The organism is Bacteriovorax sp. HI3 (assembly GCF_059738875.1).
Genome location: NZ_AP026946.1, coordinates 1,879,330 through 1,994,672, shown reverse-complemented (window position 1 = coordinate 1,994,672; position 115,343 = coordinate 1,879,330). Strand labels below are relative to the sequence as shown.

Below are 115,343 nucleotides of genomic sequence, written 5' to 3'. Positions count from 1 at the left end.
TCGTCAGATGCAGGATGAGTACGCTAACAACTCTCATGCAAAAGCAGCAGCAGCGACAAAAGAAGGAAGATTTAAAGATGAAATCCTGCCAATCACTATTGGTGGATCACTGAATAAACTTTTAACTGATGACGTTGGTCCTCGCGCGAACTCAACAGTTGAAGGCCTGGGCAAAATGAAGCCATACTTCGATAAAAAATCAGGAACAGTCACTGTTGGTAACAGCTGTCCAATTACTGATGGTGGTTCAGCTCTGCTTTTTGTTTCTGAAGAAGCAGTAAAAAAATACAACTTAAAACCCATTGCTAAAATGACTGATTACCACTTCCACGGCCTTGAGCCAGAGAGAATGGGGATGGGTCCTCTTCTGGCGATGGACGGTGTAATGAAGAGAACAAATCTTAAGCTTTCAGACTTCGATCTGTTTGAACTTAACGAGGCGTTCGCGGCCCAAATCCTGGCAGTAGGAATTGGTCTAAAAGATAAAGAAGTGGCCGCACGTTTTGGATTAGACCACGCGTGGGGAGAGTTGGACTGGAGTAAAGTCAACGTCAACGGCGGCGGGATCGCTCTTGGTCACCCGGTTGGATCAACTGGATCGAGACTAGTGGTGACGTTAATTCACGAGCTAAGAAGAAGAAAAGGGAAGTACGGTTTAGCGTCGCTTTGTATCGGTGGTGGTCAAGGTGGAGCTGTTGTTGTCGAAAACCTGGTTCGTTAATTAATAAAAAGAGAGAAGTATATGGCAAATAATAAAATCAGCTTAGAGTATAAAAACGATATCGCTTACATTGGTTTTGGTTTCAATAGTACAAAATCAATGACGACACTTGATATTGAAACGATGATGGAGCTTATGGAAATCGTCGAAGAGCTTCACACTAAAGGGACAGCTCTAAAAGGTGCGATCTTCTTTTCTCATAAAGAGAATTGTTTTCTTGCCGGTGCAGACATCAACCTGATTGCCAGCATGAGAACAGAAGCAGAAGCGGCCGACGGAGCAGAACGCGGACAAAATATTTACAACCGTATTGAAGATCTTCAGATCCCGACAGTTGTCTGTGTGGATGGTGTGTGTTTAGGTGGAGGTCTTGAGCTTTCACTTTCATGTAAGGCCATTATTGCTTCAAATTCATCAAAGACTTCTCTTGGACTTCCAGAAGTTAAGCTGGGACTTATCCCGGGATTCGGAGGAACGTATCGCCTGCCAAGAAAAATCGGTCTTCCAAACGCTTTAGATATGATCCTGACAGGTAAAACTCTTCGCGCTGAGAAGGCAAAAAGAATCGGCCTGGTGGAAGAAGTTTACCCACGTGAAAATCTCTTAGCGATGGCGCCGAATTTCTTTAACAGAAAAGCAAAACCTCAATCAATTAAAGAATCAATGACAGAACTTGCGACAGAGAACTTTGTCACAAGAAAAATCATTTTCCAAAAAGTGCGTGAAAGCGTTTTAAAGAAAACAAATGGCTTTTACCAAGCTCCGCTTAAGATCCTGGACGTTATGGATTCAGGGATGATGAAAGGGCGCACGAGCTATCTGGCAAGTGAAGCTCAGGCCTTTGGTGAGCTTGCTATTAGTGAGCAAAGTAAAAACCTTCAGCACATTTATTTTATGTCGGAAGCTGTTAAAAAATATAACGGCCCAAAATCTTCAAAACCTCTTCCAGTTCTCTCTCGTGGAGCGGCCCTTGGTGCCGGGACAATGGGAGGAGGGATTGCGTGGCTGATGGCCGAAGCGGGCATGCAGCCGATCATGAAAGACTTAACGACAGACGCGCTGAACTTAGGTCTTAAACAGTCTTCACAAAACTTCCAGGGAGCTCTTAAGAGAAAGAAAATCACTCCTGATGAGTTTGAAAGAAAACAAAGATCCATCACAGCTCAGCTTGATTACTCAGGTTTCAAAAAAATTGACCTGGTGATTGAAGCGGTTGTTGAGAACATGGATATCAAGAAGAAAGTTTTTGCTGAAACAGAAAAACAAGTTCACCTTGAAACTCTTTTAACAAGTAACACGTCTTCACTATCGGTGCAGGAGATGTCAAAGGCCCTTGAGCGCCCTGAGCGTTTTGCGGGACTTCACTTCTTTAACCCGGTTCACTTGATGCCACTGGTGGAAATCATTATCCACGACAAGATTGCTCCAGAGACAATTGAAGCTCTTCATAAGTGGGTTTTACGAGTCAAGAAAACTCCGGTTATCGTTAAAGACGGTCCGGGATTTTTAGTTAACAGAATTCTTATGCCATACCTCAATGAAGCAGGATACCTGTTAGAAGAAGGTGTGAGTGTTAAAGACCTTGACCAGGCGGCACTAAATTTTGGTATGCCAATGGGGCCAGCAAGACTTCTGGATGAAGTTGGTATCGACGTTGCGGTTAAGGTTGGTAAAGTTATGCACGACGGTCTAGGAGCGCGCGCTTATCCTTCAAAAATGTCAGGGAAACTTTCTGAGAAAAACTTCCTTGGTAAAAAGACATCAAAAGGATTTTACCTCTATGATGAAAAAGGAAAAGTGACAGGTCCAAACCCGGAAGTCGAAGAGCTTCTGCCAAAAGAAAAAAAGAAAATGAGCGAGTCTGAACTTCAGATGAGACTGTTTCTTCCAATGATCAATGAAGCAGCGGCCATCCTAAAAGATGGAATCGTTGAAACCGCAGCTGATGTAGACTTAGGTCTTATCTTTGGTATCGGTTTCCCTCCATTTAGAGGCGGGCTGTTGCGTTACGCTGACAGTGAAGGATTGGATAAAATCCTGGGCGCTTTAAAGAATTTTAGTGAAACAGTAGACCGCGAACGCTATACTCCTAACTCATATTTAACGGATCTGGTGGAAACAAAAACCACCTTTTATGAGAAAGCGAAGTAGTGTTTGTAACGTATCTTAAGTATTTCTTCTTTTATATAATTTCTGCTAAAAATCGCCAACGATTGCTGATTCTCTCAGTCGTTGGCCTTTTTCTTTCTTCTTTTGCCTTAATTGTTCTTCAAAGCACGATGGGCGGACTTCAAAACAGTTTAATGGTGCGCTCAAAATCCGTTTTAGGAAAGGCGACGCTTTATTATAAGGCCCCAAAAAACGACCCTGGCTATGAGAAGCTTTTTAAAATCTTAGACGCTAAAAAGGCCCTTTATAGCAAAGAGTATGAAATAGAACTTCTTCTTCGTTACCAAACCTTTATTACGCCAGTTCTTGTTCATGGAATTGATCAGAGTGGGTATGTCCCGGATCTTTTGCGTGCTGATCTTCAAAGCAGTATAGATCAAAAAAAAGTTGATGCGATCATGCCGATTGAACTCGCCTATAAAGTGGGTGTAGCGCCTCCTGAGACTCTGACCATGATTTCTCCGGCCCATGTTGATGATCTTCTAGGGGATGTCCCAAGAAGTCAGTCTATCCAGGTTGAGCGCACGATTTCTACTGAAGTCCCAGAAATTGACCTCTATCATATTTGGGTGAGGCTTCCTCTTGTTCAGAATTTAATTCAATCGCACCTGATAAACCGCGTCCGCATTTATAGCGACATGGACTTTAAAGAGCTGCGCTCACTTCTTCCTTCAGGTATTGAGCTTAAAACATGGGAAGAAGAGAATGCCACTCTAGTGTGGGCCTTAAAACTTGAAAGCACAGTGATGATTTTTCTTTTTGCGGCCATGAGTTTACTTGTGTCTCTTTGTATCACTTCAGGGCTTCTGATTTTCTTTAACAAGATTAAATCAGACCTGGCGAGTTTCTGGATTTTAGGAGCATCGTTTTCTAAGATCGACCGCGCGACGAAATACTTCCTGCATCTGATGAGCATTCTTTCTATTGGAACTGGAGTAGGTTGTGGGCTTATTTTCCTGTGGCTTTTTAATCATTACGCTCCGGAAATTATGCCGGATGTTTTTGTGGATAGAAAGATTCCGATTTTGATTACAGGAAAGGGGCTTTTGATTTCTTTTTTAGTGCCGTATGCGATTTCGTCAGTGTTTTCAATCTTTGCGCTTAATCAGTTTAAGCGCGAACATGATCTTTTGGATCATGTCCGCTCTGTCTCATAACTTAAACGTCTTCAAATCTTGGATCATCATAAGCAGGCGTAGAGTTCGCAGCTACTTTTGTTTTTGTCGTAGCAGGAGCTTGCTTCACTTCTTTTTTAGCCACCATTGGCAGCACATTATCCTTTTTAGGAGCTTCAAAAGATTTCTTGGGCTTTGGAACTTCAGCTTTTTGGGCGGTCTTTTTAGGCATATCTAAGTGTTTTTCAGCCTGCTTTTCTGAGCGAACTTCAGTTTTTACTTCAACTTTTTTCGCCACTTCTTTATAAGCTTCAATGTCTTTAGGCATCTCTTTTTTAGGGGCTTCCTTTGGAGTCTTTTTTGGAGACGCTTCAACTGTCATCTTCCCGCCAAAGATTTCTGTCTCGAGATCTGTAACGGCAATTTGAAGAGAGTTGGCGTGAAGTGAAAGATGTTTTGCATTTTCAGAAGACTGGGCAGCCGCCTTGTTGTTGCTTAAAGTGGCCTGGTCAAGCTGGTTCATCGCGGCCGCAATGTTGCGGACACCTTCGGCCTGCTCTTTAGAGGCAATCGAGATCTCGTTAAGCATATTTTTTACAACTGTAGCATTCGTTACGATGTCTTCTAGTACAGTCCCACAACGGGCTGCAACTTTCATCCCATCTTCAACTTTCAAGCTTCCAGCTTCGGTTAGGGTTTTAACGTTGCGGTTAGTTTCTTCAATAACTGAATTAACTTTTACAATACTGTCGCCCAGGATGTCGGCGATCTCAGTTGAAGCTTTACCAGATACCTGAGCAAGTTTTCCCACTTCCTCAGCAACAACAGCGAACCCCTTTCCGTGCTCACCGGCGCGTGCTGCTTCAACAGAAGCGTTGAATGATAGAAGTTTTGTCTGGAAAACGATATCGTTAATGACTTTGGTTTTTTCAGAGATCTCATTGATGATCTTGACGATTCCACCAATGCGCTCATTTCCACGGGCGATCTCTTCCATAATGTCCTGATTACTTTTTCCGATGGCCTCCATTGAGCCAATCATTTCATCGACAACTTGTTTTCCTTCGGTTGCGATTGAAAGTGATTCTTCAGATTTTTTCGTCGAGTTAGCGACACTGTCTACCGTTGTATTAACTTGTGAAGTGATCTCATCAAGTGTGGCCACCGTTTCTTGAATAGAAGCGGCCTGTTCGTTAGCTGAGCTTGAAACTTCGTGCGAAATTCCTTCTAGTTCAGTAGAGCTGTCTCTTGTTGCAATTGTAATTTCTTTTAGTTTATCAGTTGTCAGGTTCATTGCTTTTAGGCTGCGTGAAAGTGTCCACCACATAACTAAAGCAAGGATGATCTGAGAGACGATGTTGGCAACAATCCCACTAATGATGAAGTCTTTTTTGATGTCGACAATTTCATTGTGGTTGTATTTTAAAGTGATGTAACCGACTGGACCTTCTTTTTCTTCTCCCAGTTTAATAATCTCGCTGTCTTTTTGGAAAAGCTTATCAACATGCTGATGAACTGATTCATCTTTATTCTTTGCTGTCGCAATAAGCTTTTTATCTTTGTCATAAAAAAAGACTTCATTGACGCTTGAATCGACTGTCATGCTGTTGGCGATAGATTGAATGTTACTTATATTTTTAGTTTTTACATATTCTGCAGTTGTATATTTCACAGATTGAATAAGCGCTTCAGCTGCATCATCAATCTGCTTTTCAACTTCCATTGTTGTTTTATTGAGATTGAAAGCTCCCATCGCAATTAAAATAATAAGGGCCGAAAGATTAATGGCCGTCATGAGGCGAAACATTAATGAACGTTTTGATTTTGTCATAAGTAAGGCTCCAAAAGGGACTTGTGCTTAAGTTAGTCAAAAGCTTTATCGTCAAAACCCTTGGAAATGATAAATTTTTTATAAATAATTATTAAATGACTAATGTTATTTTTTTGATGATGTTCTAAGTTTGGAAACGCCATATGGACTAAACCATCCATCCTCAATCATAAAGAGATGAATGATTAACATAACAATTGATAATGAGGCGAACTTGAGAGTGATGAGGATTCCTAAATGCATAAGTGAGTTCAAAATCCAGAGTGTTTTTCTTCCTTTTGGAATAAAAAGGGCCAGAAAAAAAGTTCCTTCAACCGCAATAACTGACCAATTAACTACTTTTTGAATAAAGAGTGGGAGCCCAAAATAGAGCTGGGCCAGGGTCTCAAAACGCGTGGCCGGGTAATCAAAAACATAAATTAAAGCGCGACCTTCACGCCAAAGGGGAGAGAAGAAGAGTTTGTGAAGTCCACTGGCGGTGTATCCGAGAGTGACGATAAGCCAGAGCCCCCAGAATAAAACCGGAGGAAAAGAAAACTCAGGGGATTTATTCTCCCAGAAGAATCTCTCTTCATTATCTGGCACCAGAGACAGCGCCAGCAGCATCCATCCAACGTAGGGAACTCCCGGGTTATAACTAAGGAGATCTTGATGGAAGAAAAAGACCCAGGTGAAAAAAAGAAAAAGGCAATTAAGTGCTCTTTTAATTTTTAGGGTAAAGAGAATTGAGCTTAAAAGAGAAAGCACCAGCAGCACCGAAATCCCAACAGGAGAGCGCAGAGGAGCGAGAAAATCTTTTAAATAAAGAGCGCCTCCTGCCACTTTCATCCCTTCAGAACTATAAAGCTCTCTCCCATAAGGAATAAGAAAAAAGAAATGCTGAATCAGCCACAACCCAAAGAGCATTCTCACCAAAGAAAAAAATTGTGAGTTTGTTAAGGAGCGCATGTAAAGCTCTCCTTCCAATGCCCTGATGATTTCTCCAGGTGATGGATATTAATTTCTACACTCGCAATCTCTTCGGCTTCATTCATCGCGCGCGCCAGAGTTCCCTGATGGCAAAAACCATAAGTGAGCGCCGGCCTCCAGAGCATTTCTGGAAAACGTGGGAAATAAGCGATGGCCACTGAGTATGTCCCCACTAAATAAATCGGGCCTTGAATGTTGGAGTAGAACTTTTGATCAAAGACGGTGCTTTTTTTCAAACCACTTTTTGTTTGGTAATCAACTTTAATTAAATGAGCGAAGTCTTCAACACCCTGACGGTCTGAAAAAACCAAGGGAAGAGGAGAAAAACCAGAAGCAAATCCAATCTGGTCCAGTGTTTTAATTCTAAAGGTGTCGCCAACAAGTCTTATAAGACCTATGGCCACAACAAAAAGTTGCAACCATAGGATAAGATTTTTTTTGAGTCGACTGGATGTCATTACAGTTTTAAGTTTTTTAATCCTGCAAAAGCATTGTTCTTAAGCGCAGGGGCCGGAGCTTGAGCTTTTTCCATATCGCGCTTAGAAGGTCCTGAGCGCTGTGGTCTCTCGCCTGGAGTCGCCTGGGCACTTCTATTAACTTGTGCTCCTTGCTTTGCTGTCAGAGAAATTCTTCCGCGGTCGTAGTCGATGTCCATTACCTGAACTTTTACTTCCTGACCAACTTTTAGAGCAGTCATCGCATCTTCAACAAAGTTATCTGAAATTTGCGAAACGTGAAGAAGACCGTTTTCTTTAATACCGATATCAACGAAGGCCCCAAACTGAGTGATGTTTGTCACTAATCCCGGATACCATTCTCCGATTTTAAGATCGGTGATTTTTGAGACGTCTTTTCTATATTCGAACGACTTAAATTCTGTTCTCGGATCTTGAGAAGGAGCTTTTAGGGCCTTAACGATATCGTTAAAAGTTAATTCTCCAAGCTCTGCTTTTAAAGAAGAGTCTCTTTCAAGTTTTGCGATGAGTTCTTTATCGCCAACCAGCTCTTTTGTATTGACGTTATTTTTCTTTGCCCATGAGGCCAGGAGATCATAGCGCTCAGGGTGAATGAATGTTGCATCTAGAGGCTCTTCTCCGTTATAGATACGAAGAAATCCTGCCGCTTGTTCGAAAACTTTTGGCGAGAAACGAGTTACTTTTAAAATTTCTTTTCTGTTTTTAAAAGCACCGTGGCTGTCTCTGTATTTTACGACGTTACCAGCAAGCCCAGGTCCGATCCCTGAAACGTATGCAAGAAGGGGAGCAGATGCCGTGTTGATGTCAACTCCTACGAAGTTTACACACGATTCAACCACACCTTCTAGTGATTTTTTTAGACGAGCTTGGTTTACATCGTGCTGGTATTGGCCAACACCGATTGATTTTGGGTCAATCTTTACAAGTTCAGCTAGAGGGTCTTGGAAACGTCTAGCAATTGAGATGGCCCCTCTTACTGTAACGTCTTTATCCGGGAATTCTTCGGCCGCAATTTCACTTGCTGAGTAAACAGAAGCACCAGCTTCAGAAATCATTGTCGCGTTGACCTTTCCTTCTTTAACTAATTTTACGTTTTCCTGGATGAAAGCAAGTGTCTCACGTCCATAGGTTCCGTTACCGATAGCAATGTGGTGAACTTTAAATTGCTCAATAATAGCGTCTAAGATCGTTGCCGATTCTTTAACTTTTTTCATTGGCTCATGTGGATAGATTACACAATCAGCTAAAAACTTACCTGTGTTATCAACGATAGCGATCTTACAACCTGTTCTTACCCCAGGGTCAACACCGATAACTGCTTTTGGCCCAAGGTAGGGTTGAAGCAGAAGGTTTTTCAGGTTAACACCAAAGACGTTGATGGCCGTTTCATCAGAAATTCTTTTTAATTCTGATTTCACTTCCAAATCAAGAGAAGGGTAGATGTAGTTCATGTAAGCTTTTTTAGAAGCTAGCTCTAAATCAGCAAGGCATCCTAAGTTTCCAGCGTTGAAGAATTTCTTTTTTAGTAACCCGAGTGCCACTTCTTCCGGGAAAACAACATCAACTTTTAGAGTCTTTGATGTCATCCCTCTTCTCATTGCCAAGAAACGGTGGCCTGCTTTTGGCTCTTTAAGTTCAGAAATTTTTTGTGAGAATTCAAAGTAGTCTTTGTATTTCATCCACTCTTTGTCTTCTTCTTCGGCCTTATCTCTTTTTGTCGATTTTAAAACAGCATCTTTCCAGAAGTCTGCACGAAGAATGTCTTTAACTTCTGTATCGTGGGCCATTGTTTCGATGATGATATCGAAAGCTCCAGAGTAAGCGTCTTCAAAAGATTTGATCTTAAGATCAGGCTTATTGAATTGATCGCCAAACTCAGCTTTAAGTTGCTCTTTTGTTTTTGGCGTTCCAAGAATGATGTTTGCCAGTGGCTCAAGCCCAGCTTCTTTAGCGAGCATCCCTTTCGATTTTTTCTTCGCTTTGTAAGGAGCGTATAAGTCTTCAAGCTGGTTGATCGTGTCGGCCGCCTTGATTTTCTTTTCCAGTTCTGGAGTCATCTGTTCCATTTTTTTGATGGCATCCAGAATGTATTCGCGGCGCTTTTCTCTTTCTAAATAATTCTCATAGGCTTCATGGATGTTTCTGATTTGTACTTCATCCATTCCTCCAGTAGCTTCTTTTCTATAGCGTGCTACGAAGGGAACCGTTGATTGTTCTGTGATCAACAGGTTTAAAACGGCCAGGACGTTTCTTGCATTGATCTGCGTTTCCTGAGCGGCAAAGATGACAGCATTTTGTTCTAGTGACATTTCGTAATTCTCCAATAGTTTCTGTGTGGTCTGTGATCCTAAAAGTTGTGAAATAAAACGATAATCATAATAAAAAGTGTTGGCAAATGAATAGTCTTTTTCATATTGTGTATTTATGGAAAATTCATCAAATCAAACAATTTTTGACTTAGCAGTCATTGGTAATGGCGTAGCGGCACAGAGTTTTCTTTGGAATCTCTCACGCTCTGAGAGGAAAAGTCAGAATTTTTCTATTGCCCATATTTTCTCCAATGAGATTGCACCTGCGTGTTCACTGCGCACATGTGCCACTGTTTCTCTCAATGGAATCGAAGAAGATGTCAGCCCACTTGGCAATGATATGCGCGAAGCTTTTTTTCTTTTTGATGAACTTTATAAGACCTATCATCCAGAAGGAGTGGAAGAAGTTAAACGCGTGGTGATTTCGACAAACGAAAACGACACGAAAAAACTTTTACGCCGTTATAAAAAATTAGACACGATTAAAAACCCCAGAATTCATGACGAACATCAGGGAACAGAATATAACTCGTATATTATTTCACCTGAAATTTTTTCTTCATGGCTTTCTTCGCAAATCACTGTCGCTAAAACAAATTTTCCTTTTTTTGCCAAAGACCTGGAAAAAAAAGGTGAGTCCTTCGCCATTAAGCTGGCCGATGGAAGAGAAGTCCTGGCCCGCAAAGTTCTTTTTGCAACTGGTGCTTTTGCTAAAATTTTTGAACGTTTTCACGCACCACCTGAAGCAGAGTCTATCGAAGATAAAAATACTATTAAGGCCGGAAGCTTTTTAGAGCGAGAGATTGATTTAGGAGAGAAATCTTTTTATATCTCAATCGATGGCCATTACGTTCTCTATAGAAGAAATGCTTTAGAGAAAAAATTAATTATCGGAAGCCTGACGACTATTGGAGCTTACGAAGCTCCTGATGTTTATGGACTGTCGAAATTACTTTTAAAAATGAAAAAGATTTTAACTTTTGATGTGGGTGAGATGAAAGATTATAAAATCACCACAGGGCTTCGCCATAAAGGGCCTAAGCGCCTTTTAATTACCGGCGCTCTCGATGAAGAAAAGAAGCTCTTTAGAGTCAACGGACTCTATAAGAACGGCTTTACGATGGCCTTTTTAGCGGCCAAACGTTTGGAGAAAATGATTTTCTAAGAGGCCTAAACGTCTTGAAGCTTATCTTTGCAAGCGCCTTCAGTGTACTTCACACCAGCGCAGTCCGCTTCACAAGCATTTCCGTAAGTTTTGTTGTTTTCCCCACAAACTGGCATCCAAAGTTTTGTGCAAATGCACTCTTTTGCTTTGTTTTTCATTGAAGGAGCTGACTTATCTGATTTTTTCTCGCTGCTTTTTGCGACAGGTGCAGCAGCAAGAGTTGTTTCTTCAGCTTTTGGTGAAGTTGATTGAGAAGGAGTCGTGCAGGCCGTTAAAGCAAGAACCATTGACGCAAGAACTAGATTTCTGATCATAACATTCTTCCTAAAGTAAAAGTCGGGGGATTTATTAAAGATTTTTTTTGGTGGCTTGGGGCAGAATCGAACTGCCCACCTATGGGTTATGAATCCATCGCTCTAACCAACTGAGCTACCAAGCCATAAAAAAGTTTTCGGTCATACTAAATTTAAGGGAGTTATCTGTCAAGAATCCTGTCAAAAAAAGATCAAACAGTTTAGAATTAATTTTAAGTATGAGTGAATTACGCCATAAAAAACACCATCTCTTTTGCCTGAATTTTAAAGAACACGTAAGGGGTTTTATCCGCGAACACGAGCTTATTCACCCGGATAAGAAGATCGTGATTTCCATCTCTGGTGGGGTGGATTCAGTGGCCCTGGCCGATGTTTTGGGAAGTTTTAACCAGGACTTTGAACTCATTCATTTCAATCACGGCACCCGTCCTTTAGAAAATAAAAAAGAAGAGGAGCTCGTCACAAAGCTCGCAGATCAGCTCGAAGTGAAGGTCAATATTTTTCATTTTAATTTGTCGTTAGATGAAAAAAACTTTGAAGAAAAGGCGAGGGCCGAAAGAAAAAAAATCTACAGCGATTTTATTAAAAGGGGATACTGGGTTTATACCGCTCATCACATCGACGACTCTTTTGAATGGACGCTGATGCAGTCTTTTAAACAATCGCATGTGAAATCCACATTGGGGATTCCACTTTTTAACAGAGGAATTGTCCGTCCTTTTATGTGCGTGAGTAAAAAACAAATCCTGCGTTATGCCCGTGCAAAAAAACTTTCATGGCTTGAAGACATGAGTAACCACAGCGATAAGTTCGAGCGAAATGCCCTGCGCTTGTCAGTTACTCATCAAATTTATGCAAAATACCCGCAGGCGCTTAAGCATTATGTCTCTCGCCACAACCAACTGGCGATGATGAATAATCTTCATCACAAATGCAGACAGTGCGATCTCTCGGTAATCGAAGAAGCTTCTGGAGGTGCACTTTTTGTCTCAGAAGATCTCTCGCTTTATAAAAATGAAATTAAAGACGCTATTCATCGCTTTTCAAAAAGCACACGTGGTGAAATTGATCAGGAAGTGAACAAGCTTCTAAGTGCCCACGTAGAAATCATGAAAAACCCGGCGACTTTTCCTTTTAAAGGCCCACTGAACCTCTCTGGAGGCGTCAGCGCATACCTGATGCGCACCCATTTGCTCATTTTAGGGGAAAAACACAGGGATTTTTACCAGGATTTTGACCTAAAATTAAGGGATTATATTTCTAAAAAGACGCAGATTCCTGAGCTTTCTGCCTCTTTAAGCTTCCCACTTTTAGCGATTGACCCCCAAAAAAAACTCAAAAAGAGTTCCAAGTTCATGCACCCATTGCTTCCGGTAACGTGTGAGTGGCTAAAGAACCATGGAATCTCCTACACCTTTACTCCATTACTCTCCGCGCGCGATAGACAAATGTTAGCGAAAGCCGCTCTCATACTTGATTCTTCTGTCTTGGGTTTATAGAATAATAAGGCCTATTCAATTTTGAATAGACCACACGACTAAGAAGGAATTTAAATGAAACCTCAGCAAAAAACTCTCACACTTTGGATTGTCGTAATCCTTTTGATGGCCCTGGTTGCAAAACTAGCGACTGTTAATAAAAACGATATCAAGCACATTGAATACCCGGTTTTCGTTCAGGCCGTGCAGGAAAAGAATATTGAAGAAGTTACTTTCAAAGGTGATAAAACAATCCTTGGTAAATTCAAACCAGGATACGAGAATGGCTCTCGCTTCACTTTAACTGGAAGCACAGGAGATAACACTTTTAATATTCTTCGCGAAAACAACATTGTTCCTCGCTACGAAGAAGAAGAAAAACAAACATTCTTCACGTCACTTCTCCTTAACTGGGGACCGATGATTCTTCTGATTGTTATTTTCTATTTCTTCCTGAGACAAATCCAAGCAGGTGGCGGCAAAGCGATGAGCTTTGGGAAGTCACGTGCAAGAATGCTAAACCCACATGAAAAGAAAATCACTTTCTCTGATGTCTCAGGTGTTCAGGAAGCAAAAGAGGAACTTGAAGAAGTTGTCGACTTCCTAAAAGACCCAAAAAAATACACGGCACTTGGTGGGAAAATTCCTAAAGGGGTTATCCTTGTTGGTCCTCCTGGAACTGGTAAGACTCTTCTTGCAAGAGCTGTTGCTGGTGAAGCGGACGTTCCATTCTTTTCAATCTCAGGATCGGACTTCGTTGAAATGTTCGTAGGGGTTGGGGCGTCTCGTGTTCGCGATCTTTTTGAACAAGGTAAAAAACACGCTCCATGTATCATCTTCATCGACGAGATCGATGCAGTTGGACGCCACAGAGGTCAAGGTCTTGGTGGTGGACACGATGAACGTGAACAAACTCTTAACCAGCTTCTTGTTGAGATGGACGGGTTTGAATCAAACGAAGGTGTTATCCTTATTGCAGCTACTAACCGTATTGACGTTCTTGACCCAGCTCTTCTTCGTCCAGGTCGCTTCGACAGACGTGTAATGGTTGGTGCTCCGGATGTCCGCGGTCGTCTTGGAATCCTTAAAGTTCACACTAAGAAGACTCCACTTGAAGATGATATCGATCTAGAAACAATCGCTAAAGGAACTCCAGGATTTACTGGTGCTGACCTGGCTAACCTTGTTAACGAAGCTGCCCTAAACGCTGCTAGAAACAATAAGAAGAAGCTTTCTAACGAAGACTTCGAGCAAGCAAAAGATAAAGTTCTCATGGGACCTGAAAGAAAATCATTAGTCATTTCTGATAAAGAAAAACTGATGACAGCGTATCACGAAGCAGGTCACACACTGGTAGGTATGAACCTTCCACACACTGACCCTATTCACAAAGTATCAATCATGCCACGTGGTGGAGCTCTTGGGGTGACTCAAACTCTTCCAAACGAAGACATGCTCTCTCTTACAAATGACCGCGCAGAAAACTTCATTGCTTTCTTAATGGGTGGGCGTTGTGCTGAAGAAATCGTTTACGGACAAATGACTTCAGGTGCTTCGAACGACATCGAAAGAGCAACAGGGTTAGCTCGTTCAATGGTTTGTAAATGGGGTATGAGTGAGAAGATGGGGCCGATCAACTACCATAAGTCGGGACAATCTGCTTTTACAGGTATGGGTGAAAACGTTGATTACTCTGAAAAAACAGCTCAGGAAATCGATGAAGAAATCAACCGCATCGTTGAAAAGAACTACCGTCAGGCCATCAATATCCTTAAGTCAAACCGTGATGGACTAGATCGTCTTGCTCACGCTCTGATGGCATGGGAGACAATTGACTTCCAACAAGTCAAAGATGTTGTGGCGGGAATTGATATCGGTGTTCCGTTAAAATCGGATAAAAGATCTGACTCTTCATCAAAAGATGAAGGGCCAAAAATTTCTAAAGGATTGGACCCAGTACTAGCTTAATGAATTTTGACCAATATAAGAGCTTGGGAGTCATCAACAGGACTCCCGACTCTTTTTCTGATAAAGGCCACTCTCTTAATCAAAAACATTTTGAAGAACAACTCACATCTTTTCTCGCTGATAAGAGTGTTATTTGTGATTTTGGTTTTGAGTCTACCGCTCCCATGAATAGTTTTGTTCCACTTGATGAGGAAGTCGCGCGCTTTCGCGATTTTTTAGATGCGAGCCGTGACTACAATTTCCAGGGGCGTATGGTTTCTTTTGATACCTATAAACCGCAAAGTTTTCTGATGATGAGTGAGATGTTCGGCGCTCTTCATGACGATGCCCGTTTGATTTTTAACGATGTCAGTGGCGTCTTAGACGACAAATTAAAAGCAGCTCTTTTAACTTTTAAAGGAAAGAAGTTCGCTTACATCTACACTTTTTCGCATATTCCTTCCCGTCAACAAGTTCAAGATCACATGAAGTTTCTGGATGAATCAAAAGACATCATCGCCCAGACTGCGGATGCTTTTCATAAGGCCTATAACTGGTTTAAGGAATTCGGGATGGAGGAGCAGCTTCTCTTTGATGCCGGGTTTGGGTTCTCTAAGACCTATGAGCAAAACTGGGAGCTGATTAATCGCTACAGCGAGCTTGAAGGTGAGCTTCTGGCCCGTGGGCTTAAAAATCCTCATGTCATTGGGCTCTCTAAGAAATCCTTTCTTAAAAAGGCCTTAAACACCACTGACCCAGTCGCCCTGGAAGAACTTCACAAAAAACTCATTCAAAAAATCCAGTCAGAGGCAAAACTCAAGCTTTTGTTTAGAGTCCACGATCCAAAAATCCTGTAAAAAATACCTGTCTTTCGATTGTTTCTTATCAAAATGCGGCCCATTCTATAAATCGTAGGGCATGAATTTATTATTATCATTGCCATTATTGTTGGTATTGGTTCAGGCCGATATCACTCACGCTAACACTATTGACGCTTTCAATGACAAGGTCATTTATGGCGAAGACAACCGCACGCTCGTAAGCGATCTGGATGTCACGTACGATGCTGAGGCGATTACTTTTTCTCGCTCCATCCTGGCACAAATTCCCAACTGGCGAATTACATCTAATGATAAAACAACGATTGGGATTGAGACCCGCGATTTAAAAACCGGGCTTAATTTCTGTGATGGAGAGCGCTTTTTAGACCAGCCTCTCGTTTCTGCCTGTACGGCCTTTATGGTGGCGCCTGATTTAATCGTGACGGCCGGCCACTGTGTAAAAGACAAATACGACTGTAAAAAACAGACCTGGGTTTTAGATTACGACGACCGCATGGATTTTCTTCCGCCAAAAAGCACGGTGAGTTTTTCTAAAGAGAAGGCCTATGCGTGTAAAGAGCTGGTGAGCTGGTCGCAGAACGCAAAATTAGATTACGCCTTAATTCGACTTGAGCGTCCAATCACGGACAGAGCTCCATTAAAAATCAGAAGGGAAGGAAAAACGGCCACCAATGAATCACTGATGGTCATCGGGCATCCGTTAGGAATGCCAAAAATGCTTACTTCTAATATTATGATCAGAGACAACACTCTGGACTTTGTTTTTAAGACTAATGCTGACACCTTTTCAGGAAACTCTGGTTCTCCTGTTTTGGGAATCAAATCAAAAATGGTTGAAGGAATTCTGGTCCGTGGTGATGACGACTTTAAAACCGACTTCCAGTTAGGGTGTGACCGCCCGGCAAAGTGTGGGGATAAAGAGTGCCGCGGAGAAAGTGTCCAGCGCTCAACTTATTTGCCGCTTAAATATATTCCCAAACTCTAGAAACTTTCTTACCATAAACATATATGGAATATGTTTGTGGGCCCCTTATTCTTTACAGTCAGGATAAAATCCGAATGATGGATTTTCTCTCCGACGTATTTGAATTTGAAGTGGACCCCGAACAAGACCTGGTGATCAATGATGGGCTCAATCTAAAACTCATCGAACTTCCCGAAGCTGAAAAAGAAAATTTTAAGTCTCTCGGGATTAAGTTTGCTTTTAAACTTAAAGAAAAGGAACAGATCCAGGAAATCAAAAGTAAATACAACTTTTTCCTTTACCGCAAATCCGACCAAAAAATCAGCGAAGAGATCGCCTCAGAGAGCGAAGACGAAAAAAGTCTTTCTATTAAAGACATCGATGGACGCATCTGGCAGTTTGACGTAGAGACCATGCAATGAAAACCATTCAGGCCAATTGTGCCACTTCAAAAAAGATCGCAAGACTCGATATTACTTTTGATGAAACGACCGGGCTTATTACCGGAGTGACAGAAGCAAAAAAGACCCGCACTGAAGTGGACTATTATTACGGTGATGAGTGTTTATTATTTGCCGGAATGGGTGATATTCACATTCATGCCCGCGAAGATGTTTCAGGGAAAAACACTTATAAAGAAGATTTTCATTCAACGTGCTGTGCGGCCTTAAACGGAGGGGTGGTCCATGTGGCCGATATGCCCAACAACCCGATTCCGCCCATTGATGATGAATCCTATTTAAATAAATTCAAACTCACTAAAAAAGTCGATGTGCCTATTCTCCTTTATGCAGGAATTGGCCCATCAACCAGACCTCTGACTTTCACTGTGCCTTACAAGGCCTACATGGGGCCTTCGATTGGCGAGCTTTTTTTTAAAGACAATCAAAGCCTGGATGATGTTCTCGTTCACTACAAAAATCAGCATGTGAGTTTTCACTGTGAAGACCCGGAAATTCTGGAGGCCCACAAAGGTGAGGCGACTCATGGAGCGAGAAGACCGGTGAGTGCAGAGCTGATGGCCACCGATATCGCGCTTAAACTCATTGAGAAATACAACCTTAAAGGAAAGCTCTGTCACTACAGTGCTGGAGAAGGTTTAAAAGCGATTATCGCCGCTAAAAAAAGAGGTGTGAACGTCACGTGTGAGGTGACTCCACAGCACCTTTATTACTCGATGGAGAGGCTTTCAAAAAAATCTCCACAAGAGCAAACCTTCTTTCAAATGAATCCACCCATCCGTGGAGAGTCGGATAGAGAGGCCTTAATCAATGCCGTTAAAGAAGGGCATATTGATTACCTGGCCACTGATCACGCTCCTCATAGCGAAGAAGAAAAAATCAAAGGAACCAGTGGGCTTCCTGGTCTTGATACCTTTGGACCTTTTGTGACTTGGCTTATTCTCGATCAAAAAATTGACCCAAAAACCATCGCTCAAATCGCCAGCGAAGGGCCTGGAATCTTTTTTAACCAATTTCTTTCATCACTAAACGATCGTTCAGATATTTTCAAAAAATGGGGAAATGGCTTCGGGTTTCTCGAAGTTGGATTCAGTGCATCTTTTACGGTTTTAGATTTAAAATCCCCAATGAAAGTAGAGAAAAAAGATCTCAAAACAAAGGCCCAGTGGTCACCGTTTTTAGGTGAAACATTCCCAGGATCTGTGAAATCCGTCTACCTTTGCGGTAAGAAAATGTAAGAAGATGTTGATTAAAATTGTCAAGAAGTAAGTTTTTGTAAGTGTAAAAATTTCAGATAATAGCAGTATAGTCGTCGGACGAAAAAAAATCCTACACAAGGACGTTATATGAAATTCATCGCTCTACTTGCTCTTACTCTTTCTGTTTCAGCTTTCGCTAAAACAACTCCAGTTGATAAAGTTATCTACGGACAGGACGATCGTCTGGACATTTTCGAATCTAACGACAACCTGATGAAAGAGCTTTCTCTTTCAACAGCTGTTCAAATCCTTAACAGAAACCTAGTTGAAACAACTCCAGGTCAATACACAGTTAAAGCTGAAACGCTTGCTGAGTCTGGAATGTGTAAGAATGAGCGTTTCGCTAACCAACCAACTGCAGGTAACTGCTCTGGGTTCCTTGTAGCTGGAGATAAGCTAGTGACTGCTGGTCACTGTATTAACTCTGACTTCGACTGTCAGGGGCACTACTGGGTATTCGACTTTGCTAACAAAGAGAAAGAAGAAAAAACTTTCACTTTCAACAAAGACCAAGTTTACCGTTGTTCAAAAATCATCGAAAGAAAGAAAGATTCTATGACTCAAGCGGATTACGCTGTTGTAAAACTTGAAAGAGTTGTTACTGGACGCACTCCACTTAAGTACAGAACAGAAGGAAAGCCAGCTGACGATGCAGTTTTCACTGTAATCGGTCACCCAACAGGTCTTCCAACAAAAATCACAGCTGCAGCTGATATGAGAAACAATACAAACCCAACGTTCTTCGTAACAAACGCAGACACATACGGTGGGAACTCTGGTTCAGCAGTTGTTGACTCAAGAACTGGTATCGTAGAAGGAATCCTTGTTAGAGGAGACCAAGACTACTCTCGTACAGAAGAAGGATGTCTTGGATCAGTTTACCGCCCACAAACTGGTGGACGTGGTGAAGACGTAACAAGAATCACTATCATTAACGATCTTAAGCACTAATTAAAAATCAAAAACAAAAGGGCCCTAACTGGGCCCTTTTGTTTTTTGTGACTTATGTCTCTATGAAATAGACTCCAAGGATGGGCGTCTTTTTCTTTCAAACTAAGAAAACGCCTTCATAATATTTTCCGCACTCATAATCGACATTGCTCTTCTTGCTTCATATGTGGCCGAGCCAATGTGGGGAAGAATCATAACGTTTGGTAATGAATAAAGTGGGTGAGTCGGCACTAGTGGCTCTGGTGTTGTCACATCTAATCCAGCTGAAAAAATCTCTTTATTTTTTAGCGCTTCATAAAGAGCGTCCTGGTCGATGACGTCTCCGCGGGCGGTGTTGACAATAATGGCCGTCTTTTTAAGAGCGGCGATTTCTTTTTTCCCGATGATGTGGTGGCTTTCAGGTGTAAGTGGAATGTGCAGAGAAAGGACGTCGATATCTTTTAAGAAAGCGATTAAGTCTTCACCTCTTTTATAACCTCTGACTTCCATTCCAAACGCTCCGTGGGCCATTTCTCCCAGGCGTTTTCCAATGCGCCCGTATCCAACGATGCCGAGGACCTTTCCTTTAAGGGCATGCCCTAGGTGCCCCTGGGGTTCAAAGTGTTTCCATTTTCCTTCTTCAGCGTTTCTGATGGCCGAACGAAAATTTCTGGCCGCACAGATCATAAGCCCAAAAGCGGTTTCGGCCGTCGCTTCAGTGAGAACATCTGGAGTGTTGCCGATGATGATGCCCAATTTTTTAGCGGTATCCAGGTCGATATTATTCACTCCGACAGCGTAATTGGTGATGATTTTTAAATGGGTGTTTTTTTCAAGGAAGTCTTTATTAATGGCATCGGCCATGGTGCAAATAAGGGCGTCTGCTGCCTTTGATTTCTCCATTAATTCGGACGGAGTAAGGGGTTCGTCTTTAGTTGTGACTTCCACTTTAAAACCATTTTTGGCCAAGAGGTCTAGGCCTTCAGGCAGTATTTTTCGAGTAACAAAGACTTTTTTCATGGGGTTATCCTTTGGCCAAACAAAATGAATTTCTTACAGAATCTTACATTTAAAATTAAAGCCTATAAAAAGTAACATGGTCAACTATTTTCTAGGAAATCCTTGGGTTTGGTGCTATTTTCTGCGCCGATTGTGACATTTGGGTCGCAAGACTCTTACATTTGAGGAGCACTTGATGAAAAAATTAGTAACTCTAGCAACACTTCTGCAGTTAGGTACAGCAAGTGCATCTGTCGTTGCCGTTATGGACACAGGGACAGATATTTCTCACAAAGATCTGGCGCCAAAAGCATGGACAAACAAAAATGAAAAAGAAGGAAGCACAACTGACCTAGACGGTTCAGGACTTCCTGGTGACATCCACGGGTGGGACTTCACTGAAAATTCTGCAAAGGTTTTCAATGACAAGTACAACTACCTAATCAATGACGACGTTAAAAAATTCTACACGCTATACGCTAAATATGAAACGAAGACGATCAACGCGACTGAGTTTGATTGGTTAAAAAAAGCAGTAGAAAACAAAGCTTTCATGAACCAAGCTAACTTCGTAGGAAGCTACGCTCACGGGACACACGTTGGAGGGATCGCCGCTCTAAACAACCCGAAAGCACAAGTCATGTCGCTTAAAATTCTTCCAACTGTATACCAAGAATACGTTGCTCCAGAAAAAAGAGAACCAGTTCAACTAGAGTTCGATTTTGCTCCAGCAATCACTTTCGATCAGTTTAAAGAAGAAGTGCAAAAAACGGCCATTTCTCAAGTTGAAGAAATGATTCCTCTAAATGGATACCTAAAGTTCCATAAAGTAGACGTTGTTAACCAATCATTTGGTATTGGATTCGAGCAAGCAGTAGGATTCCTACACTCAGGATTCGTAGAAGCTATTAAGAGAGAGCCAACTCAAGATGAACTTCTTGAAGTTCTTCAAATCTACTACGGAACTCTTCTAACTGTTGGTCCGGAAATGTTTAAAGCGGCTCCAGATACACTATTCGTAGTGGCAGCTGGTAACGATAACTCTAACAACGACGCTCTTCCTGATTACCCGGCAAGCATTGCAGCTGCTAACAAGATCTCAGTTGCAGCTACTAACGGATACTCAGAAATCGCAGATTTCTCTAACTACGGACAAAAGACAGTTGACGTTGCAGCTCCAGGTGTTGCGATCCAATCAACAGGTCCAGCGCAGTCATACCTTCATATGAGTGGTACGTCTCAAGCAGCTCCGTTTGTTACAAGTGCAATCTCTCTTGCTAAAGATATCAACCCAGCTCTAAAAGCGGCAGATATCAAGAGCATCATCCTTAAGACTGTAGACGTGAAGTCATGGTTAAAAGATAAGGTTACAACTTCTGGTATCGTTAACAAGGCCCGCGTTCAAAGAGCTGCGGAACTTTCTAAGACGATGAACGTTGAAGTAGCTATCACAAAAGCTCGCGCGGAGATTGCTGATGTTGCGACACCAAAATCTTTTGCTAAACGTCTTCCAGGGATGAACATTAAGTACAAGCCGCTTCGTCCAAGCCTACTTGTAAAAATGCCAGCTCTATAATTTCAAAGAATAAAACATCTTTTGATAATGAAGCGCCTCGTAAGAGGCGCTTTTTTATTTCTGCCTGTAAGAATAAAAGACTAGCGCACTCGTGTTTTTAGGGATCATAATTAAAGCTTGTAACTAAAACACACCCTTTCATAGGAGAGTGAGATGAAGAAATCTCTTTTATTAGGCCTTGGACTGGCAATGACTATTGGATCTGCAAACGCAGCTAATATCGCTATTGTTGATTCAGGAAACGATTTTAAACACAAAGACCTTGAAGCTAAAGCATGGGTTAACCCAATCGAAATCCCGGGCAACGACCGCGATGAAGATAAAAACGGATACCCGGACGACATCAACGGATGGAACTTTGCTGAAGCAAACAACCAGTTGATTGATTACTCTTACGAGTGGTCAGACACAGCTGACGTAAGAAGATTCTTCGACGTTCAACTAAAGTCTTTCCTTGGAACACTTACAAAAGAAGACAGAGACTGGGCAAACGCAAAACTTAAAGAAGAAAAATTCATTAAGGACATCACAGTTTTTGGTAACTGGATGCACGGAACTCACGTGACAGGTATTGCAGCGAAGTTCTCTCAAGACGCTAAGATGATCGGCGCTAAACTTATCCCAACAGAAGTAAAACTTCCGGGACAAAAGTCAAACAGCGTGACTATTACAACTGGTGATAAGAAAGAAGAAATCTCTCTTGCTGATAAAGGCGGAGTTAAAGATTTCCTTGTTAAGCAGGCCCTTGGTGCTCTGGCAAAACAACAGTCTACTGTTTATGGAGAAATCGGTGGATACCTAAATGGTGTTAAAGCTGACGTTATGAACGGATCATTCGGAACTGGTTATGATCAAATCGGTGGAGTGATTGCTCAACTTTATCAATCAATCTTTAAAAAAGCTCCAACTGAAGCTGAACTAAAAACATACACAGACTACTTCTTTGAAGTCGCAGTTAAGGAATCAAAAATTTTCTTAACTTCAGCTCCAAAAACTCTGTTCATCTTTGCCGCTGGTAACGATGGATCAGATAACGATCTTAAGCCAACAACTCCAACAAACGTTGTAGGGGAAAACAAGATCTCTGTTGCAGCGACATTAGGTGACCAGGCCCTTGCAAGCTTCTCTAACTACGGTGTGAAAAACGTAGAAGTAGCAGCTCCAGGAGTAGGGATCCTTTCAACTTCTCCAATGAATAAATACATCCACGTTTCTGGAACAAGCCAGGCAGCTCCATACGTTGCTGGTATTGCTGGAGCGGTTAAAGATGCAAACCCATCTCTTGATTTCAGAGGAATCAAGAAAATCATCCTAGAAACTGTTGATGTAAAATCATGGTTAAAAGGAAAGGTTTCAACATCAGGACTTGTAAACGCAGATAGAGCAGTGAGAGCTGCAGTTCTTTCAAGATCAATGGATTTAACAAAAGCGATTGCTCAGTCAAAGCTAGATGTTCTTCCAAAGTCTGAAGGTGAGAAATCTGTGAACGCTTACTATCAAGTTCCAAAGAACTGGGTACAGCCACTTCCTTCATCAATTATCTTAAAATAATTAATTTTATTTAGATTTTATAAAAGGGGCCCTCTAAAGGGCCCCTTTTTTGTTCAATATCCCTTCAAGAACCTTGTCTAGGCCAAAACTATCTTGTTTAAAATCCATTTGGATTCTATTTTTAAGTTCAATGAATGCAAAAGAATTTATTTCGGAAATATCACCCGAGCGCTGCGAAGAGGTGGAGTTTAGAAGGCTTGCTCTGGAGTTTGCAGAGGCCTTGAGCTTTTATAATATAAAAGTCACGCCCTATCGTGCCCATGCAAAAATGCATTTTAATAAATGCTCATTAAAGAAAAAACGCGAAGTCATTGCCTATTTGGATTTAAATATTTCTTTAATTAAAGAATGTATCCGTGCTGGAGAGACGCCAAGTAATAAAACACTTCTGTGGCGTCTTTTGCAAAAAACACGTTTAGTTCCTGATGATGAAATCTTCGACAAGATTAGCGATGGAGATCTTGTTGAAGTGTACTTTACAGATCACACTCCCATGTTCAGGAGCCTTGAGTTCTACCGCGATTTCACATTCACTGTCGATGAAGCTCTTTGCTTAAGATGGTATCAGCTTTGTAAAAGAGATTTTGTCATTACTTTAAAATTCATGAAATTTATTTTTCTGGGTCTTAGAGGCAATAATCCAAAGACTCAGGTCATTCCCATCGGTGAGCATTATCTTGATGAAAAAAACACTGAGAGAAAACTCAGGTTTTTAGTCCACAACAAATACCTCTCGGGTCTTATGAAAAACGGAAGTATTCATGCCGGCATTTGCGTGACAAGAGTCAGGCCAGTAGGTGAAAAAATGCAGTTATGGAAATAAAGAAGACCCATGGGCCTTCTTTATTCTTCCAGGATATCAATAATCCCGGTTTCTCCGTTTATCCTGATTTTCATCCCGCTTTTTAATTTCTTCGTTAGCCCTTTGATTCCTACAATCGTTGGAAGGCCCATTTCACGAGCGACAATCGCCGAGTGAGACAGAAGCCCTCCGCGCTCAACTAAAAGTGCTGAAAGGGAAGGATAAAGCGGAATCCAACCCGGGTCAGTTCTTTCTGTGACCAGGATTTCTCCATTTAATGTCATGTCGTCGTTTGTATCGATAATGACTTTAACTACACCTTCGATGATTCCAGGTGAACAAGGGATACCACGCATTTGATTTGGCCCAAGTGTCGATTCATCAAAGGTCACTTCCTCTTCTTTAGGCATGTGTTGGTTGTTCCAGTAGACTGGGCCACGAGTGGCAAAGCGAGCAGCGGGTTCGAGATTTTTATAGAGCTCGTATTCTGATTTTCTGACATCAATAACTTTTCTTAAATTCTGGATGCTGTTTGTTCCTTCCAGTGCGCCTTTTAATTCATCAAGTGATAAAAAGAAAATGTCGTCTTTTTTGTCGATGATATTGCTCTTGGTGAAATCTTCGCCAATAGCGTAGAACATAGCGCGGACGACTCCGTAAATGCGAGTGCGACAAAAGCGCGTGTTCTCTCTGTTCATAACGGCCTTACGAGCATGTTTGAGAGACCACTTATAAATGACTTTTTTAACTCCAGAGATATTTTTTTCTAAAAGTGCTTCAGCATTTTCTCTGATTTCTTTTTCGCGCTTTTCATATTCATGCAGGTCCGTTTGCCCGCAGTTGATTAAGTTCTTTAAGAAAACAAAAAAGAGACCTGGTTCCTGGTGAAGGTCTTTTTGTTCAAGCTTCATTTCACTCATGCAACGGAAGCCGTATTTATCAATGTATTCTAAAACCATAAAGTAGAATTCCTGAAACTCCGACTGATTGATGGCCTCAAGGCACATATCATTTGGAGTCGAGAGAATCAGCTCCTTTAGTTTTGGTTTTTTTGAAACATAACCCGACATAACAATGAGGCGTTTTGTAGGCTCCGCCGACTCCAGGTTCCCGTTTCCGGCCAGGAGATCATTATGGAAAGAGTCCCCTAAGTGCCTCAGCCATTTGCCGGTGAACTTTTTAAAGAGACCGTAGTGAACCATACATAAGAAGTCGTTAATGATGGGCGCATGCCACTTCCAAAGCATCTCGCGCTCCAGTGCCTGGTAGTGCTCGTAGATTTTATCTGCCGGAAGGCGAGAGTAATCAATGACTCTGAATTTGTTATAGATAATGTGAAACTCAGTTAAGAAGTCATCTACAACGTTTTGGATATTTAAATGGAAATAGAAAAACTTTAAACCAGTGAGGGCCGATCTTGCCTTCGCCAATGGCCCGTGGTGAAATTCGGGTGGTTTCACACGCTCGGCGATTTCGTCTTGGAGGGCCTCATTGGTCCCCATCATGGTTTCCATGAAGGCGCGGTTGTATTTGTATCCTGGAAGAATACTTGTCAGCTTATACCAGTTTAAAAGGTTGTAATAAACACGCCCGTAAAAGAGCCCCAGCATGTTTTTTAGGAAGTAGTCCATTTCTTTAATACGAGACTGAGGGACGAGAAGGATCTCGCAGAATTGAACGTAAACCTGGTGGTAGACATAATGAGCGAAACCAAAAGTCAGAGGCATGGTTAATCCTCCATAACTCTCTACGATGTTGGAGTTGTCCCACATGTATAAAATCCCGCGGCTATTTTCAATTCCTGTTGTGACCGGGCGAGACTGAAGAATAAAAAGCTCTCCGTCTTTAATGGCCCATTCCACGTCCTGAGGTCTTCCGTAGAAGTCTTCAATTTTAAGAGCGATTTGGTGAAGTGCTTTTAGGTCTGAAGCACTTAATGATTCAGCGTTTTGTTCATTTAATGAAACCGCTACTTCTAAACACTTTTGTTCTTTTTCGTCGCGGATGAGTTTTTTAGTTTTTTCAACGATATTTTTTTCGCTTACTGATCCATCTTTTTTCATGATGGTGTAAGTGTCAGCATCTAAAAGTCCTGAAACAAGTCCTTCACCAACACCGTAAACTGAGTTGATAACGATCTGGTCATTTTTCCCATTGATGGGGTTACAAGTAAAAAGAACCCCACTGATATCCGGGTCAATCATCTCTTGTAAAATAACTGAAACCTTAATGTTTAAAATATCCAGCTTATTAATAGTTCTATAGGCCAGAGACCTCTCGGAATAAGCAGAGGCCCAACATTCTTTAATTGAATGAATCGTCATATCGAGGTCAGAAATATAAAGGAAACTTGAGAGCTGACCGGCAAATGAGTGAAGAGCGCTGTCTTCATCGTGGGCACTTGAGCGCACCGAGATTAAGTCTCTTTCAAGCTCTTCATAGGCCCTGGCGATTTCTTCAAAGATCACCAGTGGCATATTGGTTTCAACAATCTTATGTTTGATTTTTTCCGACACTTCCTGCATTGAGAGGTGTTTGTCTTCCAATATGGTGTTGAGGTAGTCTTCAATTCCACTTTGTTTTTTGAACTCTTCAAAAAAGGCCGGAGGAAGTGTGACGAATTTTGGAACCTTGATGTCGTTTTTACTTAATAAATAAAGATTGTGCCCTTTTCCACCTGATTCTTTTTTAGCAAAGTGGTGAGTACTGTCTTTAGAGACGATGTAGAGGTTGTGTGGCTTCATAAAACCCTATGGAATAATGTGAGAAAAAATTAATAAAACGTAAAATAAAATAATATAGACCGAGCTAAAGAGGCGGTAGTGTTTGGCCGCCACTGGACTGTCAGTCATGATGTATCTTAAAGAGAGAACCCCTAAAATACACAGCAGGACTCCGGAGCTCCAAAGAGAAAAAGCATGATTAGCGCCTCTTAAAGAGAGAGTTAAAAAGTGCGCGATCACTGCTTGTGAAACGACCAGAACCACTGCTCCAGTTCTTCCAAAGAGGCTGGAGTAAGTGTCTACACTTGGGCGCTCTTCGGAGCTTGCGAAGGTTTTTCTTCCAAACTCAAAAATATTAAAAAGAAGCCAGTTGGCCATGGCAAATGAAACCAGGGTCGTGTTAGTGACAAGTTTTAATAAATTTTCAGTGCTTAAAAAACTAAAAATGGCAAAACTCAAAAGCACAGTTACAACTGTGTGAATGAGTGCATATGTCGTCAGGTAAGGTCTGATTTTTTCGCGGATAAAAAATTCTTTATACATCAAAAGCGAATAAAGGATGGCCACAATCATACTAATGAGCGAGTTAAGCCCCATTGAGGCAAAAGTGACAAGCTCAATAAGAATGCAAACCACCATACCGGTGTACATGTCTTTGTGGTTTAGCAGGCCTCGAGGAAGCGGGCGTGTTTTATTAATCACCACGTCCAGCTCGTAGTCTTTGACTTCATCATAAAGGCGCAGCTTAAAATAAAAGGCCACCACGCCAATGAGCATTACTAAATCGTTTAAAGACGTCGCAAAGATAGACTCTGTCGCATTGACCACCAGAATGTGGGCAAAAATAAAAACCACAATCATGCTCAAGTGAGATGCGGGCTCGAAACGCTCTTTAGTAAACTGCCACCAGGCCCCTGCCTTTGTCATTAACTTATCCTTGGATCTTCTTTTTTAGAATTTCGTATTCAACTTTACTATGGTGACGAGGGTCCATTGGGATATCGTCGATATGAATGATTTCATCCACCACAAAATCGTTTTTTTCCATCACTCGTCTTATTTCAGCTTTGGCCTCTTCGATGTTGAGATTTGGCTCCTGGGTAGAGAAGACAGCGTATGTCTTTTCGATTAAATCAGGGTGAGCGATTCCCAGGAAAGCTGCCTTATGAACGAATGGGAATTTTTTAAGAATGATTTCAGCGCGCACCGGGAAGAAGTACTGGCCTTTGCGGTTGATAGCGTTATGAACACGGCCAACGATCCAAAGGTTGTTGTGTTTATCTAATTTCCCAAGGTCTCCCGTTCTGTGCCAGACGATTTTTCTTTCATCGCGAATTTTCGCGCGGAAGAAGGCCTCTTCGTTATTGAAGTATTTTTCACAAACGTGCTCACCGGCCACGATCAACTCTCCAACTTCTCCCGGAGGAACTTCTAGTTTTTTCCAGTCAGAAGCGTCTTTGACATAAACCGGGTCTTTATTGATGTGGATGAATTTGTATTCAAGACCACTATCAAGACCTCCAACGTTAACTCCGGCCTCAACGATCTCATGGTCATCGTGTGGTTTTTCAGCAAGCATTTCTACTGCTTCAATGTGGGCCATTGGTTCAACTTCTGTTGATCCGTAAAGAACCAGGATTTCTGCATTTTTAGCGACACTCTTCATGCGGGCAACATCGTCTCTTGAAATAGGAGCTCCACCTGTTACGATGCGCTTTAAGAAATCGAGGTTTAATTTCTTTTCGATACAGAAAGCTGAAAGGGCATTAAAAAGTGAAGGAGATAAAGTCGTGCACGTCACACCACTTGATTTCATCTGCACATAAAGAACCAATGCATCTGTTGGTGCAGGTGAGCCCACATCAATGGCCGGGATAATGGTTTCAACTCCCGCGGCCAGGTTATTGAGTGAAAAAATAGGAAAGACTGGAAGGTCTTTATCGCCATTTTCATATGGAAGGTGGCGGTTAAGGGCGTAGTGTTGAGCGGCCAGGAAGCGGTGACTTCTATCAGCTCCTTTTGGAGTTCCTGATGATCCTGTCGTAAACGTAATCAGTGCCGTGTGCTCTTTTTCTACCGGTACAATTCCCAGAGACTCTTTTCCTTGAAGGAGAACTTCCAGGCGAGCGTTGTATTTAATTTCGCTCTTAACTTCTCCAGCGACAATTTTAATAGGGATAGAAGCGATTTCAGGAACGTCTGCCAGGTAAAGAAAAGCTCTATCAGCACTAATCATTGCGCGTGGGTTAGCAACCTTGGCACTCACACCCATCTGATCGCGTCTTGCCCATGAGTCAAGGAAAGTGGGAATCGCTCCCATCTTTTGAAGCGCAAACATCGCTGCGTACATGTAAAGTGACATTGGTAAAAAGAGAATCACGCGATCGCCAAAAGCAATGCCTTGGTTTTGGAATTCTTTAGCGAGGATTCCTACTAAGTGATCGAGCTCGACCACTTTAACTGAGCGGTGTGGAAGTGGAGTGTTGATATCTCCATTCCAGCTCTTTAAGTCTTCCGGGTTAACCCACGTTAAGATATTTCTTGTTGGGAAATTTTTGGCGTGCTCTCTAAGAAAACTTGCCACGTTATTATTTTCATCTTTTCCAGGGTAATAACCCAGGCGTTTTTCTTTATTATCATTTGCCATATATTTTCCAATTGATTCATTAATCAGAGTCGAAAGCTCTTTCGTGTGAGTCCACAGGAGTGCGTGTCCTGCTTCAGGAATAGTTTTGATGTGAATATTTTTATAGATTAAAAGAGGATCAAACTGTCTTTCTTTGTTGGCACCTTTATAAGACGTCTGATCGCCTTCACCCATGATGACAATGACCGGAATGTTTTTTGCTTTTAATTGCTCTAAGCGCTTGATGACTTTTTCTTCAGAAATATCTTTTTCTAAAATAGAGTGCGCAAGTCTTTCGGTGTTGAAATACTCTTTAGCATCTTTTTCATAAATCTCAGGAACGGGGTGTGGGTGAGAGCTTTCTTTTAACATTTTCTCAATACTCTTTTTCGCCAGCGCCGGAAGAGCGGTGTTTCGAAAAAGATCGAACATCAAAAGGCCTTTCATTAAGGCACCTGGTTTTTTTGTTGGAAACAAATAAGGTGCTACTAAGATCACCAGTTTTGTCCTGTCGCTTTTTGCAGCATATTTTAAGGCCTTCACACAGCCAAAAGAATACCCCATTTGAATCTCGGCCTCGAGATCGCCCTTGCGTTCTTTTTTTACGCGGTCGTAGAGATGAATCTCCATGTCCGGGAAATATTTTTTAATGTGAGAGAAATCTTGTGGTGCTCCTGGTGAGCCGTGGTGAAAAATCATTTTCATAGTTCAATACCTTTTTGCAGCATCTTTCTGATGGCAAAGAAATCGGGGTTCTTTGTGTACTCAGTTTTAGTTGAAATATTGTCTTGTTCTATCGGAATTTTCTGGGTCTCTTTGATCATTTTTACAACTTTTGCCATCTCAATGCCCTCAATTTTCGAACTCTCCTCAATGAGCCTTGCAAAATTCTTGCGAAGTTTGGAGTCTTCGGGAGTACTTGTGACGATTCGTCGGATAATGGCACCGTTGTCGATTTTTTTCTCCATCAGGTGAATGGAAAAACCAGTGGGGCGATCGTTGTAGAGGGCCCAGAGATCACACATGGTTCCGCGGAATTCGGGAAGAAGCCCGTGATGGATATTGATGGACCCAAGGCGCGGGAGTTTTAAAATTTTACTTTTGTAAATGAACCTGGTGCGAGCATTGATCAAAAGGTCTGTCTGGTGATTTTTTACAAACTCGAGGAAGTCAGAAGAATTTGGATTGTCGAAAAAATGCAGACGAATATCATGCTTTTTGGTCAAGGCCGTGCGGTCTTTAAAAGCGGCCTTGATAGTGTTTTTCACCAGAGAAAAACCGATATTTCGAGCACCCATAAGCCCCAATGCAAACCCCTTGAGAGTCAAGGCAGGGGAGTTATTCTTTAGGATTACGAGGTCGATTGTGAGGTCCTTTTCGCCCTGTAATTCCCTAAACAAACCTTCTAAAAAGTGGTTGTAATTTCCGGGCACAAAAGTGACTTCGCTAGTAACTACTAGGATTTTCATCAGATCTCCAATCAAGCGTTATTTATAGTTTAGACAAGGAATGTATTTTTTTCAAAGGGAACCACAAAAACTCCCTAGGAATTTTTCCGGGAGTATCATTGAGCATTAGCACAAATGAGGAATTATGCAGAACATCTCTGTTTATCTTAACCAGCGAGCTTCTAATGGGGGTCATGATTGGCAAGGCCAAATCAATAACGCTCTTTTTAGAAGCAAGATCGAATACCCGGTCTCTTCGACTATGGAAGAGCTGTATGCTAATTTAAGCCGTGATATTGAAAACAACGTAGATGCTGTTTTATCGGTTGGTGGCGACGGGACTGTTCATTCAATTATTCAGATGCTGGCCGGAACAGATATTGGACTTTTGGTTGTTCCCGGAGGAACAGCAAATGATTTTGCCAGAACCATGGGCTCAAGTTCGAATATTAAAAAAATCGCTCAGACCATCAGGCTCAATACCAGAAAGAAGATCGATTTGATCAATATTAATGGCCGTTTTATGGCCACTAACGGAGGCCTGGGCTTTGCCGCTGAAATTGCTGGCGATATCAATGCTATCCGTTCTGAATTCCCGCAGTTTAAAAAATTCATGAAGCTTTCAGGGAAAAATATCTATTCACTTTTTGCGGCCAAAAGACTTATGGCCCGCGAAGTGGTGAGCTATAAATTTAAACTGGAATCAGCGGAGCTTAATGACGTTTTTTTTGCTCCTCTTGTTTTAATCAATAACCAGCCGATGCTCGGAGGAAGCTTTGAAGTTGCACCTCATACGAATCATCAGGATGGAAAATTCAACCTGACAATCTTTAAGCACCAAAACAGGCTGGAGCTCATTGCCTGCGTCCTTAAAATCTTAAATGGGAAATTCCCGACAGATGACCCGAATATTGTTGTCCTGGAGACAACCGAAGCAAAAATTGAGCTTCTTGATGGGGCTGAAGAGTTGTCATTTTTTGGCGATGGTGAGATCTTCCCTAAGAGTAAAAGCTGGCACATTAAGTGTTACCCGAATTTTCTGAATGTATTTTCACCAAAAGACCAGGTGGATTTAGAGAATTTTAGCGGGCAAATCGTAAGCTTAACATAATCATGAATGTATTAATCACAGGTGGCACAGGTTTTTTAGGCGGGTACTTAGTCCGTTTATTAGCTTCACAATTTGAAGTCGTCTATTTGCTTTCTCGTCAGGGAGAGCTGGCGAAGTTCAGCGATCTAAAAAATATTATTTACCTCAAAGGGGACATCACCAACCTTGAAGTCATAACTCTTGAAGGTGAGGAGAGAAAGAGGCTTTTAGATGATATTGATGTCGTCGTTCATGCCGCTGCTCTTTATGACTTGAGTGCGACTTATACTGCGTGTTTCTTACAAAATGTCGTGGGCACTCAAAACATTCTGCACTTAATAAGTGGAATGAAAAATCTCAAGTCTTTTTATTATGTATCAACAATCGCAGTGGGCGATACGGACACTTTCTTTTTAGATGAGAATGTCCTGCCAAAGAGAACATCATTTAAGGACAGTTATTCAGAGACAAAATACCTGGCAGAACAAATTGTCAGAGAGAATGTAAACGCCAAATACGTCACTAGAATCATCCGTCCGGCCATTATTATCGGCGACTCACAAACAGGTGAGATGCCAAAAGTCGACGGGCCGTATTTTTTCCTGCGCGCTTTTGAGAAGTACTCGAAGGCCTTAAAGTATGTGCCGATTGCTCCTTTGAGTTATAATCCAAGGGCCAAGCTTCCGATCATTCCAGTTGACCATTGCGCTCAGTTGATTGCCCATTTAATCGAGCGTGAAAAATTCTCTCCTGAAGTGAAGACTTATCACCTGGTGAGTTCTGAGCTGCCAACACTCCAGGAATTTTTAAATGACCTCAATGAAAAATTTGGACTTAAGACCTATTATCTCCCGGTAAAAGAGAACCCTATTCATAATTCCTTATTAAAAATATTAGGTATTCCAGAAGAAGTGCTTCCATTTATGTTTTCGCGTCTGTCATACGATAAGACCAGTACTTTAGAGGATTTGCCTGAGATCAACAAAAGTACCTATGGTACTTTTAAACACATTCTTTTCGGCAAATCTTAAAAACATTAGTTTTTGAGGTTCGTTTGAAAACCATTCTCTCACTTGCCTTTGCCCAGGATCAATACAACTTTGATGAAGAAGTCGAATTCTTTGGCGAAATCTACCGCGTGATTCAGTACTCGACTAATTTTGATGTTGAGCTCACAGAAAAACTAATTAAAAAATACGACGGTCAATGCGACGTGATTTGTATCACCGGAATCCCTCAGAAAATTAAATTTAAAAAAGGATTCTTTCTTCACCCGGACACTTACCGTTTAAAAACAGCGGCCAAGTACACGCCGATTGTCGACGGACAGATTGTTAAAGACGTTTATATCCCTTATGCCTTAAGGCTTTTCTACTTAAAGAATCCACAATTTTTTAATAAAAAGAAAATTGGTTTTTACTCTGCGGCCCTGCAGATTGGTTTTGTTGAACCGATTGCTGAAATTACCAGTGATATCGTTATGGCCGATCCCTTTTTCCTTTTGAAACTTCCGTTTAATCTTCACAGCGCAAAGTCGCTGGAGAAGTTTTTAAAAGCATTAAGTCCGGTTTTAAAAGCGATGAAGGTCCAGAAAAAATTTGTTCCTGACTTCGATGATGACTCGATTTTTAAAAACCGCGCTCTGATTGAATTTTTAGGCTGCGATATCCTGGTGGGAAATGAGGCCAATATCAATTTCCTGAATCTTTCGCACTTAAAAGGTCGCACACTGATTATTGATATCGTTTCCAATCAACTGGAAGAAAAACTAAAAGAAGCAGGACTAAAAGAGGCCTTAATCTGTCTGCCTCAGCTCTCGATTTATCCGAAGATGAACTATTCTATTTTGGAAGGGATCATCCAGATTAAAAAAGGGGAAGGGAACTTTGTTAAGCAAGACGACATTATTAAACTGGTAGAGGAGTTTAAGCTCTCTCCAGAAATTAAAACATTTCATGAAGACAAAGAAGAAGTGACAAAATTCTCTTTTGTTATCCACCCGCTTTCAACCAATCATCTTTTTAAGCACCCTTATTTGCGCTTTATCAAAAAATATTCAAAGCCATTAGAGAAGATCACCGAGGAAATCATGAGTTTTCCTCCGGGTTTTTACTACGGGAAAATTGAAGGGATTGTCAGTGAAAAAAATGGGAAAAAAGTCGAAGGTCTCATTTACACCGTGACTGAAACTCCTAAAAAACTAATGGAAGCAGAGCCAGATAGTATTTATCGCAAGATTTTAAAACTTTGCGATAAGGCCCAGGATGCCGGATCAAAAATCATGGGCCTTGGGGCCTATACAAAAATTGTCGGTGATGCTGGTGTAACGATTGACCGCTTAAGCCCTATTCCAGTGACCACAGGTAACTCGCTGTCGGCCGCCTCTACTTTGTGGGCCGCCAAACTAGCTGTTGAGAAGTTGGGTTTTGTTCAAAAGAAAGGATCGATCTTTAAAGGAACGGTGATGGTGGTTGGAGCGACCGGAAGTATCGGTGCTGTGTCGGCCAAGATCCTGGCATTGACGTGGGAGAAAATCATTATCGTCGCCCCACGAGCTTATAAACTGATGGAGCTTCGAGAAGAGATTTTAAAAATTAACCCGAAGGCCAAAGTTGAAGTTTCAACTGATGCAGATAATTTTACTGGCGAATGTGACTTGATTATCACAACCACTTCAGGCCAGGGAAAAACTGTTTTAGATATTATGAAAGTTAAAGCAGGGTGTGTGATCTGTGACGTTTCCAGACCTTTTGACATTAAAGAGGAAGAGGCGATTAGAAGACCAGACGTTTTAGTTATTGCCAGTGGAGAAGTGACTCTCCCTGGGAAAGTCGACATGAATATCGACATCGGCCTGGAAGGAAATATTGTCTACGCCTGTCTGGCGGAAACTGCGCTTTTAGCGATGGATGGAAAGTTTGAATCATTCACACTTTCTCGCAACATTAATTACGAAAAAGTTATTGAGATTGACCGCATGGCCAACGAACACGGCGTAAGGCTCTCTCAGATTATGGGGCATAATGGTTTTATCACCGATGCCGAATTCGACCTGTGCCGCGAACACGCGGTGAGTGCAATGAAGAAAACTAAATAAGTGAGAAAGATATGACTCAAGAATACTTTAAAGGTTTAAATTATACTTTAGGAAACGAAGACACGACGGTTGAAGTGGAACTCATTAAGAAAATCAAACCGAAGAATATTTTTTCTATCTGTGGTTCAGGGGGGCGCTCGCTTCCTTTAATGCACAAAGAAGCTAAAGTGCTCGCACTTTCTGATCTCTCTAAAGAACAGCTTTTTTTAGCAGAGCTTCGCCTGAGCACTTACCGCGGTCTCGATCACGACAAGTTTCTTCTTTTCTGGGGGTATTATCCTTACTCGGAAAAAAACAATGCCCACGAAAGAAAAGAGCTCTTTCATAAAATCCATTTAACTCCAGAGTGCCGCGAGTTCTTCTCCAAAGTCTTTGAAGAAGTTCACTTTGAATCACTTTTATACCTAGGAAAATGGGAGAGGACTTTTGCTGTTTTTGCCAAAGTTTTACAAGTCCTTTTAGGCCTTGATTACGACCGCATCCTACGCTTTGATAATTTAGAAGAACAAGTGAAGTATTACCAGACAGAATTCCCCATGAAGAGATGGAAGGTTCTCATTCATATACTTGGAAACAAGGCGATGTTTAATGCCCTTTTATACAAAGGGGACTTTATTACCAAGAACTCACCCCTTTCTCATTTTGATTATTACTTCCAGGCCTTTGACAGGCTTTTTACCCGCGACCTTGCCCAGAAGAGCTTCTTTCTTCAACTTTGCTTCTACGGGCGAATTAAATCGCTTTTGGGCGTTCCTGTTGAGGCGAATAAGGAGAGTTTTGAGCGCGTCCACGAATCTAAGACCGAAGTGGATTATGTAAAGGAAGACTTTGTGAGCTATCTTTCAAAAGGCACAAAGCAGTTTGATTTCCTTTCCCTAAGTGATGTCCCGTCGTATTTCCAGGGGGAGATCGAAAAGAATTTTATGCAAAAAATTAAACCAGGGCTCCTGCCTGGTGCCATTATCGTAACCAGGTATTACCTTCGTAAGTCAGACTGTGATTTAACGGGATACCTTGACATCACCGATTCCCATATTAAATTAATTGAAATGGAAAAAGTTCAGATGTATGACATCAGAGTCTATCAATATCAACCGTAAGTAAGAAAAAGGATCATTATGCAAAGACTGAAAGCTTCACAACTTCTAGAGGCGATGGAATGGCGTTACGCTACTAAGAAATTCGACAACACAAAAAAAATTGACGAAGAAACATGGGCCGCTCTGGAAAAAACCCTGGTTTTAACTCCGTCATCATACGGGGCCATGCCTTATAAATTTATCGTTGTTAAATCTCAAGATATCAAAGACCAACTGACAGCAGCTTCATACGGCCAGCAACAGGTCTCTGACTGCTCTCACCACGTGGTGTTTGTGGCCAAAGAAAAAATGGATGCCGATCACTTAAGAAAATACATCGAGCAAACAGCAAGCGTTCGTGGGATGAAGCCTTCAGACCTTGAAGGGTTTGAGAAAATGATGGTGACGAATTTAGTTGAGCGTATGACTCCGGAACAAAGTTTTAAATGGGCCTCAAACCAGGCCTATATTGCTCTTGGAAACTTCATGACAGCAGCTGCCGTTTTAGGCGTTGATGCTTGTCCATTTGAAGGGATCAATCCGGCAAAGTACGATGAAATTCTTGGGCTAACTGGTTCAGGATGGAAAACAGTTTGTGCATGTCCAACAGGTTACAGAGCAAGCGATGACAAGTACGCGACAGCTAAAAAAGTGCGTTTTGATACAAAAGATCTTGTTACTTATAAATAGAAATTAAATAATATGCCACTCAAACTAATGAGTGGCATATTTTCTTTCCACTTAGCTTTCTACTAAGTATGCCTGCGCTTAGCTAATCTATTAAAAACTTATAAATTAATTTAGCTTACCGATATGACTCTAGAATAATCAGAGGGGTTTTTATCCCTTTTCGATGAATAGGTGTCGTCATGAAAAATTGCATTCACATTCTGCTTTTATCGGCCCTTTTATTTTCTTTTGGTTGTTCAAAGCCAGAGGGAAAAAGTGATGCAAAATTTAAAATTGGATTGGCCGCTTTAGCTGACATCAATGCTGTTGGTGCTGGTGGTGCGATGTTGTGGGGGCGTTCAGACAAAGGTGACATGTTTGGTGCTGTCATTACTCCTGGAAGTGGATTTGAACTTTCATTAGTCAATGGACAATGGACTTTTTGGAGTGTGGCCTGGGAAGGAGATGGCTCTGGTGCCTCTTTTACCGGAAGCATTCGTTGTGCAAAAAGTGCGGCCACATTAAGTGGAACTGATGCCCAAGTTTCAATGAGTCTTTCAAATGCCAAGTGTGACCTGCCGGATTTTACGCCTTCAGTGGCGGTGAATGCCGGTCTAAAACAATTCCCGGACATTGCAACACATGAATGCCAGAAGATCACAGATCACAATGGTATCAGCTGCGGAAAAGGTGCGGCCGCTGCAAAAACATCAAGCCGTCGTTTTGTTTTATCAAGTTTTATTAAGCCTGCGGCCGGAGTTTTTCAAGCTCTTCCTGGAAGGCTGGTTTCTCAATGTAAGGCAACAGGTGTGCCTTTTACAACTGAGCATTTGCCGCTAGGAAACGGAATTCTTCCAGCGATGACTTTCTTAGAGTCTTTTTATTCAAGCAGTAACTGTAATGAAAATGATCCCAAAGGATTTAGAAGGGCCGTGTATGAATTTGGATTAATGGGGACAGCAAGGCTTGACACTATTAAGTTCGTCAATGAGGGGTCTTGTAATGCAACTGGTTTTACCAACGCTGCCTGCACTGAGTATAACGGAATGTGGAGTTCTGGTTGTAGTTTAAGCAGTAATCAGTATGCGATTTCTAAAACGGCCTGCGAAAGTAATGGCGGAACATACACGACATTAGCTGGGCAAAAAAGTATCCAACTCATCACTTCTATTCCTGATGGAGAAGTTTGCTCTGGGGTAAGAATGAATCCAAGCAACAACTCTCCTTATAGTTTTGCTTCAGGAAACGGGACAATGTCTGCTCCGTATACAATTTGCCGTGAATACCAGTTCAATGCCATTAGTGAAACGAGTGCGGCGGCCTCTGCCAACTCTTCATCTCATTTCTCACTGCAGGCCGATTTAGATATGAATAGAACATCAATTATTGGTTCCGGAGATCAACCGGTTCCAACGTGTTTGAGCAATAGGCCAGGGGCCAATATTATTCCTATCGGAGGCCTTTATAATGGAAGCTGTAATGTGGATGACCCGGCATTTTTTAACGGATCTTTTAATGGAAATGGACATACTATTTCCAATATCCGTATGCAGGAAGACAATGCTAATGACTTGGGGCTTATTCGTTTAGGCGGAGCTATTTCTAATCTCACTTTAAAACATGTAGATATTGAAGGACACGACTATGTCGCAGCAGTTTCAGGAAGAAGTGCTTCTGCTATTAATAACGTTCAGGTTGTTGATGCAGAAATCAGAGGAAACTCTAATGTTGCCGCCATTGCCGGAAAGTATTCTTCTATGGACTTGGAAAACTTGCATGCGATTCGCGCCAGACTGGAAAGTGATGCACAAACAGGGGCCGTGATTGGTGGTTTAGTTTCGGAATTGGATAGCGCTTCGTTGACCCTGAAAAAATCTTCTTTTGAGGGAATGATCCGCACACATGCAACTGCTGAAATCATCGGAGGACTCATTGGTAAAGGAACTTCCGGTATTAATATTTATGTAAAAGAATCATTTTCAAATGGAGTGATTCTCTCTAGCGCAAGCACTGGAGCTTATGCCGGCGGATTAGTTGGAAATGTGAGCGGATTTCTGACGGTCGATGACAGTTACTCTCAAATGAGTATCGCTCATACTTCTTATGGGCCAACTAATGAGGGCGGGAAAGTCGGAGGTCTTGCTGGTTATGTAACTAGTTCTTCAACTTTTAACAATAGTTATTATTATGGTTCAATCATGCTTCCTTGTTTTAAAGATGCGACGACTTATTGTTACGTCGGAAATATTCTAGGAAGTGGAACTCCTACCGGATCAAATTATGCAGGATCACTTCTTGCGCCAAATTGGTACGCCACACTTCCCGGCGATAATCAGGCATTAAATAGTATCGAAGATGGAGCTTTGAAAGCAACATTGATCAGTGGTGGAAAGTTTAAGGATGTAGGAACACCTTTACCTAAACTTTCATGGGAGAGCTCTCCTTGTGCTCTCAATGCCAATAATGCCAGTGTTGGTGTGCAGGCAACTTTAGGTAGAGGACAAGTGGCCACGAACCCAATTATTTTATGTAATAAAGAGCAGTGGAAACAAATCGCGGCCAATCAAGGATTGTTTTACTCTCTTGGAGGCAACCTTGCTCTTGGGGATCTTGGAATTAATGATATGCCGTCAAACTTTACCGGATCACTTGAAGGAAATCATTTCCTCTTAAGTGGATTCAGGTCTTACGTTACTACGGGCCCAGGTGGACTCTTTAAAGTGAACTCTGGAAAAATTGCCAACGTCGATTTTGCGGCCGGAGCGATTAACGCTGTCGGGACTGCTCAAAACGTGGGGATCGTAGGATCAAATGCTGCCACAACTGGGGTGATGATTAAAAATACATTTCAAGGTCTTTATATCAATGGGACCTCAACTAAGATGGCGGTGATCGCTGGAGAAAATAGCGGATCTATTTCTTTATCTAAAGTGGATGCTTTTAAAATAGAGACTAGTGCTTCTGGCGTTGGGGCCATGGTTGCACTCAATAATGCCAGTGGTTCAATTGTTGGTGTAAGAGCAAATGGAATGATTAATTTATCCAACCCTTCATCAGACTTGATCGTTGGCGGTGTCGTCGGAAAGAATTTGGGAATCATTCAAGAGGTTGATTCGGGAGTTAACGTTTATAATTCAAACAATACCTCGGCCAATACTTATATTGGTGGTCTTGTTGGGATTAACGAAGCGATAGTGAAGGATGCTCTCATTCGTCCTTATGTTTCCCTTTCATCGGTGAATAGCAATCCAAAAGCCGGACATGTATTTGGACAAACGACTTCTACATCGCAAGTCAGCCGCGTGGTTGCAACGAATGAAATGATGAAAGACAACGGTGTGACCCCTTACGGGAGCCATTTTGTGGCGACTCATACAGCAGGGGCGACTTACAATAACTCTTTTGCTTTAACTGGTGCTGTATACACGTTTGATACGTCTATGCCGCTGACTGTTTCAAATTGTTCTGAGACATCAGGAACATTTACTTACACAATGACAGCCGCCTTTAATACTGATGCCACTTTTCCAGACGGGTATATGCTGGCGTCCTCATCTGGAGGCGATAGAATTTCAAGACGTATCACCGGGGCCCATACAGATGCAACTGATACGCTTGACAGTACTAGTGGCGTTCACTTTTCAATTCCATGTGGAACTGGGTTAATGACAGCAGGGGAGACATTAAACTCTGTTAAGAGTGCTTTGGATTTTGTAGCAACTGGAGTCACTAATATTAAACCAGAAGGGTTTTCAACTCTCACAACTTTCTGTCCATCGGCCTCTGCAGAGGCCGGAAATGGAACTTATAAATGTAATGCCAGTGAGTTTGATATCGTTGAAGACGAAATGGGTGGGATAGGTTTTGAGCGTTTAAAGGCCGCTTACTCGGCCGTAGTTAACGATCAACCTATGCCGGCCAATCGTCCGGTTTGGACACTGGAAGAAGATGGTTTTCCTCGTCTATTCTTAGCAGATTAGCCTTTGCCTCAAATACTTGCCACTTTTTAAGAAGGCCCCTTCCTGGGGCGTTTTTAAGTGTCTAATTCTCAATAAATATCTTTTGAATGCCGATAGTTTATTAGAATACTAACTAGTCAAAAGTATTAATAAACTGGTGTTTGAATTATGATGAAAAAAACGATGATTCTCTTTTTGTTGGCCGCTTTTTTTTCATATGGGTGCTCTGCTAAAAAAGACACATCACAGGCCAATTTAAAAATCAATCTTTCAAACATTACAAACATGACTTCAGGGATTGGCTCAGGTGGGACGATTCTCTTTGGTAAATCATCTACTGGTGAGCAGTTTGGAAAAGTAATCAGCTCGGCGGAAGAGACGCTGGAGCTTCCTAATGGTGATTGGAATTTTTATGCTGTCATGTGGACGAATACTTCCGGCAACATGATGAGTGATATGGCCTACTGTGGAAGATCTTCACAGAAACTCACAGGAACGGCCGTGACAGTGTCGCTTAAGCTGACAAATGGATCTTGCGCTGATAACGATTTTTCGGGTGGAAATGTTTATGAGGATACTTACACTCAAAAAAAATATTTCTCTAAGCTTTTTGTTGAAGAATGTGAAGACATCTCTTTAGCGGGAGCTTATGGTTGCAATGCTGACAACCAGGGAAGTGCAAGATCATACCGCATGGTTTTTAGAAGTTACAAGGGCGCTCTTGGTGCTCCTGTATTTGGGCCTGAAAAAATTCAAAGTGCCTGTATACCTTTTAGCGGTGGAACTAATCTTCATTCCAATGGTATGGGGATCAATTTCCCGGCGGGTTCGGGATCATCTATGCCTTTTGTCGTTTCTGTTGAAATGTTTCTTGGTAGTGATGATTGTAATTCTAACGATCCTAAAGGAATTTATACTCAGGTTTTCAAACTCGGTCTCGGAGGCTTTCAGACGGGAGTTAATAGATTTGTATCTTCGAATGCAAATACATGTAGTACGAGAAAAACAACTATTAACGAGCAAGATTGTGTTAATTATTTAGGTGACTATTCTGGAAGTGCTTGTTCAAGTTATTTTCCCCCTATCATGAGTCTCTTTCTTCCGGATTCAACTTGTCAAAGTGGGCTAGCGGCCAGCAGTGTAAAGTCTATCAAGCAAATGGTTGCTATTCCAAAAAATATTATCTGCACGGGAATCCTAAGTACATCAGTGGGAACGGGAGATAATCCTTATGCTGGTGGAAAAGGGGTTTTATACCGTCCTTACAAAATTTGTAATGAATGGCAACTCAACCAGATTGGAGAAAGCAATACACTCCTAGGTTCAGCATATGATAGTTCACACTATAAGCTGATGAACAACTTAGACATGAATAAAACTTCCAACATTCCTGGGCTTTCTGTTTTTCCAGCGCCTTCGTGTGCGGGTGACTCTACTTCAAAGACAGATTATTTCCATAATCTAAATCCGCTTGATGGCCACCTTTGTGGATCTGGAGTCGTTCCTTCCGAGGTTGGATTTACCGGTGTTTTTGATGGGGCCAATTATGTTATCTCAAACGGAAGAATTTCAGCAGAGAACTTATCTCAAATGGGCTTTGTACGTTTATTGGGGACCCGAGAAATTTCAGGTGCAGCAGGAAAGATCAAGAGACTTTCTTTTAAGAATTTGTCTGTAAGAGGACTAAGTTATGTTGGTGGTATTGCCGGCGATAGCAACGGTCAGGGCCAGATCAGCGATGTGCGAATTGATGAACTTGATATTGAAAGCAACAATAACTACGCTGGTGGGCTTGTCGGTCAAAATCAAGGCTCAGGACTGGTGATTTCCAGAAGCAAAGTGCTTAAGGGGAGAATCCGTGGACAGGATTACATTGGTGGCCTTGCAGGACAAAATGAATCTACAATTTCGGAATCTATGTTCTCTGGAGTCATCACTTCAGACAACTCTTCTTCACCTTATTTTGCCGGAGGAATTACCGGGATTAATAACGGCGCAGGTGTTATTTCTTCGAGCTTTTCAGAAGGTTTTATCTCTACCTACACATCATACACTGGTGGTATTGCGGGGAAAAATTTAGGATCGATGAACGATGTCTATTCTACAATGGGGATGTCGAGTTTAAGAAATTCACCGGGAACGGTTTCGGTTGGAGGAATTGCTGCTTATAACGGTGGAACTATCACAAATTGTTTTTCTGATACCAGACAAATGTATATGGGAGGGGCCACTTTTAATTATTCAGGAACGATCCAAACGGATTCGGGAACTGTAACGAACTGTCTCACTGATGTAAATAATGTTACGGCCTTTTTATCTGGAACTTATACTCAAATCAGAACCAATTCTTGGCTTGGAGCTAATTTTATGGCCCCTGGAGGGAATTGGAAATACGGTGCCGCCAACGGTATGACTCCGCGTTTATCGTGGGAGAATAGAGAATGTCTTTTGGCCAACAATCTTCTTGATGTTTCCTCTCAGGTTTCGACACTGGGGCGAGGAACGGAACAAAATCCAGTTATCATTTGTAATAGCACTCAATTTTTGAGTTTAAATGCTCGTAGCTCTTCTGAATACTACCGCCTTGGAGAATCAATTAACCTTTCTTCATTAGGTGTTACTGGACCAACTGCTGATGGGATTACTACTTTTAACGGTAAATTAAATGGAGATGGGCATGCCTTGTACGGTATGGACATTAACATTGATAACGTCATGGACGGAGGAGTCGGGATTTTTAAAACAATCTCATCTGGGGCCGTCGTCTCTCACTTAAATCTTTTTGCCAATAAAGTTTATACTTACAGTGATACTGTAAGTCAGGTGGCCATTTTGGCCAACACTAATATGGGAGAGTTAAGTCATATCTCTTCATACGCTTCTTCTATTACTGCTGACTATCAACTCGGAACAATTTCCTACGCCAATGCTGGAGTGATTAAAGATGTCCAACTTCATGGTGCTCATTTGGTTGGGAACGGTAATATGGGCGGGATGGTTGCTGATAATAGTGGAAGACTTGAGCGCGTATCGGCGATGGTCAATATTGGAAGTTCAGGTTCAGCATCTTATGTCGGAGGTATTCTCGTCAATAACAATACGGGCGGAGTTATTGACCAGGCAACTGTTCGCGGTGAGTTTAATCTTACTTCCGGCCCTCCATCATATGTTGGAGGAATGGCAGCGACTAACGTTGGGACTATTTCCAACTCTTATATTCCGGAATCACTTTCTATGAATCTCGCGATTGCGGGTTCTGCTGATGCCATCGGTGGATTGGTTGGAGCTAACTACTCTGGCTCTAATATTTTTAAGACCTTTTTCCTTGGTAAAATTATCGGTACACAAAGCTCTGCGGACTTAATGAGCAGGCTTGATACAGACTCAACAACAGATGAAAGAAAGATTGGCCCAGTCGTTGGTAAATCTGTAGGGGGAATTGTTTCGAGTTCTCTTGTGGTTAATGATTTTCTTTTATGGGGGCCTTCTTATAGTGTCGTGCAATCTTGTGATGATTCGACAGGCTCGATTACCTTTGCTTCTGCACCTTCTTTTTCGAGCGGAGCTCTCTCTCACCATTCATTCTCATTCCTGGTGCCTTTTTCAGCTTCGGGATCAACCATTACGGTCTCTGGGGTTTCTTTGCTTAATAATTGCCCGAGCAATGGCGAGACTTTAAATCTGTATGAAAGTCATCATAACTATGCCGAGTACGGTACAGTCTTAACTCCTAATGACTTTAACTCTCTTGCTACTTTTTCTACTCGAGGTTTTTCGATTGCTTTAGGAGACTCTTCTGGAGTGATTGCTTATCACATGGCCAAAACATATAAGACGGCAATGCCTTCTAGCGTTCCTCTCTGGGTTATGGAGCCAGGTGAGGATTATCCAAAACTATTACAACTTGAACACTAATAAAAAAGGCCAGCATTACGCTGGCCTTCTTATTTGGTAGATTTTAGTTACTCATTAAAATCAAAATTAAGAACCGCACATCTCACATGATTCCGGGTTATCTAAAGAACATACCATTGCGGCCATGTTTTCTTCAGATGTCTTTGCAACTGGAGCATCGTTTTTAACCGTGAACTGAACTGCGTTTACCGCTGCTCTTGTTCTCAGGTAGTACATACCAGTCTTAAGACCAGACTTCCAAGCGTAGAAGTGCATTGATGAAAGTTTTCCAAAGTTTGGATCTTCCATGAATACGTTAAGCGATTGACCCTGGTCGATGTATGGACCACGACCAGCTGACATATCGATAACAGCTTTTTGCTTAATTTCCCAGATCGTCTTGTATAGTGCCTTAACTTCATCAGGGATTGATTGGATATTTTGAACTGAACCATTGTTAGCAATGATTTCGTTTCTCATCTTATCGTTCCATAGGCCCATAGAGATCAGGTCATTTACCAGGTAACGGTTAACAACTGCAAATTCTCCAGAAAGAACACGTCTTACGTAGATGTTTGAAGTGATTGGCTCGAAACACTCGTTGTTACCAAGGATTTGCGACGTTGAAGCCGTTGGCATTGGAGCAACTAGAAGAGAGTTTCTTACACCGTATTGAGCGATATCAGCTTTTAGAGCGGCCCAGTCCCAGTTTCCTGAGTTTGGTTTTACTCCCCACATATCGAACTGAAGGATTCCCTGAGAAACAGGAGAGCCTTGGTATGTTTCGTATGGGCCGTGTTTCATCGCTAAATCTTTTGAAGCTGTGACAGCTGCAAAGTAGATTGTCTCGAAGATATCGTTGTTTAGTTTAAGCGCTTCTTTTGATTCGAAAGGAAGCCTCATTTCGAAGAAGGCGTCAGCTAAACCTTGAACCCCTAGACCAATCGGGCGGTGTCTCATGTTGCTGTTTCTTGCTTCAGGAACAGGGTAGTAGTTGATATCGATAATGCGGTTTAGGTTAACCGTCATTTGATAAACTACATCGTATAGTTTTCTATGGTCGTACTTAGGAGTTCCAGTTGAGTGATCAATGAATCTGTTAAGTGCAACTGAGGCCAGGTTACAAACAGCTACTTCATCTGGAGCTGTGTACTCTAGGATTTCTGTACAAAGGTTAGAAGACTTGATTGTCCCAAGGTTCTTCTGGTTTGATTTCTCGTTAGCTGCATCTTTGTAAAGCATGTAAGGAGAACCAGTTTCAATTTGTGATTCAAGAACCGCAAACCAAACATCCTGAGCTCTTACCGTTTTTTTCGCTAGTCCTTTTTCTTCGTAAGACTTGTATAGAGCTTCGAATTTTTCACCTGAACAATCAGCAAGTCCTGGAGCTTCGTGTGGGCAGAATAGTGACCACATTCCATCTTCTTCAACACGCTTCATGAATAGGTCCGGAATCCAAAGAGCGTAGAATAGGTCTCTTGCTCTTTGCTCTTCTTTACCTGTGTTTTTCTTCATTTCAAGGAAGTCGAAGATATCAGCGTGCCATGGCTCTAAGTAAACCGCGAAAGCACCTTTTCTCTTTCCACCACCCTGGTCAACGTATCTAGCTGTATCGTTGAATACTTTTAGCATTGGAACGATACCGTTTGATGTTCCGTTTGTTCCTTTGATGAATGTCCCTTTCGCTCTGATGTTGTGGATCGCAAGACCGATACCACCAGCAGATTGAGAGATTAGGGCCGTCTGTCTAAGAGTATCGTAGATACCTTCGATCGAGTCGCCTTTCATCGTTAGAAGGAAACAAGATGAAAGCTGAGCTTTATTTGTTCCTGAGTTAAATAGAGTAGGAGATGCGTGAGTGAAGTATTTTTCAGACATAAGGTTGTATGTCTTGATTGCCGCTTCAATATCGTTTGAGTGGATACCCACAGAAACTCTCATTAGCATTTGTCCCGGACGCTCAACGATCTTGTTGTTCATCTTAAGTAGGTAAGATTTTTCAAGAGTCTTGTATCCGAAGTAATCGTAGTTATAGTCGCGCTTGTCGATAAGTGCCTTATCAAGAGTTTCAGCGTTCTTCATTACAGCTTCGTACAATTCTGTCGATACTAATGGAGAAGGCTCACCAGTTACCGGGTTGTGGTAGTGGTACATTGCTTTGATGTTTTCAGAAAAACAACCGCGAGTCTCTTTGTGCAGGTTAGAGACGGCAATTCTTCCGGCAAGGGTAGAGTATTGCGGGTGCTGAGTTGATAAGTAAGCCGCTGTTTCAGCTGCTAACTGATCAAGTTCTTTAGTTGTAATTCCATCGTAAATCCCTTCGATTACTTTTTTAGCAATCTTCATCGGGTCGATGAAACTTCTGTCCAGGTCAAAACAAAGTTGCTCAATTCTTTCCGTGATTTTGTCGAACTTGATAGGTTCTTTTTCGCCACTTCTTGTGATTACGTACATCTTAAAACTCCGCGTCTAGTGTGAATGTGTGTGATTGTTTCTCGCCCAGAATCCCAGGTCTTTGGTATTCTGAAACGCGTTTTTCAAAAAAGTTAGTCTTCCCTTCAAGTGAAATAAGTTCCATCCACTCAAACGGGTTTTTCGTGTTGAACGCTTTTGGTGCTCCTAATTGAGTTAACCAGTGGTCCGCTACGAATTCAATGTACTCAGACATTGACTGCGCGTTCATACCGATAAGTGAAACTGGAAGAGATTCAAGGATGAATTCTTTTTCAATTTCTACTGCTTCAGTAATGATCGCTGTGATTTCTTCCGCTGAGATTTGCTCTTCTTTGTCTAAAAGAGAGTGCATTAAAACAGCGAACTGGCAGTGAAGACCTTCATCTCTTGAGATGAATTCATTCGATGTACACAGACCAGCCATCAGTCCGCGTTTTTTCAGCCAGTAAATCGCACAGAAAGATCCAGAGAAGAAAATCCCTTCGATCGCAGCAAAAGCAATCAGACGGTGAGCGAATGATTTTTTAGAAGAGATCCAGTTAAGGGCCCACTTCGCTTTCTTTGCAACACACGCCATGTTGTCTACAGCGTGGAAGAGCTTATCTTTTTCTTTTGCATCTTTGATGTATGTATCAATTAAAAGTGAGTATGTTTCAGAGTGGATGTTTTCCATCGCAATCTGGAATCCGTAGAAGCAACGAGCTTCAGGGATCTGAACATCTTTCATAAAACGGATCGCAAGGTTTTCGTTAACGATCCCGTCACTTGCAGCAAAAAACGCCAAAACGTGAGAGATGAAATATTTTTCATCTTTGTTAAGTTTTGTTTCCCAGTCGATTAGATCTGGAACAAGGTCTAGTTCTTCTGCTGTCCAGAATACGGCCATGTGTTTTTTATACATGTCCCATACTTGGTGATATTTAATTGGAAAAAGCACGAAACGATCGTCGTTTGGTGCTAAGATTGCTGACTTGGCATCCTTTACCATGGTGTGTCTCCTGAATGTCTAAAAGCTCGTTGTGTGTGTGTTTATAGAGTTTTTTGAGGCAACTTTTTCTTTAGTCTTAAAGGCCGGTATTGGACCTTTTTGAACCGTAAAATGATTTGATCAAAACACTCTATACTTTAAAAGATAACAAGATCGCGTAAGTTTACAAATATTTTATTGGCCAGATGAGGCGCAGAAATATTTGACTATTTTATTTTATCACTGTTCGTGGATTCATGAAATCATTTAAATTTTAAGTACATGGAGCAGGCAAAAATGGTCCTATGAATCTATTTTTTACCATCTAATTAAAACTTACTGCTAATAATTTGAGGCCTGTTTAAATAAAATCAATTTAAAAACAACCATGACCACCACTATATATAGTGCAGAAACCCTTGGAATCTTCATATATATTGTAGTCGCACCACGTAAAAATGGCCAATTTTGCGTAAGTTGAGGGCCCTCATTGCCTTGACAGGGTTTTTTTCAGGGTTCCTAATTCTACTTAGAATGAGAGGTGGATAGTCTTATGTTTATCTCGAAAATCAAACACGTCTTTATTGGTAATCCACTCACGATGGATAAGCTCGAAGAAGAGAAAATCCCCAAGTGGAAAGCTCTCGCCGTTTTATCATCCGATGCTCTCTCATCAGTAGCGTACGCCACCGAAGAAGTGCTGATTCCTCTCTCATTATTTGCTCTCACTGCCATGGCGTGGTCGATGCCAATGGCCGTTGGAGTTGCCCTCTTACTTTTAATCATCACTCTCTCATACCAACAAACCATCACTGCTTATCCTCACGGAGGAGGAGCGTACACTGTTGCCAAAGAAAACCTAGGGGAGAATGCAGGCCTGGTCGCTGGAGCAGCTCTCTTAATCGATTACATCTTAACAGTGTCAGTATCAGTCTCAGCAGGACTAGAAAACATCGGATCGGCCTTTCCTTTTATTGCCGAACACAAGGTCGCCATTGGTGTCGCAATCATTTTTGCCATTATGATTTTAAATCTTAGGGGACTTAAAGAGTCGTCAAACTTCTTTGCTTACCCCACGTACTTTTTTATTTTTTCTATTCTCGCCATGATTGTCATGGGCGCTTATAAAATCATCACCGGACAAGCTCCGATTGTTCATCCGGTGCTCCATGAAAGTTATCCGGAAGTGCCACTCTTTTTACTTCTGCGCGCTTTTTCTTCAGGGTGCTCAGCACTGACGGGGATTGAAGCGATCTCTAACGGTGTGCCGATTTTTAGAAAACCTTCACCGGTTAATGCCAAAATCACCATGATCTGGATGGCCGTCATTCTCGGAGGGTTTTTCCTCGGAATAACACTTTTAGCACACATCTATGGAATCGTTCCGGCCCATGGAAAAGAGACCGTCATGTCGATGCTTTCAAAACAAGTCTTCGGTGAAAATTATTTTTATTATGCCACTCAAATTGCCGTTGCTCTTATTTTACTCTTGGCCGCCAATACTAGTTATGCCGATTTCCCAAGACTCACATCTTTAATTGCCCAAGATCGATTTTTGCCAAAACAAATGTCGAGCATCGGAGACCGCTTAGTTTTTTCCAACGGAATTATTGGTCTTACGACTGCGGCCGCTTTATTAGTTGTGATTTTCGGCGGATCAACCCACGCCCTCATCCCATTATATGCTGTCGGGGTTTTTCTCTCCTTTACCATTTCTCAAAGCGGAATGATTGTTCACCATGTGAAAAATAAAAACCCGCATTGGAAAAAAGGAATGGTGATTAACGCTCTCGGGGCCACGACCACTTTTGTCGTTTTAATCGTTATCGCCCTCACAAAATTCACCAGTGGCGCATGGATGGTTATCATCCTGATTCCAGCACTTGTGTTCTTTTTTAAGAAGGTTAAAAACCACTATAGTCGCGTTTCTCACACCCTTGCCCGTGAGAATTACCACCAGGATTTAAAAACGGCCCACGCGCCTTATATCGCCATTGTTCCTATTTCCGGGATTCACCCGGGAGTTGTCCGGGCCGTTAAATACGCTATGACTATCAGTAAAGATGTGCGCGTCTGTTATGTCGACGTCGATAAAGAAGCCACTGCTAAAATGGTTAGGCTTTGGGAGAAGTGGTCGGATGGGTTGCCACTTAATGTGATTGAATCGCCTTATCGCTCGGTCTTAGGGCCGCTTCTTTCTTATATTGATAAAACCCACATCGAAAGCGGACGAGAGATGATTTCGGTTGTTGTACCGGAGTTTGTGACGAGGGAGTGGTATCAGCAGTTCTTGCACAATCAGATGAGTCTCGTGCTGAAAGCGGCGCTTCGATTTAAGCCGGGGAAGGTTGTGACGGCGATTAGATATTACATTTAGAACATCAAAGTGGATTTGTTATTTTGAAGTAACTTATTCAGTCGCAATTATTGTAGGCACTAGTGGCCTTGTTTTTCTCATTTTATAAATCAGATCACTCAACTCAAGAATATACTTTTATTCAAATTGGATTAAGTTTGATTAATTCTTGAACCAAAATATGCCGAAAGGAATTTTGAAAAGTTGTTATAGCTATGAGGTTTTATGAAAAAGATTTTTTGGCCTTTGGTTCTCTTGGTTTTTGGCTGTGGGGTGAAGGTTCCTGATGATAATTTTTTTTCATGTCCAACGAGTGAAGATTTTACGGGTAATGGGGCAATCTACAACATGAATGCAGGAGAAAAAATAGCGAACAGGTTTCATTTGAATGGTTTGAACACAGCTACCCTAAATTTATCGTCAGTAAGATTGTATATGTCTACTGACAATATAACATCAGTAACAGCGAAAATTTATTTGGGTGATGACAATGATCCAGATTCTGGAACTCTTTTGGGAACAGGAACCGGAGTCGTATCCACTCATACTTCAAATCCAAATACTCCTGTGGATATTTATTTTTCTAATCCTGTAAAGTTGGCAGTTACAACACCGAATTCTGATAGCTACTACCTAGTTATAGAATCTTCTTCTGGGGCTTACGATGTGACTGTTTCTACAATTTCTAAAATTTCTAGGTCTCGAATGGATCAATATACTAGTGGGAGTTGGAGAATAGGCGCACAAGGGGTGGAGAATATTTCAATGGTATTCAATTATTCTGGATGTTCAAAATAAAATTTTTGATTCTAGGAATGGGAAGAGATCTTTATTATGTTGCCGAATAACAAGAAAGGTGTGTTGGAGCCTCTTTTGTAGAGCTGTAGGGATTGCCGCAGATCGCGGAAAGGAATCTTGCCTGAAGTGAAGAGTGGGATATGAAATATACTATAATTTTCTTATTATTTTTATTATGTGAAAGAGTTTATCCATATGATTATAAAAAATGTTCTTCTCAAGGGTTAGGATCATTAAGTTTTTTTGGTGTCAGTACTTCTGCAGGACAATTTACATCTTCAACTGGAGGTTGTTCTATGATTGGCCAAACTGCATATGATAAAAAAGTATTTCTAGTGAACAATTCTGATCCTCTGAGAATAGATATCTCCCGTGGAAACGGTGAATATCTTGATGCATATGCAATTATTTCAGGTTGTGATTTAAAGACAAGAGAATACTTACCTGTGTTATTACAGAAGAATTATGTGGAAATTTGGGGAGAAGAAGAAAAAGAGACGAAAGCTGTCTATGATTCCTTAGAAAAGATCATGAATAATGACTCTAAAATAAAAAGTGGTTGCTCTTTAAAAACGTAATTCCTAAAGAAGTCCTAGCACACATCTCTTGTTGCCGAATAATAAGGCAAGTGTGTTGGTTGGAAGCTCTTTTTTCAATGCGACTCACCCGGAAGCTGTGACGTCAGTCTTTGCTTACGATGCTCTCGGAAATAGAGTGACGGATGAGAAGGGAAATTACTCTTATGGAAGCAAGAAGCAACGTTTAGAGTCAGATTGGAGATTTAATTACCTTTATGACAACAACGGAAATATGGTTTCTAAGGTTCAAAGATCAGATAGCAGAAAGATCACGAACTATGAGTATTCATCAGAGAATCAGCTTTTAGCGATTAAAGAATACGATGGACCTACGCTCTTAAAAGAAAGCTTCTATGGATACGATGCCCTTGGAAGAAGAGTGCTTAAAGAGCATGTGGACCACTTAGACGATAGCAAGTCTTTTACTAAAAAGTTTGTCTATGACGGTCAGAGCATTCTGTTTGAAGTGAATGGAGATAATGATTTGCTTGCGACTTATACACATTCATTAAATAGGATTGATGATGTTTTAGCGATGGATAGAAATAATACAAGTTACTTTTATCTAAAGGATCATCTAGGAACGATTAATGAGATTATGAACTCTTCAGGAAGTGTAGTTCAAAGATATGTGTATTCGGCGTTTGGAGAGATCTTAAAGACGGAAGATGGAAATGGGCAGGCGTTAGCAAGTCCAGCGGTGGAGAACTTCTTTACGTTTACGGGAAGGGAAAGTGATTTTGAGAGTGGGCTGAATTATTATCGAGCGAGGTATTATGATGCTTCAGTTGGGCGATTTGTTCAGTCTGATCCTGATGCTGGAAGTATTTTAAGTCCAAATTCATTTAATAATAAGTATAGCTATGTTGGAAATCACCCTTTAAATTATGTAGACCCAAGTGGTAAAATTAAGCTGAAAACATTTATTGCGGGATATTTTTTAGGGGTATTTAATTATCTTTATGTAGCTGCACGATCAACTTTTTTTAATGGGAAGATTGGAGATAGGTTTGATAATTTGGTCATTTCCTCAGCTGCTCTTGTTTTTGCTTTTAAAACTGCCCCGATTACTGCAGGAGTAGCTCTTTTGACAACGGGAGTACAGAATAGAAATAAAAAAGGAAATTTCTTTGATAATTTAGATGATTTCACGATGGATTTTTCAATGAATTTTTCAATTGCTTTAACTTTAAATGCAGGCTGGGATATTGATCCAAAAAGTGCAGGTGGATTATTTGGCTATACTTTACCTGTAAATGCTTTATATAAAGAGATCGGACAAGGTGCTGCTGGTGTTTTTGCCAAAGAAATTTTGTGTAATAATAAAAAACATATTCCATTAGGTGTAAAAGAAGCATTAGATGGCCTTGGACTTGTTGCCAATCGTGGGAGAGAGCAATGCAGGTAATTTTGATTATATTATTGAGTGGAATAGGTAAGGCATTTTCCTTTAATTGGGAAAAATGTAAGGATGTATATAAAGGAAGTAATAATCTAATAACTTCATCAACGGCGGCGAGTGGTTCGACAAGTAGCTATATTTCGTCAACAAGGCAATGCTCGATGAATGCGAGTACGGTTACGGAAAAAAAAATATTTTTTGCTTATAATGAGAATTTTATTCGAAAAGACATTGCAAAGGGTGCAGGGGAATATCTTGATGCATATGCAATTATTTCAGGTTGTGATTTGAAGACAAGAGAATACTTACCTGTGTTATTACAGAAGAATTATGTAGAAATTTGGGGAGTAGAAGAAAAGGACACGAAAGCTGTCTATGATTCCTTAGAAAAGATCATGAACAATGACCCGAAAATTAAAAATGGGTGTAATTCTAGGTCAAATACATAAGATATGCTTACCAACGATTTGATTCAAATTAGAGAATAAGGTTCTTCAATGATTTCATTTTTTAAAGTTATGTTTTACTTTGTTTTCTGTGCAGATCTATTTGCTTTCGTCGTAGATTCTCCACTGGGTACAATACAGCTCACTACGGAAGAACTTGTAAGGGCTAAAATAAACTATGAACAGGTAGTTGTTTTCTTTGATTCATTGAAAGTAAATAATTGCAAAAAAATTGGTCCTGTAAAAAATTTAAAAAAACTAGAATTTTGGCAAAAAAGTAAAGCCTGTGACTTGAGGCTAGTAGAGCTGAAGAAGGATGTTGCCCTTTTGAAGGGGAATGCATTGCTCATTGGTTCAGATAGTTTATTTTGTGAATTTTCACTCGAGGGCGTGGCATATCAATGTTTAAATAGCGATCGGGAGTAATATTGTTCAAACTTATTTTATTACACGAAATTTAAACTTGTCTTAACCGAAAAAATAAAGGCGTGAGTATGTTGGAACCTCTTTTATTGGAGGTCCCATTTTTTAAGAATCAATCAGGATGCTCTGGCAGATCAAATGATAATAAATAGAGCAAAAGATTTTACAAAACAAGCTAAAACTGGCGGAAATTACTATAGTGCATATGATTTAGGTGAAAATGATTACAACCGCATTGTAGCTGCAAGACAGGTCCAATGCGGTGATAAGTGTGGTTTAAAATGAGAGAGAATATTATTTATATGCTCAAAGGTCTTGCTTCGTTTAGTTTAACTCTAGGTCTATATCAATTTCTAGAAGCATGTAATTTGTTTTCGTCCATAGATGGAAATATGACATATATCTTATTAGTAATTATTTTTGGTTTCTTTTATTTTTTCATTTCTCTCTTATTAAAAAAAATAAATAAATTTCAAATCCTAATACTTTTAATATTAACAGTATTTGGTTTTGTTTCTGCTTCTTACTCTGGTCATCGAACAGCATTAAGCGAAATAAAAATAGATAGACGAAAATAATTGATTGATTTAAGAGGTAGAAGTTATACACATGCAAGGATAAAGAAGTTCTAGTACACATTTCTTGTTGCCGAATAACAAAGTAAATTTATTGGTTGGATTCTCGTTACCAGTGCAACTCCTGACGATTTAGAAAAAGGATAATATGTTTCTTAGATATCTAATGCTTTTTTCTTGCTTACTGATGTCCACTCAATCCTATTCTTTTGATGAAAAGAAGTGTCGAAAAATATCATCAAGCGGAAATGGAGTAGGGCTTTTTTTATCTACAACGAGCTTTGTTTCATCAACTGGGGAATGTGCGATGATTGGTATGGGCGAGAATGATAAAAAAGTATTTTTAGTGAATAATTCTGATCCTCTTAAAGTTGATATGTCACGAGGTAGTGGCGAATATCTTGATGCTTATGCCATTCTTTCAGGTTGTGATTTAAAGGCAAAAGAATACCTACCAACTTTATTACAGAAAAATTATGTAGAAATTTGGGGAGAAGAAGAAAAAGAGACGAAAGCTATCTATGATTCCTTAGAAAAGATCATGAATAATGACTCTAAAATAAAAAGTGGTTGCTCGTTTAAGTCATAATTCTTTTTATATCTTACGATATTCTCGGAAACAGAGTGACTGATGAGAATATAGATGCTGATTCCAACAGGCTTTTCTGGTGATAAAGCAATCAGAAAGCTCTATTGCGGCCGGAACGGAAAATTAAGTTTGTGTCGATATGGGAAAATAATGAAGAGAAATCTATACTGTAAGAAATGCAATGCTGAGTATGAAATGAATTATATTTCAGTTCAAAAATTAATATTTAACAATCAAAGGCATTGGGAGTGTGAAAACTGTAAGGAACAGAATCAAAATTTGATAAAAGTAGAATCATTAACTCTTTTTTTATTTTTGGGACCATGTATTTTTCCATTAATAGCCTTTTTTAAGCTTGATTCATTGTGGGGTATTTTATGGATGATTTTCTTGATTGTAATAATGCCTTGGGTTTATGACTTAAGCTATATTTTAAAAAATAAAAGAGAAAGTAGTTTTTTTGTATTAGAGGGGGTGTCTTTTTTTATCATCGTTATGATTTTTTCTAAACGGTTGCTAGAACTTTCTTTTATTGAAAACACAATATCTTCATTTGTTTTTTTTAGAGGAGATTTTGTAGAAAATTTAGCGATGTGTTTTTCTATATTCATTTTAGTGTATCGTTTTATTGCAAGTAGAAAAAAGGCCCAATGAATTTTAGTAAGGAAGTGTTGTACTGGTTTCGGCCAATTCATCTTAAAGCTGGCGAGCGAAGTTCTAGCACACATTTCTTGTTGCCGAATAATAAGGTAAGTGTTCATGTAAAAAGAGATCACAAAAAATTAACCTTAGGTGTTTATGGATTTTAGAAGGTATTTAATTATTAGTATTTTTGCTTTTACATGCTCATGCTCAACTATATACAAAAATGAGCATCAGCATTATCTTGGGATTAAGTCGGCGATGGCAAAAGACCGCTATTCACTGGCCGTAAAAGAAATCATGGAGTTCAAGGATAAATACCCTGAGAGCAACTATCTTTGTGAGCTTTTGCCTATTCAAATAGCTTGGAAAAAAGATAGGAATATGGATGCTTCGAAGGAAGAGAGTGAATTCACAGTAAAATGTAGAAAATAAAAAGGCCCTCTTTCGAGGGCCCTTTCATTTTTAAAGAATAAAATCTTAAGCTGCAGGCTGATATTTTTTCATTTTCATTTCAAGCTTCGCTTGAGTAATTAGTTTTTCCTGAACTTTCTTCAGTTCACTCGTCCAACCAACAAATGAAAGCGTCTTAATCATCCATTTTGTCGGATCGAAGTGGTACCACTTAATCCCGTTTCTGTAATCAACTGGGAAGTAGTGGTGGTAGTTGTGGTAACCTTCACCATAAGAGAAAACGGCCATGATAGCGCTGTCTCTTGCTGTGTTTGTATCAGTGTATGGACGAGTCCCTACAATGTGGCAAAGTGAGTTGATGAAGAATGTACAGTGGTGAACGAAGACGATGCGGCCAAAACCAGCAAGTGCCAGACCACCAAGAGCAGACCCTAAGAAGTATCCGATTACTGTTGGAAGGATCACTCCCATAACCACAGCAAGCCATAGGTAGTTTCTATGCTGCCACATAACCAGTTTGTCGTTTAAAAGATCTTTTGGGTATTTTGGTTCAACTTCTTTTTCCTGGAAGAAGATCCATCCGATGTGTGCCCACCAGAAACCTTTATTGATATTGTACGGGTCTTTTTCGTCGTCTACGTGAGTGTGGTGAATGCGGTGATCGGCAGACCATTTAAGGGCCGAGTTTTGGAAAGTCGCTGCACCAAAAATCAGGTAAAGGAATTTTACCAGGTTGTTTGCTTTGTAAGCGCGGTGAGAAAAAAGTCTGTGGTATCCGCCAGTGATTGAAAGTCCTGTGGCGAAGTAGAAGATAACCGCTAGAGCGATTTGCGACCACTGAAGACCGTTTTGCATGAAGTATAGTGCGCTTAAAGCGATGGCCACTATAGGAGTTGTTGTTAAAAAGATTGTATTGACCCAGTCAATTTGCTTTTTCTTTTTGATTGGTGTGTTTTCAGAGCTAATGTCTAAATTGTTTTCTAAGTGTTGTGGTTTCATGAGCGTCCCCCAAAGTATTCTGTCTGGTAATAGAATAACGAGGAAAACGCTCATGAACTGTAAAACAATTGTCACAATGTGGTGACAATAAGGACTTGTAAGTTAGCGAAGGAAGTCTTCAAGAACTAAAGAGGCCTCACTTTTTTCGTCACGGTACTTAACAATAATCGCACATTGAAGTGTTAGCCCCAGTTTTGTGGCATATTCATTGTCAGACTTAACAGGTCGGTTTCCAGGAACAACAATGGCATTTTCCGGAATAGGTTCGCCTTTTTCCAGCATACGGTTGTTGACGATATCGTAGACAGGAATCCCTTTTGAAAGGACGACTCCAGGAGCGATAACAGCTCTTCTTTTAACGATAATCCCTTCAACGATAACAGCTCCAGCACCAATGAAGGCTTCGTCTTCAATAACCACTGGATTGGCCCCGATTGGCTCTAGAACACCGCCGATTTGCACCGCTGTTGAGAGGTGAACTTTCTTTCCAATTTGGGCACATGAACCCACAAGCACATGTGAGTCAACCATTGTTCCTTCGTCTACGAAAGCACCAACATTGATGTAGCTTGGAGGCATGATAATGACACCTTTAGCGATGTAAGCTCCACGGCGAACAGACGTTCCACCAGGAACAACGCGGATTCCTTGCTCTAAACGAAAAGACTGTGGCATTAAATTATGTTTATCAACAAAACCGTTTTCTTCTTTTAGAACACCAGCTTTAAAAGCTTCAAGGATTTGAGCTTTCACTTCAGTATTAGCAACCCATTTTCCATCGATAAAATTCGCAGCGCGAACTCTTCCGCTTTCTAGGTCGTTAAGATTTTTTTCCCAAATTGTCGTTGTAACCATTAATTGTTCTCCTTAAACCATGACATAATATTTTTATCAGCATTTAAAACAGGCGAGTTGTCGGCCAGGTCTAAATGGTGAAGAGGGGCGCGAAGGACGTTTGTTTTAATTTGTCCTTTGGCGTGCATTAGATTTTTAACCGGTACAGGATTGGCGGCGATAAAAAGTGTATCACACGCTTTTTTCCACAGGTCTGCTTCGGCACTTGAGAGTTTTCCCGCCAGCGTTTTTTCAACGTAAGCGCGAGTTGGAGCGGGCCAGGCGTTACTTGCTACAGACACAAGCCCCACGCATCTGTGTGGATAGAAATCAGGAACCATTCCATCGTCTCCGCTGTAAAGGCGGGCATTCGGAGCAGCTTCACCGTATTTTTTAAAGTCTTCCACTGAACCACTGGCCTCTTTAATCGCCCAGAAATTCTTGTGGTCTTTTAAATTTTTAATCGCATTGAAATTCATTTTTACACCCGTTCTTCCCGGAACGTTGTAAAGCATACAAGGTTTATTGGCTAAATCTAAGATCGCCTTAAACCACTCAGTCTGACCGTGCTCACCTGGTTTTGCGTAAAGGGGAGTCACGACTAAATAGGCATCAAGACCCTTAAGAGTGTTAAGGTATGTAACGTATTCAAGAGTGTCTTTTTGGTTGAATCCACCAATACCAGTCATCACCGGAACTTTTAAATTAAGTCCTAGACCAAAATCTAAAATCTTTTTGCATTCATCTTTATTCAGGTTTAGGGCCTCACCTGTTGAGCCTAAAATAACCACGGCCACGTTAGCGGCTTCTTGCTCTCTTAGGATTTTTTCAAATGTTGGGTAATCGACAGTTGAGTCGGCATTCATTGGAGTGACGATCGCTGTCCATAAAGGATAGTCGTTAAGATTTTTCATGTTACTTAATTCCTTTTAAAAGTTCCTTCTGAACGACGTCTTGAAAAAGATGAAGTCCCGGAGTGAGTGTTGAAATAATATTGGCCGCATAAAGAGCGCCTTCAGCAAAGATTTTGCGATCAAGCGCCGTGTGTTTTAGGGTGATTTCTTCAGTGGCCGTTTTTAGTGTGAGTTCGTGGATTCCTATCACATCTCCAATTCGCTCAGAGGTGATATTCATTTCATGCCCGGCCCAGTTTTTCCACGACAGGGCCGTTCCACTTGGAGCGTCCAGTTTTTTAGTGTGGTGGATTTCATTCATTGAGAATGAATAGTCTGAAAGGATGCTGCCGGCATTTTTCATAATGAGAATCATCTGGTGAACCAAATTCATGCCCAGTGAAAAGTTTGTGGCGTAAATCCATTTGATATTATTTTTTTGGAGAGTGTTTGCTAGCTCATTTCCAAAAGAGATTCCCGTGCTTCCAGTGACGACCGGGATTTTGGCGTCGATTAAAAGGGGCATGTACTCGCCAAAAACGTCGCCGGTTAAAAAGGAAATCACCACATCATGGCCTTTTAAAGACTCAAGTGTCGGGTGGTTTTTAGAATCAAAAACAGTGTGTGGGATTTTTTTCTCGATTAATAGCTCGAGAACTTTTCCACCTGTTTTACCTTTTCCTAGAAGAGCGATTTTCATTTTAAATTAACCTTCGATAAACGTCTTGTGTAGTTTCTTAATCGCTTCTTCACCAGCACTTCCATCAACGATGAAACAGAAGTTATGCTTACTTGCTCCAAGACAGATCATGCGCACGTTGATGCCATCAATTGCGTTGAAGATCTTTTTAGCAAGGCCTGGTGTGTGGTTGATGTTGTTGCCGATTAAAGAGACCAGTGAAAGGTTTTCTTCGACTTGAACGACTGCAAGTTCTTCTAAGTCGCGAATAAGATCTTTATTTAAAAGTGCCGAGTCATCAAGAGTCATAGAAACCGAAATTTCCGATGTCGTGATGGCGTCGATACTCACTTTGTGGTCATTAAACACTTTAAAGATTTGGTATAAAAACCCGTGAGTGTAAAGCATTTCCGGTGTCGATAATGTCACCAGGACTTGTTTTTTTCTTAGGGCCATGGCGCGGATTAAAGGAGCGTCGTCGACTTCTTTTTTAATCCATGTCCCGCCTGCACCCATTTCAAAACTCGATCCAACAAAGACCGGGATTTGGGAACGGATGGCCGGCATAAGAGTCGCCGGGTGAAGAATTTTTGCTCCAAAGGTCGCAAGCTCTGAAGCTTCTTTAAAAGAGATTTCTGAAATCGCACGCGCTTCGGGACAGATGCGTGGGTCAGTTGTGGCAATACCAGCAACGTCAGTCCAGATTTCTAAAATATCAGCTTTAATTCCTTCAGCTAAAATGGCAGCCGAGTAATCACTTCCACCGCGGCCAAGAGTTGTCGTCATGCCATCTAGTGTTTGCCCGATAAAGCCTTGAGTGACATAGACAGTGTTTTCGTGTCTGATGGCCCCTAGTCTCTTGTCACATGCTTTGATAATTTCATTTGTCTGTGGACGAGCTTTCCCAAATTGGTTGTCTGTCACTAAAACATCTCTGACATCGAGCCAGCTTGCTTTGTGATCAGAGTTTGCTTTTTTTAAGACTAAGTTCATCGCATGAGTAAAAAGAATGGAAGAAAGTCTTTCTCCAAAACTTTGCATTGAATCCATTGCTTTAAGCGAGCAGTCTTTTAGCAAATGAATCCCGCGCGACATTGATTCAAGTTCGCCCAGCATTTCATTCATGATTTTTAATTCTGATTCAGGAAGTTCTAAATCGCGGGCAATCTTCTCGTGTTTGTTTTTAATTTTAGTGATGATAACTGAAGCTTTATCCCAGCTGCTTTTTTCAGCAGTGCGGGCCAGTTCAATTAAGTCGTTTGTCGTTCCTGACGTTGCAGACACGACTACCATTTTTGAGCCTTGTTTAAGCGAAACTTCGGCAGATCTAATCATGCAGCCGGCATCGCCCATTGAAGTTCCACCAAATTTTGAGACCACGAGTTTCATAGAATTTTCCCTGATAGATTTTTTGAATTGGAAAATGTTTTACAAAGTATAGTAAAAGATAAAAAATTGAGTGAAAACATCAAATACAGGAAAAATGCATGAAGTTAGGTATTGTTGGATGGCGAGGAATGGTTGGTCAGGTTCTGATGGCAAGAATGCTGGAAGAGGGTGATCTTAATCATTTTGACACGACTTTTTTCTCAACCTCAAACGCAGGTGGGGAACACCCATTCAAGCAGCTTACAAAGGCAGATCCTAAGCTTAAAGACGCCCATAACATTGATGAACTAAAGAAAATGGACATCATCGTGACTTGTCAGGGCGGAGATTACACAAAAAAAGTCTTTAAAGACCTAAGAAGCGCTGGTTGGAAAGGCTATTGGGTTGATGCTGCTTCGGCCATTCGTATGGAAAAAGACAGCACAATCATCCTTGATCCGGTGAATCTTCACGTGATTAAGAAGGCCTTAAAGGAAGGTAAAAAAGATTTTATCGGTGGAAACTGTACGGTTTCTCTGATGCTTTTGGCGTTGGGAGGACTTTTTAAGGCCAATCAAATTGAATGGATGACGTCAATGACGTACCAGGCGGCCTCTGGTGGTGGTGCTCGTCACATGAATGAGCTTCTCTCGCAAATGAAATACTACACTGACCGCGTGATGGATAAAGGGACCAATCTTTCAGAGCGCATTTTAGAAGTTGAAAAAAATGTAACGGGATTAATGAGCGACGCTGCTTTTCCCAAAGAAAATTTTGGAGTGGCGCTAGCTGCGAACCTGATTCCATGGATTGATTCGGATCTTGAAAACGGTCAAAGCCGCGAGGAATGGAAGGCGAGTGCTGAAGGAAATAAAATCCTGGAAACGACAAATATGATTCCTATTGATGGGACATGTGTGCGCGTGGGAAGCATGAGATGCCACGCTCAGGCGCTGACTATTAAACTTAAAAAAGACATCCCGATGGATGAAATCGAAATGATTTTGGCCGAACACAACCCGTGGGTTAAAGTTGTGGCCAACAATAAAACAGATTCGATCAAGTACTTAACTCCACAATACGCCAGCGGAAAGCTGGAAGTTCCGGTGGGGCGTCTTCGCAAAATGTATATGGGCAACGACTATCTCAATGCTTTTACAGTAGGCGATCAGCTTCTTTGGGGAGCGGCCGAACCGCTAAGACGAATGCTGCACATTATTTTGGAAAATAATACCTAAGGACTTTCATCCCTAGAGTTTTACCCCACCTTAAGTTAGACTAGTAACATAATTGTTGCCATCGGACGGCAATATCAAACGATCAGGAAGATTTGAATTATGCTTAAAAATCATAAGAATTTTTTGGGATGTCTTTTACTGTCTGTGGCCGCGACAAGCTGCTCATCAATGTCAGGAAGAAATCCATCCTCTGATGAAAACCCATCTCTTGCTCAAATCATTGAAGATGTTTCCGATGCCTCTCGCGGAATTAAACAAGACCCGGTTGCTTGTAAGGACCGCTATGACAGCGCTTATCAAAAGCTCTTTAACCTGGCCGGCGACCCTGCACTGGCAGAGTTAACCGATATCAAAGAAATTGATGAACAAATCAATGCTTCATTTTCCGCAAGACTCGCGCTTAAAGACGCTCTTAAGGGTTTTGAAAGCGATACTGAATGCCTAAGAAGTGCCACTGATGTTTTCCGTGGGCTTCGTTATGTGGAAGATTATCTGATTGAAATGCGCATGGAAAAAGCGGCCAATGCTCCTTCTGAGTACGTCAGCATGAAAGGAGAGTTTCCATACTTTCTGATCAACCCAAAATATGCGGCCGAATTTAAATCCTATGAAGACCTGCAGTCCGGAGACGTGATTTTATCGCGTGGGAATGCTTTTTCTTCTGCGGCCATCGCCCGTATTGGTGTGAATGATTATCAATTTTCGCACTTAAGTTTTGTCTATAAAGACCCAGAAACAAAAGAGCTCTCTACAACTGAGGCCCATATTGAAATTGGAAGTGTGGTTGAACCTTTAATTGAGCACGTCAGTGCTAAGAATGCTCGTTCAGTTGTTTTTAGGTATAATGATGCGCAGATTTCTGAGCAAGCTTCAAAAAGTATTCACGACCGCGTTTTAAAAAATCAATTAGCAAAAAAAAATGTCGAATACGACTTCTCAATGGATTTCAGAGACAACGAAAGGCTGTTTTGCTCTGAGATCATCAGTTCTGGTTTTAAAGCAGCTATGCCAAATGAAGACTTTATCCCGAAGTTTAAATCAAAATTCTCTCCGGGAATTATTCCGTTTTTAAATACGATCGGTGTACCGGCCAATAAAGACAATATTGCCAATATGGAAGTCTTCGCTCCAGGAGATATCCAGTTTGACCCGCGTTTTGACCTGGTTGCTGAATGGAGAAACCCAAGAAAAATGGAAGAGTCGCGTTTAAAAGATTTTATCCTGACAAAGATTTTCGAGCGCATGGATAAGGCCGGTTACAAGTTTGATCCTAGTTTTAAGATGGATGCCGAGGCCCGCACATTCTGGCTTTTAAGAAGGCTTCCGGTTGTCCGCAAATTTCTTCAAAATAAGTTCCCGCTCAACATGAACCCTGGGCAATTGGAATTATTTATGGCCCTGGATAAAGTGGGTGAAGCGATTTACAAAGAAGTTGAAAAGGCTTCACTAGAGTTCGATCGTCCAATGACACCAAAGGAAATTTATGCGGTGTTAGATGGGTTTTTTAAAGAAGACTTTGAGCTTTATAAGCGTTATAAGAAGGGTCAGGATGTAGTGAAACCGGTGTTTCACACATATTTCCATCCGTAAAAAGGACCTCCTGTGAACGATTCTCTCGCTCGTGCTCTACATGAATTAAAAAGCGGACGCTTTATTTTGGTGTGTGATTCTGAGTCCAGAGAAGATGAGGCCGATCTTGTAATGGCCGCGCAGTTTACAGAAACTTCCCACGTTAATTTTATGATCAACAACTGCCGAGGCCTTATCTGTGTGCCGATGGCCGCTTCAGTTGCTAAAAAACTAGACTTGCCCTTAATGGTTCGCGAGCACACTGGAACATTTGAGACGGCCTTCACTGTGTCGGTCGATGTTAAAAAAGGAACGCACACTGGGATTTCATCTCACGATCGTGCGCTTACTATCCGCGCTTTAAGCGATCCCAAAGCTGCCCCTCAAGACTTTGCTCGTCCAGGACATATCTTTCCTTTAATCGCCTGGGAAGAAGGCGTTTTAGTGCGTCCAGGACACACAGAAGCTTCTGTGGATTTAATGAAACTAGCAGGTCTTTTACCGGTTGCCGTTTTATGTGAGACGCTGGATGAAAATGGTGTCGCTTTAAAAGGCGCGCTTCTAAGAGAATTTGCAGCAAAGTTCAACATTCCCATCATTACGATAGAAGATTTGATCGCCTACAAAAAACAAAACTAATTAAGGTTTATTAAAGCTGTTTAAATAAGCATGAAGGGCCGGGATATCATCCTTTAACTGAGGAAAATCCGGCATAACTTCAGTGTCTCTTTTGGGTTTGTACCCAGGAGGATAACTGCGAGTAAGCACTCTGGCCGTCACTAACTCTAAGCTTGATCCGGCAATCGCAGGCCCAATACTTCCATCAATCGTTGGATTGGGGTTGTGGCAAGCGATACAGTTTGACATGAATGTGGCCTTCCCACGCGCTTCAAGAGTTGAAAGCGGTTTTTGTGGCTCACCTTTTTGACAAGAAACAAGTGAGAGGAGCATTGCCCCTCCCACCACGAAAGAAAATTTTCTTTTCATTGATCTCTTCATTGATTTCAATATTACTTTGTTAGAAGTTCAATCGCCACGTAAAGGATCGCTGTAAGGAAGATCCCCATGTGAACTACACCTTTAACAGATGTAATTTTGATTGTGTCTGTTTTCCCTTTTAGTGCGTTTAATTCAAGTAGACCAACGATTAGGATGATCACTAGAGCAAGAAGTTTCCCGTTGTATTCAGGGTTAACGTTTGCTGGAAGGTGAGAAGCAGCTCCCATGAAAAATAGCATTGGAAGAGAAAAAAGAGTGTTGTGTCTTGAAGCTAGACCTGCTTTTGCTCCTGCTGCAGCCGCTTCTGGAAGAGCTTGTCCACCAGCTGCCACTTGTTTTGCTGAAGCGATAACGATCTTTTGGTTAGGCCAGATAACAAGCCATACGTTTAAGAACATGATTGTCCCTAGAAGAGCTCCTGTCGCGATGAATGCCCACCAAGAAGTCTGGAACATTGCTGATCCAAATCCGTGTCCTTTAAGTCCTAATAGAGTTACCCCTGAAAGGAATGTGAAAAGGGCCCCGTAACGAAACCATGCAAGTGCACGTGGAACTAGAGTTCTAACAGCTACACCGCGAGATGATTTGATTTTTTCATCAGCGTCTAGTTCTTTGAACCATTCACCTTGGATGAAGTTAAAGTAATAAAGAACGCCAATCCAGATTACACCCGCAAAGTAGTGAATGTAGCGAAGGAATAGCTCAGCTCCTGGTGCTGTGAATAGTGAGAATGTCAAAGGTTACCCCCAAGTTAACAGTTAGAATTTATAAAGATTGTGTAAGTCCTATTCAAAGGGAATAGCTGACTAAAGTCAATGAATAATCATATTTAAATAGATCGTAGATTCCTGAGCCTTTTTTAAAAACTAAAAATAAGACTTGAGCTTAATAAAAAAGTCATTGGGGCGGAAAGGCTTGGTCACAAAATCATTCATCCCAATAGACTGAAGACTCGATACACTTTCAGTCATAACGTCGGCCGAAAGACCAATGATAGGGGTTTCTTTGTTGAACTCGCGGATCTTTTTTGTGGCCTCAAACCCGTCCATTAATGGCATGTGAAGATCCATCAGGATCAGATCGTACTTAATGGCGCGGACGTGGTTAACGGCTTCAAGACCATTAATAGCAACATCGACTTTAAGGCCCCATTTTTCTAAGAATTTTTTCGTTACGATAATGTTCACCTGGTTGTCTTCAACTAAGAGCACACGCTGCCCTTGGAAGCTTTCCTGGATTTTTTGAGGAGAATTTGAAGTAACACTCATAGGCTGTTCCGATTTAATCGCGAAATGGATCGTAAAAACGAAAGTCGTTCCGGACTTAGGTCCGCTGGTGACATCGATTTTACCGTTTTGGATCTCCACCAGGCGTTTTGTAATCGCTAATCCTAGACCTGTTCCGCCATATTTTCTAGTATGATCGCTCTCGGCCTGGGTAAAATCTTTAAAAATCTCGCGCTGTTTTTCTTTATCGATACCAATACCGGTATCAGACACTTTAAATTCAATGATACACGAATCTTCTTTTTTCTGTTTTAAACGTACATAGAGATTAACTTCGCCTTCGTTGGTGAATTTTAGCGAGTTACTTAGAAGATTATTAAGAATCTGGGTATTGCGGTATTCATCACCAATCACCAGGTCTGGCACCTTGTGATCGATCTCCATAGAAAGCTTCAGGTTTTTTTCCATGGCCTTCGGGCGATGAATCTTTAAAACGTTCTCACAAAGTGACCTAAGGCTAAAAACTTTTTTCTCTAAAACGATTTTTCCCGATTCAATTTTTGTGTAATCGAGAACTTCGTTTACGATGTGGAGTAAATTGTCTGCCGAATATTTAATCGTTTCTAAGTCTTCGCGGATCTCTGATTTAGGATTTTCTTCCAGGATAATATTAATCATCCCGATAACTCCGTTTAATGGAGTCCTGATTTCATGGGACATCGTCGAAAGGAAATTTGATTTCGCTCTGGCCGCATCTTCAGCAAGCTCTTTTGATTTGGTTAAATTCTGCTCGATTTTCTTTCGCTCAGAAATATCGCGCACAACCGCTTGATAGATGAATTTATCGTTTACTTCAATGTAGTGAAGATGCATTTCCGCAAAGAAGGGGAGTGCTCCACGTAAGCAAAAACACTCAAATTTCACCATTTTTTTATACTTTACTTCGCGGACCTTGTTTCTAAAGAGCTCTTTATCTTCTGTCGAATCCAGGTCGCGGATGGCGAAAAAATCATAAAGGGGAGAGTTGAGCAGGTCTTTTTTCGAGCGCTTTCCAAAGAGAACTAAACTCTCCGGGTTACAGTCAATAATCTCATTATTGTTGAATAAAATAACCGCATCACTTGAGTTTTCAAAAAGCGATTTAAAACGTTCTTCGGACTCTCGGAGCTCCAGCGTCTTGCTGCCGGCAATTTTATTGGCCTTCTCACTGATGAGTTTTAAATTCAAAATAAAGCCGGTGATTAGAAGACTAAAAAGAGAGCCGACTAAAATCAGCATCGAGTTTTGCGATCCATGGCCGGTGATAAAACGGATTGTTTCATTCCAATCAATAGTGAACGTGCGATCGGCCAGATTTAAAGTCGAAAACTTAGGATTGCTATTATCAGAGCTTCTCAAACGTTTATCGACAATCTTTGTGTAAACTTTTCTTTCAATAAAACTGTTGTCGCCATCAAAAATATCAATATCAATCTGCTGATAGCGAGATTCGGCCAGCGATTTAAAAAAATACTCCATTTCGACAGCGGCCACGACCCAGCCAATAAAACGCTCGCGTTTTTTTATAGTCGTAATAAGAAATGAAGTGAAAGCCTTTTTCCCACCGAAAAGATCAATTTGAATGGCCGGCGTCAGTATAGGACTATTGCGGTAAATAGATTGTTCAAAAAGTTCGCGCAATTCCGGGTGATAAATGATTTTTTCAAAATTTCCGGTGGCATTTAAATGATCAGGGTAAATCAAAGCAGGGCGATTGCTCATTGATTTAGGATAAATAACCCCTATACCTTTTATTCCGTTAATTTGATCAATAATGGAGATCGACTTAGCGTAGGCATCCCATTCATCAGGCTCTACTTTTTCTGAACCTGATACAAAACCAGATGCACCTTTGATGGCATTTTCGTAAAAAACCATTTTTTCAACTAAACGGTTTTCAAAATCATCAATAACATTGGTGATGATTCTCCCATTATCTACTTCTTTTTGCGTGTAATAGTAGTAATAAACCGAGCCGGTTAAAACCCAGAAGGCCAAAAGGGGAGCAATCGCACTTTTAATAAGCCTTGTTTTCTTAAATCCTTCCAATGCCAAGGCACTAATTCCCAGAGCAAATAAGAAGAACTGAATTGAAGTCATGTTTTCTTGGTAATTTCCCACTGAAAATGGGCCATCATGACCAATTAAAAACCAATTCAGCACCAACGATACGGTGATAAGCGCGTAATAAATTCCTTGAATTGTGCCTAATAAACATGGCAATAAAATCGCTAGGAAAATGAAAAAAAGATATGGGCCAAGGGTATGGAACTTAAAAATATACGTAATTGTGACGGCCACAAATGGCGCTATGAAATCAAAGAATCGATGTTTGGTGTCTTTAAAACTTAAAAATGCCGGCAAAATAATCAGGATGCTTAAAACATCGCCCGTATACCAAGTCGCAAAATGAGAAAAATACATATCTTCGGCGATGACACCCAGGTAATACAAATTCGTCACACCAATTAAGGCCGAAAAAATCGGCGCAAATAAGGCCACGATAGAAACACTTATCAAGGTCGACTGATACTCGAAGTATTCTTCGGCCATGTCTTTAAACGCCTGATACAGATACAGCCCGATATAGGCTTCAGAAACGCTGGCCAAACAACTAATGAGGTTTTGGTAAAGGCTTCGGTCATTAACCAGGCCCAGGATAAATTTTGCGATAAAAATGACCGGTAGATAACGGGCGCCAAAAAACACCAGAATTCCCACGGCCAGGCCAGACGGGATAAAAAACGCCGATGATTGCCCGGGAGTTTTAGTGATAATAAGTGAAAACTGGGCCACATAAAAATAAATCGCGGTCAAAACAAACGAGATGACTGTGTATGAAGAAATGTCGCGGATACGAAGGCCTGATTTCATCCCAATATTGTTAACTTATTTTCTCAGAAATGTTAGCTTTTTTTGTTTATGAGGGATTTTAAAGGCCCCCAAAAGGGGTAAAATCTGCCGGAAACCGTCTACCCGATAATGGAAGTTATCGGGTAGAGCCCCAAAGCCAAGTGACCAGAAGCACAAATGTGCGGTCCTGACAGGTCTCTTAGCCTCGCTTTAAATGCTTATCTAAGGCATATGTAATTTTATCTTCAAATTCGTTAAAATCAAACGGTTTGATAATGTGGTCTTTTACACCATATCGAAGCAACGTCATAATATCATCCACATCATCACGGCCGGTAATAACCACGGTTAAAGCAGATTTCGTGCGCGGACTAATGGCGCTGGTTTTGATGAATTCAATCAAATCGATGCACGTTCCATCGTCTAGGTTCCAGTCCAATAAGAGCATATCGTAGTCTTTATCGACCAGGTTGATTTTGGCCTCTTGAATGCCTTTACACAGGTCGTATTTAGCATGTTCCAGTTCGCCCAAATGCATGGAAATCAGCTCTAAAATCTCAGGGCTGTTATCCAGGACCATGACGTTAAAATCTTTGGGAATAACTGGCGTTAGTTTTTTATAGATCGCTTTTTTTAAATGACAGCTGACTTCATTAAAACTCGTCATCAGGTCAAAAATATAATCGACACCAAGTTCGAGGAATTTACTATTCACTTTTTTAAGGTTTGAGGTACATACCGACAAAACGGCCTTTTTATAGCGCTGACTTTTTTTCAATTTATCGACTAAATCTACAGCTGAACATTCTTTAAAAGTTTCTTCGATAACAAAACAATCAATTTTAGGCAGGCGAGCGATAGATTTCAAAAAATCATCGAAGTTTTTACCAATAACAAAGTTAACTTTAGGGGAGATCTCCCCTAGCCTTTGGCTAAAATTCATTGCTTCCATGGGGTCATTAAAGCAAAGAGCGATGTTGATATCTTGAGTATGCGGCATAACTCTCTCCTACTGACAATTTTGCCTATTTTAAAATTTCTTTATAAACATATCGACTGGAATATAATTAAGTTAACTATGAACGTTCCAGCGAAAAAAAATAATGGTTCTCTTAAGCTTTACCAAAGTGAATCTTCATTCAACTTTGAATTGGAGTACGAATTCTTCAACAATTTTGAATCGCCTCACACCCGCAAATCTTACCGTCTGGATATCACTCAATTTTTTGAATTTTTAAGAGACAATTTTAAAGATGTTAGCGGCTATCAAGACATCAAACGCGTGCATGTTGTGGCCTTCAGAAACTGGCTGACTGACAACAATTTGGCACCCAAAACAATTAATCGCAAGATAGCGGCGAACTCAAGTTTTTTCGATTTCCTGATTGAAAAGAACATGATTCAGTTTAACCCGTGTTCTTCAATCAAGCGCCCGCGCCAGGAAGTGATCCAGCCGACAAACGACTTAAGCGATGATGAAATCGGAACTCTCCTATCACTGGTTGATGATTTAAAAGGTCCGGGGCTTTTACACAAAGCCGTGATCTACACACTTTTTACGACCGGAATTCGTAAAGCGGAATTAATCAATTTAAGACGCAAAAATTTCTACACAAAAGACTCTCATTACATTATCGAAGTCCGCGCCAAAGGTGGAAAACAACTCACTAAGGTTGTGCACCCAAAATGCGCTGAAATTATCCTTGAATACATTTCTTTTCTGGAGAGTTCAGGTGAAGCCGTTCACCCGGAAGACTGGATTTTTAGACCTTCTAAAAACCCATTAGAGCCAGAACACATTATTAAGCCACTCAATCCAAAGTCTGTGGATTACATCATCAAAACATGGTGTAAAAAGGCCGGAATCAATCACCGCATTTCTCCTCACTCGGCCAGAGCAAGCTATATTGGATCGGCCCTGGATGCGGGAGTTGACCTGTATAAAGTTTCAAAAGATGTGGGCCATGCTTCTGTCAGAACGACTGAAGAATATAACAAAAGACGCCAAAAACTCTCTGAAAGTCCGGTGTTTGGACTGGGATTTATGAAAGGTAAAAAAGAATCCTAGAAAGTGCCATCATTAATGGGCAGCTCCCATTGAATTTCCCCCTAAAAATACAGTTTTTACAGGAATAGCCGATAGGTTTGGTACAATAACCCCATGGGGACTATGAAAGTATCAATTCTTCTGGCATTCACTCTCCTGAGCTCATTTGCCTTCGCCGCAGATCAAGAAAAGACTGTGCAAAAATCCGGCGTTCAAGGCGACATTGTGGTGAATGATTCTCTTCAAAAACTGCTTGATGTTCCGGGCGTAAAACCAATCTACGAAGAATGCAAAAAAAACAACCAGGCCTATTCTGAAAATATCCCGACGTGTATTTGGGATAACGTCAAAAATAAACCTGATTTAAAAAAGATGGTCATGCAGACCTATGCCGACACCAATAAAAGCGCACCAACTGACGGACGTTCTCCGGCCAGCAGTAAAACGAATATGGTAACCAGCGCGCAAGTCGCTTCAATTGACTACAGCAGCGATCCAAGTGTGCAGGCACTGAGTGAATTCTATGGGAAAAAACTCGATGAAATCCTCGACCCTGACAAAGCGCTTAGCGCTGCCGAAAAAGATAAAAACGTTATTGTAACTGTCGATCACAGAAAATTCATCGACCTTTATAAATCAGAACTCGGTAAAACCATCATCAACGCTTTTACTTCTTACTGTCTGGATACAGACCCAAAAAGCTGTGACAAAGGTTTATGTCTTCTAAGAGAGAAAATGGACGAAGTCAAAGAAGACCGAGACACCAATCTTAAATCTATTAAGAGCACGACCTTTGACCTTGCTTCCGGCACGGCCAGTTCGAGAAAATGGACGAGCTGTATTTTTAATGTGGCCCAAGTCTGTGAAGGAAATGCGGGTGACTCTGGACAGACAATCAATTCACGCTCTAAACAGCGCGCTTGTTTAATCACTGACTATGTAAAGACAGCGAGAAAAAACATCCAGATCGCCGACAAACAAAAAGAGTTCTACACTTCTTTGGAAAAAGAAGGAACCACTCAGATTGCCAGCAATATGAAAATCGTTACAGATGGTGAAAAAGCATCGTCTGACTCTATTTTAAAGATCACTAAAAAAGAAGTTGAAGACTCTTTAAAAAAACCAGATGAGGCCAACCTCGCTGAAATTGATCAGTGTATGGACGTTGAGACTAAGACCATTAAAAACGTCGAAGCTTGTAAGAAGTTTTTAAGCACCAACAAAACAGCTAATGAAGTGGCCTTTGCCGAATTGGGGATGCGCCAGCTTGCCCAGGAAGAAATGCTTACCGAAGAACTAAAAGACGATGAAAAGGTCCGCGAGTACCTGAAGGAAGAAGGATTTAAAGACGAAGAAATCCAGAAGCTGACGGCCAGTGCTGAGTCCATTGAAGAGATCAGGTCTAAGATTTTAGCGCGCTTTAAGAATGAAAAAGAGGCCATCATTGAAGAGATGAGAAAGAAAATCGAAACGAAAACATCAAGCAGTGATGGGAAAATCGACAATCAGGATATCAGTAAACTGGAAAAGATTAGAAATGACCTGGCCTCGCGAACATCAGATCTTTCAAATCTAATGCAGTTTAACAACATCGTGTCTTCTTACCTGGAAACAAACGACAAAAAGAGCGGCACAAACGAAAGAAACACGGCTTCCCTCTTTGCTGAAGCAAAAACAATGGATGGAGCCGAAGGCAAGGCCTTACAAGAGCAAATCAAGAAGGCCGATCTAAAGGAAAATAAAGGCAACAGCACCATTGACCTGAACGTTAATGAGATCAACAACAGCTTCATCAAATACAACAGTAAGTTGCAAGAGCAGCAGCAAAAAAAGAATTAATTACTTATTAAAACCAGTGAAATACTGAAAGAGCTCGGCTGCTTTATCGGTGCCTGAACAGGCCTCGTAGCCGGCGTAGACTTCATCCATTCCCAGGATTTGCCCCGGTTGAATGTTAAATTGGGTCCTGACTCTAAAAGTCTCTGCACCCACTTGGGCCATCTTGCCTTTATCCAGAGAAAAGTACTTGATCGTGTACCCATCCATCGTGTCTTTAAAGAAGTTTATCTGAACCTGATCAGTTCCTTCTGTAGCGGTGTTGCTGATAGATTGATTGTTTTGAATTTTAGTGCAAAGACGGGCCAGGAATCCTGAGTTGTTGGTTTGAATATTTGGCTCAAAGACCTGACTCGTTGATGACTTATAAATTAACCCCGAACCAGTATCTTGCAAAATACCGCTGACGGCATAAGTTTTCCTGGTCTGTGAGCAGTCTTTATAGTCCACACTAAATTTAAAAGTTCCACCCGAATAAAGAGACGAGCGGAAATTAGCACTTTTGGATTGATAGGCATAACAGATTCTTGTTGCGATTGCCCTCTGATCTGTGGTCAAATCGGCAACACTAACCATTTCTGCCGACGATGAAAACGTCGAAGCCGGGGTTCTTCCCGCTTGCCCGCCACCACATCCAGAGAGGATGAGTGCGAGTGTAGAAAATAAGTAAAGCTGTCGATTGATCATAGACTTCCTCATAAGATATCTATCGACATTTTTGACAATTAATTAATGGATGCTCATGGACTTTAAGGGAAAATTAGGAAACTACAAAATCATTGAGACTGAGGATAATACTCTGACAGTTTACTCTGAATATTTCGATGAGGCCTGCCACAATCTCTCAGGTGCCTACAACGAAACTCTCTACAACTACATTTCAGGGTGTTCTATACCTGAACAAATAACTCAAAATAAAAATGTTCACATCCTCGATGTCGGTTTTGGAATTGGCCTGGGTTTAAAAGCGCTGATTGCTACGGCCAAAGAAACCCCCTCAATAAATCTTAAGGATTTTTCTTACACGTCGATGGAACTTGATGAAGACCTCTTTCTCTGGTCAGTCCAGACAAACTTTCCAGAACTCAACTTTACTAAGTATGAAAACACTTACCAGGCCCGCATCCCTATTGCGCCTGAGCTTTATTTATCAGTAACCGTCTATATTGGTGATGGCCGAAAAACTCTTCCCCACGCCTATGAAATGGGTAAACTCCCTAGGATGACAGCGATCTTTCAGGATGCTTTTTCTCCTAAGAAAAACCCGACTCTCTGGACGGCTGAGTGGTTTGAGGACCTAAAGAAAATGTCACACCCGGAAGTCTATCTTTCCACTTATAGCTCTTCTGTCAGTATCAGAAAGACCCTTTTGGCCACAGGCTGGCAAATTGAGAATGCAAAGGGCTTCGGTCAAAAAAAGACCATGACCAAAGCGCGCCTCATTGGCACGACTGACCCGGTCCTCTCGGCAGAACTCGCCCGGTCTAAAGCACTTGAATTAAGAGACATCTAAGTTAAAATAAAAGAGAGAACTCAGTTATTTTTTAAGGATGTTTATGGCCCAGGTTATTTTAATCGAAAGCAACAAAACGATGAACGATCTTCTTTCAGTCAACCTGACGACGTATTTAGGTGTGGATCTCATTCACCGAAAAAACGCACAGGAGACTTTAAGCCTTCTGGCCATCTTGCCAAGTATTGACCTGATCATCACCAACTCACAAATCGAAGGTGAAGACACGGCCAATATCATCAACGACTACCTTATCGAAAACAATTTAGAAATCGGACTTATGACTTTAGGTGGAGCAGTGAAAAAAAGCACTGACCACACTATCGCCATTGCCAGCGATAAAGACTGGGAAAAAGTGATTCAGACTTCGGCCAAGGTTTTGGGAATCAGTGAAGAAGTCCTGGCCAAAAAAGTTGTTCCTGATTACGTTCCTGTTCCAGTTCGTTACTTTTTAAACCTTGAGACAGTTAACTGCGACGTTTTTATCCGCATAAAAAAATCGCCGACAGAATTCCAGTACGTCAAAAGAATCCATAATGGCGACTCGTTTTCTAAAGACTCTATTCAACGCTACCTGGAGCAAGGACTTGAATTCTTCCACGTTCCCAAGGACCATCATAAAAACTTCGCTATTTTTCTCTCTAACCGACTGGTAGACAAGATTGATTCCCCTCATCTGGACGAAACTCAAAAGATTCAGATCATGGGAGAGTCTTATGATATTGCCACTAAAGAGATTATGAAACTGGGCTTTAACAGCGAGACTATTCAGCTGACTGACACCATTATTGAAAATATGGTGAAGAACTTTGAGAAGTCGCCAGAGATGTCTAACCTGCTTCATAAAGTTATTAACTCTAAAACAGGGCTCCTCTACCAAAGAAGCCACATGACTTCAGTTGTGGCCTGTGAAGTGATTAAAAACTTAAAGCTGGTCGATTCCAATTCAAACGAGAAAATCGCTTTTGCTTCTTTCTTCCATGACATTATGCTGACCGACCGCGATGACCTGGCCAATATCAATTCGTTTGAAGAACTGGAAAGGGCCCATTTGAATGAATCCGACTGGGACCTGGTGTTTAACCATGCTAACGAAGCGGCGCAATTGATTAAAAATCACCCCGAAGCACCCATTGGGGCCGATGAGATCATCCGTCATCACCATGGGGCATTTAACGGAAAAGGCTTCTCTAATGCTATTGAGAAGCTCCCTGACCTCTCAAAAATATTTATTGTCGCTCACCACTTTGTTCTGGAATTGATGCGCTTTAAGGAAAACGGCGGAGAACCTAAACCTATCACGGAAGAGTTATTCAGACGTTACCCAAGCCCCGATGTGGCCATTATCATTAAGGCCCTTGAGCGCACCTTAAAAAAGAAGAAATAATTACAAAAGCCTTCCCTAAACTGATTCACAAAGGAATAATAGCCTTGGGTAATCATGCCCAAGACGGAATGTTTCCTTATGAAGAAATTTACGGCCTATGGACAGTCTATTCATTACGTTGAAAAAAATGAATCGCAGGAGCGAACTCTCCTTTTTATTCACGGGAACTCACACAGCCTCAGGTCCTTTTCCAACCAAATGGATTCCGACGAACTAAAAGATTTTCGTCTTATCTTTGTAGACCTTCCAGGTCATGGTGAGTCTTCAAAAGAAGGAACTTATAGTTTAAGACAGATCGGAATAATCATCTCAGAATTTATCCAGGCACTGGGCCTAAACAATATTATACTTATAGGACACTCCTTAGGTGGCCACGTAGCAATTAACGTATTAAAAAATTTTAATCCAGACGGACTTTTTCTTTTTGGTACGCCTCCACTGAAAAAACCTTTTGATGTTAGTGCTTTTACAGGGAATACTAATGGTGTTGCCCTTGCGTTGGAGAACCCATCTGAGGCGGAAATCGAACTTTTAATGACAGAATTAAACTATACCGGAGCTCAAAAAACTCTGGCGACAGAGGACTTTTTAAAGAGTGATCCGCGTTTTCGCACTGGTATTTTGGCTGACGTCATATCTAACATCCACGAAGACGAAATAAACTTGATCAATTCTTTTTATGGCGATGTAATGTTTTTAGTGGCAAGTAAAGAAAGCCTGATTAATAATGATTATATCCGACGCGAGTTTTCTAGTGAGTTAACAAACACTCAGATAAAAGAAATCGATGCAGGTCATTCACCTCAGATTGAAAGAGGTGTAGTGTTTAATAAAATGCTTTCGGATTTTGCTAAAAATGTTTTTGAGAAGAAGTATATTTTAAATAATGTGAATACTAAACAACACGAGAGTCAGTTATGGTAAGTAAAGAATCAAACTACAGCATCGCAGCCCTTTTTAAATCAACAAGAAAATTCCACCGTCTTCAACAGACAGAATTCTCAGCTATCCTAGGCGTTACCCAAGGAACGATTTCTAAAATTGAAGCCGCAGCTATGAGCCCGGAGCTTGGCCTTTGGTTTAGATTCCTAAGGGCCTTCAACATCCAGGACCCGTACTGTTTTACATACAGTGGCGTGGAATTCGATGAGGCAGCTTTTCAAAAGCTAAAAACTGAAGGTTCATCACTGGCCCCAGGTTTTGACTTCTCAAAAAATAACTACATCTTCAATGTAAGAAAGATTCGCCCTCTTTATGACTTCCTGATGAAAAACCACAGCAAATCATTTGAGTCGTTTTTAAAAGACAACAAAATCTCAAAAGAGATCTTCTTTATTTTAAACCACCCGCTGACAACTGAGTTTGCTGATACTTTCTTCTCTTTCCTTGAAGAAAATAAAATCAACGCTAAGTCAGTAGCTCTTCTAGACCTGAACTTCGAGCACGCGCTTGGAAGACAAATGAAAGATCTTATGGCCTTGGATTCATCTGATGGCATCTTCTCTATCATCAACAATGACAACGATAACATCCTTGAATACGAATTCGGAAACAAGGGTGAGTACTTCATCAACCTAAAAAAGAAAAACCTTCCATACGTCAAATCGCTTGAGAAGTCGGACCTGGTTATGAACTACAACTTCCTGTATCCGTACCACATCATGAAAGCGACAAAAAACGTAAAAGTTTCAGCTCCGCAAATCACGGAAGTGAAAAAAGATCAGAGATGGCAAGTTCTCTATGCTTAATGAGAACCAAGTCTTCTGGAGCAACCTTGAGAAAATAAAGGACACTCTCCTTTTAGATGATCTTGGTTTCGCCGGAAGACTAGGACTGACTTATCAGGAGTATTTAAAGTACCGCCGCGGAGTCCACTTTCTGCCTGTTGATTGTTTATATGAGCTGGCAGAAACACTCAATTTCCATTTTATGGACTTGATGCAACCTAACTTTGTGCTGAAAAATCCTTTTTCACCAGAAGTTCCTTTAGTTGATCGCTACACACTTGCGGCCCATAGCCAGACAAGACCGATTAACAATATCCTAAACTATCTTGAACTCTCTAAAGGCACGAGAGCAAAAACGAACCTCATTAGAAAATTTCAACTTGATGAAGATTTCATTACAAATGAAAAGAATAAAGCAAACATCCTTTTAATCACTGATATTGTAAAATATCTTTCAAGAACTCATGGTTTTACTGAGCAGGATTTTTTAAAGATCGGCCAGCGCATGCCTTTTCTTGCAACCAATACTATTTTGAGAGACAAGCTTTCAAATCATAAAACCGCTATGGCGACACTTGAATGTTTTGTTTATGAATGCACCAGGCTTTTTGATACAAACTGCACATACCGTATCAGCGAATTTAGTGATGAAGCTGCCGTTGTAGAAGTTGTTCCAAATAAAAGCGTTGTAGATGAATTGAAAATAATGCCTCACGAGTTAGGTAGTGAAGAAGTTTGTTTAACCCGAATGGGTAATATTTCTTCGGTTACCATGTATAAATATGGGCGAAATGCCAACATTAAGAAGGTAAGCTCTATCCATGATGGTGCCTTCTCAAACAAGTACGAGTTTGATCTAACCGCCTTTAAAAAGGTCGATCCTTCATCTTTCCCCGAAAATGTCATCCCTCTGCGTCCATTTCTTCAGTAAAATAATCCGATACTAATTGGCATTTCGCTATTACAATGGGAATATTTTCCATTCTGAAAGTTTAATATTCTTTGGAGGCATCTGTGCGATACGTACTCGAACACCAGGACGAAGCAGATCGTTTAGAGTTTCAGGCAACCATCCCTCAGTATTCTATTAAAGATGAAACTGCGACTCTCGATATCCCAAAAAATGCCAAAGTTCTCGACGCTGGTTGTGGAACAGGCGTACTTGCAAGATACGTCAAACATCAATTCCCGGATGCTGAAGTTCACGGTTTTGATTATTCTGAATTGCGTGTGAGTGAGGCCAACAAAAGAAATAAAGAAACTCACAACAAGATCACTTTTTTTCACGATAATATTGAAAAACTCGATATTCCGGAGAATTCATATGATGTCGTGGTCTCTCGTTATGTGATTGAACATCTCCCTAATCCACAGGCAGCAATAAAAGAACTCTACCGAGTGCTTAAACCTGGTGGAAAACTCTTTATCATTGATTTCGACGGCATCTTTATCAATCTTTTTTCAACCAATGCCCGCTTCAATGAGTTACTGGAACAAATTAAGTCCGGATTTAAAAGTGATTTATATGTCGGAAGAAAACTTCCTGCTTACTTTCATCAGGCCGGTTTTAAAAACATTGATTACGATGTGACGGCCGTGCAATTTAAGGGTGAAAATGCAGAGATGGAATATGAAAACAATCATAAACGCTGCCTGAATTGCCAGGTTGAGTTTGCTCGTATTTTGGGCTCAGAAAAATTAGCAGAAGAATTTGCGGCCCTTTATCTTAAAGAATCAATTAAACCAGGGAGTGTACTTTTTTATAACAAGTTCATCGTCAGCGGCATTAAATAATTAACTCTAAGGAGATACCTTATTATGTTAACAATTAACGGACTTCCCGTAGAAATTGTCATCCTTCGCTGTCCTTACATGAATCTTCAGCACCCAGAAACCCGCGATCTTTTTTCTAAAATGATGCATTTAAAATACCTGGGCTATGGCAATCGCCATAACCTTGGCTCTCTTCCACTAGATACCACTGACTATATCGCCGATCATCCGCTTATTTGTGTGCGCGAGAAATCAGGAGAGTTGATTCCTATCAGTGGATCAAAAGTGATGACTTATGAAACGTGCAAGTTCTTCAATCTGGAATTTGCGATGGAATCTTGTTTTAAAAAAGGAAATAAGCCAGAGCATCTTGATAAGCTTTATCACATTATTGATGAGGCCCATAATAAAGACCGAGTGATTGCTTACCACGGCGGATACACCATTGACCCACGTTTTGGCACAAATCCTGAGGAGCGCGAAAAAATCCGCAATCTGTTTATGGGGATTACAATGCTCTACTTTCAAGAAAACCAAATCGCTGAGCTTCTTGGCCTGGGTGTCCCTGTCTTTAAAACGGAGCATTTCTTTTACCAATGGGGCTATGAGAGATGCACTGCCAATAACCAGGAACTCTCGCCTTTCCCACTTCATTTTCTCCCTGGAGTCGATGGGGTTATGATGCATTTAAAAGAGTACTCAGAAGACATTCTGAAACTATCTGACGGATATAAATTTGTCTGGAATAGAAAGATCGAATTAGGTGAAAGAGCTCCGGGCCAATTAACAAAGAAGGCCGCGGCATAAATCATTTTTACCATAGGCAAAGATAGGTCCCCTCTTGACTCATTCGTGGTGGAATAATAGCTTGGATATTAAGACATATATGGAGCTTAATATCCAATGCTAACTTATTTACACGATATCAGAAATAAACTGACCCTGATTTCAGGCCATACTGCGCTTTTATCCAAGAAGTATGGTGAAGAGGAGTTCTACCCGATCAGAACTAACCTTGTGAGAATTTCTGAACTCATCAACGATGCCTACAGAGAGCTCCAGCAGACAAATGAGTATCCTCCTTTAATGTACACTCCTCAGGAGCTCATCCGACAGATGGATCTCCTCACAGAGACTGCCCAGCTTCTTTTTCCTCTGCAACTAAAAAACGAAACCCGCGACTACAAACCACAAAATCTCTTCCATATTGAACTTAACATCCAGCAAGTCTTTCAGGTCATCGAAAACGCTCTTGATAATTCAGTAAAAGCACAATCAACTAAGGCCATCATCAGGCTCTTAGACAATGGCACTCACTGCATTTATGAGATTGTTGATAACGGGACAGGCAAGGAGCTGCAGGATGAATACACATCAGTCAATGATGTCTCTATTATCCCGCACGGAATCGGCAAAGAGATCATGATGCAAAACATGAAGAACCTTCACGGCAAGGTTGAATGGGCGCGCCGCTTAGACCAGCCGGGAATGATCGTCAGATTGTATTTTCCTAAAAAAGTTTAATCAGCTACTCTAGATCTATGAAAAATAGAATCACTGACCTCTTTGGTATCCAATATCCTATTATCCAGGGCGGAATGGTCTGGGTCTCGGGCGCAAAACTCGCAGCGGCCGTCTCAAACGCCGGAGGATTAGGTTTAATTGGCGCGGGCTCTATGAAGCCTGATCTTCTTAAAGAACACATTTTAAAGGCCCAGGGACTCACTCAAAAACCTTTTGGCGTGAATGTCCCACTCTTGTATGAAAAAGCTCAGGAACAAATCGACTGCGCTTTGGATTTAGGAGTGAAAATCTTTTTTACTTCGGCCGGGTCACCAAAAAAGTTCACTTCTTATTTAAAACAAAAAGGCGCTATCGTTGTCCACGTGACTAGTTCACCGGAACTCGCCCTTAAATGCGCTGAGGCCGGAGTTGATGCCATTGTAGCTGAAGGCTTTGAGGCCGGAGGTCACAACGGGCGCGAAGAAATCACTACGATGACTCTCATTCCACAAGTCAGAGAAAAGATCTCCCTGCCTCTAATGGCGGCTGGAGGAATCGCTTCTGGAAGCTCTATTGCCGCTGCTATGGCCTTGGGAGCTGACGGGGTTCAGATGGGAACGCGTTTTCTTATGACCCGCGAATCAAGCGCTCATGAGAACTTTAAAAAACTTGCTCTCGAAGCTCTTCCCCATTCTACGCAAATCATGATGAGAAAAACTGTTCCCGTCAGGCTTTTACAAAATCAGTTTTCTACTGAAATTAAAACCATCGAAGAAACGTTCACCGGCGAAGAGTTAAAAAATAAACTCAACGAACACCTGGGCAAGTACCGTGCAAAAATGGGAATGCTCGATGGTGATTTAGCGGCCGGAGAGTTAGAGATTGGTCAGATTGTGAGTTTGATTAAAGACGTTCCGAGTGTGGAAGAAGTCATGAAAGAGCTGATTAGCGATTACCAAAAAACTCTCTCACGACTTCCGTTAAAACTAGATTAAACAGATCCTCTTCTTAAAGCTTCAATTCTCACTTCTAATGGAGGGTGAGTTGAAAACAACGCCATAACACCGGCCTTGCTTGAAATCTGCATAGACCTGAAGTTCGGGTCAGCTTTCCCATCGCCATTATTTCCTTCAGCGGCAAGCTGAGGGTAAGCTCTTTGAAGAGACTCAAGAGCAGCGATCATTTTTTCACGTCCAGCTAAATCCGCTCCACCTTTATCAGCACGGAATTCTCTGTAGCGAGAAAACCACGCTACGATTGGCATTGCTAAAAGACCGAAGATGATGTCAAAAACAAAAACCAGCGCCATGTTCACGAATGGATTTGGAGCTGAGTCGCGCTCGTCATCATTGTTTCCTCTTAGGGCCTGAGAAATAGCGAAGGCCGCAATTCTTGAGAAGAACATAACGAAAGCGTTCACTACACCTTGAACAAGAGTCATCGTTACCATGTCTCCGTTAGCGATGTGGGCAACCTCGTGAGCAAGAACACCTTCAACTTCAGCATCATTCATTCTGCTTAGAAGCCCGGTTGAAACTGCAACCAGAGATGAGTTTCTCGATCTACCAGTAGCAAAGGCATTTACTTCCATTGATTGATAGATACCTACTTCCGGCATTTCTGTTAAACCTGCACGGCGAGAAAGGCGGTGAACTTTCTCAACAATTCCTCTGTGTGGCCCTTCAAGTGTTACGATTTGAACACCCATAGTCCACTTTGCCATTTGTTTTGAAAGTAAAAGAGCGATAAAAGAACCACCCATACCCCAAAGAAGACAGAACGCCATAAGAGAGCCGTACTGAATTCCCCCTTGAGAGATGTAATGACCAATGCCCAGGGCTGACATGATCACGCTAATTGTGATTGAGATCGCTAAAGATACGGCCGCAAAGATGAGCCAACGTTTCATAAATTATTTTCTCCAATAAGTTTTAATGTTTATATTTTGGGAGCAATCTCTCTACTGTCAAGATTGCCAAGTCAAAAATAATAAACAATTCTTCACCCTAAAATGTAACAGGACTACTGGAAAAATCTATTAAATAAACCCGAAGGAATACTTCGCTTAAATCGTACTGAAATTATGGAATCTTCGCTAATTCCGATAAAAGCCATTGGGGGTCGTCTAGAGGCAGATCGTGGCCAGCGTCCGGGTGCACAGCTTTTGAGGCGCCTAAGAGCTTTACCAGCTCCTCCGAGCAGCTTGAGTCCACCAGTCGGTCGCCTTTTGAGTAAATCACCATGACTGGCACCTTAGGCCGTTCGGTGATTCTAAAAGTACTGGCAGCGTAAAGCTGGTTGAGGCTTGAACGGATAGAAACTGGTCTTTCACTTTGAATGCGCACAAAGAGTTTTTGGATCTCCGCTTTTTTCTGACTGTCTAATTTATTGGTTGTGAGATTGAGAATCAGCCCTTCTTTTTTCTCCACTGTTTTAGTGAGAAGAATCTCTAATAGAACTCTCCATTCTTTTAAATTAAAACGCTTCAGTGGGCCCGAGAGATTTTTTGCCGACGAATTGATAGTAAAAACCGTGCAGACTTCATCTGGATACAACAAAGACCAACGAAGAGCGATCATTCCCCCCATCGAGATCCCAATTAGAATGAGCGACTCTCCCTTGCCAACTTTCTGGCGAAGAAATTCCACATAAGAGTCCAAATCGCGAGGTGAAGTCATTTCATGAAACATTCCGGCCCCGGGAAGATCCAGAGAAAGAACCGGGATTTTTGTTTTTTCAAAAAACAGTTCAGGCAGTCCATTCCAGTGGGCGATTTCGCGAGTGAGTCCTCTTAAAAAAAGAGCGCGCATTCTACGCCTCCTCTTTTTTAGTCACCCAGGCATCCGTGTTTTGCATCAGTCTGGTAATAAATTCAATTAAGATATAGTGGCGTCTCATAGTTCTTTGAAAACGGTGTTCAACGACCGGGTTGAAAAAACCTTGTTTAGAAAAAAGCTGAATGGGATTTTTCTTAAGCCAACTCCACGACCCCATTTCCAGTGTCCATGGAATAAAAATATTTTCCGGATGAGATTTTCTCGATTCAAAAAATAAGTAATCCCACAAATCTCCGTGAGTCGTATAAGAATCGGATTGCTGCTCAATCTTATAGATATGATGTGGGTGGGTGTTTTCGTATAAGTCCACCGCGCGATCGACGATGTCTCTAAACATAAAAGGTTCTGCACTTTTGGCGTAAGGAAACCATAAACGGTCTCTTAGGCCAAAGCCCGAATGAAAATCGAGACCCATAGAAATTTTTGCAGGAAACATTTCACGTCTCACAAATTCTGAGACCGCGTAATTTTCAGCTTCAAGTTGCCCGGCAACACCTCTGTACCATGGGTACTTAGGCCCGTAACGATGGCCGCGGTACATTTTATACCAAGGTCCTTTATCAGCTTCGATCGGAGAGTTTCTCATTAAGTCGACGCCGTTGCCGTTTGAGCGGCGAAGGAGCTTCATCCCTACAGGATTAATAATGGGAATAGAAACAATCCTAAAATGTTTAAGAGACTCTCTTAAAGAAGTATCCCACTGGCATTGAGTGAAAAAACTTTTTAAAAAACCCAAAAGCACATGTGTGCCTACGCGCTCTAATCCATGGACTCCGGCAAAAAGCCCCAGAGTTGGTGCTCTTTTATCCTCTGATCCAATAACAAAAGCGTGAATGGGAAATGATTCGTTTTGATAAGTGATGGTAGTGAGAACTTCTGTCCTGACCAAATCCTGACAATCAGGAAGGCATTGCTCAACCTGTTGGATGAGCTTTGCGACTTCCTGAAGTTCTTTAAACATAAGTTAGAATCCGGCCTTCTTTTTAGCGTCGGCAATCATTTGCTCGCGCTTACTTGGATCGGCCCAACGAGCTTGAGCTTCCGGAGAAAGCTTTCTGATTGGATCGAAATAGAAGAAGACTTCACCCGGTTTTACGTTTGGAGCTGTCCAAACAGAAATCCCGTTTTCTTGATCGTAGTATTCGTAAGAAGCGATATGGCGTTTACCACCACCACCTGGAGCATCACACACGAATGTTGGTGTGTTAAATCCAGCTGTCGTTCCACGCATTGCTTTTTCCAGAGCTACAGCTTCAGCAATTGTTGTTCTAAAGTGCTCGCATCCTGGAACCATATCGTGAATATAAACGTAGTATGGTTGCACGTTCATGTACTCCATCTGACGGATCAGAAGAACCATGTCGTTGATGTTATCGTTAACACCTTCTTGAAGAACCGCCTGGTTTCTTACGATGATGCCGGCCTGGAATAATCTATCCATCGCCATTTTTGAGTAAATTGTGATTTCTTTTGGAGAAGAAAAGTGAGTGTGAACAAACACAGCTTTCCCCATCGCTTGACCTTTTTTATGAACAGCGGCCAGGGCCTCGAACCATTCATTATCAGATGTGATTTTCTGAGGGAAAATCGCAATCCCTTTTGTGGCAAAACGGATACGTCTAATGTGTGGGATATCGAGAAGTGACTCACCAATTAGCGTGATTTGTTTGGCAGTTAACATGAAAGCGTCACCACCAGAGATAACAACGTCTTCAACACGTGGAGTGTTTCTGATGTATTCAAAAGCAGCTTCCATTCTCGCGGCATTGACCCCGTACGTTTCTTTTTCAACTGTCTCAGTCGATCCACCAATGAGACGTGAACGCGTACAGTATGAACAGTAAACCGGACAAATCGTCGTTGGAAGGAAGAGAACTTTATCGTAATATCTGTGAGTCAGACCCGGAACCGGAGCGTCTACGTCTTCGTGAAGAGAGTCTGCTTCGTAGTACGGGTGATCTTCTAAGAATTGAGAACCAATTGGAAGGAACTGCTTTCTAAGCGGATCATTGACCGGGTCTTTCCAGTCAATCAGCGCGAATACATAAGGAGTGATCCTGATGTTCATCGGTGTTTTATGTTGTCCAAGAAGCATGTCCTGGTAAAACTCTTCAGAACATAATTCACCTAAAACAGTTTTTACCTGCTCTACTTTTTTAATTGAATTTTTCAGCTGCCACATGTGATCGCCGAACTCTTCCTTAGAGACGTCTTTCCAGGCCGGAATCACTCTCCAGAAATCATCTGAGCGGAATTCGCGGTGGACGCCATCCTTTAAGGTTAGTCGTAAGTCAGCTTTAAGTGCGTTTGGGCTCTTCATCAAATCCCCTTGATTTAACAGTTCTACACAATAAATATTTTATGATTCTATTATCGCTTATTCTTGAAGAATTTTAAGAAAAATGGCGAAATAAGCAAAAAAATCAACAAAATGACAAAGTAATGGAAGTACTTTGTGATGTCAAAGTCGACTGTTTTACCAAGGTAATGAGCTCCCCCAACGATCCCCACAACCCATATGATGGCCCCGGCCACTTCATAAAGAGTGAATTTAAGGTAGTTCATTTTACTAGTCCCCGCGATGAATGGGGCAAAGGTACGGACAAATGCGATAAATTTGCAGAAGAGAATGGTCTTCCCGCCATGCTTCAAATAGAACTGATGGGCCATCTCCAGGTGCTTTTCCTCCAAGAGAATCTTGTTCATATTTCTTCTGGTCCAGTCGGCGAATTTGCGGCCCAGGAAGTAGCTAAAGTGATCCCCTAAGATAGTGGCCACTAGAAGCGATGGAATCAGGACATTGATATCGATATCCCCTTTGGCCGAGATCAGACCAAGGGTCAAAAGGAGAGAATCCCCAGGTAGGAAAAACCCAAACAGGCCAACCTCCGCAAATAAAATTGCGGCCAGTCCCCAGTAGCCGAAGAACTGAAAAAATGCTAAAGGATCGGTGGCGATCGCTAGAAGTGGGTCTAATAAACTCATGACTTCAAAGATTTTAGCAAAAGACGCTCGCACCACATAGTAAAAAATACATACTCCTCCCACAAGCGTGGCACACAGCACTGCAAAGAGTTAATATGCCCTATACATTCGAAGGAAAACTTTATGAAACAGCTTAAATTAGCTCTATTTTTAGCGTCGATTCTTACTGTCACTTTCGCCCAAACGGCCAACGCCGGACTTGGCGATTATCTTGAGAAAAAAGATATTCCCGGAAAAATCCGCGAAGAAGTCGCTGATCTCGATATTAATTTCAGTGCAGACTTGGGTGATTTTGACCTTGTTCAAGGTGTAAACATCGCCGGTAAATACCGCTATGAAGTTGAAGCTTCTTATCAGGATCAATACTACACAAGAATTGATAAATGGGATTTAAAAGCGAACATTAACGTCGGCGATATTGTCGAGAATTTTGTTGAACTTCCTTTTTCATTCTCAGTGAACCGTCAAAACAGCTTTTTCTTCGTCAGACAATTCAAAGAAAAAAAGGCCGCTCTAAAGGCCCTGCCATACAGTCCAAAAAGACTTCCACTCTCAGCTGACTTAGCTCTTAAAAATCTAGAGCCAGGTGATTTCGTTTCGATGCCAGCATCATTAAATATCGCTGTTCAAGCGGGTGCTTCAACTTCAACTGTAACTCCAGTTGTAGTGAGTGCAAATGCAGGTGTGTACTGGATTCTAAGTGGAGAGTTTATCGTTCAAGTCTTTAAAGTTGATGAAACTCACGTTCGCTTAAAAATGATTTCTCGCCGTGGGTACGACCGCGGAACAACTGCAGGCGCAGGTGTTTCATTTAAATTCTTCGGTGTGAGAATTCTTGACCGTCAAATCGACCGCCTATTTGACCGCGACCTGGTCCAAATGGGATATTCAGTGAATCCTGGAGCGCAGTTTATCGTAGACTACGTTTTCGATTTAAAAAATGCAGAAGCAAAAGAAGCTTACGACCAAATCCTAAAGACGACTCTAAAGTTTAAAGACGTTGTTGTAATCAACAAGCTTGATGCTTCAGAACTAAAAGACAAACTTGTGTCTTCATTTGAGAAAGCGGAAAAAGTTTTTGAAGCAGACAAGAAGCTAGATCCAAAAGATCGTCGTATCACGAGAATCTTCAAAGGATTCACGGACTACCAAGGGCACACAAAAAAGTTAAAAATGGCCCTTTTATTTATGAGCTATAAAAAAGATAAGGCCTACACAGAAAACAAGGTGACGTTCATCGATAAAAATGAAAACAACCTGGAGTTCTTCTACCCTACATACTCAAAGTACATGGAGCAGAAGTTTGGAAAATGGATCTTTGATCTTAAAGACCAAAGCTTCCAAAACAACTTTGCCCTTATCCCGCGCCTGAATGCTGAAAACACAAAAGCAAAAAACCCGGACTACGGTGTAACTTTTGAGCGCAAAGATAAATTCCTAAGCTCAAAAGAGCAAAGACTTGTTCAAAAGTTCATGATCGGACAAGTTCCTACAATGTTTGGTGACAAGATCGATCTTGATGCATGGAAATCTGGCGTAGATAAAAAAGATGCCCGCATCTATATGCAATTGGTTCTTAAGGCCCAGGGCTTTAACTACCTTAAGAACTACAGTCTTGCTGAAATCGATAAGCGCTTAATCGCCTACACAGTTCAGAAGAAAAAAGAGCACATCTTAGATGACAGTGAAGAAAACACGGCATGGGAGCGCTTAAAAGACTTCCTATTTATCGGTCGCTTCATTAAACAAGAGCGTCTGCATAACTTGGCTTCAGATATCTACACAATCCTTCAGAACAAAGAAGACGATTCTGAGATTATGACTAAGAAGCTTGTAAAACTTAACGAGCATGGAATCTTCGATAAAATCGGAGTTGGATTCCTGATCTCTCTACTCCCACAAGAGCAATTAGAAGAATTGATGTATTTAAAAATCGAAATGACGGCAAAAGATATCAAAGCTGTTGATTACGAATATGGGAAATTAAACTACCGCGCTCTTTATAATGAATTAACTCGCGTTCAATCGAGAATTTCTGACCGTTCATACGACCTGCGCGTGACAGATGCTGACCACGACATGGAAAATGCAGAAAATACTGATGCGACTAAGGATTCACGCGACTCAGACACAGTGTTGGACGATATTTTGGGCTTAAATTAGCCATTACAGGAAAATTCAACAATATCTTTGACTTAAATTCCAAAAGCTACATATAATATAAATTATATGTAGCTTTTTTAGCTTCTGGACGATCATTTTTAAAAGGATTTAAAAAGATTGGAACTGACGACGACCACTCAAAATAAAGACATCATCCCTAAAAATCCATCGCATCTTTTGATGGAAGAATACCTGCAAAATCTTCGTCGATTAAACAAATCGGAACACACGATCAAAAACTATAGAGCAGATTTGCTTAAATTTTTTCAGTGGCTGGAACACGATCAGAAGCTCAAAATTGAGAAAGTTAATGGCGAAATCATCGGGAAATATAAAGAGTTTTTAGGAAATGGGGGCCAAGTCCACCAGGAGATCATCAGAAACCCTGACGGATCGACAGAAAAAAACGGCGGGTTTTTAAATTGGTTTAAAAATCTAATCGGGAAGGCCGTCTTTAAAAAAAGAACCGAAAGATATCTCCTCTTTTTTCAGGACGCCATGAGTGTCTCATCCAGAAGACGCCATTTATCGAGCTTAAAAAACTTTTTTGAGTATTTGAAAGAATCCCACGAAGACTCTTCCAATAAATTTTTAAAAAACCCTGTTAAAAGTAAAATCCACGCAATTACTCTTAAAGAAGTCGACGTCACTCCGACAACGATGATTACTAAAGAAGATTTCAAAAAAATTGAAGAGCAAACATTTAGAACAAACGAGCGCCTGATTTTATATCTTTTATATTATGGTGGAATCCGCTTAAGTGAGCTTTGCAGTTTAAAAATTTCAAATTTCGATAAAACATCACGGACCATCACCTTCGATCGCAAAGGTGGATACGTGCACACATTAGTGATTCAAAAAGATGAACTGATTTTTAAAAATTTAAATTTTTACCTGGAAAACACAAATTTAGTCGGAGATTTTTTATTCCAAACCAAAGAGGGGAGGCCTTACTCTTCCAAGGCAATGTATAACAAAATCATAAAAATCATTGAACGAGCTATTCCCGAAAACCAAACAACAACTAAAATTACACCCCACAGTTTCAGAAAGGCCTGTGCCACTGAGCTCTATATGAAGTCCAAAGATTTATTGTTTGTTCGCGATTATTTGAATCATAAAGACGCAAAAATCACCCAGACTTATATTGATAAACGCACACTCTCCCTGAAAACACGCCGTTATCACTAGGGATTTGACGAGATCTCCCCTTTAATTCGCGTGTTTTTTATGCAAAAATGCCCTCTATGTTAAAAATTATTCGCCTTACTCTTTTTGCCATTTGGGTGGTTATTGCGGCCACGCTTGGGACACTTCGTGCACTTTTTAAACCCTTCGACACTAAAAGCTTGATGCTGACAGCGAACCTGATCAAACACGGCGATAAAATTTTAGGTTTAAATATCATCGTAAGAAACCGCGATATTTTATTAAGAGAGCGCCCATGTGTTTTTATCAGCAACCACCAGGACAACCTGGATATTATTTTAGGTTCTAAAATGATTGCTGAGCGAATCGTGACGATTGGAAAAAGATCGATTCTCTTTATTCCATTCTTTGGAATTTTCTACTGGTTATCAGGAAACATTCTGATTAATCGCGGGAATAAAAGAAGTGCTTTTGGAACAATGGATACTGCTTCTAGAAGTATTAAGGAAAAAAATCTTTCCATCTGGATCATGCCGGAAGGAACGCGCTCAAGAGGACGTGGGCTTCTGCCATTTAAAAAAGGTCCATTCGTGACAGCGATTAAAGCACAAGTTCCTATCGTTCCAGTTGCCTGGAGTAATTACATCCAGACGATGGATTTAAATAAGTGGCGTGCAGGTGTTGTTATTGAAGAAGTTCTTGAACCGATTCAAACTGCGGGCATGACTTTAGATGATGTTGATCGTTTAAAAGATCACTGCTATCAGGTTCTAAAAACAGCGATCGAGCGCATCGATGCTGAAGCTAAAGTTCTTTATGAACAAGCGTAGATCGACACAAGGCAAGCGCTGCTTACGTTGTAAAATTCACAAGTCATTATGTTTTTGCGATATCATCCGCGAGGTGCCAACGAAAACGCGCGTCTCGATCATCATGCATCACCGTGAAAGGCATCTGACTTCCAACACTGCCAATCTCGCTCAACTTGTTTTACCTAATTGCCAAATATCTTTACGTGGCTTTCCCAATGAACCTTTTTCAATAGACTCATTAAAACTAAACGCTGAGGAATCCCCGATATATCTTTTTCCCCATGAAGATGCGATTGAATTAAACGCTGAATTTATGGAGGCCAATAAAGATAAAAAGTTTCATCTTATTGTTCCCGATGGGACATGGTCTCAGGCCGTAAAAACTTACCGTCGCGAACCAGGACTCGCGGGCATTCAGTGTGTGAAACTTCCACCTGGTGAGCCTGGCCGCTACAAGCTTCGCAAATCAAGTGATGAAAATAGATTGTCCACATACGAAGCGATTACCCGCGCTCTACATATTCTGGAAAACCAGGAAACGCTAAAGGCCGATATGGAATTGGTGTTTGATACGATGGTTGAAAGAGTTGTCAGAGGAAGAACGGCCTTCGAAAATTAACTCTTCGAAGGCGCCTGGAAGTCATTATCTAAAAGTGTCTACAGTTTTGCAGTTTGAACGGTAAGAGAAGTTATCGATCGTCGAAATTCTCGAAGCGATTTTCTCTTCAAAATCTAAAAGTAAGTTAAGATTTTTTAAGTACGGCTCGTTTGTTTTTAAAACTAATTGATCAAACGGCTCTTTTGAAACTTCACCGCCATTAAAATGACGAATGTATCCTTCAACGCGAACTTCTTCGAAGCTTTGGATTGATTGAGTTGCACCTGCTTTTTCAGTCACAACATTAACGATTCCTTCCACGCGGCTGAAGTCGTCAACAATCACGACACCAGAAGCATCAAATTTATGAACGCCTTGAATGTCAGCAGATTTACAACGGAAGCTGATAGTGTTGGCAAAAACAGTCATTGGCATTGCCACTAAAAGAACAAGTAGTGTGTGTTTCATTCTTATAACCCCGGTTTTGTCTCTACAGAGTTGACTCCATTACCTGGGGCCTCTGTAAATTCTGTATTTGTTGGTGACTCGGTTGTTAGAGCGCGAAGGTCTGGCCCGTTTCCAGATCTTTTGTATCTTCTAGCTTTTCCAAGACGAGCTTTTTTCTTTTTATTTTTATTCTTCTTTTTCGAGTTCTTATTCTTTGACTCGGAAACGTTTGTTTCTGATTTCTTCTTTTTAGTCGCGGCCTCTGCATCAAGGCTGAAGGCATTCCCAAAAAATAAGACGAGGCCAAGTAGTGCCGTCACACAAGTCTTTAGCATAATCATCCTATGAACATTGTTTATAAAGCCTCGGTATTTTTATGGACTCTACCTGATGTGGCAAGTTTTAAAAGCACTCTCCTACTAATTTTCGGAGGTTATAAGATATTAAGCTGGAGTAATCTGCGACATTAGTAGACATAGAGCATTACCCCTTTTAAACTGGGCCTCTATGAATGACGCTCTTTATATAGCCTTCTACAAACCCTATGGGATCTTAAGTCAGTTCACTTCTGATGACCCTAAGGAGACGTTGGGTAACTTTAATCTGCCCAAAGGGGTCTATCCCGCTGGTCGATTGGATAAAGACTCTGAGGGGCTTTTAATCCTGAGTAATGACGGGGCCTTTATCGACCAACTTTTAAATCCTAAATTTGATAAAGAAAAAATTTATTGGGTGCAGGTTGAAAACATCCCGAGCGAAGACTCTTTGAATATTTTGAGAAAAGGCGGCATTCAGATCCAAGATTACAAAACTAAACCGGCCAAAGTTCATATTATTGAACCCCAACCTGTGATGCCAGAGCGCGACCCTCCTGTGAGATTTAGAAAGTCTATTCCGACGTGTTGGTTAGAAATTAAAATCAGCGAAGGAAAAAACCGTCAGGTGCGCCGAATGACAGCGAGTATCAATCACCCGACTCTGCGCCTGCTTCGCCAGCAAGTAGGAAAATATAAGCTCGGAGAACTAAATCCCGGGCAATGGGTGGCCATTAAGAAGAGCGATATTCTCTAATCTTACTTTCATTTTGTTCATTTTAAGTGAAACTTTTCGAAATTTATCTCGTACAATTTTGTAGTAAATTTACACAGGATCACAAATGAACCTTATCGACCTTTCCATTAAACGCCCCGTCTTTGCGTGGGTTCTCATGTTCTCACTCATCGTCTTTGGAGCAATCTGTGTTAACCGCATGGGTATTTCACAGCTTCCCGATGTCGACTTCCCGATCATCAACGTCTCGATCACTTATGAAGGGGCCGCTCCTGAAGTTGTAGAAAGTGAGCTTATCGATCCAATCGAGCAGAGACTTCTCAACATCGAAGGGATCAAGGAAATGAGATCAAGTGCCCGTCAAGGTGCCGGATCAGTGACACTTGAATTCGATATCAATAGAAACGTCGACGTTGCTCTTCAAGAGGTTCAGTCGGCACTTTCACAATTAAGACTGCCACAAGGGATTGACCCGGCCGTTATTAGAAAACAAAACCCGGAAGAAGATCCGATTCTTATTATCTCAGTTTTCAGCGATGCAAATCTAAAAGACATGCTCGCATGGGCCGACAACTACCTGCTTGACCAAATCCGCTTCCTTCCAGGAGTTGGTGAGGTTTCCGTTGGTGGAGCTTCAGAGAGAAACCTTCGCGTTTGGATTGATACAAAAAAGCTCGAGCGTTTTGAACTCACCATTGATGACGTTATCGCCGCCCTAAACTCTCAGCACGTTGAAAGTGCTGCCGGACAATTTACCGAAGGAAAAAGAGAACTTCGCGTAAGATGGTTAGGTGAAGCTGCCGCTTTAAGCGAAGTGGAAAATATCCGCATTCTTCGCCGTGGTGGAGAGAGAATTTTTAACCGCAATATCTATATTAAAGACGTCGCTACCGTTGAAGACGGTCTTTCTGATATCCGCCGCCTTGCCCGCGTAAACGGACAGGAGGCTATCGGTATCCAGGTCAGAAAGCAGCGTGGAACCAACGAGGTTCAGGTTGCTGAAGAAGTTATTAAAAAGTTTGAAGAAATTAAAGGCAATTTTCCTAAAGGATACAACTACCGCGTAAACATCAACTTCACCAAATCAACTGAAGCAACGGTTGGGCTGACGATTGAAAAACTTTGGGTAGCTGCCCTGATCACCATCGTGATCTGTTTTCTTTTCTTAGGAAGTTTCCAGGCCGCTTTAAACATTCTCTTTTCAATTCCAACTTCGATTGTAGGGACGTTTACTATTCTCTACTTCTCCGGCTTTACTTTAAACCTCTTTACTCTTTTGGCCCTGACACTTTCGATTTCTATCGTTGTTGATGATGCCATCATGTTACTTGAAAACATTGTCCGTCACTACCGTTTAGGAAAAGACTCAAAAACGGCCGCTTCTGAAGGAGCAAAAGAAGTTCTTCCTGCTGCCGTGGCCGCAACATTAGCGGTTGTCGCCGTCTTCCTTCCAGTTGTTTTCATGGACGGGATCATTGGTAAATTCTTCTTCCAGTTCGGTGTTACAATGTGTGCCTGCGTTCTGATCTCCCTTCTTGAAGCTGTGACGATCACGCCAATGCGTGCGGCCGCTTTATTAAGCACGGAACCAGAAGTTTCTAAATTCGAAAGATACCTAGATGAAGTTTTCCACAAGTTTGGAGACAAATATAAAGCAGTGCTGGCAAAAACACTTGAGTGGAAATGGGCCGTTGTTTTAGGCTCAGTTGTTTTCTTCGTGGTCTCGCTGGTTCTCGTCAGTAAAGTCCGCCAGGAATTCGTTCCTTTACAAGACCAGGACATCATCATTATGCAAGGGATGACTCCTCCGGGAACTTCACTTGAAACAACCAGTGCGAAAGCTCAAGAGCTTGAAGCGATCTTAAAGAAAAATGAAAATATCGAAGGCTACTTTACCTCTGTAGGTGGTTTTGGTGCCGGATCAAATACAAGTATGGTTTTCCTTCCAATCTCACTAAAACCGAGAGCCGAAAGAAAAATGGGTCACATCCAGATTATGGAACAACTCCGCGAAGAGTTTAAGGCCGTAAAAGGCATTCGTGTCACGTTAAGAGATAACTCTGCCAGAAACCTTTCTTCTGGTCGCCAGAACCCGATTGCCATCAACTTGCGTGGACCGGATTTAAAAGTGCTGGAAGCAAAATCAGCAGAATTCATGAAGCGTATTGAAGATGAAAAAATTGGTGTGGATATGGACACGGATTACCGCTCAGGGATTCCTGAACTTATCTTAAAACCAAATAGAAAAGCGATGAGTGACCGCGGGGTTTCGGTTGAAACTGTAGGTGCCATTCTCGCTGCCGGTGTTGGTGGTGTGAGACAAGGTAAATACACTTTCGATGGAAAACGCTACGACATCCGCTTTAAGATTAAAGATGAACAAGTGCGCACTCCGGAAGACTTTAAACACTTATACGTAAGAAACCAGGCCGGAAACTTAATTCCTTTTTATGAACTAGTCACAATTGAAGAAGGAAACGCGATTCAAAGTATTTCCCGTGTAAACCGTCAAAGAGCGATTTCTGTCTACGGAAACTTAGCTCCAGGACAATCACAGGCAAAAGTTCTTGAGCGTGCAAAACAAATTGCGCAGGAAATTCTTCCTCCGTCATATTCATTTGCCCTTGAAGGAGCTTCGGCGGGATTTGCTTCGTCATTCTCAAGCTTATACTACGCCCTGATGATCGGTATCTTAGTTGCCTACCTGATCTTAGCTGTGCAGTTTGACTCTTTCATTCACCCGGTTTCTGTTCTTGTCGCCCTTCCATTCTCGGTGACGGGGGCCTTGATTGCCCTGTGGATGTTTAACATCTCACTAAACCTCTTCTCATTTATCGGTCTGATCGTTCTTATGGGTATCGCTAAAAAGAACTCGATCATGCTGGTGGAATTCACTAACCAGGTTAGAAACGGTCACATGGACAACCGCCATGAGACACCGTTAAATGCCCTTTTATTAGCTTGTCCGATCCGTCTTCGTCCGATCATCATGACATCGGTAGCGACTGTTGCAGCGGCCACTCCGCTGGTTCTAGGTTCTGGAATTGGGGTTGAAACCCGTATCCCGATGGGTCTATCAATTATCGGGGGAACGATTATTTCAACACTTCTAACCCTGTTTGTAGTTCCGGCCCTTTACCTGATTTTAACTCCGCTTGAGCGTTCAGAGACTTACGTGAAGAAAGTCCCAGCTGAAGGCGCTCCAGCGAAAAATGTCCCATCAAACGGGCATGAAGCGCTTTAAAAAAGAGTATAATTTCTACAACACCCCCCAAAAATTCTCCAGTGCTGGTATAAACGCCAACACTGGAGAATTCTTATGAAAACCGCGCTCACCTTTGTAAGCTTTCTGGCCCTCCTTATGACATTGGCCCAGGCCCGCGAACTCAGTCCGGTAGGTTATGGCCTGCAATGCTCAGGGACATCGAGTACCGACTTAAAAAACTGCCTTAACCGTGAATCAGATAAAATTGATGAGGCCAATCTTCCTAATGAAATTATTATTTCCACAGAGGCCAGTGGAAAAGAATCACTTTTAAAAATGGTGACGACTATCTCGGAGGAGCGCTCAGATAACTACGCTCTTAGCTTGGCCGCAAAAATCCCAATGATTGAAAAGGCCATCGCGACAGCTCTGATCATTCAATATGAAGATGAGCCGCAATTGTATTATTATATCGTTGATCAAAATGGCCGATTGGAAGTGATTTTTGATGGACTCAACAGCGTTGATGTCTCTGAGAATATGGCCGAGATTTTCCTGAATGAACCTGATGTTTTCTCTCTTAAATCAGACAACGTTTCAGCACAATTTAAAAAGTGGATAAAGTATTTAAAAGGGCAAGAGTAAAAACCTGGCCCTTCTTTAGCCCTTTTTCCTGTCTTTATACTCAGCTTCGCGATGAGACCCATCAGAGAGACCGTATTTTTCTAAAACTCCGATGTGTCCGATGATTTCTTTTGTGAGTTCCACATTCTGATTCGTCAGTAGATTTGCGTAACCCACAATCTTCTTTGAAAGCTCTTCGCCTCTTTCATATAGGGCCTCAAATCTAAATTCGCTTACACCTTTTTCCAGAAGCTCCGGGATAAGTTTGGCCGCAGACTGAGGGATGGCATTGAACATGGTATTGCGGCATTCCTGATCTGCTTTAATCTGGTGGTGGTTTCCAAACTGATCTTTTAATTCCAGCCTGTGCTCTTCACATGGCTTTCCACAGTCTCTAAAACTCTTTCCATCACTTAAGAAAGCGGCAAACACACAATGCTCCATATGAAATGAAGGCATATATTGGTGAGTAGTCACTTCAATTCCATCAGTGTTTTTAACCATGTCAAAAAGCTGCTGAGAATTTAAGTCGTAAGAAGCGCACACAGAAGAGAGTTTTTTCCCCAGGAAATACTCGGCCGTCACAGAGTTTGTCACGTTAAGGCTAAAGTCCCCTTTGAGTTCAAAATTCTTATCCTGGAAATAATAAACCGCTCCTAAGTTGCGGCATAAAATCACATCTGGGTTAGCGCGTTCGATGATTTTAAAATTGTAGTATTCATTTGGCTTAAGAATTCTCGTTGTCGCAATCCCAACCTTGATTCCTTTTTCTTTTAAAAGCGCCACACTTTCAGCGTAGCCTTTACCAAATTCGTAATCCAGGTAAACAACACCCAGTGAATCAATCACTTTTTCATAAAAACCCAAGAAGTCATGAACTTGAGAGATCTCTCTTAAAAGGACATTGAGTTTCGGTGCTTTTTTCTCTGATTTTTTAGATGAATGAAGATCTACCTCGCGCATCTCCAGTGGAGCTCTCTCTATGCGCTTTTGCATTAAGAGTTCCGTAAACTGGCGGCGGATTTGTTTTAATTCTTTCTGGTGAATAAAGAAGTCTTTATCTTTTGAAAGAGTGAGTCCATCGAGGATAAAACACGAATTCCCCAAAGCTCCAAGCTCGGCCTCGAGTTCTGCTCGCCCGACTGGTTTTGAAGAGGCCTCTTCTAAAGAACCTTCAGAAAAAACGGTTACAGAGCGCTCCCCGTCACTTGCTTCAACTTTTAGTGGTTTTCCAATCTCAGCATCCACACTCAAGTGAATCGGGATTCTCTTCTTTAAATTTTTATCGGTATAAGACATTGTGAGTTTCTTTTCAACCACGGCATCCGAGTTGAAGTACACGATAAAATCCAGAGCGACTTTTTTAAAATCAAAACTCTTATCAAAGGAAAGTTCAAAAAGGTTTTCTTTTAATTTTTTAACACCGTAGAGTTTTCCCCCTACTTCTGTTTTTTTACCACGCAGGCTTCCAGCGAGTAAAACGCCGTCACCATTTTTTAAATGCGGGTAAGAGATTTCAACAGTCACTGACTTTGGGTCAATCTTTTTAACTTTACCGATGGCCAGACCTCTATGCGCTCCATAGGTTCCATCCACCAGGTCCTGGTGATTCACACCATGAAGCCATCCAGAAAAAAATCCACGCGAATACGTTAAACTCATTTCTGTTTTTTTTGCTTCGATTTCTTTTTTTGAAAGTTGTTTGCCATAGGCTTCAACCAGGTCAATGGCCTCGCGGTAATTGTGAGCGGCACTCGCTACATATTCGGGCGTCTTTAATCGCCCTTCGACTTTAAAGCTTTCGATCCCTATGTTTACAAGCTCAGGAATCTCGGCAATTCCGCATAGGTCTTTTGGTGAGACTAAATACTTGTAATCGCCAAGCTCGTACTTCTTCCCATCGACGATCATCTCGTATTCTAAGCGACAGCTTTGAGCACACTGGCCTCTATTGGCGCTTCTTCCTCCGATGCTCTCGCTGGTAAAGCACTGGCCGGAATAGGCCACGCAAAGAGCACCGTGAACAAAAACTTCCAGCTCTTTGTCCGTCTTTTCTTTAATCGCACGCATTTCTGGAAGACTAACTTCTCTTCCTAAAACGAAGCGTTTAATTTTGAGATCGTCTAATAAACTCATCGCCTCGTGATTGGTCACGGTCATTTGAGTTGAGCCGTGAATCACTTGATCAGGGGCCATATCGCGAACGAGTTTTGCCAGTCCCACGTCCTGAACAATCAGGGCGTCTGGTCTTAGTGGTAAAACTTCTTTTAATAATTTTATGACTTCGGATAATTCATCTTGAAAAATAACAACGTTGAACGCGAGGTTGACTCTTACACCGTATAGGTGGCACAACTCGATCATTTCTTTGAGTTCACTTACAGAGAAATCGGTAGTTCTTCCGCGGGCATTAAAGTGAGGCATACCGACATAAATAGCGTCAGCGCCATTATGAATGGCGGCCAGGCACATATTCATGTTTCCTACTGGTAGAAGCAGTTCACTTTTCTTATTCTTTGACATAACCTTATTCTAATTCAAAAGAGTTACCCTAGGAGTTACTTATGAAATATTTATCACTATTAGTCATCATGCTTTTTACGGTTTCTTGCGGGATGCAGAGTATCCCAACTGCCTTGAATCAGGTAGACGCTGACTGGGCGGAAGTACAAAACCAATACAAGAGACGCCAAGACCTTATCCCTAACCTGGTAGAAGTGGTCAAAGGCTACGCTAAACACGAAAAAGAAACTCTGGAAGGAGTCGTTTCAGCTCGTGCAAAAGCTACACAAGTTAACTTTACAGCTGATCAGTTAAACGCAGAAAACCTTAAAAAATTCCAGGACGCTCAAAGTGGATTATCATCTGCTTTATCGCGTTTAATGGTAGTAGTTGAAAAATACCCTGACCTAAAAGCAAACCAAAATTTCCGCGACCTGCAAGCTCAACTTGAAGGAACAGAAAATAGAATCACAGTAGCAAGAAACCGCTATATCGCTGCTATTCAAAACTTTAACAACCTGGTGACTGTACCTCCGACATCTTGGTACAACTCTCTGTTCTTAAAGCACGAGAAGAAGCCACAATTTGCAGTGGAAAATTTAGAAAGAGCTCAAGAAGCTCCAGCAGTTAAATTCTAATGATTAAAAAAACTCTCACTTCACTTTTATTATTCTGCCTGTGCACCCTGAGCGCTTTTGCGCTTGAGGTGCCGGCCCTTACAGGCCCAGTGGTGGATGAGGCACAGTTTCTTTCTCGCGATGCTTTTCGCGCGATTGAAGGGGCCCTTTTAAATCTTAACCAAACTGAAGGCATCCAGTTTCAAGTTCTCATCATTGATAAGTTAGTTGATGAAACAATTGAGTCCTATTCGATTAAAGTCGTCGATGAATGGAAGCTTGGAAAAAAAGGCGATGACCGCGCTGCTCTTTTTCTTATCTCGCTAGATGATAGGAAAATGCGCATTGAAGTGGGACGTGGACTTGAAGGCACACTTACCGACTTAACCACCAATAGGATTCTCGATGAAGTAAAACCTTTTTTCCAAAAAGGTGATTACGACAACGGAGTCGCTCTAGGTCTTGCCCTGATGGCCCAGGCCGATGGCAAAAAACTCGATTTCAACGGACAAATTAAACCGCGACACCAAAGAAAAGGAAGTGCGCCGATGGTTCTTATTGCCATCTTTGGTCTGATTTTCTTTCTGCAATTCTTCTTCCCTAACATTCGTGGTGGTGGACGAGGTGGTCGCGGTGGATACTACGGCGGCTGGGGTGGCGGAGGCGGTCTCGGTGGAGGCGGTGGCGGAAGCTCGTGGTCCGGAGGCGGCGGCGGATTTTCCGGCGGTGGCTCGAGTGGTAGTTGGTAAAAATAATTTTAGAGGCATATATGATTTCAGCAAAAGACAAAGAGCAGATTAAAAAACTTATCACTGAAGCAGAGAAAAAATCTCACAGTGAATTGGTGCCGATGATTGTATCGACATCAGATAATTACCCTGCGGCCCACTGGCGAGCGGCAATTATCGTGTCCTTTCTTTTTTCTCTAGGGCTCTACTTTTCTCCGCTAGCGATCATTAACCCAATTTATTTTTTATGGATCCAAGTCCCAGGACTTTTTATCGGTTACTGGCTGGGGAATATTCCAGCTGTGACAAGACTCCTGATCACTAAAGAAGAAATCGAATTTGAAGTCACTCAAAGAGCGATTGAAGCTTTTTACGAGCACAACCTGCACGTGACAGACAAGCATAACGGCGTTCTTATTTTTATTTCTCTACTAGAGCGCAAAATTAAAATCATCACTGACGTCGGCGTAAAAGAAAAAGTCGATCAGAAAATCTGGGATGAAATCACTTCCGAGTTCATTGAAAAAGTAAAAGAAGGCGATTTTGTTCTTGCCCTAAAAAACACCATCAACGCCGCAAGCGACATCCTGGAAAACTATTTTCCAAAAAGCGAAGGGGCCAAAAAGAACGAACTAAAAAACGACATCATCATTGAGTAAGATTATCCGACCTCTTTAGTCGTGATAGTTTTTTTAAGTAGTCACTCTCCTTTTGATTCTTCATTCTTTAGGAATGAAAAAATCAATTTTTATCCTAGCTGTGCTTTGCTTTTCTTTTTACTGTGCTAATACTTTTGCCGGCACCCTGCCTACGACGAAAAACGAGTTCTGCGCCCGTTTTGAAGACGACAGCATCCTTGCCACCTACACAGACGATAGCTCCAACCTGATGGCCTTTAAAAATCAGGGAGGACTATTTAACGGTGGTGTGTGCTGGTGGCACTCGCGTTTTCAGCGCAACATCTTTTATCTTTCGATTTTTAGACCAGATCTTCCTCGCCCAAAGGCCTCTGAAGTGAAGGCCCTGATTAAAGAAATCAGAAGCGGACAAAAGGTTTTTACCATTCCAGGCTTCTCTAATTTCTCTGACTTCAGTGAAACTTATAAAAAAGAAATCCTAAGCGAGCTGGAAAGCTGGCAGCTTTACGATGGCGTAGTTTTAGGAAGCTGGATTGATGGACTAAAAGGCGACACAAAAGTTAAGCCAGATGTTTTAAAAGGCATGATGGATAAAGTTTTTGACTATGTGGTGGTCAATAAAAAGATTGCTTACCAAAAACTCCAAATCAAAGGCATCACGTCTCATGCCTGGCTGATTACGAACATGAAAAAAGTCGATGGTGGCGGATACGAAATTGGGCTTATTGATTCAAATAATCCCCGCCAATGCGAAAACTACTCATACAAGAATGGTGATGAAAGCTTCTTTGAAAAAGGTTATGGCAATTTCGTGCCTTACTTAGAATTCACCAGAGAAGAAGAACGTTTAAGTTATGCGGCCAAGACATACTGTGGAGTGAAGGCCTTTGGAAACTCGCACCCAGAAAACTGGGCACGAGATTATGACTTAGACTTAAAGGAAGCGAAAGCTCATCGCTAAATCTTAACGACAGAAAGAGTTTTCGTCTTTTAGAACTTCAAACGAAAGTTTTTCTGAGTACTCTCTCCAGTTGTCGAAATCAGCATCGAGGATTTCTACCACTAATCCATTTTGGATCACGTCGTTTCTTACCGATTCATATTTAAGAGTGATCGTGTAATAAACGTCGATGATCCCTTGGTCTACTCTGTGCTCTCTTGTCTGAACGTTTGTTACTGTGAAGACTTCATCAGCATATCCCAGTGAACATTTAGCAAGTTTTGTATTTAGGTATTTTTCGATCTCTACTTCTCCAAACTTGTGGTTTGAAACAAGAGTGTAAGCATTTGCTTGTGCAGTCATGGCCAGGACAAGGGCAAGAATCATTTTTTTCATAAGTGCCTCCATAGTTTTTTATGGGGCACTTTTATCTTAAATTAAAATGGGATTCAATAGATGAATGGTTAGGATATGGTCAGGATTTAAATGCGATCCAAAATCTTAAAAGTAAAATCCTTGAATTCTTCTTTCTTTAGAACTTCCCATTCCTTGTAATCCACCGGAGGGAAAAACGCATCAGCAGGCCCTTCATAAGGCACTTCTGAGAGATAAATTTTCTGCGTATATGGCAGGAAGAAATTAAAGATCTCTCCTCCGCCGATAACCACCATTTCGAAGTCATCGACTTCCAGGTCTGACTCAGCTTCAAGAGCGAGATCGAAGGCCATCATGGGGTCATGAATAACAATGACCCCATCTGGTTTAAAAGTTGTATCGCGGGTAATAACCACGTTTGCTCTATCTGGCAATGGACGTCCGATTGACTCGTAAGTCTTTCTTCCCATCACAATCATTTTTCCAACAGTGAGTTTTTTGAAATTCTTCAAATCTTCCGGGATATGCCACAGAAGTTTATTGCCTAATCCAATCTCACCTTTTGGCCCGTGGGCCACTACCATAGAAACATGCATGATTCTTTATCCCTTAAACTGCAATGGGAGCTTTAATTGTTGGATGCGGATCGTATCCTTCAAGTTTAAAGTCCTCAAATTTGAAATCAAAAATATTTTTAATATCAGGATTGATCGTCATCTTCGGCAACATTCTAAAATCGCGAGAGAGCTGAAGTTTTGCCTGCTCAATGTGGTTTGAATACAAGTGAGCGTCTCCCATAGTGTGAACGAAGTCACCTAACTGAAGTCCAGTTACCTGAGCAATCATCATCGTTAGAAGTGCGTATGAAGCGATGTTAAATGGAACACCTAAGAAAATATCAGCTGATCTTTGGTAGAGCTGACATGATAAGCGACCGTCGGCCACGTAGAATTGGAAAAAAGCGTGACAAGGAGGAAGCGCCATCTTTTCAATTTCGGCCACGTTCCATGCTGAAACGATAAGGCGTCTTGAGTCCGGGTTCTTTTTAATTTGGTTAATCACCGATGTGATCTGGTCTACAGTTTCTCCGTTAGCGCCTTTCCAAGATCTCCACTGAGAGCCATAAACAGGCCCTAGGTTTCCATCTTCGTCTGCCCATTCATCCCAAATCGTTACACCATTGTCTTTTAGGTATTTAATATTGGTTTCACCTTGAAGAAACCATAGTAGTTCGTGAATGATTGATTTTAAGTGCAGCTTTTTTGTTGTGACTAAAGGAAATCCTTCGGCCAGGTTATAGCGGCATTGGTATCCGAAAACTGAAAGTGTTCCCGTTCCTGTGCGGTCTTCTTTTTGGTGTCCGTGCTTAAGAACATGATCCATCAAATCGTGGTACTGTTTCATAAACTTGTCCTTTGTGTGTGTTGTGTTTCGTGAGTGTGTTTCTCTAGAGAAAATAGTATCTTTTTCTCCAGGTGTTTTCAATGATGAGATTCCCGAAGAAGTGACATTAATGCTTTGCAAATTCTTTCATTATCTTACTTAAGCATCTCTCTCGGATATTATCTTGTTTTTTCTTTTATCTTTACAAAAATTCAGCTCACAACCAGAATTAAAGTATTAAAAATCTAAGCAAAACTGCAAGGAATCTAGGAAGTTTAACATGACAAAAGTTGTGACTGGTCTTGAGCGATTAGTGAATGAAAAATCCCTTCAAGATAGCATTAAAGGAAATATCGGTTATCTCTGCCATAGCGCCTCGATTGACTCTCATTTCAACACAGGGGTTATTCTCCTGCAAAAACTTTTTGGGTCTCGCCTGACAAAACTTTTTGGACCTCAACACGGATTCGTGACTGACGTTCAAGACAACATGATGGAGACGGCCCACTACGTTCATCCGTATTTTAAAATTCCTGTGTACTCACTTTATTCAGAAACAAGAATTCCAACTGATGAAATGCTAAAAGGTCTCGATACACTCATTATCGACCTACAAGACGTTGGAACGCGTGTTTATACCTACATCTCAACGCTTTCACTGATCATGGAAAAATGCGCTGGACGAGACATCAAGCTTGTCGTTTTAGACCGCCCGAATCCAGTGGGTGGAGAAATGATTGAAGGAACGGTTCTTCAACCAGGCTACGAATCATTTGTAGGACGCTACCCTATTCCTCAACGTCACTCGCTGACAATGGGAGAAGTGGGAATGTTCGGAAAAAATGTTTTAAAAACAGACTGCAACTTAGAAGTTGTAAAGATGACCAATTGGAAAAGAGATATGTACTGGGTAGACACAGGTCTGCCATGGGTTCTTCCTTCGCCAAACCTTCCGACCATGGAAGGGGCCATCACTTTTGCCGGGACAGTTCTTTTTGAAGGGACAAATGTTTCTGAAGGAAGAGGGACAACCAGAGCGCTTGAAATCGCCGGATACCCGGGAATTGAAGCCTTTTCATTCTGCGAGCGCGTGATGAAGCGCTTTCATGAAGAAGGGCTAACAGAAGGCTTTAACCTGCGCCCTATTATCTTCCTGCCGACATTCCAAAAGCATCAAGGCCAAAACTGCGGCGGGATTCACATCCATCCGACAGTGAATTCAAAATTTAAGTCGTGGAGTGTTTCTCAAATGCTTTGCCGCGAATTTAAACGCGAGCTGGGAGATAAATTTGAATTCCACAGCAAGCCGTATGAATACGAGTTCCACAAACTGGCCATCGATTTAATCAACGGTACAGACACGATCAGACACTGGGTGAATAACCTGGGATCTTATTCGGAATTGCAAAAGCTTGAGACAGTAGGACACGAAAAGTTTTTAAATCAAAGAGAAGGAATTCTTCTCTATAAATAGACAAATAAAAAAGGCTCCCGAGGGAGCCTTTTTTTTGCGAATTATTTTGGCAAATTACTTTGCGAATCTAACAACAAATCCACCGTAGTATTCAAAAATATCATTTAGGACTTCACCAGTTGGAAGCTCTACTGAGTTTTTAAATGTAGCGCGGACAAAAGCGCTATCGATGTTTTTATCAATTGTATAAGTTAAAACAACATCGTCTAAATTTAAGTTGATGTCAGATTTACCAAGAAGTTTTTCGTTTTTATCCGTCAGGAAAAACTTTGCCCAGATAACAGTATTGTTTGTCTGTCCCAGCTCTCCGTTTGGAAGAAGAACATAACTGTGAGTCACTTCAGAAGGAGTTGTCTTTACAAGAGCAAGACCCTTATCAGTTTCAGCACATTTGTATAGGTGGATTCTAAGAGAAAGTTCACGGTTGTTGTCGACCACTTTTTCAGATTCGATTGTCGCCGTGTAAGCGCGTCTGCCGACATCGCCTTTAATTTGGCAAACAGCATTTTTTCCATCGAAAGTTCTCTCGATAGTTGTGTTAGCAAAAGTATTAAATGAGAAAGCAAGAGCTAATAGAGTAAGAAATTTCATAATAGTGCCTCCAAAGTATGGTGGAGGCACTATAAGAAATTAATTTTGAAATGTTAAGGAATTAAGCAGCGATTTTAGTGCCGTAAGATGCACTCATGGCGAAGTTGTAGTAATCAGGAACTCTTCTTTCTAAAATATCCCAGATTATGCCCTCTTCAAGGCCGTCGACTCTAGCAGCTTGGATTAAGCTTCTGACTCTGTAGTCTAGCTCATTAAAATCCAGTTGAGACCTATAAACTGATTCACTTTCAACAATAATCTCCTCAATGACCTCGGAGTACTGTTTAATCAGGGTCTGTTTGAAATCCTCTTTATTCATCATTCGCTACCATCCTCGATTTCGTTAAAAGGCCTTCTCACCTTTTAAAACATAGACTGAGTATATTGCTGGTGGGCACCTCTCTTAATCTTTATCAAAAAACTCAGACATTTTAATGAGTTACGTTATCTAAATAATTGTCGTGTAAATTTCTTTACAACATGATCCTGTATGTTACCGTATTTATTGTTAAATAATTAATCGACAAAATGCATCTACTTCATTTTACAAAGGAGTGCTTAATGAAAATGAGATCGGGCCCACACAGATTGTTGGCAACATCAATGTTCCTACTGCTTACGACTTCTGCCTTTGCTGCTGACCTTAAAATCGGAGTTGTTTCACCTATGACTGGTGCAACTGCTACTTTCGGCCAGGAAAATGCAAATGGTATTAAACTAGCTTACGAAAAAATGAAAAAAATGGCGGGCGGAAAAAAATTCGACCTGATTATTGAAGACGACAAGTCTGAAGCTATCGAGTCGACAAACGCGACAAGAAAACTTCTTTCTGTTGATAAAGTTTCGGTAATGATCGGAGCTCCAACTTCTTCTCTTGCTCTAGCTTCTGCTCCTATTGTTCAGGAAGCAAAAATCCCATTCATCACTCCAACTGCAACAAATGCAAAAGTAACTCAAGTTGGTGACTATATCACGCGCGCTTGTTTCACTGATGATTTCCAAGGTGTAGTTATGGCGAAATTCGCTGTTGAAAACCTGAAGAAAACAAAAGGTCTAGTGCTAATTGAAAACACATCTGACTACTCTAAAGGTCTAGCGAAGTCTTTCACTGAAGCTTTCACAAAGCTTGGTGGAAAAATGGCCTCAACAGAAGAACTTACTTACGCTGCTAAAGACACTGACTTCCAGTCTCTTTTAAGAAAAGTAAAAAGAGCTAACCCAGACTTCGTATTCGTTCCAGGATACTACGTTGAAGTTGGTCTTCTGCTAAAACAAGCTCGCGCTCAGGGAATCAACGTTCCATTCCTTGGTGGTGACGGATGGGATTCTCCAAAACTTTTCGAAATCGCTGGTGAAGCAGTTAAAGGTTCATACATCTCTAACCACTTTGCTCCAGATGATAAATCTCCAGTGGTACAAAACTTCGTAAAAGATTACGAAAAAGCTTACGGTTCAAAACCAGGATCGTTCGCGGCCCTTGGATACGACTCTCTAGGAATTGTTGCTGATGCTATTAAAAGAGCAAAATCAACAAAGCCTGCTGATATCCGCGCTGCTCTTGTAGCAACAAAAGGATACCAGGGTATTACTGGGACAATCTCTTTTGATAAAGACAGAAACCCAACGAAGTCTGCTGTAGTTCTTGAAGCTACACCTTCAGGGTACGTCTTCCACTCAAGAGTGAACCCGTAATAATGAGTCAGAACACAATCTATTTTTTATGGGATTGTCTTCAATACTTAATCAATGGTATTGCCCAGGGCTCGCTCTATGCGATCGTGGCCCTGGGTTACACCATGGTGTATGGGATCATCCGTTTAGTTAACTTCGCCCACGGCGAGTTTCTTATGCTCGGGGCCTTCTGCGGTTACTTCGCTTTGAAGTTAAACCTGCCGATGCCTGTGGCGATTCTCGCTTCCATGCTTGGAGCAGGAATTGTCGCTCTGATTGTCGAGCGCATGGTGTATAGGCCCATTAGAAACGAAGGAAGAATCCCGGCGCTCATTACGGCCATTGGGACTTCACTTTTTTTCCAGTACACAGGCCAGTTAGTTTTTGGTGCTGATCCAAAAACAATCCCTCCAGTTTTTACTGAAGTGGTTTATAACTTTGGTGAAATCAGCGTCTCTAATATTCAGATTTTTATTTTTGCTCTGACTCTCTCAATCCTCGCTTTCCTCTGGTGGCTTACTCACTTCACAAAAATTGGAGTGGCCATGAGAGCGACGTCTTTTAACTTAAAGGCCGCTGAACTCATGGGGATTAACACCAACAAAATTATCGCATTCACTTTCTTTCTGGGAGCTACTCTTGCGGGTCTTGCCGGAATCCTCATGGGCTACACGATGTCTGTTGAGCCTATGATGGGAATGAGTTTAGGTCTTAAGGCCTTCGTTGCTGCCGTTGTCGGCGGGATCGGAGTGATCCCTGGTGCCGCTTTAGGTGGATACATTTTAGGTATCGCTGAAAACATGGTGGCCGGGTTATATAAATCGAGCTTCAGAGATGGGGTGTCGTTTTTTATTCTCATTATTATTCTTCTCATTAAGCCAGGAGGAATCCTTGGTAAAAACGTGAAGGAAAAGGTTTAGGGAAAACTAATGGATTATTACTTACAGATTCTCACCCTGGTAGGGATTTTCATTACGCTGACATTAAGCCTTAATTTAATCAACGGATACTGCGGCCAGTTTTCACTAGGGCATGCAGGTTTCTGGGGCGTAGGCGCTTATGCCAGCGCTGTCTATGGTGTTTATTTTGCACTTCCACTTCACCCTGCGATGAATATGGTTATCAGCATGGGGGTGGGTTTTTCTGCCGCTGCTCTTTGTGGGCTCTTAATCGGAGTGCCATGCCTGCGCTTAAAAGGCGACTACCTCGCTATTGCCACTATTGGGTTTAGTGAAATCCTGCGCATTATTATCATGAACACTGAAAGCATTGGTGGGCCTCGCGGTTTTACCAACATTCCTAAATGGACCAATGGAATTTGGGTTTGGGGTGTTGCCGTTATCGTCACCATCTTTATGTTGAACTTAAAAAAATCGGCCTTTGGCCGCGCTATTATTTCTATCCGCGAAGATGAAATTGCCGCTGAGACGATGGGGATTAACCTCTTTCGTTTTAAACTTTTCTCTTTCATCATCGGTGCCGGTATTGCCGGGATCGCCGGAAGTTTAGTGGCCCACGACCAACAATTCCTTCACCCAAATAACTTCAACTTTATGTGGAGTGTTTGTATTTTAGTTATGGTGATTTTAGGCGGCCAGGGATCTGTGACTGGCTCAATCGTTGGGGCCGTGATCCTGACTCTTCTGCCGGAAGTTTTAAAATTTATCGGCTCAGACATCTCGACATGGAGAATGTCGATTTACTCTGCGCTTATGATTATCCTGATGCTGACACGCCCTCAGGGGATTTTTGGGCCACACGAGTTTTCTTTTAAAAGAGGAAAACTAACTAAAGGAGCAGCTTAATGTCTCTTTTAGAAGTTAAAAATGTAACGATGAGATTCGGCGGATTAACGGCCGTTAAAGATGTCACTTTTTCTGTCGGGACCAATGACCTGGTTGCCGTCATCGGGCCTAACGGCGCGGGGAAAACAACACTCTTTAACACTATCACCGGAATCTACACTCCAACAGAAGGCTCAGTGACTTTTGATGGCCAACTGGTCAATGCAAAAAAAGCCTCGGCCATCACTGATTTAGGAATCGCCAGAACTTTTCAAAACATCAGGCTCTTTAACAACCTGACGGTAATCGACAATATTAAAATCGCCCGTCACACCAGAATCAACTACTCGTTCTTTGATGGGATTTTTAAAACTAAAAAGTACCGCGAAGAAGAAAAGAAAATTGAAGCTGACTCAATTGAGCTTCTAAAACTTTTTCATCTCGACGATAAAAAAGATTACCTGGCCAAAAATTTACCTTATGGGGCCCAGAGAAAACTGGAAATGGCCCGCGCACTGGCGACAAAACCAAAACTTCTTTTACTAGATGAACCCGCGGCCGGAATGAACCCGACAGAGACAAAAGAGCTCTCAAACCTCATCCGTTTTATCCGCGAGCAGTTTAAAATTTCTGTGATTCTTATTGAACACGATATGAATCTCGTCATGCAGATTGCTGAAAAAATCCACGTTCTCGACTACGGGAATCTTATTGCCAGTGGAATGCCGGCAGAAATTCAGAACAATAAAAAAGTTATCGAGGCCTACCTGGGTGCAGACCTGGAGGGTGTATGAGCATGTTAGAGTTAAAAAACATCAACACGTATTACGGCAACATCCACGCTGTAAAAAATATTTCTCTTTCTATTAATCAAGGCGAAATCGTCACGATTTTAGGAAGTAACGGTGCGGGAAAAACCACGACCCTGCACACGATTTCTGGACTCTTAAAACCTCAATCGGGCGAGATCATTTTTGACGGCCAAAAAATCGACCGCGTTCCTGCTCATCGCATCACGGCCCTAGGGCTTGCCCAGTCGCCGGAAGGCCGCCAGATTTTTGCCAATCTTTCCATCAAAGAAAATCTGGATATGGGCGCGTACTTGCGCAAAGACACAGCAGAGATCAAAAAAGATTTAGATTTTGTTTACAACCTCTTTCCTAAGCTTTTGGAGCGCAGAAACCAGCTGGCCCAAACTCTTTCCGGTGGAGAACAGCAAATGCTTGCGATTGCTCGTGCTTACATGAGTAAACCAAAGCTTCTTTTATTAGACGAGCCTTCACTCGGAATTGCGCCTATTCTTGTGGGAACTATTTTTAAGGCCATCACTGAGATTAATCAGCTGGGGATGACCATTTTGTTGGTTGAACAAAATGCCAATCTTGCGCTAAAAATATCTCACCGCGCTTATGTTCTTACCAATGGCGAAATCACTTTGCAGGGTGCTTCGAGTGAATTATTATCTAACCCTGAAATCAAGAAAGCCTACTTAGGAAGCTAAGGGCCGTTAATTTTTAGGATAAATCACATGACAACTATGTCTCTGGATGAAGCGGTAGCGCTTCTTAGAAAGGCCGTTAAGTGGTCTGAAGTTAAAAATCAAAAGCACATCGACCTCTCACTTTGTATCGCGGAAGAGCGTCCAACGTACCAGCGCGCTCTGGTTATCGTGAATACTGAAGTTGAAAAAGGAACTCTCACACAAGACGATCTAAAAGCTCGCCTTGGACTTGAATAACAAAAAGGACAATAGACTATGTCTCAAGCACTAAACGACGCTGTTCACTGGGCAGATCTTACGGCCGATAAACTTATCCGCCAGGAAGACAAAGAAACTTACACACTAGCATCGGGGATCACTCCTTCTGGTGTTGTTCACTTCGGGAACTTCCGCGAAGTAATGACAACTGAGCTTGTGGCCCGTGGATTAAAAAAGCGCGGAAAAAAAGTTCGCTTTATTTTCTCTTGGGATGACTACGATACTTTTAGAAAAGTTCCAGCAAACCTTCCAAAACAAGAGGAGCTGGCAAAATATTTATTCCAACCCATCGTTGATACTCCAGATCCATTCGGCGAGCACAAGTCATACGCTGCTCACCACGAAGCTTCGTTTGAAGCGCAGTTAAAGAAAATGGGAATTGAGCTAGAGCCGATTTACCAAGCGGACCAATACCGCTCTGGAAGATACAAAGACCAAATCAAACTTACACTTGCTAAAAAAGATGTCATCGCTGGCATCCTAAACAAGTGGAGATCAGAGCCGCTTCCAGAGTCATGGATGCCGGTTTCTGTATACTGTGAAAAATGTAACAGAGATAAAACGACAGCAACAAAATACGATGGTGTAAAAATGCTTTCGTACCGTTGTGATGCTGAAGACTGCAAGCACACTGGAGAAATTGACCTCGACACAACATCGAGAGCAAAACTTCCATGGCGTATGGACTGGCCGATGAGATGGTCAGTTGAAAAAGTTGACTTTGAGCCAGGTGGAAAAGACCACTCGTCTCAAGGGGGATCATTCACAACAGCTAAAGACATTGTTGCTGACGTTTACGGATGGAAAGCGCCAATGTACCTGCAATACGACTTCGTCTCTATTAAAGGGATGGGCGGAAAAATGTCATCCTCTAAAGGAAACCTGGTCACGGTTAATGACGTTCTTGACGTTTATGAGCCGGAGATGGTTCGTTGGATTTTTGCGTCTTATAAGACAAACATCGACTTCGGTCTATCGTTTGACCTAGACGTTATCAAAAACTACGAAGACTTCGATAGAATGGAGAGAATGGCCTACGATCTTGAACCAGGTAATGAAAAAAAGGTCGCGATGGCAAAGAGAGTTTATGAACTTTCTCAAATTGGTGAGCGCCCGGCGACGATGCCGTTCCAGCCAGCATTCCGTCACCTTTGTAACGTTCTTCAGATCAACGACCTTGACGTCAAACGCGCACGTGGTTTCTACAACAACGAAATCAAAAACGAACGCGATGAAAGACGCTTCCAGGAGCGCGCTGTCCGCGCTGCTTATTGGATCGAAAACTCTGCACCAGACGAATTTAAATTCTCACTGAACAAAGAACCAGTGAAGATGGATTTAACTGCTAAAGAAACAGCGTTTTTAAACGATCTAAACGGCTATTTAAAAGCAGAGTTTAACAACATCAGTGAAGATAAAGCTCTTCACGAAAAAATGTATGAAATGATCCATGCGCACGAATTAGAGCCAATGGCCGTCTTCACACTTCTTTATAAAAAACTGATCTCGCTCGAGAAAGGTCCAAAGCTTGCGGGCTTCATCAGAACGATTGGTCTTGAGAGAGTCTCAAGATTGCTGGTGCCATAAGGAAACTGATTCCCTAAAAGCGTGAAAAAAATACTTACAAAGGGCCGGGAAACCGGCCCTTTTGCATATTTTGTGCTGACTCAGTTTGTAAAATCCCAAATACTCAGATAAATCCCCCTGTAGGAATCTTACTTTAGAGGAGTAAATAAGATGAAAGGGACACTAAAAACATTAGTGCTGACAGCACTATCACTTTTTTCAGCAGCAGCAAGTGCAGACTACTGTACAACTGTTATTCGCGAATATTCTGGAAGCTACACTTATGAGTACGACACTTTCACAAGATCGTCATACTCTACAAATGCAGCTTGTGACGATGCTATGTATGATTGTTCAGTTAGACTCTCTGACTATCAATCAAGAGGCTACTATCGTTATGCTCAATGTGCGGTGAAATCTACATCGACATCATACCCGAGCACACCGAGCTATCCATCGTATCCGTCATACCCAAGCTATCCTTCTTATCCATCGTATCCAAGCTATCCATCATACCCAACGTACCCAAATCCACCGCGCGATCCTCACTACCCACGTGAGCCACACTATCCGCGCGACCCGAGAGAGCCAAGTTACCCTCGTGACCCACACTATCCACGTGACCCGAGAGAGCCAAGCTACCCTCGCGACCCACGTGAACCAAGCCGTCCAGTGGACCCAAAACCACCAAGACCGCCACGTTTCCCAAGATAATTTTTTAAGTAGAACGACAACATAACAACAAACAGGAGAAAAAAATGAAAGCACTACTAGGATTATTTCTTCTTTCACTAGCAAGCCTAAGCTTTGCAGGTGAAACTTGTACTTTCGTCATCAAAGACCGCTATGGGTATGAATTCGAGACACACACTCGTTATTCTTCATACTCTAAAGACGCTGCTTGTAGCGACGCTAACTGGGCCTGTAGCAATGCCCTTTCAAATGGAAGAGCTCAAGGCAGATACTACGATGCAAACTGTGAAATGAAATACGACGGGCCAGTTAACCCACGTCCTCCATTTCCACCAACATCTGTGATCATGTGTACAACTGACCTGGTAGACTGGTACGGAAACACTGTTAGAAGTTTTTCTGGTTCAGGAAACAGTGAATGGGAAGCTTGCAGACAGTCAGAACAATTCTGTCAGTATGAACTTCAAAGAGGTGATGCTAACGGACGCCGTTGTGTAACAAGAGGAATTGGCGGAGGAAATCCATACCCACGTCCTCCACGTGAAACAACTGAAACTTGTTCAGCTAACAGATACGACCCAGCTGGATTTTTTATCCAGTCATACAATGCTTCTCACACAGGTCCAATTGGATCTGACGTTAGAGGTGAAGCTTGTAGAAAGGCGCTGAACTACTGTTCACGCGACATCAAAGGTCGCCAGACTTGTAGACTATAAAAACAAAGCACTTATAGCACGAACGAGGCCCGGGAAACCGGGCCTTTTTTTATTGTCCGACTCTTTTAATCCTTCCTCTAAACAAACCGATAAGATCCCTATGAGAACGCTTCTCTTTAGCCTTCTATTCACTTTAAAGGCCCTGGCCTCTGACTGCACTGATGTGACGGTGGAGACGAAGTACATGCCTAAAAACAACAACCAGGGCAATCTCAACTGGTGTTTTGCGTGGACAGCTGCGGATCTGCTTTCAACTTTTGAAGAGACTCCCCTTTCTGCTTATGATGTGGCCTTGCAGTATCACAATCACCCGGCCATTCGCGATGAAGAGATCAAAAAATACACTGACGTCGGTGGAAACGACGGAGCAGCTCTGATTGTTTCACTTCAAGGAAAAGGGCTGTGCCTCGAATCACAGACCAATTACACCGGTGGTGACTGGGAAAAACTAAGTGCGATGGTGGAAGAATTATCTGATCCTGATAAAACATTAGTGCAGACCATTTGTGAACACGGGCTTCGCGATCAACAACCTTTTAAAGATCTTTCCAATAAGGTCATTAAAATTTTAAACAAACTCTCTGGCGATAAAAAAATGGCGGCACTTCTGGATGTCACTTGTGGTGAACGCCACCAGTTTAAAAATAAATACGGCGTGGGAACAAGAGCGATTGAAAACTTCTCTCAAACACAGATGATGGATAAACTGGATCAACTCCTAACTCAGAAATCTCCAGCGGCCGTGGCCTACGATGTGGATCTTATCATGAGTCCGGCCGATTACCAGGGAACTGAAGCAAACCACTCTTCAACTATTATTGGCCGAAGAAAAAATCCAAATAACGGTCAATGTGAGTATTTAATCAAAAACAGCTGGGGCGACCGATGCCCAAGGCGCGCGACGGTGGAATGCACTAGTGGAAACTATTGGGTTCCAAGAGACACATTAAAAAACAATATGTACGAGATTAATTGGCTACAAAAAAGATAATTAGTGCTGTCTTAGGGCCATGAAAGAAATGATTAATTCAAGACCATTGATTCTTTCTTTTAAGTCATTCGCATTATTTTTATACTCTGCTTTTTCTTTAAGAATCACTTCAAGCTTATCAAGAATATTTTTGGCCTCTGCCAGGTGGGCATGAGCTTCGTGAGAGATTTTTTCAACGTATGGATTAAAAGCTACGCCATCAACGACGTCTTTTAAGTTTTCTCCCGCTTTGAAACGAGCGAATAGTTCCGGGTTATTTTCAAGTAACTCATAAACAACGGCGTTTACAATGCCATTTTTTAAATCCAGCTCCTGATCTTTGAGTGAATCTCCTGAGTAATCAAGAGTGTCGTCAATCAATTGGAAAGCAAGACCTAAACGTCTTCCAAATTCGCGGCAAAGTTCAACTGTTTCTTTAGAAGCACCACTTAAAACGGCCGGGGCCACTGAGCAGT

The 115,343-nt window shown here is 41.6% G+C and carries 102 protein-coding genes and 1 tRNA gene (2 of these 103 only partly in view); 66 read left to right on the top strand and 37 right to left on the bottom strand.

Features of this window, described 5'->3' with window-relative positions; all coding sequences use genetic code 11:
* The 3 genes in view from AC6JA8_RS09855 to AC6JA8_RS09845 are tightly spaced (at most 21 nt apart) and all read left to right on the top strand, a layout consistent with a single transcriptional unit that may run on beyond the window.
* Positions 1 to 721, top strand: partial view of a thiolase family protein gene (locus tag AC6JA8_RS09855; RefSeq protein WP_142409481.1) — the 3' portion only. Its footprint begins 575 nt before the window's first position; only the last 721 of its 1,296 coding nucleotides appear in the window; the start codon falls outside the window, past its left edge; it ends in the stop codon at positions 719 to 721.
* 21 nt (positions 722 to 742) lie between these two features.
* Positions 743 to 2,872: a 3-hydroxyacyl-CoA dehydrogenase NAD-binding domain-containing protein gene (locus AC6JA8_RS09850; protein ID WP_497973648.1), complete on the top strand. Its 2,130-nt coding sequence runs from the start codon at positions 743 to 745 to the stop codon at positions 2,870 to 2,872.
* Positions 2,872 to 4,047, top strand: coding sequence for an ABC transporter permease (locus tag AC6JA8_RS09845; RefSeq protein WP_497973647.1), 1,176 nt, complete (start codon positions 2,872 to 2,874; stop codon positions 4,045 to 4,047). The genes AC6JA8_RS09850 and AC6JA8_RS09845 overlap by 1 nt, the downstream gene beginning before the upstream one ends.
* Before the next feature lies 1 nt (position 4,048).
* Here AC6JA8_RS09845 and AC6JA8_RS09840 read toward each other — a convergent pair whose 3' ends face one another.
* The 4 genes from AC6JA8_RS09840 to AC6JA8_RS09825 form a co-directional block, all read right to left on the bottom strand.
* Positions 4,049 to 5,836: a methyl-accepting chemotaxis protein gene (locus AC6JA8_RS09840; RefSeq protein WP_497973646.1), complete on the bottom strand. Its 1,788-nt coding sequence runs from the start codon at positions 5,834 to 5,836 to the stop codon at positions 4,049 to 4,051.
* A gap of 105 nt (positions 5,837 to 5,941) precedes the next feature.
* Entirely contained in the window at positions 5,942 to 6,784 is an 843-nt protein-coding gene (locus AC6JA8_RS09835) for an HTTM domain-containing protein (RefSeq protein WP_497973645.1), read from the bottom strand.
* Positions 6,772 to 7,209 (bottom strand): hypothetical protein, encoded by a 438-nt coding sequence (locus tag AC6JA8_RS09830; RefSeq protein ID WP_497973644.1) that lies wholly within the window; start codon positions 7,207 to 7,209, stop codon positions 6,772 to 6,774. The genes AC6JA8_RS09835 and AC6JA8_RS09830 overlap by 13 nt, the downstream gene beginning before the upstream one ends.
* A 53-nt stretch (positions 7,210 to 7,262) precedes the next feature.
* Positions 7,263 to 9,590: a Tex family protein gene (locus tag AC6JA8_RS09825; RefSeq protein ID WP_497973643.1), complete on the bottom strand. Its 2,328-nt coding sequence runs from the start codon at positions 9,588 to 9,590 to the stop codon at positions 7,263 to 7,265.
* Positions 9,591 to 9,705: 115 nt separating this feature from the next.
* Between AC6JA8_RS09825 and AC6JA8_RS09820 the strand changes: the two genes are divergently transcribed.
* The gene (locus AC6JA8_RS09820; protein WP_497973642.1) at positions 9,706 to 10,755 is read left to right on the top strand and encodes a hypothetical protein; all 1,050 of its coding nucleotides are present in this window, start codon (positions 9,706 to 9,708) and stop codon (positions 10,753 to 10,755) included.
* A 5-nt stretch (positions 10,756 to 10,760) separates the two neighbouring features.
* On the opposite strand, the gene AC6JA8_RS09815 is transcribed toward AC6JA8_RS09820, so the two are convergent.
* Positions 10,761 to 11,069, bottom strand: coding sequence for a Kazal-type serine protease inhibitor family protein (locus tag AC6JA8_RS09815; protein WP_497973641.1), 309 nt, complete (start codon positions 11,067 to 11,069; stop codon positions 10,761 to 10,763).
* A 48-nt stretch (positions 11,070 to 11,117) separates the two neighbouring features.
* Positions 11,118 to 11,194, bottom strand: a tRNA-Met gene (locus AC6JA8_RS09810).
* 93 nt (positions 11,195 to 11,287) lie between these two features.
* Between AC6JA8_RS09810 and tilS the strand changes: the two genes are divergently transcribed.
* The 7 genes from tilS to AC6JA8_RS09775 all read left to right on the top strand — a co-directional run bounded on the left by tilS (position 11,288) and on the right by AC6JA8_RS09775 (position 18,971).
* Positions 11,288 to 12,568, top strand: coding sequence for a tRNA lysidine(34) synthetase TilS (gene tilS / locus AC6JA8_RS09805; RefSeq protein ID WP_497973640.1), 1,281 nt, complete (start codon positions 11,288 to 11,290; stop codon positions 12,566 to 12,568).
* A 54-nt stretch (positions 12,569 to 12,622) separates the two neighbouring features.
* Positions 12,623 to 14,515: an ATP-dependent zinc metalloprotease FtsH gene (gene ftsH, locus AC6JA8_RS09800; protein WP_497973639.1), complete on the top strand. Its 1,893-nt coding sequence runs from the start codon at positions 12,623 to 12,625 to the stop codon at positions 14,513 to 14,515.
* Positions 14,515 to 15,351, top strand: coding sequence for a dihydropteroate synthase (locus AC6JA8_RS09795; protein ID WP_497973638.1), 837 nt, complete (start codon positions 14,515 to 14,517; stop codon positions 15,349 to 15,351). The genes ftsH and AC6JA8_RS09795 overlap by 1 nt, the downstream gene beginning before the upstream one ends.
* 61 nt (positions 15,352 to 15,412) lie before the next feature.
* Positions 15,413 to 16,321: a trypsin-like serine peptidase gene (locus AC6JA8_RS09790; RefSeq protein ID WP_497973637.1), complete on the top strand. Its 909-nt coding sequence runs from the start codon at positions 15,413 to 15,415 to the stop codon at positions 16,319 to 16,321.
* 74 nt (positions 16,322 to 16,395) lie between these two features.
* On the top strand, positions 16,396 to 16,722 hold the full coding sequence (locus tag AC6JA8_RS09785) for a hypothetical protein (RefSeq protein ID WP_142409493.1): 327 nt from the start codon (positions 16,396 to 16,398) through the stop codon (positions 16,720 to 16,722).
* Positions 16,719 to 17,999, top strand: coding sequence for an amidohydrolase family protein (locus AC6JA8_RS09780; protein WP_497973636.1), 1,281 nt, complete (start codon positions 16,719 to 16,721; stop codon positions 17,997 to 17,999). The genes AC6JA8_RS09785 and AC6JA8_RS09780 overlap by 4 nt, the downstream gene beginning before the upstream one ends.
* Positions 18,000 to 18,107: 108 nt before the next feature.
* Entirely contained in the window at positions 18,108 to 18,971 is an 864-nt protein-coding gene (locus tag AC6JA8_RS09775) for a trypsin-like serine peptidase (protein ID WP_102243639.1), read from the top strand.
* Positions 18,972 to 19,073: 102 nt separating this feature from the next.
* Here the strand turns inward: AC6JA8_RS09775 and AC6JA8_RS09770 are convergent, their stop codons facing one another.
* On the bottom strand, positions 19,074 to 19,970 hold the full coding sequence (locus tag AC6JA8_RS09770) for a 2-hydroxyacid dehydrogenase (RefSeq protein ID WP_497973635.1): 897 nt from the start codon (positions 19,968 to 19,970) through the stop codon (positions 19,074 to 19,076).
* A gap of 175 nt (positions 19,971 to 20,145) precedes the next feature.
* Between AC6JA8_RS09770 and AC6JA8_RS09765 the strand changes: the two genes are divergently transcribed.
* From AC6JA8_RS09765 to AC6JA8_RS09755, 3 genes are all read left to right on the top strand, one after another.
* The gene (locus tag AC6JA8_RS09765) at positions 20,146 to 21,525 is read left to right on the top strand and encodes a S8 family serine peptidase (RefSeq protein ID WP_497973634.1); all 1,380 of its coding nucleotides are present in this window, start codon (positions 20,146 to 20,148) and stop codon (positions 21,523 to 21,525) included.
* Positions 21,526 to 21,678: 153 nt separating this feature from the next.
* Positions 21,679 to 23,076, top strand: a complete 1,398-nt coding sequence (locus AC6JA8_RS09760; protein ID WP_497973633.1) for a S8 family serine peptidase — start codon at positions 21,679 to 21,681, stop codon at positions 23,074 to 23,076.
* A 130-nt stretch (positions 23,077 to 23,206) separates the two neighbouring features.
* Positions 23,207 to 23,899, top strand: a complete 693-nt coding sequence (locus AC6JA8_RS09755; RefSeq protein ID WP_497973632.1) for a hypothetical protein — start codon at positions 23,207 to 23,209, stop codon at positions 23,897 to 23,899.
* Between the two features lie 20 nt (positions 23,900 to 23,919).
* On the opposite strand, the gene AC6JA8_RS09750 is transcribed toward AC6JA8_RS09755, so the two are convergent.
* From AC6JA8_RS09750 to AC6JA8_RS09735, 4 genes are read right to left on the bottom strand one after another with little or no spacing between them, the layout of a single operon-like run.
* Complete coding sequence (locus tag AC6JA8_RS09750; protein ID WP_497973631.1) at positions 23,920 to 26,622, bottom strand: phosphoenolpyruvate synthase; 2,703 nt, start codon at positions 26,620 to 26,622, stop codon at positions 23,920 to 23,922.
* Positions 26,623 to 26,628: 6 nt separating this feature from the next.
* Positions 26,629 to 27,528 (bottom strand): UbiA prenyltransferase family protein, encoded by a 900-nt coding sequence (locus AC6JA8_RS09745; protein WP_497973630.1) that lies wholly within the window; start codon positions 27,526 to 27,528, stop codon positions 26,629 to 26,631.
* Positions 27,529 to 27,532: 4 nt separating this feature from the next.
* Positions 27,533 to 29,932, bottom strand: a complete 2,400-nt coding sequence (locus AC6JA8_RS09740) for an AMP-binding protein (protein ID WP_497973629.1) — start codon at positions 29,930 to 29,932, stop codon at positions 27,533 to 27,535.
* Positions 29,929 to 30,525 (bottom strand): formyltransferase family protein, encoded by a 597-nt coding sequence (locus tag AC6JA8_RS09735; protein WP_497973628.1) that lies wholly within the window; start codon positions 30,523 to 30,525, stop codon positions 29,929 to 29,931. The genes AC6JA8_RS09740 and AC6JA8_RS09735 overlap by 4 nt, the downstream gene beginning before the upstream one ends.
* Before the next feature lie 295 nt (positions 30,526 to 30,820).
* Here AC6JA8_RS09735 and AC6JA8_RS09730 point away from each other — a divergent pair, with 295 nt between their 5' ends.
* The 7 genes from AC6JA8_RS09730 to AC6JA8_RS09700 all read left to right on the top strand — a co-directional run bounded on the left by AC6JA8_RS09730 (position 30,821) and on the right by AC6JA8_RS09700 (position 44,484).
* Positions 30,821 to 31,786, top strand: a complete 966-nt coding sequence (locus AC6JA8_RS09730) for a diacylglycerol/lipid kinase family protein (RefSeq protein WP_497973627.1) — start codon at positions 30,821 to 30,823, stop codon at positions 31,784 to 31,786.
* Between the two features lie 2 nt (positions 31,787 to 31,788).
* The gene (locus AC6JA8_RS09725; RefSeq protein ID WP_497973626.1) at positions 31,789 to 32,796 is read left to right on the top strand and encodes an SDR family oxidoreductase; all 1,008 of its coding nucleotides are present in this window, start codon (positions 31,789 to 31,791) and stop codon (positions 32,794 to 32,796) included.
* Positions 32,797 to 32,819: 23 nt separating this feature from the next.
* Entirely contained in the window at positions 32,820 to 34,862 is a 2,043-nt protein-coding gene (locus tag AC6JA8_RS09720; protein WP_497973625.1) for a DUF8754 domain-containing protein, read from the top strand.
* Between the two features lie 11 nt (positions 34,863 to 34,873).
* The gene (locus AC6JA8_RS09715) at positions 34,874 to 35,962 is read left to right on the top strand and encodes a DUF3419 family protein (protein ID WP_497973624.1); all 1,089 of its coding nucleotides are present in this window, start codon (positions 34,874 to 34,876) and stop codon (positions 35,960 to 35,962) included.
* Between the two features lie 18 nt (positions 35,963 to 35,980).
* Entirely contained in the window at positions 35,981 to 36,631 is a 651-nt protein-coding gene (locus AC6JA8_RS09710; RefSeq protein WP_497973623.1) for an NAD(P)H-dependent oxidoreductase, read from the top strand.
* Between the two features lie 179 nt (positions 36,632 to 36,810).
* On the top strand, positions 36,811 to 40,590 hold the full coding sequence (locus AC6JA8_RS09705; protein WP_497973622.1) for an autotransporter outer membrane beta-barrel domain-containing protein: 3,780 nt from the start codon (positions 36,811 to 36,813) through the stop codon (positions 40,588 to 40,590).
* Between the two features lie 147 nt (positions 40,591 to 40,737).
* Complete coding sequence (locus AC6JA8_RS09700) at positions 40,738 to 44,484, top strand: autotransporter outer membrane beta-barrel domain-containing protein (RefSeq protein WP_497973621.1); 3,747 nt, start codon at positions 40,738 to 40,740, stop codon at positions 44,482 to 44,484.
* Between the two features lie 66 nt (positions 44,485 to 44,550).
* On the opposite strand, the gene AC6JA8_RS09695 is transcribed toward AC6JA8_RS09700, so the two are convergent.
* Together AC6JA8_RS09695 and AC6JA8_RS09690 are read right to left on the bottom strand one after the other, a co-directional pair.
* Positions 44,551 to 46,917, bottom strand: a complete 2,367-nt coding sequence (locus AC6JA8_RS09695; protein ID WP_497973620.1) for a ribonucleoside-diphosphate reductase subunit alpha — start codon at positions 46,915 to 46,917, stop codon at positions 44,551 to 44,553.
* A 1-nt stretch (position 46,918) separates the two neighbouring features.
* A complete protein-coding gene (locus tag AC6JA8_RS09690) occupies positions 46,919 to 47,905 on the bottom strand; it encodes a ribonucleotide-diphosphate reductase subunit beta (protein ID WP_497973619.1) in 987 nt (328 codons plus the stop codon).
* 532 nt (positions 47,906 to 48,437) lie between these two features.
* On the opposite strand from AC6JA8_RS09690, the gene AC6JA8_RS09685 reads away from it, so the two are divergent.
* The 9 genes from AC6JA8_RS09685 to AC6JA8_RS09645 all read left to right on the top strand — a co-directional run bounded on the left by AC6JA8_RS09685 (position 48,438) and on the right by AC6JA8_RS09645 (position 56,128).
* Positions 48,438 to 50,261, top strand: a complete 1,824-nt coding sequence (locus AC6JA8_RS09685; protein WP_497973618.1) for an APC family permease — start codon at positions 48,438 to 48,440, stop codon at positions 50,259 to 50,261.
* A gap of 204 nt (positions 50,262 to 50,465) precedes the next feature.
* On the top strand, positions 50,466 to 51,038 hold the full coding sequence (locus AC6JA8_RS09680) for a hypothetical protein (RefSeq protein WP_497973617.1): 573 nt from the start codon (positions 50,466 to 50,468) through the stop codon (positions 51,036 to 51,038).
* A 140-nt stretch (positions 51,039 to 51,178) separates the two neighbouring features.
* Positions 51,179 to 51,616, top strand: coding sequence for a DUF3015 family protein (locus tag AC6JA8_RS09675; protein WP_497973616.1), 438 nt, complete (start codon positions 51,179 to 51,181; stop codon positions 51,614 to 51,616).
* A gap of 52 nt (positions 51,617 to 51,668) precedes the next feature.
* Complete coding sequence (locus tag AC6JA8_RS09670) at positions 51,669 to 53,024, top strand: RHS repeat domain-containing protein (protein WP_497976880.1); 1,356 nt, start codon at positions 51,669 to 51,671, stop codon at positions 53,022 to 53,024.
* Positions 53,015 to 53,467, top strand: coding sequence for a DUF3015 family protein (locus AC6JA8_RS09665; RefSeq protein WP_497973615.1), 453 nt, complete (start codon positions 53,015 to 53,017; stop codon positions 53,465 to 53,467). Before AC6JA8_RS09670 ends, AC6JA8_RS09665 begins: the two co-directional genes overlap by 10 nt.
* 48 nt (positions 53,468 to 53,515) lie before the next feature.
* The gene (locus AC6JA8_RS09660) at positions 53,516 to 53,890 is read left to right on the top strand and encodes a hypothetical protein (RefSeq protein WP_497973614.1); all 375 of its coding nucleotides are present in this window, start codon (positions 53,516 to 53,518) and stop codon (positions 53,888 to 53,890) included.
* Between the two features lie 720 nt (positions 53,891 to 54,610).
* Positions 54,611 to 55,051 (top strand): DUF3015 family protein, encoded by a 441-nt coding sequence (locus AC6JA8_RS09655; RefSeq protein WP_497973613.1) that lies wholly within the window; start codon positions 54,611 to 54,613, stop codon positions 55,049 to 55,051.
* A gap of 150 nt (positions 55,052 to 55,201) precedes the next feature.
* On the top strand, positions 55,202 to 55,705 hold the full coding sequence (locus AC6JA8_RS09650) for a hypothetical protein (protein WP_497973612.1): 504 nt from the start codon (positions 55,202 to 55,204) through the stop codon (positions 55,703 to 55,705).
* Positions 55,706 to 55,849: 144 nt separating this feature from the next.
* A complete protein-coding gene (locus AC6JA8_RS09645) occupies positions 55,850 to 56,128 on the top strand; it encodes a hypothetical protein (protein WP_497973611.1) in 279 nt (92 codons plus the stop codon).
* A gap of 45 nt (positions 56,129 to 56,173) precedes the next feature.
* On the opposite strand, the gene AC6JA8_RS09640 is transcribed toward AC6JA8_RS09645, so the two are convergent.
* The 5 genes from AC6JA8_RS09640 to lysC form a co-directional block, all read right to left on the bottom strand.
* Complete coding sequence (locus tag AC6JA8_RS09640; RefSeq protein ID WP_497973610.1) at positions 56,174 to 57,106, bottom strand: acyl-CoA desaturase; 933 nt, start codon at positions 57,104 to 57,106, stop codon at positions 56,174 to 56,176.
* 102 nt (positions 57,107 to 57,208) lie between these two features.
* On the bottom strand, positions 57,209 to 57,961 hold the full coding sequence (locus AC6JA8_RS09635) for a 2,3,4,5-tetrahydropyridine-2,6-dicarboxylate N-succinyltransferase (protein WP_497973609.1): 753 nt from the start codon (positions 57,959 to 57,961) through the stop codon (positions 57,209 to 57,211).
* Positions 57,961 to 58,854, bottom strand: coding sequence for a 4-hydroxy-tetrahydrodipicolinate synthase (dapA, locus tag AC6JA8_RS09630; RefSeq protein ID WP_497973608.1), 894 nt, complete (start codon positions 58,852 to 58,854; stop codon positions 57,961 to 57,963). The genes AC6JA8_RS09635 and dapA overlap by 1 nt, the downstream gene beginning before the upstream one ends.
* A gap of 1 nt (position 58,855) precedes the next feature.
* Positions 58,856 to 59,533, bottom strand: coding sequence for a 4-hydroxy-tetrahydrodipicolinate reductase (locus AC6JA8_RS09625; RefSeq protein WP_497973607.1), 678 nt, complete (start codon positions 59,531 to 59,533; stop codon positions 58,856 to 58,858).
* 6 nt (positions 59,534 to 59,539) lie between these two features.
* The gene (gene lysC / locus AC6JA8_RS09620; protein WP_497973606.1) at positions 59,540 to 60,901 is read right to left on the bottom strand and encodes a lysine-sensitive aspartokinase 3; all 1,362 of its coding nucleotides are present in this window, start codon (positions 60,899 to 60,901) and stop codon (positions 59,540 to 59,542) included.
* 98 nt (positions 60,902 to 60,999) lie between these two features.
* Here lysC and asd point away from each other — a divergent pair, with 98 nt between their 5' ends.
* From asd to ribB, 3 genes are all read left to right on the top strand, one after another.
* Positions 61,000 to 62,118, top strand: a complete 1,119-nt coding sequence (gene asd / locus AC6JA8_RS09615; RefSeq protein ID WP_497973605.1) for an aspartate-semialdehyde dehydrogenase — start codon at positions 61,000 to 61,002, stop codon at positions 62,116 to 62,118.
* A gap of 99 nt (positions 62,119 to 62,217) precedes the next feature.
* Entirely contained in the window at positions 62,218 to 63,708 is a 1,491-nt protein-coding gene (locus AC6JA8_RS09610; protein WP_497973604.1) for a YiiX/YebB-like N1pC/P60 family cysteine hydrolase, read from the top strand.
* Positions 63,709 to 63,720: 12 nt separating this feature from the next.
* Positions 63,721 to 64,326 carry a 3,4-dihydroxy-2-butanone-4-phosphate synthase gene (gene ribB, locus AC6JA8_RS09605; RefSeq protein WP_497973603.1) on the top strand — a complete coding sequence of 202 codons (606 nt, stop codon included), beginning with the start codon at positions 63,721 to 63,723 and terminating at the stop codon, positions 64,324 to 64,326.
* Here the strand turns inward: ribB and AC6JA8_RS09600 are convergent, their stop codons facing one another.
* From AC6JA8_RS09600 to AC6JA8_RS09585, 4 genes are all read right to left on the bottom strand, one after another.
* Complete coding sequence (locus AC6JA8_RS09600) at positions 64,327 to 64,674, bottom strand: c-type cytochrome (RefSeq protein ID WP_497973602.1); 348 nt, start codon at positions 64,672 to 64,674, stop codon at positions 64,327 to 64,329.
* Positions 64,675 to 64,697: 23 nt separating this feature from the next.
* Positions 64,698 to 65,423: a urate hydroxylase PuuD gene (locus AC6JA8_RS09595; protein WP_497976868.1), complete on the bottom strand. Its 726-nt coding sequence runs from the start codon at positions 65,421 to 65,423 to the stop codon at positions 64,698 to 64,700.
* A gap of 129 nt (positions 65,424 to 65,552) precedes the next feature.
* The gene (locus tag AC6JA8_RS09590) at positions 65,553 to 68,825 is read right to left on the bottom strand and encodes a response regulator (RefSeq protein WP_497976867.1); all 3,273 of its coding nucleotides are present in this window, start codon (positions 68,823 to 68,825) and stop codon (positions 65,553 to 65,555) included.
* Between the two features lie 178 nt (positions 68,826 to 69,003).
* The gene (locus AC6JA8_RS09585; protein ID WP_497976866.1) at positions 69,004 to 69,804 is read right to left on the bottom strand and encodes a response regulator; all 801 of its coding nucleotides are present in this window, start codon (positions 69,802 to 69,804) and stop codon (positions 69,004 to 69,006) included.
* 78 nt (positions 69,805 to 69,882) lie between these two features.
* On the opposite strand from AC6JA8_RS09585, the gene AC6JA8_RS09580 reads away from it, so the two are divergent.
* Together AC6JA8_RS09580 and AC6JA8_RS09575 are read left to right on the top strand one after the other, a co-directional pair.
* A complete protein-coding gene (locus AC6JA8_RS09580; RefSeq protein WP_497976865.1) occupies positions 69,883 to 70,872 on the top strand; it encodes a tyrosine-type recombinase/integrase in 990 nt (329 codons plus the stop codon).
* A 93-nt stretch (positions 70,873 to 70,965) separates the two neighbouring features.
* Positions 70,966 to 72,690 (top strand): hypothetical protein, encoded by a 1,725-nt coding sequence (locus AC6JA8_RS09575; protein ID WP_497976864.1) that lies wholly within the window; start codon positions 70,966 to 70,968, stop codon positions 72,688 to 72,690.
* Here the strand turns inward: AC6JA8_RS09575 and AC6JA8_RS09570 are convergent, their stop codons facing one another.
* On the bottom strand, positions 72,691 to 73,374 hold the full coding sequence (locus tag AC6JA8_RS09570) for a hypothetical protein (protein ID WP_497976863.1): 684 nt from the start codon (positions 73,372 to 73,374) through the stop codon (positions 72,691 to 72,693).
* 55 nt (positions 73,375 to 73,429) lie between these two features.
* On the opposite strand from AC6JA8_RS09570, the gene AC6JA8_RS09565 reads away from it, so the two are divergent.
* The 9 genes from AC6JA8_RS09565 to AC6JA8_RS09525 all read left to right on the top strand — a co-directional run bounded on the left by AC6JA8_RS09565 (position 73,430) and on the right by AC6JA8_RS09525 (position 81,585).
* Positions 73,430 to 74,200, top strand: a complete 771-nt coding sequence (locus tag AC6JA8_RS09565) for a tRNA (5-methylaminomethyl-2-thiouridine)(34)-methyltransferase MnmD (RefSeq protein ID WP_497976862.1) — start codon at positions 73,430 to 73,432, stop codon at positions 74,198 to 74,200.
* Between the two features lie 43 nt (positions 74,201 to 74,243).
* The gene (locus AC6JA8_RS09560; protein ID WP_497976861.1) at positions 74,244 to 75,587 is read left to right on the top strand and encodes an HD-GYP domain-containing protein; all 1,344 of its coding nucleotides are present in this window, start codon (positions 74,244 to 74,246) and stop codon (positions 75,585 to 75,587) included.
* A 78-nt stretch (positions 75,588 to 75,665) separates the two neighbouring features.
* A complete protein-coding gene (locus tag AC6JA8_RS09555) occupies positions 75,666 to 76,511 on the top strand; it encodes an alpha/beta fold hydrolase (protein ID WP_497976860.1) in 846 nt (281 codons plus the stop codon).
* Positions 76,505 to 77,335 (top strand): helix-turn-helix transcriptional regulator, encoded by an 831-nt coding sequence (locus AC6JA8_RS09550; RefSeq protein WP_497976859.1) that lies wholly within the window; start codon positions 76,505 to 76,507, stop codon positions 77,333 to 77,335. The genes AC6JA8_RS09555 and AC6JA8_RS09550 overlap by 7 nt, the downstream gene beginning before the upstream one ends.
* Complete coding sequence (locus AC6JA8_RS09545) at positions 77,328 to 78,245, top strand: hypothetical protein (RefSeq protein ID WP_497976858.1); 918 nt, start codon at positions 77,328 to 77,330, stop codon at positions 78,243 to 78,245. The genes AC6JA8_RS09550 and AC6JA8_RS09545 overlap by 8 nt, the downstream gene beginning before the upstream one ends.
* 83 nt (positions 78,246 to 78,328) lie before the next feature.
* Entirely contained in the window at positions 78,329 to 79,108 is a 780-nt protein-coding gene (locus AC6JA8_RS09540) for a class I SAM-dependent methyltransferase (protein ID WP_497976857.1), read from the top strand.
* 24 nt (positions 79,109 to 79,132) lie between these two features.
* Positions 79,133 to 79,894: a hypothetical protein gene (locus tag AC6JA8_RS09535; RefSeq protein WP_497976856.1), complete on the top strand. Its 762-nt coding sequence runs from the start codon at positions 79,133 to 79,135 to the stop codon at positions 79,892 to 79,894.
* A 96-nt stretch (positions 79,895 to 79,990) separates the two neighbouring features.
* On the top strand, positions 79,991 to 80,611 hold the full coding sequence (locus AC6JA8_RS09530; protein ID WP_497976855.1) for an ATP-binding protein: 621 nt from the start codon (positions 79,991 to 79,993) through the stop codon (positions 80,609 to 80,611).
* Between the two features lie 17 nt (positions 80,612 to 80,628).
* The gene (locus tag AC6JA8_RS09525; protein ID WP_497976854.1) at positions 80,629 to 81,585 is read left to right on the top strand and encodes an NAD(P)H-dependent flavin oxidoreductase; all 957 of its coding nucleotides are present in this window, start codon (positions 80,629 to 80,631) and stop codon (positions 81,583 to 81,585) included.
* On the opposite strand, the gene htpX is transcribed toward AC6JA8_RS09525, so the two are convergent.
* The 5 genes from htpX to AC6JA8_RS09500 form a co-directional block, all read right to left on the bottom strand.
* Entirely contained in the window at positions 81,582 to 82,499 is a 918-nt protein-coding gene (gene htpX / locus AC6JA8_RS09520) for a protease HtpX (protein ID WP_497976853.1), read from the bottom strand. The two genes, AC6JA8_RS09525 and htpX, sit on opposite strands and share 4 nt — an antisense overlap.
* Before the next feature lie 172 nt (positions 82,500 to 82,671).
* Positions 82,672 to 83,400, bottom strand: coding sequence for an alpha/beta fold hydrolase (locus AC6JA8_RS09515; RefSeq protein WP_497976852.1), 729 nt, complete (start codon positions 83,398 to 83,400; stop codon positions 82,672 to 82,674).
* 1 nt (position 83,401) lies between these two features.
* Entirely contained in the window at positions 83,402 to 84,388 is a 987-nt protein-coding gene (locus AC6JA8_RS09510) for a DUF2817 domain-containing protein (RefSeq protein ID WP_497976851.1), read from the bottom strand.
* A gap of 3 nt (positions 84,389 to 84,391) precedes the next feature.
* Complete coding sequence (locus tag AC6JA8_RS09505; protein ID WP_497976850.1) at positions 84,392 to 85,747, bottom strand: KamA family radical SAM protein; 1,356 nt, start codon at positions 85,745 to 85,747, stop codon at positions 84,392 to 84,394.
* 50 nt (positions 85,748 to 85,797) lie between these two features.
* Positions 85,798 to 86,412 carry a DedA family protein gene (locus tag AC6JA8_RS09500; protein ID WP_497976849.1) on the bottom strand — a complete coding sequence of 205 codons (615 nt, stop codon included), beginning with the start codon at positions 86,410 to 86,412 and terminating at the stop codon, positions 85,798 to 85,800.
* Between the two features lie 123 nt (positions 86,413 to 86,535).
* On the opposite strand from AC6JA8_RS09500, the gene AC6JA8_RS09495 reads away from it, so the two are divergent.
* The 4 genes from AC6JA8_RS09495 (at position 86,536) to AC6JA8_RS09480 (ending at position 91,155) form a co-directional block, all read left to right on the top strand.
* The gene (locus AC6JA8_RS09495; RefSeq protein WP_497976848.1) at positions 86,536 to 88,575 is read left to right on the top strand and encodes a hypothetical protein; all 2,040 of its coding nucleotides are present in this window, start codon (positions 86,536 to 86,538) and stop codon (positions 88,573 to 88,575) included.
* 117 nt (positions 88,576 to 88,692) lie between these two features.
* On the top strand, positions 88,693 to 89,766 hold the full coding sequence (locus AC6JA8_RS09490; protein WP_497976847.1) for a tyrosine-type recombinase/integrase: 1,074 nt from the start codon (positions 88,693 to 88,695) through the stop codon (positions 89,764 to 89,766).
* A gap of 56 nt (positions 89,767 to 89,822) precedes the next feature.
* A complete protein-coding gene (locus AC6JA8_RS09485) occupies positions 89,823 to 90,554 on the top strand; it encodes a 1-acylglycerol-3-phosphate O-acyltransferase (RefSeq protein WP_497976846.1) in 732 nt (243 codons plus the stop codon).
* Entirely contained in the window at positions 90,541 to 91,155 is a 615-nt protein-coding gene (locus AC6JA8_RS09480; RefSeq protein ID WP_497976845.1) for a tRNA-uridine aminocarboxypropyltransferase, read from the top strand. Before AC6JA8_RS09485 ends, AC6JA8_RS09480 begins: the two co-directional genes overlap by 14 nt.
* Positions 91,156 to 91,179: 24 nt before the next feature.
* Here the strand turns inward: AC6JA8_RS09480 and AC6JA8_RS09475 are convergent, their stop codons facing one another.
* Entirely contained in the window at positions 91,180 to 91,602 is a 423-nt protein-coding gene (locus tag AC6JA8_RS09475; RefSeq protein WP_497976844.1) for a hypothetical protein, read from the bottom strand.
* 2 nt (positions 91,603 to 91,604) lie between these two features.
* Entirely contained in the window at positions 91,605 to 91,916 is a 312-nt protein-coding gene (locus tag AC6JA8_RS09470) for a hypothetical protein (protein ID WP_497976843.1), read from the bottom strand.
* Between the two features lie 172 nt (positions 91,917 to 92,088).
* Between AC6JA8_RS09470 and AC6JA8_RS09465 the strand changes: the two genes are divergently transcribed.
* The 3 genes from AC6JA8_RS09465 (at position 92,089) to AC6JA8_RS09455 (ending at position 96,481) form a co-directional block, all read left to right on the top strand.
* A complete protein-coding gene (locus AC6JA8_RS09465; protein ID WP_102243585.1) occupies positions 92,089 to 92,652 on the top strand; it encodes a pseudouridine synthase in 564 nt (187 codons plus the stop codon).
* An 85-nt stretch (positions 92,653 to 92,737) separates the two neighbouring features.
* Positions 92,738 to 95,875 (top strand): efflux RND transporter permease subunit, encoded by a 3,138-nt coding sequence (locus tag AC6JA8_RS09460; protein ID WP_497976842.1) that lies wholly within the window; start codon positions 92,738 to 92,740, stop codon positions 95,873 to 95,875.
* A 75-nt stretch (positions 95,876 to 95,950) separates the two neighbouring features.
* Positions 95,951 to 96,481, top strand: a complete 531-nt coding sequence (locus tag AC6JA8_RS09455) for a hypothetical protein (RefSeq protein WP_497976841.1) — start codon at positions 95,951 to 95,953, stop codon at positions 96,479 to 96,481.
* A 15-nt stretch (positions 96,482 to 96,496) separates the two neighbouring features.
* Here the strand turns inward: AC6JA8_RS09455 and AC6JA8_RS09450 are convergent, their stop codons facing one another.
* On the bottom strand, positions 96,497 to 98,983 hold the full coding sequence (locus tag AC6JA8_RS09450) for a U32 family peptidase (RefSeq protein ID WP_497976840.1): 2,487 nt from the start codon (positions 98,981 to 98,983) through the stop codon (positions 96,497 to 96,499).
* Positions 98,984 to 99,024: 41 nt separating this feature from the next.
* Here AC6JA8_RS09450 and AC6JA8_RS09445 point away from each other — a divergent pair, with 41 nt between their 5' ends.
* The 4 genes from AC6JA8_RS09445 to AC6JA8_RS09430 all read left to right on the top strand — a co-directional run bounded on the left by AC6JA8_RS09445 (position 99,025) and on the right by AC6JA8_RS09430 (position 101,906).
* On the top strand, positions 99,025 to 99,600 hold the full coding sequence (locus tag AC6JA8_RS09445) for a LemA family protein (protein WP_497976839.1): 576 nt from the start codon (positions 99,025 to 99,027) through the stop codon (positions 99,598 to 99,600).
* Positions 99,600 to 100,328, top strand: a complete 729-nt coding sequence (locus AC6JA8_RS09440; RefSeq protein ID WP_497976838.1) for a TPM domain-containing protein — start codon at positions 99,600 to 99,602, stop codon at positions 100,326 to 100,328. Before AC6JA8_RS09445 ends, AC6JA8_RS09440 begins: the two co-directional genes overlap by 1 nt.
* 20 nt (positions 100,329 to 100,348) lie before the next feature.
* Positions 100,349 to 100,966 (top strand): TPM domain-containing protein, encoded by a 618-nt coding sequence (locus AC6JA8_RS09435; protein ID WP_497976837.1) that lies wholly within the window; start codon positions 100,349 to 100,351, stop codon positions 100,964 to 100,966.
* 73 nt (positions 100,967 to 101,039) lie between these two features.
* Positions 101,040 to 101,906, top strand: coding sequence for a hypothetical protein (locus tag AC6JA8_RS09430; protein ID WP_497976836.1), 867 nt, complete (start codon positions 101,040 to 101,042; stop codon positions 101,904 to 101,906).
* A gap of 3 nt (positions 101,907 to 101,909) precedes the next feature.
* Here the strand turns inward: AC6JA8_RS09430 and AC6JA8_RS09425 are convergent, their stop codons facing one another.
* The 3 genes from AC6JA8_RS09425 to AC6JA8_RS09415 form a co-directional block, all read right to left on the bottom strand.
* Complete coding sequence (locus AC6JA8_RS09425) at positions 101,910 to 102,281, bottom strand: hypothetical protein (RefSeq protein WP_497976835.1); 372 nt, start codon at positions 102,279 to 102,281, stop codon at positions 101,910 to 101,912.
* A gap of 86 nt (positions 102,282 to 102,367) precedes the next feature.
* Complete coding sequence (locus tag AC6JA8_RS09420; protein WP_208107798.1) at positions 102,368 to 102,856, bottom strand: dihydrofolate reductase; 489 nt, start codon at positions 102,854 to 102,856, stop codon at positions 102,368 to 102,370.
* Between the two features lie 13 nt (positions 102,857 to 102,869).
* Entirely contained in the window at positions 102,870 to 103,664 is a 795-nt protein-coding gene (locus tag AC6JA8_RS09415; protein ID WP_497976834.1) for a thymidylate synthase, read from the bottom strand.
* Between the two features lie 259 nt (positions 103,665 to 103,923).
* Here AC6JA8_RS09415 and AC6JA8_RS09410 point away from each other — a divergent pair, with 259 nt between their 5' ends.
* Entirely contained in the window at positions 103,924 to 105,117 is a 1,194-nt protein-coding gene (locus AC6JA8_RS09410) for an exo-beta-N-acetylmuramidase NamZ family protein (RefSeq protein ID WP_497976833.1), read from the top strand.
* A 54-nt stretch (positions 105,118 to 105,171) separates the two neighbouring features.
* Here AC6JA8_RS09410 and AC6JA8_RS09405 read toward each other — a convergent pair whose 3' ends face one another.
* On the bottom strand, positions 105,172 to 105,708 hold the full coding sequence (locus AC6JA8_RS09405; RefSeq protein WP_497976832.1) for a hypothetical protein: 537 nt from the start codon (positions 105,706 to 105,708) through the stop codon (positions 105,172 to 105,174).
* A 61-nt stretch (positions 105,709 to 105,769) separates the two neighbouring features.
* Positions 105,770 to 106,030, bottom strand: coding sequence for a hypothetical protein (locus AC6JA8_RS09400; protein ID WP_497976831.1), 261 nt, complete (start codon positions 106,028 to 106,030; stop codon positions 105,770 to 105,772).
* Between the two features lie 239 nt (positions 106,031 to 106,269).
* Between AC6JA8_RS09400 and AC6JA8_RS09395 the strand changes: the two genes are divergently transcribed.
* The 10 genes from AC6JA8_RS09395 to AC6JA8_RS09350 all read left to right on the top strand — a co-directional run bounded on the left by AC6JA8_RS09395 (position 106,270) and on the right by AC6JA8_RS09350 (position 114,888).
* Positions 106,270 to 107,400: an ABC transporter substrate-binding protein gene (locus AC6JA8_RS09395; protein WP_497976830.1), complete on the top strand. Its 1,131-nt coding sequence runs from the start codon at positions 106,270 to 106,272 to the stop codon at positions 107,398 to 107,400.
* Positions 107,401 to 107,402: 2 nt separating this feature from the next.
* Complete coding sequence (locus AC6JA8_RS09390) at positions 107,403 to 108,299, top strand: branched-chain amino acid ABC transporter permease (RefSeq protein ID WP_497976829.1); 897 nt, start codon at positions 107,403 to 107,405, stop codon at positions 108,297 to 108,299.
* A gap of 9 nt (positions 108,300 to 108,308) precedes the next feature.
* A complete protein-coding gene (locus AC6JA8_RS09385) occupies positions 108,309 to 109,184 on the top strand; it encodes a branched-chain amino acid ABC transporter permease (protein ID WP_497976828.1) in 876 nt (291 codons plus the stop codon).
* A complete protein-coding gene (locus AC6JA8_RS09380; protein ID WP_497976827.1) occupies positions 109,184 to 109,957 on the top strand; it encodes an ABC transporter ATP-binding protein in 774 nt (257 codons plus the stop codon). The genes AC6JA8_RS09385 and AC6JA8_RS09380 overlap by 1 nt, the downstream gene beginning before the upstream one ends.
* The gene (locus AC6JA8_RS09375) at positions 109,954 to 110,664 is read left to right on the top strand and encodes an ABC transporter ATP-binding protein (protein ID WP_102243567.1); all 711 of its coding nucleotides are present in this window, start codon (positions 109,954 to 109,956) and stop codon (positions 110,662 to 110,664) included. Before AC6JA8_RS09380 ends, AC6JA8_RS09375 begins: the two co-directional genes overlap by 4 nt.
* Before the next feature lie 27 nt (positions 110,665 to 110,691).
* The gene (locus AC6JA8_RS09370; protein WP_497976826.1) at positions 110,692 to 110,901 is read left to right on the top strand and encodes a hypothetical protein; all 210 of its coding nucleotides are present in this window, start codon (positions 110,692 to 110,694) and stop codon (positions 110,899 to 110,901) included.
* Positions 110,902 to 110,919: 18 nt separating this feature from the next.
* Positions 110,920 to 112,509 carry a lysine--tRNA ligase gene (lysS, locus tag AC6JA8_RS09365; protein ID WP_497976825.1) on the top strand — a complete coding sequence of 530 codons (1,590 nt, stop codon included), beginning with the start codon at positions 110,920 to 110,922 and terminating at the stop codon, positions 112,507 to 112,509.
* Positions 112,510 to 112,659: 150 nt separating this feature from the next.
* Positions 112,660 to 113,202, top strand: a complete 543-nt coding sequence (locus AC6JA8_RS09360; RefSeq protein WP_497976824.1) for a hypothetical protein — start codon at positions 112,660 to 112,662, stop codon at positions 113,200 to 113,202.
* Positions 113,203 to 113,246: 44 nt separating this feature from the next.
* Positions 113,247 to 113,897 (top strand): hypothetical protein, encoded by a 651-nt coding sequence (locus AC6JA8_RS09355; RefSeq protein ID WP_102243563.1) that lies wholly within the window; start codon positions 113,247 to 113,249, stop codon positions 113,895 to 113,897.
* A 100-nt stretch (positions 113,898 to 113,997) separates the two neighbouring features.
* Positions 113,998 to 114,888, top strand: coding sequence for a C1 family peptidase (locus tag AC6JA8_RS09350; RefSeq protein ID WP_497976823.1), 891 nt, complete (start codon positions 113,998 to 114,000; stop codon positions 114,886 to 114,888).
* Here the strand turns inward: AC6JA8_RS09350 and AC6JA8_RS09345 are convergent, their stop codons facing one another.
* On the bottom strand, positions 114,889 to 115,343 hold the final stretch of the coding sequence (locus tag AC6JA8_RS09345) for a polyprenyl synthetase family protein (RefSeq protein ID WP_497976822.1). Its footprint extends 475 nt past the window's final position; only the last 455 of its 930 coding nucleotides appear in the window; its start codon lies beyond the right edge, outside the window; it ends in the stop codon at positions 114,889 to 114,891.

Coding starts and splice junctions, on each gene's coding strand:
- AC6JA8_RS09650 (WP_497973612.1), top strand. CDS start 55,202: ATGAAGAGAAATCTATACTGTAAGAAATGCAATGCTGAGTATGAAATG.
- AC6JA8_RS09545 (WP_497976858.1), top strand. CDS start 77,328: ATGCTTAATGAGAACCAAGTCTTCTGGAGCAACCTTGAGAAAATAAAG.
- lysC (WP_497973606.1), bottom strand. CDS start 60,901: ATGAAACTCGTGGTCTCAAAATTTGGTGGAACTTCAATGGGCGATGCC.
- AC6JA8_RS09455 (WP_497976841.1), top strand. CDS start 95,951: ATGAAAACCGCGCTCACCTTTGTAAGCTTTCTGGCCCTCCTTATGACA.
- AC6JA8_RS09360 (WP_497976824.1), top strand. CDS start 112,660: ATGAAAGGGACACTAAAAACATTAGTGCTGACAGCACTATCACTTTTT.
- AC6JA8_RS09450 (WP_497976840.1), bottom strand. CDS start 98,983: ATGTCAAAGAATAAGAAAAGTGAACTGCTTCTACCAGTAGGAAACATG.
- AC6JA8_RS09585 (WP_497976866.1), bottom strand. CDS start 69,804: ATGCCGCATACTCAAGATATCAACATCGCTCTTTGCTTTAATGACCCC.
- AC6JA8_RS09850 (WP_497973648.1), top strand. CDS start 743: ATGGCAAATAATAAAATCAGCTTAGAGTATAAAAACGATATCGCTTAC.
- AC6JA8_RS09640 (WP_497973610.1), bottom strand. CDS start 57,106: ATGAAACCACAACACTTAGAAAACAATTTAGACATTAGCTCTGAAAAC.
- AC6JA8_RS09690 (WP_497973619.1), bottom strand. CDS start 47,905: ATGGTAAAGGATGCCAAGTCAGCAATCTTAGCACCAAACGACGATCGT.
- AC6JA8_RS09825 (WP_497973643.1), bottom strand. CDS start 9,590: ATGTCACTAGAACAAAATGCTGTCATCTTTGCCGCTCAGGAAACGCAG.
- AC6JA8_RS09590 (WP_497976867.1), bottom strand. CDS start 68,825: ATGAAATCAGGCCTTCGTATCCGCGACATTTCTTCATACACAGTCATC.
- AC6JA8_RS09560 (WP_497976861.1), top strand. CDS start 74,244: ATGGCCCAGGTTATTTTAATCGAAAGCAACAAAACGATGAACGATCTT.
- AC6JA8_RS09380 (WP_497976827.1), top strand. CDS start 109,184: ATGTCTCTTTTAGAAGTTAAAAATGTAACGATGAGATTCGGCGGATTA.
- AC6JA8_RS09700 (WP_497973621.1), top strand. CDS start 40,738: ATGATGAAAAAAACGATGATTCTCTTTTTGTTGGCCGCTTTTTTTTCA.
- AC6JA8_RS09390 (WP_497976829.1), top strand. CDS start 107,403: ATGAGTCAGAACACAATCTATTTTTTATGGGATTGTCTTCAATACTTA.
- AC6JA8_RS09460 (WP_497976842.1), top strand. CDS start 92,738: ATGAACCTTATCGACCTTTCCATTAAACGCCCCGTCTTTGCGTGGGTT.
- AC6JA8_RS09610 (WP_497973604.1), top strand. CDS start 62,218: ATGCTTAAAAATCATAAGAATTTTTTGGGATGTCTTTTACTGTCTGTG.
- AC6JA8_RS09710 (WP_497973623.1), top strand. CDS start 35,981: ATGCAAAGACTGAAAGCTTCACAACTTCTAGAGGCGATGGAATGGCGT.
- AC6JA8_RS09715 (WP_497973624.1), top strand. CDS start 34,874: ATGACTCAAGAATACTTTAAAGGTTTAAATTATACTTTAGGAAACGAA.
- AC6JA8_RS09660 (WP_497973614.1), top strand. CDS start 53,516: ATGATTTCATTTTTTAAAGTTATGTTTTACTTTGTTTTCTGTGCAGAT.
- AC6JA8_RS09820 (WP_497973642.1), top strand. CDS start 9,706: ATGGAAAATTCATCAAATCAAACAATTTTTGACTTAGCAGTCATTGGT.
- AC6JA8_RS09410 (WP_497976833.1), top strand. CDS start 103,924: ATGACAAAAGTTGTGACTGGTCTTGAGCGATTAGTGAATGAAAAATCC.
- AC6JA8_RS09415 (WP_497976834.1), bottom strand. CDS start 103,664: ATGAAACAGTACCACGATTTGATGGATCATGTTCTTAAGCACGGACAC.
- AC6JA8_RS09525 (WP_497976854.1), top strand. CDS start 80,629: ATGAAAAATAGAATCACTGACCTCTTTGGTATCCAATATCCTATTATC.
- AC6JA8_RS09755 (WP_497973632.1), top strand. CDS start 23,207: ATGAATGCAAAAGAATTTATTTCGGAAATATCACCCGAGCGCTGCGAA.
- AC6JA8_RS09695 (WP_497973620.1), bottom strand. CDS start 46,917: ATGTACGTAATCACAAGAAGTGGCGAAAAAGAACCTATCAAGTTCGAC.
- AC6JA8_RS09420 (WP_208107798.1), bottom strand. CDS start 102,856: ATGCATGTTTCTATGGTAGTGGCCCACGGGCCAAAAGGTGAGATTGGA.
- AC6JA8_RS09685 (WP_497973618.1), top strand. CDS start 48,438: ATGTTTATCTCGAAAATCAAACACGTCTTTATTGGTAATCCACTCACG.
- lysS (WP_497976825.1), top strand. CDS start 110,920: ATGTCTCAAGCACTAAACGACGCTGTTCACTGGGCAGATCTTACGGCC.
- AC6JA8_RS09655 (WP_497973613.1), top strand. CDS start 54,611: ATGTTTCTTAGATATCTAATGCTTTTTTCTTGCTTACTGATGTCCACT.
- AC6JA8_RS09745 (WP_497973630.1), bottom strand. CDS start 27,528: ATGACAAAGGCAGGGGCCTGGTGGCAGTTTACTAAAGAGCGTTTCGAG.
- AC6JA8_RS09760 (WP_497973633.1), top strand. CDS start 21,679: ATGAAGAAATCTCTTTTATTAGGCCTTGGACTGGCAATGACTATTGGA.
- AC6JA8_RS09675 (WP_497973616.1), top strand. CDS start 51,179: ATGAAATATACTATAATTTTCTTATTATTTTTATTATGTGAAAGAGTT.
- AC6JA8_RS09735 (WP_497973628.1), bottom strand. CDS start 30,525: ATGGGTGCTCGAAATATCGGTTTTTCTCTGGTGAAAAACACTATCAAG.
- ftsH (WP_497973639.1), top strand. CDS start 12,623: ATGAAACCTCAGCAAAAAACTCTCACACTTTGGATTGTCGTAATCCTT.
- AC6JA8_RS09740 (WP_497973629.1), bottom strand. CDS start 29,932: ATGAAAATGATTTTTCACCACGGCTCACCAGGAGCACCACAAGATTTC.
- AC6JA8_RS09395 (WP_497976830.1), top strand. CDS start 106,270: ATGAAAATGAGATCGGGCCCACACAGATTGTTGGCAACATCAATGTTC.
- AC6JA8_RS09555 (WP_497976860.1), top strand. CDS start 75,666: ATGAAGAAATTTACGGCCTATGGACAGTCTATTCATTACGTTGAAAAA.
- AC6JA8_RS09530 (WP_497976855.1), top strand. CDS start 79,991: ATGCTAACTTATTTACACGATATCAGAAATAAACTGACCCTGATTTCA.
- AC6JA8_RS09475 (WP_497976844.1), bottom strand. CDS start 91,602: ATGAAACACACACTACTTGTTCTTTTAGTGGCAATGCCAATGACTGTT.
- AC6JA8_RS09580 (WP_497976865.1), top strand. CDS start 69,883: ATGAACGTTCCAGCGAAAAAAAATAATGGTTCTCTTAAGCTTTACCAA.
- AC6JA8_RS09435 (WP_497976837.1), top strand. CDS start 100,349: ATGATTTCAGCAAAAGACAAAGAGCAGATTAAAAAACTTATCACTGAA.
- AC6JA8_RS09470 (WP_497976843.1), bottom strand. CDS start 91,916: ATGCTAAAGACTTGTGTGACGGCACTACTTGGCCTCGTCTTATTTTTT.
- AC6JA8_RS09425 (WP_497976835.1), bottom strand. CDS start 102,281: ATGAAAAAAATGATTCTTGCCCTTGTCCTGGCCATGACTGCACAAGCA.
- AC6JA8_RS09785 (WP_142409493.1), top strand. CDS start 16,396: ATGATGGATTTTCTCTCCGACGTATTTGAATTTGAAGTGGACCCCGAA.
- AC6JA8_RS09705 (WP_497973622.1), top strand. CDS start 36,811: ATGAAAAATTGCATTCACATTCTGCTTTTATCGGCCCTTTTATTTTCT.
- AC6JA8_RS09550 (WP_497976859.1), top strand. CDS start 76,505: ATGGTAAGTAAAGAATCAAACTACAGCATCGCAGCCCTTTTTAAATCA.
- AC6JA8_RS09750 (WP_497973631.1), bottom strand. CDS start 26,622: ATGAAGCCACACAACCTCTACATCGTCTCTAAAGACAGTACTCACCAC.
- AC6JA8_RS09765 (WP_497973634.1), top strand. CDS start 20,146: ATGAAAAAATTAGTAACTCTAGCAACACTTCTGCAGTTAGGTACAGCA.
- AC6JA8_RS09495 (WP_497976848.1), top strand. CDS start 86,536: ATGAAACAGCTTAAATTAGCTCTATTTTTAGCGTCGATTCTTACTGTC.
- AC6JA8_RS09815 (WP_497973641.1), bottom strand. CDS start 11,069: ATGATCAGAAATCTAGTTCTTGCGTCAATGGTTCTTGCTTTAACGGCC.
- AC6JA8_RS09725 (WP_497973626.1), top strand. CDS start 31,789: ATGAATGTATTAATCACAGGTGGCACAGGTTTTTTAGGCGGGTACTTA.
- AC6JA8_RS09770 (WP_497973635.1), bottom strand. CDS start 19,970: ATGAAAAAAGTCTTTGTTACTCGAAAAATACTGCCTGAAGGCCTAGAC.
- AC6JA8_RS09515 (WP_497976852.1), bottom strand. CDS start 83,400: ATGCGCGCTCTTTTTTTAAGAGGACTCACTCGCGAAATCGCCCACTGG.
- AC6JA8_RS09780 (WP_497973636.1), top strand. CDS start 16,719: ATGAAAACCATTCAGGCCAATTGTGCCACTTCAAAAAAGATCGCAAGA.
- AC6JA8_RS09665 (WP_497973615.1), top strand. CDS start 53,015: ATGCAGGTAATTTTGATTATATTATTGAGTGGAATAGGTAAGGCATTT.
- AC6JA8_RS09840 (WP_497973646.1), bottom strand. CDS start 5,836: ATGACAAAATCAAAACGTTCATTAATGTTTCGCCTCATGACGGCCATT.
- AC6JA8_RS09480 (WP_497976845.1), top strand. CDS start 90,541: ATGAACAAGCGTAGATCGACACAAGGCAAGCGCTGCTTACGTTGTAAA.
- AC6JA8_RS09375 (WP_102243567.1), top strand. CDS start 109,954: ATGAGCATGTTAGAGTTAAAAAACATCAACACGTATTACGGCAACATC.
- AC6JA8_RS09635 (WP_497973609.1), bottom strand. CDS start 57,961: ATGGTTACAACGACAATTTGGGAAAAAAATCTTAACGACCTAGAAAGC.
- AC6JA8_RS09370 (WP_497976826.1), top strand. CDS start 110,692: ATGACAACTATGTCTCTGGATGAAGCGGTAGCGCTTCTTAGAAAGGCC.
- AC6JA8_RS09405 (WP_497976832.1), bottom strand. CDS start 105,708: ATGAAATTTCTTACTCTATTAGCTCTTGCTTTCTCATTTAATACTTTT.
- dapA (WP_497973608.1), bottom strand. CDS start 58,854: ATGAAAAATCTTAACGACTATCCTTTATGGACAGCGATCGTCACTCCA.
- AC6JA8_RS09795 (WP_497973638.1), top strand. CDS start 14,515: ATGAATTTTGACCAATATAAGAGCTTGGGAGTCATCAACAGGACTCCC.
- AC6JA8_RS09350 (WP_497976823.1), top strand. CDS start 113,998: ATGAGAACGCTTCTCTTTAGCCTTCTATTCACTTTAAAGGCCCTGGCC.
- AC6JA8_RS09645 (WP_497973611.1), top strand. CDS start 55,850: ATGGATTTTAGAAGGTATTTAATTATTAGTATTTTTGCTTTTACATGC.
- AC6JA8_RS09680 (WP_497973617.1), top strand. CDS start 50,466: ATGAAAAAGATTTTTTGGCCTTTGGTTCTCTTGGTTTTTGGCTGTGGG.
- AC6JA8_RS09430 (WP_497976836.1), top strand. CDS start 101,040: ATGAAAAAATCAATTTTTATCCTAGCTGTGCTTTGCTTTTCTTTTTAC.
- AC6JA8_RS09570 (WP_497976863.1), bottom strand. CDS start 73,374: ATGATCAATCGACAGCTTTACTTATTTTCTACACTCGCACTCATCCTC.
- AC6JA8_RS09775 (WP_102243639.1), top strand. CDS start 18,108: ATGAAATTCATCGCTCTACTTGCTCTTACTCTTTCTGTTTCAGCTTTC.
- AC6JA8_RS09625 (WP_497973607.1), bottom strand. CDS start 59,533: ATGAAAATCGCTCTTCTAGGAAAAGGTAAAACAGGTGGAAAAGTTCTC.
- AC6JA8_RS09575 (WP_497976864.1), top strand. CDS start 70,966: ATGGGGACTATGAAAGTATCAATTCTTCTGGCATTCACTCTCCTGAGC.
- AC6JA8_RS09500 (WP_497976849.1), bottom strand. CDS start 86,412: ATGAGTTTATTAGACCCACTTCTAGCGATCGCCACCGATCCTTTAGCA.
- asd (WP_497973605.1), top strand. CDS start 61,000: ATGAAGTTAGGTATTGTTGGATGGCGAGGAATGGTTGGTCAGGTTCTG.
- AC6JA8_RS09835 (WP_497973645.1), bottom strand. CDS start 6,784: ATGCGCTCCTTAACAAACTCACAATTTTTTTCTTTGGTGAGAATGCTC.
- htpX (WP_497976853.1), bottom strand. CDS start 82,499: ATGAAACGTTGGCTCATCTTTGCGGCCGTATCTTTAGCGATCTCAATC.
- AC6JA8_RS09730 (WP_497973627.1), top strand. CDS start 30,821: ATGCAGAACATCTCTGTTTATCTTAACCAGCGAGCTTCTAATGGGGGT.
- AC6JA8_RS09445 (WP_497976839.1), top strand. CDS start 99,025: ATGAAATATTTATCACTATTAGTCATCATGCTTTTTACGGTTTCTTGC.
- AC6JA8_RS09355 (WP_102243563.1), top strand. CDS start 113,247: ATGAAAGCACTACTAGGATTATTTCTTCTTTCACTAGCAAGCCTAAGC.
- AC6JA8_RS09600 (WP_497973602.1), bottom strand. CDS start 64,674: ATGAAAAGAAAATTTTCTTTCGTGGTGGGAGGGGCAATGCTCCTCTCA.
- AC6JA8_RS09465 (WP_102243585.1), top strand. CDS start 92,089: ATGAATGACGCTCTTTATATAGCCTTCTACAAACCCTATGGGATCTTA.
- AC6JA8_RS09440 (WP_497976838.1), top strand. CDS start 99,600: ATGATTAAAAAAACTCTCACTTCACTTTTATTATTCTGCCTGTGCACC.
- AC6JA8_RS09505 (WP_497976850.1), bottom strand. CDS start 85,747: ATGAAGAGCCCAAACGCACTTAAAGCTGACTTACGACTAACCTTAAAG.
- AC6JA8_RS09565 (WP_497976862.1), top strand. CDS start 73,430: ATGGACTTTAAGGGAAAATTAGGAAACTACAAAATCATTGAGACTGAG.
- AC6JA8_RS09510 (WP_497976851.1), bottom strand. CDS start 84,388: ATGTTTAAAGAACTTCAGGAAGTCGCAAAGCTCATCCAACAGGTTGAG.
- AC6JA8_RS09790 (WP_497973637.1), top strand. CDS start 15,413: ATGAATTTATTATTATCATTGCCATTATTGTTGGTATTGGTTCAGGCC.
- AC6JA8_RS09385 (WP_497976828.1), top strand. CDS start 108,309: ATGGATTATTACTTACAGATTCTCACCCTGGTAGGGATTTTCATTACG.
- AC6JA8_RS09485 (WP_497976846.1), top strand. CDS start 89,823: ATGTTAAAAATTATTCGCCTTACTCTTTTTGCCATTTGGGTGGTTATT.
- AC6JA8_RS09535 (WP_497976856.1), top strand. CDS start 79,133: ATGTTAACAATTAACGGACTTCCCGTAGAAATTGTCATCCTTCGCTGT.
- tilS (WP_497973640.1), top strand. CDS start 11,288: ATGAGTGAATTACGCCATAAAAAACACCATCTCTTTTGCCTGAATTTT.
- AC6JA8_RS09400 (WP_497976831.1), bottom strand. CDS start 106,030: ATGATGAATAAAGAGGATTTCAAACAGACCCTGATTAAACAGTACTCC.